The sequence below is a fragment of the Streptomyces sp. NPDC014733 genome (assembly GCF_043083385.1).
Lineage (GTDB): Bacteria > Actinomycetota > Actinomycetes > Streptomycetales > Streptomycetaceae > Streptomyces.
The window spans coordinates 115343-229251 of sequence record NZ_JBIBYO010000006.1; the positions used below are offsets into that span (position 1 = coordinate 115343).

A 113909-nucleotide genomic window follows, 5' to 3' on the forward strand; every position below is an offset into this window, starting at 1 on the left:
AGGAGCCGCACAGGTCGTCGACGGTCAGCCCGAAGTAGTCGGCCGTCGACGCCATGATCGCCGGCGCGGTGATCTCCGGCGCCGCGTCCTCGCCGCCGGGGATCAGGTCCTTCAGCACGATCTCGGTGAGCCCGAGGTCGACCGGCTGCCGGTTGAGCGACGCGAACGCCGTCACCCGGATCAGCGCGCCCTCCAGCTCACGGATGTTGCGCGAGATCCGGGACGCGATGAACTCCAGCACCTCGGGCGGCGCGTTCAGCTGCTCCTGCACCGCCTTCTTCCGCAGGATCGCGATCCGGGTCTCCAGCTCGGGCGGCTGGACGTCCGTGATCAGACCCCACTCGAAGCGGTTGCGCAGCCGGTCCTCCAGGGTGACCAGCTGCTTGGGCGGCCGGTCCGAGGAGAGCACGATCTGCTTGTTGGCGTTGTGCAGCGTGTTGAAGGTGTGGAAGAACTCCTCCTGCGTCGACTCCTTGCTCGCCAGGAACTGGATGTCGTCGACGAGCAGGATGTCCATGTCGCGGTAGCGCTTGCGGAACGCGTCCGCCTTGCCGTCGCGGATGGAGTTGATGAACTCGTTGGTGAACTCCTCCGAGCTCACGTACCGCACCCGGGTCCCCGGGTACAGGCTCCGCGCGTAGTGCCCGATCGCGTGCAGCAGATGCGTCTTGCCGAGCCCGGACTCGCCGTAGATGAACAGCGGGTTGTACGCCTTGGCCGGCGCCTCCGCGACGGCGACCGCCGCGGCGTGCGCGAAGCGGTTCGACGCCCCGATGACGAAGGTGTCGAAGAGGTACTTCGGGTTCAGCCGGGCGGTCGGCTCCCCGGGCCCCGTCGCGGGCGCCGGCTGCGCCGCGAGCGGACCGGGCGCACCACTGGGCGCGGGCAGCGACGAGCCGGGACCGGCGTGGCGCCCGGACTGGTGCTCGGCGGCATCCCGCCGCTGCGCCTGCGGGTCATAGGGGTCACGCCCCTCGGAGCGCTGCGCCCGGGGGTGCTCGGGCGCCTGCCCGCGGTAGTCGCCCTGCTGCTGGATGTGGGCGGGCGGCGGTGTGCCGTACGGATCACGCTCGGGGAAGCCGAGACGCTGCTGCTGCCAGCCGTAGTCCTCGCGCGGACCGGGCGCGGGCGGCAGGGCGGACGAGTGCTGCGGCCAGGCGCCGGGCTCGTGCCGGGGCTGCTGGTGCTGCGGGTAGTCGGGGTAGGCGGGCCGGACGTGCAGTTCGTCGCCCTGACGCGCGTAGCTCTGCCGTCCGTCGTACCCCTCGTACGTCTCGTGCGGCTGCTGGTGCTGCGGGTGCTGGCCCTGCTGCGGATGCTGAGGGGCCTGCGGCTGCGGGGCGGGCGCGGGCGCCGCGGGCTCCTCGGAGGAGTCGTCGACGGTGATCGCGATCCGGATCGGGCGGCCGCACTCATGGCTGAGGGCCTCGCCGATCAGCGGCGCCAGCCGGCCTTCGAGCACGCCCTTGGCGAATTCGTTGGGGACGGCGAGCAGCGCGGTGTCGGCGACCAGCGCCAGCGGCTGCGTGCGCTTGAGCCAGTCCTGGTCCTTGGGCTTGAGGCCGTCGGCGTCCGCCCGTAGGAGGTGGTCGAGTACACGCGGCCACACTGCGGCAAGATCGGCAGGTACATCAGCCACGGAACACGCTCTCTCAGCAGTCCCACGAATGTGTGATTCTCAGGACGGGCGGGAAGTAATCGGAGTTCAGCCACGGTAGTCAGGCCGGGCCTGGGGATTCAAGTTGTTGTCCACAGGCTGTGCATAGTGTGTCCCGGTCGGCCCTGGTCCGGGGGGATCGACTGGTGGTTTGACCGGATGGCGTAGTCGCGCGTACCGTGACCAGGTCGAGTTGTCGATGGCTGCTGCCGCCTGCCTCCGATGGGCAAAGATCGCATCTAGCGGTCAAGAAGCGGTGCACTTGGGCGTTGCGAGCTACTCGTGGGCGCACGGTGACAGCCAGTCGACGCCCCACATCTGTCTCGCATGAGGCAACAAGCATTCCTGGAGCCCCCGAGTGAGCAAGCGCACCTTCCAGCCGAACAACCGCCGTCGCGCGAAGACCCACGGCTTCCGTCTGCGCATGCGGACCCGCGCCGGTCGCGCCATCCTGGCCTCCCGCCGTGGCAAGGGTCGCGCCCGCCTGTCGGCCTGAGCAGCCAGACCCTAGGTCCATGACGTGCTGCCTACCGAACATCGGCTGAGGCGGCGCGAGGACTTCGCGACCGCGGTACGCCGGGGACGCAGGGCCGGGCGCCCGCTCCTTGTCGTTCATCTACGTAGCGGTGCAACGGACCCGCACGCAGCGGGGGAACACGCTTCCCCCGCGCGTGCGGGTTTCGTCGTCAGCAAGGCCGTTGGGGGCGCAACCGTCCGCAACAAGGTCAAGCGCCGGCTCCGTCATCTCCTGCGTGATCGGCTGTCCGCGCTGCCCGCCGGTAGCCTGGTTGTCGTACGGGCACTGCCCGGTGCGGGTGAGTCGGACCACGAACAGCTGGCCCGTGACCTGGACGCCGCCCTGAAGCGGTTGCTGGGTGAGGCGCCGCGCGGCTGCCATCCCAAGGGGGGCGACCCTCGGATCCCCGACAGGGGACCGGGAGGGAGCGCACAGTGAAGTACCCGCTGCTGCTGTTGATCAAGCTGTATCAGTGGACCATCAGCCCCTTGCTGGGCCCGGTCTGCAAGTACTACCCGTCGTGTTCGCACTATGGCTACACCGCCATCGATCGGCATGGCGCGGTGAAAGGGACTGCGCTGACCGCCTGGCGCATTCTGCGTTGCAACCCGTGGTCGCTCGGTGGCGTCGACCACGTCCCTCCCCGGAAGCGTCCGGTGTGGCATCAGCGGCTGAGGAGCCGCCTGGGCGGGTCCACCGCCTCTGAGCCCGTCGTCGCCCAGCCCGAGACTCAGCCCAATGCCCAAGGAGCCTGATTCGTGGACACGATCCTGAATCCCCTCTATTACGCCGTTTCCTGGATCATCGTCCAGTTCCACTCGTTCTACAGCCTGATCTTCGACAAGAACAGTGGCGCGGCGTGGGGTCTGTCCATCGTCTCGCTGGTGGTACTGATCCGTATCTGCCTGATCCCGCTCTTCGTGAAGCAGATCAAGGCGACGCGGAACATGCAGGCGCTCCAGCCGAAGATGAAGGCGATCCAGGAGCGTTACAAGAGCGACAAGCAGCGCCAGTCCGAAGAGATGATGAAGCTCTACAAGGAGTCGGGCACCAACCCGCTCTCGAGCTGTCTCCCGATCCTGGCCCAGTCGCCGTTCTTCATCTCGCTGTACCAGGTTCTGAACCACATCGCGCAGAACAAGGTCGTCGGCGTCATCGACCAGCCGCTGCTGGAGAGCGCCCAGCAGGCGCACATCTTCGGTGCCCCGCTGTCCGTGAAGTTCATGGACTCCGCGCAGAAGGTCGAGGCGCTCGGCGCCTCCCTGACGGACGTCCGCGTCGTCACCGTCATCATGATCGTCCTGATGTCGGCGTCGCAGTTCTACACGCAGCGCCAGCTGATGACGAAGAACGTCGACCTCACGGTGAAGACGCCGTTCATGCAGCAGCAGAAGATGCTGATGTACGTCTTCCCGATCATGTTCGCCGTCTTCGGTATCAACTTCCCCGTCGGTGTCCTCGTCTACTGGCTGACCACCAACGTGTGGACCATGGGTCAGCAGATGTTCGTCATCCGCCGGAACCCCACCCCCGGCAGCAAGGCGTTCCAGGAGCGTCAGGAGCGGCTGCGGGCCAAGGGCAAGATCGTCGAGGACCCGGCCGAGGTCGAGGCGAAGAAGGCTGCCGAGGAAGCGCGGCAGAACCGCCAGCAGCCCAAGCGCCAGCCGAAGTCCAAGCGCCAGGCGCCCGCCGGTCCCGCCGCGGCGCGTCCCGCCGGCGCCCGGACCCGGGCCGGCTCGCAGCCCGCCGCGCAGAGCGACGCGGAGAAGCAGTCGCCGGAGAAGAAGTCCCCGCAGGGCAGCACGTCCACCGAGAGCGGCAAGGGGAAGGGTGGCGCCGCCGAGAAGGGCAGCTCCTCCGGGTCCCGTACCACCAAGTCCGGACAGCGCAAGGGCCAGCAGCGCCCCAAGCACCCGTCCAAGAAGTAAGAGGAGTCCTTTCGTGACGGACACGACCCCTGCCGCCAAGGGCGCCGACACCCTGACCCGTCTGGAGCAGGAAGGCGAGATCGCGGCCGACTACCTCGAGGGTCTGCTGGACATCGCCGACCTCGACGGCGACATCGACATGGACGTCGAGGCCGACCGCGCCGCCGTGTCGATCATCAGCGACTCGACCAGCCGCGATCTGCAGAAGCTGGTGGGCCGCGACGGAGAGGTGCTGGAGGCGCTCCAGGAGCTGACCCGCCTCGCCGTGCACCGGGAGACCGGTGACCGCAGCCGTCTGATGCTCGACATCGGTGGGTTCCGGGCGCGGAAGCGCGAGGAGCTGGCCGAGCTGGGCGCCAAGGCGGCGGAAGAGGCGAAGGAGACCGGCCGGCCCGTGAAGCTGGACCCGATGACGCCGTTCGAGCGCAAGGTCGTCCACGACGCCGTGGCCGCGGCGGGGCTGCGCAGCGAGTCCGAGGGCGAGGAGCCGCAGCGGCGCGTGGTCGTCCTTCCGGCCTGACCCTCCCCACCCCGTGTCGTTGGCCCCGTCTGCACGCCAGGCGGGGCCAAATCTTGTCAGCCTTCTGTGTTATCCCGGGGAAAATCCCGGTTCCGGCAGCACCAGCAGCAGTCCAGAGGAAGGGCGGTTCCCGTGACGGAGGCAGCAGCGGAGCTCCCTCCCGCGCCGAAAGAGGCGCGGGAGGTATTCGGTGAGCGCTTTGCGGAGGCCGTGCGGTACGGCGAACTGCTCGCCGACGCCGGTGTGACCCGGGGCCTGATCGGCCCCCGAGAGGTGCCGCGGCTTTGGGAGCGGCACCTCCTGAACTGCGCGGTGCTCTCCGAGGTCGTACCCGAGGGCGTGTCGGTCTGCGATGTCGGCTCGGGCGCGGGCCTGCCCGGCATCCCGCTGGCCCTGGTCCGGCCGGACCTCAAGATCACCCTGCTGGAGCCGCTGCTGCGGCGGACGAACTTCCTCCAGGAGGTCGTCGAGCTGCTGGGCCTGGACCATGTGACGGTCGTCCGCGGTCGGGCCGAGGAGGTCATGGGCAAGCTGCCGCAGGTGCATGTGGTGACCGCGCGTGCGGTGGCGCCGCTGGACCGGCTGGCGGGCTGGGGTGTGCCGCTGCTGCGTCCGTACGGTCAGATGCTGGCGCTCAAGGGGGACACCGCGGAGGAGGAGCTGAAGAGCGCCCGGGCGGCCCTGAGCAAGCTGGGCGTGGTGGAGACCTCGGTGGTGCATGTCGGCGAGGGCGTGGTGGATCCGCTGTCGACCGTGGTCCGGGTCGAGGTCGGGGAGAGCCCCGGTGGTGTGCGGTTCGCCGCGAAGCGTGCCAAGGCGGCCCGGCCCAGCCGTGCGTCGCGGGGGCGCCGCCGCTGATCCGACCGCGGCGGAGCCGTCAATGCACCGGTGGGCGCGTCCTCGATGGTTGAGGGGCGCCCACCGCGCGGTCCAGGCAAATGAGGCAAGGCGGAGTGTCGCGTCCTATTCGGGCGCGGCGCTGGCATCGTGTTTCACGTGAAACGTCGTTCTCTGCTGCAAGGGATCCTCGGGCGTGGCCAAGCCTCAGCCGAGCCGCGGGACCGAAAACCCACACGGGGCACCGAAGTATCCACAGACGTGGGTTCATCCACAGGAGAGCGGACCTCACTGGTTCGTGGTACCGAAAGCATGGCAGGCTCAGAGGACTGTGAGCCTGATGTCGAGGAGAGTGAATCCTTGCGGTCCGACGCCAATATCGCGGGACCGATGACCGATCCGGTCCCCGGTCCCCGCAGCGAGTCGCTCGGGGAGGACGTTTCACGTGAAACGCCGTCCCCGATGGACGACACCCCGATCGGTCGTGCAGCTCAGCTGGCGGTGCAGGCAGTCGGCCGCTCGGGCGAGGCACTGCCCCGCCCGGAGCAGACACGCGTCATGGTGGTCGCCAACCAGAAGGGCGGCGTGGGCAAGACCACCACGACCGTGAACCTGGCGGCGTCGCTGGCGCTGCACGGAGCGCGCGTCCTGGTCATCGACCTCGACCCGCAGGGCAACGCCTCCACCGCGCTCGGGATCGACCACCACGCCGAAGTGCCCTCCATCTACGACGTCCTGGTCGACAGCAAGCCGCTGTCGGACGTGGTGCAGCCGGTGCCCGATGTCGAGGGGCTGTTCTGTGCGCCGGCGACCATCGATCTGGCCGGTGCCGAGATCGAGCTGGTCTCTCTGGTGGCACGGGAGAGCCGGTTGCTCCGCGCGATCCAGGCGTACGAACAGCCGCTGGACTACGTCCTCATCGACTGTCCGCCCTCGCTCGGCCTGCTCACCGTGAACGCGCTGGTGGCCGGCGCCGAGGTACTGATCCCGATCCAGTGCGAGTACTACGCGCTGGAGGGCCTGGGACAGTTGCTGCGCAACGTCGAGCTGGTGCGGGGCCACCTCAACCCCAAGCTCCATGTCTCGACGATCCTGCTCACGATGTACGACGGCCGTACGCGGCTCGCCTCCCAGGTCGCCGAGGAGGTGCGCAGCCACTTCGGGAAAGAGGTGCTCCGCACGAGCATCCCGCGATCGGTGCGCATCTCCGAAGCGCCCAGCTACGGCCAGACGGTGCTCACCTACGCCCCGGGATCCAGCGGCTCGCTCTCCTATCTGGAGGCGGCCAGAGAGATTGCCCTGCGCGGCGCGGGTGGTACCGCGGCCCAGGAACTGAGTGTGAACTATGAACCGCAGCACGGTACGCCGGAGGGGACGCAGTGAGCGAACGACGTAGGGGACTGGGCCGCGGGCTCGGTGCACTGATTCCCGCGGCGCCGCAGAGCGCCGAGCAGGGTGGTCCGGCGGTGGGTCGCGGTGCGACCTCACCGTCGGCGGTTCCGGTGCTGGCGCCGGAACGGGGAGTGGCGGCGGCCAAGGTGGCCTCGTTGCCGGCGGCCGCTGTTTCACGTGAAACAGCCGAGCCTTCCGCGGCTGCTGCGGCAGCGGGCGCGGAGGTTGCGGGCGCGCACTTCGCCGAGCTGGAGCTGGACGCGATCACGCCGAACCCTCGCCAGCCGCGCGAGGTGTTCGACGAGGACGCGCTGGCGGAGCTGGTCACCTCCATCCGCGAGGTGGGGCTGCTGCAGCCGGTCGTGGTGCGGCAGGCAGCGCCCGGCCGGTACGAGCTCATCATGGGTGAGCGCCGGTGGCGGGCGTGCCGCGAGGCGGGGCTGGCGAAGATCCCGGCCATCGTCCGGGCCACGGACGATGAGAAGCTGCTGCTCGACGCACTTCTGGAGAATCTGCACCGGGCACAGCTCAACCCGCTGGAAGAGGCCGCGGCCTACGACCAGCTGCTGAAGGACTTCGCCTGTACGCATGACCAGTTGGCGGACCGGATCGGGCGCTCCCGCCCGCAGGTCACCAACACGCTGCGGCTCCTGAAGCTCTCCCCGTCCGTGCAGCGACGGGTCGCGGCGGGGGTGCTCTCCGCGGGGCATGCCCGTGCGCTGCTCTCGGTCGATGACGCCGAGGTGCAGGACGAACTCGCCCGCCGGATCGTCGCGGAGGGTCTGTCGGTCCGTGCGACCGAGGAGATCGTGGCGCTCCAGGGGTCGGAACCGGCTGCCAAGGTGAAGGCGAAGGGGCCCCGGGCCGGTGCCCGGGTCTCCCCCGCGCTCACCGGTCTTGCCTCCCGGCTGTCGGACCGCTTCGAGACCCGGGTGAAGGTCGACCTCGGCCAGAAGAAGGGGAAGATCGTCGTGGAGTTCGCCTCCATGGACGATCTGGAGCGCATCCTGGGAACCCTCGCGCCGGGCGAAGGTCCCGTGCTCGGTGCGTCCCAGGAGAACGACAACAAGAAGTGAGCTGACCGCCGGGGAAAGGGCGGGCCGTGTACCGGAGGGATGCCGGGACACGGCCCGCCCTTTGCGTTCTCGCGGTACTCCCGTCAGGGAAGGCTGGATACGATGCGAGCGGAGTGGCTCACACACCTTGTGCCCTCACATCGGTGAGCGGGCCATGCGATCGGTGAGCCGCACGGAACCGCCCGCCGTCAGGTCCGGCTCGGCTGCCGGGGAGGCACCGCGGTGCGCCCGGCGCCGACGGTGCGGAGGGCGGCCGCGTGCGGCGGGCGAGAGAAGTGAGGATCTGGCGCCATGGGCCGTCGGCTCGTACCGCTCACCCTGGACAACCTTGCGGACATCCCCAAGCCCTGCCGCTCCTGTGTGTTCTGGGAGCTGGACCCTGTCAGTGGGGACGCGGCGGTGGCGGCGGGCCGTGCCGGTCCGGAGAAGGAAGCCTGGCTCTCCGCCGTCCTGCTGGACTGGGGGTCCTGCGGGCGAGTGGTCTACGTGGACGACGTACCGGCCGGGTTCGTGCTCTATGCGCCGCCCGCGTACGTACCACGTGCGATGGCGTTCCCCACGAGCCCGGTGTCCGCTGATGCGGTGCAGCTGCTGACGGCCCGGTTGGTGCCTGGTTTTCAGCGGCAGGGGCTGGGGCGGGTGATGGTGCAGACCGTGGCGAAGGATCTGATCCGGCGGGGCTTCAAGGCCATCGAGGCTTTTGGCGACGCCCAGTGGTCCGAACCGGCGTGTGTGCTGCCCGCCGACCATCTCCTGGCCGTCGGCTTCAAGACCGTACGACCGCACTCCCGCTATCCGCGGCTGCGGCTGGAGCTGAGGTCGACGCTGTCGTGGAAGGAAGATGTGGAGCTGGCGCTCGACCGGCTGCTGGGGGCGGTGCAGAAGGAGCCCGCGCTACGGCCGTTGTGAGCACGGCGGCATGTGAAACGGGCCTGCCCTCTGGGGGGCAGGCCCGTTTCACGTGAAACATCGGGGCGTCTCGCTCAGGCGAGGAAGTCCGACAGCTCGCGCTCGATGCCGGCCTTGGGCTTGGCACCGACGATGGTCTTCACGACCTCGCCGTCCTTGTAGACGTTCATGGTCGGGATCGACATGACGCCGTACTTGGCGGTGGTGGCCGGGTTCTCGTCGGTGTTCAGCTTGGCGATGACGATCTCGTCGTGCTCGGCGGCGATGGCCTCCAGCGACGGGGCAACCTGACGGCACGGGCCACACCAGGTGGCCCAGAAGTCCACGAGAACGGGCTTGTCGCTCTTGAGGACGACCTCTTCGAAGTTGGCGTCCGTGACGGTAACCGTGGCGCCGGCCATGGCAGTCTCCTTTTGCTTCAGGGGTGGTGGAAAGTGGGGAACCGCGGGCTCAGACGACTGCGGTCTTCTCGGGCTCGGGGGTGGCGTCGCCGTCGGAGAGCGCCGCGAGGAAACGCTCGGCGTCGAGCGCGGCGGAGCAGCCGGTGCCGGCGGCGGTGATCGCCTGACGGTAGGTGTGGTCGACCACGTCACCGGCGGCGAAGACGCCCTGCAGGTTGGTGCGGGTGCTGGGGGCGTCGACCTTGAGGTAGCCCTCGTTGTCGAGCTTCAGCTGCTCCTTGAACAGCTCGGTGCGCGGGTCGTGGCCGATCGCGATGAACAGGCCGGTGACCGGAAGCTCGGAGGTCTCGCCGGTCCTGAGGTTGCGCAGCGTCAGGCCGGAGAGCTTGTTCTCGCCCTGGATCTCGGCGACCTCGCTGTCCCACACGAACTTGATCTTCGGGTCGGCGAAGGCGCGCTCCTGCATCGCCTTGCTCGCCCGCAGGGTGTCGCGGCGGTGCACGATCGTCACGGACTTGGCGAACCGGGAGAGGAAGGTGGCCTCCTCCATCGCGGTGTCACCGCCGCCGATGACGGCGATGTCCTGGTCCTTGAAGAAGAACCCGTCGCAGGTGGCGCACCACGAGACGCCGCGGCCGGAGAGCTCGTCCTCACGGGGCAGACCGAGCTTGCGGTGCTGCGAGCCGGTCGTGACGATGACGGCCTTCGCACGGTGTACGGTACCGGCGGTGTCGGTGACGGTCTTGATCTCCCCGGAGAGGTCGACGGCGACGATGTCGTCCGGCACCAGCTCGGCGCCGAAACGCTCGGCCTGGGCTCGCATGTTGTCCATGAGGTCGGGGCCCATGATGCCGTCCCGGAAACCGGGGAAGTTCTCCACGTCGGTGGTGTTCATCAGCGCACCGCCGGCGGTGACGGCACCTTCGAACACCAACGGCTTCAGGGAAGCACGGGCGGTGTAGAGCGCAGCGGTGTATCCCGCGGGCCCGGAGCCGATGATGATCACGTTGCGGACGTCGCTCACGGGTGTCTTCCTTGTCTCTGCCGACTGCTTGCTGGGGCTCTGGGAACTCTCACCCCACCCAACGGATCCTACGGGCCGAGCATTCCCGGCGTGCCGCAGCGCACAGTGGCCGCTCAGTCCCGGGGGTAGGAACGGCTCAGCAGAACGGAGCCGGGCGCCGGCGGCGTAGCGGAGATGCAGGAGGCGTCGACCACGTAGGCGGTAACACGCTTCGGATCGGCGGGCATCGAGAGCACGACGAGATAGACGCTCTTGCCCTGGTAGGTGTCCTGACGGGCCGCGAGCGGGGACTCGGAGCGGCCGATGCCCCTGCTGACGCAGGACGGCACGGTGGCGTCTCCGCCCCGCATCGGGGTTTCCGGTTCGCTGCGGGTACCGATCTCGGGGGCCTTCTGCGCGCCCTTGGCGGCGAGGAGCTTGTGGACCTGTGTGGCGAGCGTCGCGGAGGACAGTTCCCCGGGCGCGGCGGTGGTCTTTTTCGTCGCCGTGGGCTGCCGGCCCGGCCCGCCGTCGTCGCCGGTCTCGGTCGAGGAGTTCTGTACGACGATCCCGCCCACGCCGATCAGGGCGGCGGCCGCGGCCGTGCCCAACAGGACGCGGGGCCAGCGACGGGACCGGGGCGTCCGTCCGCCAGGGGCGCGCCGCCCGGGTCCGGTGGCGCCGCGGGGGCGTCCGGCGGGGCGATCGGTGCCCGGAGACGGGGGCGTGGCCTCGGTTTCACGTGAAACATCGGCGGTGTCCGCGGCTGTTTCACGTGAAACGGGGCCGGACGGATCAGGTGTTTCACGGGGCTCAGGAATGGATCCGGCAGCGGAATCCGTGGCCGGCTCGTCGGGCGTTTCACGTGAAACCGAGGGCTCCGGCGCGGCATTCAGCAGCGCCTCGGCAGCAAGCGCGGCGTCGATGCGTCCGGCGACCTCGGCGGGCATGGAGACCGGCCCGGGAAGCGTGCCGAGCAGGCCCCGGATCTCCTCCAGGGAGGCGAAGACGTCCTCGCAGAGTACGCACGACGCCAGGTGCGCGCGGACCTCGGCGGTACGGGCCGGGGAAAGCAGGCCCTCCGCCAGGTCGGAGATCTCCGAGACCTCCGGGTGCTCATCCGTGCCGGTTGTCGACGTCACGCTCGCCCACCTCCGTCCTTCACGGCACCTGTGTCGTTCGGTCCTGGTGTTGGTGGGACGGATCCCCCCGGCTCCTGGTTCCTTGCCGCTTCCGTCGTTCCGCTCCCGTTGTCCGCCCTGAGATGCCGGACCAGTGGCAGCAGTCGGGCACGACCGCGTGCACAGCGGCTCTTCACCGTGCCCGTGGGCACATCGAGGACAGCCGCCGCTTCCGCGACGGGGTAGCCCTGCATGTCGACGAGGACGAGCGCGGCGCGTTGCTCCTCCGGAAGGGTACGCAGCGCGCCCAGCAGCTCGCGGTGGAGATCCTGGCGCTCCGCCGGTACCGCGGCCGACTCCTGCGGCTCCAGGAGCTGGTCCAGCTGATCGGTCTCGGCGACGGGCGACGTCCGCCGGGAGGCCGCCTTGCGGGCCCGGTCCAGACAGGCGTTGACCGTGATGCGGTGCAGCCAGGTGGTGACAGCCGACTGGCCGCGGAAGGTGTGGGCGGCCCGATACGCGGAGACCAGTGCGTCCTGCACGGCATCGGCGGCCTCTTCGCGGTCGCCGAGGGTACGGATCGCGACGGCCCAGAGCCGGTCGCGGTGGCGTCGGACGATTTCCCCGAAGGCATCGGGATCACCTTTGACGTGCAGCGCAAGAAGCTCGGCGTCGCTCGACGTGGCTGCTTCGTCATCTTCGGCGCGCACGGCCCTCCCACAGGTGCTCTTTCCCCCGCCCCATTGAAGCCCGCCGCCTGGCGAAAGTAAATGAAACGGCGGGTGCACGGCCTCACAAGAAGGCCACTGACCAGCGCAAACGAGCCCTTGCCGCCGGGGCCTGCGGTAAAGGGGGAGAAATGCGGTGTTCGTGCCCGGGGGAAACCGGGCTTGTTCCGGAATGCGGGGGAAACCCGGCGGTACCGGTCGATCCGTCCAGGCGGAGGGCAACGTAGGGGCCCGGCCGACGGATCGACCGGGCCCCTGCGTTGCCTGCGGAATGTCCTGAGGACCTCAGCCGGTGGAGGACCTCAGCCGGTGAAGGAAATCTCCCGGATGGCCTGCTTGTAGCCCGCGCTGCTGTAGTCGTCGCCCGGCGCGTAGGGCATCGCCGTCATCCAGACCAGGACGTAGCGCGCCTTCGCCGGGGAGTCGAGGCTGACCTTCGCGACCGTCTCCGAGGTGTCCGCACCGCCGATGCGCTTCATGGAACCGAGCGGAGTGGAGGGCGACAGGGACGGCGCGGCGTAGAGCGTGACCTTGGTGTGCGGGCCCGCGTAGTGCAGATCTATCGACGCGCCGCCGATCCGCTGCTCCGCGCCGAGGTCGTAGACGATGCCGACACCCTGCTTGAAGTGCGGGTTCATGTCGGGACCGTCGCGGTAGCTCATGCTCCGCCAGTAGGTGCTGGAGTCCTTGTCGTAGGTGTAGCGCACCTGATCGGGATGTTGCGGGCGCCCGTCCGGGTAGTACTCGGCGGCGTCCTCGATCTTGAGCGGCTTGCCGTTCGGCTTGGTGTCGTGGTGCGCGTTGGCCTGCGGGGTGCCGCTGCCGGAGGTGTCGTTCTCCTGCTTGAGCAGGGTGTCCGCCAGCTGCCAGCTGCCCAGTCCCAGCGCGGCGATCAGCAGCGCGGAGACGCACCACTTCAGCGCCTTGCCGGTGCGGCTCTGCAGCGGGGGAGGCGGCGTGGGAACCGGCTGGGTGGCGCGGTTCATCGGGTTCCGCGCCGCCTGGCCGTAGCTGCCCTGCTGGTACTGGGTCCGCTGGTACGGCGGCGGGGTGGTGAACGCCGTCTCCGGGGGCCGGATGCGGGGCATCGCCGCCACCGCCTTGGCCAGCTCGTCCGGAGTGGTGCACGGCTGTTCCTGGCGGGAAGCGGTGGCACCGTCGTTGACCAGCGCGCGCATGGCCAGCTCGGACAGACCGCGGTGGACGCCGGCCCGCACCTGGTCGGGAGCGATCAGTCCGACGCCCTTGGGCAGACCGGACATGCCGTAGGCGTCGTTCTCGTACGGCCAGCGCTGGGTCAGCGCGGCGTAGAGCAGCGCACCGATCGCCTCCGTGTCCGAGCGTTGCGGTTCGTCGCAGGTGAGCCCCCGCAGCGCCGCCATGATCGCGAGGCCGCGGATGCGGTACTGCCCGGACTCCGTGCGGAGCACCGATCCGGGATTGATCCGCAGATGCGACAGGCCCTCGCGGTGGGCGGCGGCCATCGCCTGGGAGACCTGGCTGACGAGCTGGTAGGCGTCGTGCGGCTCCAGAGGGCCCGCGGCGAGCACGGTGGCCAGATCGGTGGCGTCGGGCAGCCACTCGTGGACGACGTAGACGAGGTCGTTCTCCTCGACGGCGTCGAGGATCTGCACGAAGCGCGGGTCGCCGAGGAGCGCCGCGGAACGGGCTGCCGACAGCACCGGGCGGGCCCGGGGGTGGTCGGCGGGCAGGATGTGCACCCCGACGGCGCGGCGCAGTTTCTCGTCGACCGCACGCCAGCTGCTGAACCCCTCCAGCCGGGTGACGCACTCCTCCAAGCGGTAGCGCTTGGCGAGCTTGTGGCCGCTGTGCAGCTCGGAGGGTTGCGCGTCGGCTGCGGCGGCCGCGTCATCGGTGCCGACGGCTTCCTTCTCCGCGCCGGACGCCTTGTCGGGCTTCGCACCGTCGTCCGTGGCCTTCTCCGCCTTGGCGGTCAGCGGTTGGTCACCGCTCGTGTCGGCCACGTCGACGGCAGCCGTGCTCCGTTCCGCCACCGTCGTTCCTGCCTCCCCATCCGTTGCAGGCTCAATGAGCCACGACAATTGTGCCCACAGTCCGCCACTATGCACGACACGCGGTGGCGGTCGATGGTTGTGCCTCAGCGCCCCAGCTTGGCCCGGACCATGCCGACCAGCGCCGTCATCTCCTCGATGCGCATCTTCCGCGCGGCCACGTAGAAGACGCCCAGAAGGGCGACCGCACCCACGATCAGCGCGGCCAGCGACCCGAGGAATCCGCTGCCCAGTCCCTGCATGATGCCGTACACGGCCGCACCGGCGATGACGGTTGCGGGAATGCTTGCGCCCGCCAGACGGGCGTACGTGCGCACGATACGGGCGCTGTCCAGGTCACCGTTCATCCGCCTGCTCAGCCGACGCCAGGCGACCACGACACCGATCATGTAGGCGATGCCGTACGCGGCCGCCATGCCGATCACCGCCCAGCGCGCGGGCAGGATCAGGAAGCAGGCGGCCGAGGCGGCGGCGTTGACCGCCGCGACGATCACGGTGTTGTAGAAGGGCGTCCGGGTGTCCTCGTAGGCGTAGAACGCCCGCAGGATCACGTACTGCACCGAGAACGGAATCAGGCCGATACCGAAGGCCATCAGCATGTAGCCCATCGGGATGCCCGCGCCGGAGGAGCCGTAGACCAGCGTGCACAGCGGGACGCCGAGCGCCAGGAAGCCGAACGAGATCGGGACGATGGCGACGGCCGAGGTCCGCAGGCCCTGGGACATGTCGTCCCGGACCGCGCCGGTGTCACCGTCGGCCGCCGACCGGGCCAGCCGCGGCAGCAGCGCCGCCATCACGGAGACCGTGATGATCGCCTGCGGCATGTTCCAGATCAGCTGGGCGCTGGCGTACGAGATGAAACCGGTGCCGGGGTGGCCCTGATGGTCCGCGGTGTTGCCGGCCCAGGTGGAGAGCTGGGTGACGACCAGGACGCCCGCCTGGTTGGCGAGGACGAACAGGACGGTCCACTTCGCGAGCTTGGCGGCCTTGCCGAGCCCGTGCCCGCGCCAGTCGAACCGCAGCCGGAACGTGAAGTCGGCGTCCCGCAGGTACGGGATCATCGCCAGCGACTGCACCACGAGACCGAGCAGGGTGCCGATGCCCAGCAGCCGGATGCCCTCGTCGGGGATGGTGGTGACGCCGATGCCGGAGGTCTTGGCGGTGCCGTACACCCAGATGAACAGCCCGAACGTGGCGATCATGACGATGTTGTTGAGGACCGGGGTCCACATCATCGCGCCGAAGCGGCCGCGCGCGTTGAGGATCTGCCCCATCACGACGTGCAGCCCCATGAAGAAGATCGTGGGCACGCAGTAGCGGGTGAACGCGACGGCGACCTCGTTGGCCGCCGGATCGCGTGAGATGTCGAACGAGACGAGTTTCACGAGCAACGGCGCCGCGACGACCGCCAGAACCGTCAGCACGCCCAGGATGACGACGACCAGCGTCAGCAGCCGGTTGGCATACGCCTCGCCGCCGTCGTCGTCCTCCTTCATCGCGCGCACCAGCTGCGGGACGAAGACGGAGTTCAGACCGCCGCCGATGGTCAGGATGAAGATCATCGTCGGCAGCTGGTACGCCACCTGCCAGGAGTCACCCAGCACCGCGCCGCCGAGTGCGGCGACGATCAGCGCGGAGCGGACGAAGCCGGTGAGGCGGGAGACCATCGTTCCGGCGGCCATCACGGCGCTGGACTTGAGCAGTCCGGAGGCGCGGCCCCCGGACGGCTTCCCGGCGGCCGCGACCGGCTCCGGCTCGGGCGACGGCGGCTCCGGAGCGGGCGCCGCCGCGGGCACGGCCGCCGCAGGTACGGGCTCCGCCGCCACCGGTCGGCGGGACTCGTACGGCTGCTGATCGCGGAAGAGATGCGCGAACGCATCGGACTCCGGCTGCTGGTCCGCCGCCTGCCCGAACGCGTCGCCCACCCCGGGGAACTGCACCGTCTCGGCCGCGTCGGCGTACGGCGCCGCGGCGGGCGGGCCCGCAACAGGACCGGACGGCGCGGGCGCGCCCCAGCCCTGCTGCTCTGGGGCGTAAGGGGCCGCGGGCTGCGGCGGGAACGGTTCGGCAGGCGCGCCCGGCGGCTGCACCGCGCCGCCCGGGTACCCGGGGGCGTGCCCCCGGTGCGCCTCGTGGCGGGGGCCGCCGTCCTGCGCGTAGGGGCTCCGGCCGTTCAGGCCGTACGGCTCCTGCGGGGCCGGTGGGACCGGCCCCGCAGGGTCGCCCTCGGCGTCCCGGCCGCGGTCACCGTCAAACGGCGCGTTCATCGCTGCCCCACCTCATCCGTCGCCGGCCCTGCGGCCCCGCCACATATCAACGGTCCACCTTCTCACCCGAGCCGGACGGACCCGAGTTTCCCGAACCGGTGTCCGGCGCGTCACTCGGCTGCCCGGCGTCCTCGACGCCCGCGTCGTCGGTCGCGTCTGTGCCGTCGCGGCCGTCGCGGCTGTCCGGATCGGACGGGCCCTCGGGCCCGTCGGTGGCGTCCGGACCTGCCTCGCCCTGCGGGCCCTCGCCCGTCTTCCGGGCGGCCGCCCGCTTGCGCTGGAGGTAGATCCGCACACCGGCCAGGACCAGCAGCAGGACACCGCCCGCGATGACGAGCATGACCGTTGCCGTGATCTCCGTGACGTTCACGACGAACGTCATCGGCTGACCGTACGGCTTTCCGTCCGCGGTGTAGAGCTGGGCGTTCACCCGGACCGGACCGTTGGCGTTCGCCGTGGTGTCGAACTTGAAGGACTGGCTGTGCCCGCCGTCCACCTTGATGCGCTGCGGTTCGCCCGCGCTCAGCCGGTTCGGCTGCGAGGACGTCAGCTTCAGCGTCATCCCCTCGACGCCTTGGAGAAGGTTGTTCTGCACCGTCACCGGGATCGTCGCGCTGCGCCCGGAGAGCGTGGCGTTCGACTTCTGGATCAGGTGGACCTTCCGCGTGAGCTCGGTGAGGTAGTCCCGCACCGAGCCGCGGAACGCGGCCGCTCCGGCGCGGTTGCCGCGCCACTGCGTCGACATCCCCCGCATGATCGCGTTCCCGAACGGCGTCACGACGCGCTCGGGGCGGTCCAGATTCACCCGGAACTCGTCCAGCGCCGTCTGGGTCTCCTGGATCTGGCGGAACGCCTCGGTCGGCATCTCCTGCCGGCGCAGCGACGACGGGTACGCGGCGCGGCTCGGTACGTGCCGGGCGGCCGCCTGGTCGGGCTCGGTGTTGGCGGCGTCGCTGAGATCCAGCGGCTGCGTCCAGTCGGTGGCGTCCAGTGTCCGCAGCGCCGCGGCCATGGCCTGCGCCTGGCTGGTGGACGGCATCCGCTGCGGCGCGACGACGATGCTGCGCTGCCGGCCGGGGTCCTGCAGGCCGATCAGCCGGGTCTGGGCGAGGAACGACTGGACGGCGCGGGTGGCCCGGCCGCTCTGCGTCAGGTCGCCCTCGAAGGCGGTGGACAGCCCCGCGTCCGCGACGACGGCGGTGTTGCCGCCGCCGATCGGCCGGGCCGCGGTCGGCGTGTAGGTCAGCTGGTCGGACTCGCGCAGGCTGTCGCTGCGGGTGATGACGTTGTGGGCTCCGGCCGAGGTGGCGACGTCCACGATCGAGGAGTCGATCGCGCCGTCGACGGGCCAGGCGAAGTCCGTGCGCGGCTTCACCCCCAAGGTCGTGTCGACGGTCGTGGACGCCAGTTCCGTGGCCGGGCCGAGGTGCCCGAGCGCGCTGGGCACGTTCTTGCCCTGATGGGCGAGGGAGGCGAGATCCGGGTCGGCGAACGGGAGCGCGACGACCTCGTGGGTCTTCACCGCCTCCATGAGGTCGTTCAGCCATTCTTTGGCGACGGCCTGGTTCTTGCCCGCGGGGCCGTCGGGACCGTGCACCCGGTACGGCTTGGTCATCGCCTCGACCGTCGCGAGGAGGTCCGGGTCGATGACGAACGTCACCGGCAGGTCCTTGCCGAGCGCGACCATCTGCTGCAGCCGGCCGCCGGGCTTGATCTCCGAGGCGAGGTCGTCGTCACGGAAGACCGGGGTCTGCTCCGCGTCGGCGTCGGTCTGGGCGGTGAGATGGGTGGAGGAGATCAGCGGCCACATGTAGGTGAGCTGCGTCTTCTTCCCCGCGTCACCTTCCTGCCAGGGAAGGAAGGTCCGCTCCATGCCGAGTACCTGCTCGTACTGGCCCTGCGAGCGGCCCGAGAGGGAGACACCGAGCTGGTACACGCCGCCGTCGCCGAGGTCGAGGTCCTTGACCGGGACGCGGAGCGAGAAGGAGCGGCTGATGCCGGGCCGGAGCGGATCGATGTCGGCGGTGTGCCCCTTGACCTCGGGGCCGTCCTCGGCCGGGGAGAACCCGGTGCGCCGGGCGGCGGCGTCGAGCGCGCTGCGCCCGTTGAGCGCCGGACCGCGCCGGACGGCGACATGGGCGTCGGTGACCGTGGCCCGGCTCTCGTTGGTCACGGTGCCGGAGACGGTGACGGTGTCGCCCTTGCCGGGTGCCTCCGGGGTCAGCGAGTCGATGCTGACGTCGACGGTGCGCGGCCCGGTGGCCGCGGCGTGGGCGGCCGGGGCCTGCGGGAGCTGCACCAGGCCCATGAGCAGGGGCACCCCGGTGAACAGCGCGGCGCCGCGTCGTAGCCAGCGCCCGCGCGGCCGTTCAGTCCACCGGAACCTTGCCGCATCGGCCACGCGCTCGCCCGTCCCTCGTCGTCGTCAGTGGTCGTTGGAATGTGCGTCCACGCATGGTAACGAGGTGCGCAGTGGCGTCGTACCATGGTGTGCGCCACAAGATCACGGGCCGGGCCGGTCACGCCGGCGCCCTCGACGGCGGGACGCCGGGCGTGGCACGGGCACGTACCCTTTTCAGTTGTGCCGAACGCCAACAATGACATCCCCGCCCCGCAGTCCGAGCGGTCTGCGCAGTCGACGAATGCGCTGAGCCAGGTGCAGCGCCGTGCCGTGAGCGAGCTGCTGCGGGTCTCCCCCGTGGCGGACGACCTGGCCCGCCGATTCCAGGAGGCCGGGTTCACGCTTGCCCTGGTCGGCGGTTCGGTGCGGGATGCGCTCCTGGGCCGGCTCGGCAACGACCTGGATTTCACCACGGACGCGCGCCCCGAGGACGTTCTGAAGATCGTCCGTCCATGGGCCGACGCGGTGTGGGAGGTCGGCATCGCGTTCGGCACCGTCGGCTGCAAGAAGAGCTCCTTCGACATCGAGGTCACGACGTACCGCTCGGAGGCGTACGACCGCACCTCGCGCAAGCCGGAGGTGTCCTACGGCGACTCCATCGAGGAAGACCTGGTCCGCCGTGACTTCACGGTGAACGCGATGGCCGTCTTCCTTCCGCAGAAGGAGTTCATCGACCCGCACGGCGGTCTGGAGGACCTGGCGGCCCGGGTGCTGCGGACGCCCGGCACCCCGCAGGACTCCTTCTCGGACGACCCGCTGCGGATGATGCGCGCGGCCCGGTTCGCCGCCCAGCTGGACTTCGAGGTCGACCCCGACGTCGTGGCGGCGATGAAGGCGATGGCGGGGCGGATCGAGATCGTGTCCGCGGAGCGCGTCCGGGACGAGCTGAACAAGCTGATTCTGGCGCCGCACCCGCGCAAGGGCCTCCGGCTGCTGGTCGACTCGGGGCTCGCCGAGCGGGTGCTGCCCGAACTGCCCGCGCTCCGGCTGGAGCGTGACGAGCATCACCGCCACAAGGACGTCTACGAGCACACGCTCACGGTCCTGGAGCAGGCGATCGATCTCGAAGAGGACGGGCCGGACCTGGTGCTGCGGCTGTCGGCGCTGCTGCACGACATCGGGAAGCCGAAGACCCGCCGCTTCGAGAAGGACGGCCGGGTCTCGTTCCACCACCACGAGGTGGTCGGGGCCAAGATGACCAAGAAGCGCATGATCGCGCTGAAGTACTCGAACGACCTGGTGAAGGACGTCTCGCGGCTGGTGGAGCTGCATCTGCGGTTCCACGGCTACGGGACCGGCGAGTGGACGGACTCCGCGGTCCGCCGCTATGTCCGCGACGCGGGCCCGCAGCTGACCCGGCTGCACAAGCTCACCCGCTCGGACTGCACGACGCGTAACAAGCGGAAGGCGAATGCCTTGTCGCGTGCGTACGACGGCCTGGAGGAGCGCATCGCACACCTCCAGGAGCAGGAGGAGCTGGAGGCGATCCGCCCCGACCTGGACGGCAACGAGATCATGCAGATCCTGGACATCGCGCCGGGCCCGGCCGTCGGCAAGGCGTACAAGCAGATGCTGGAGCTCCGGCTGGAGAACGGCCCGATGGAGCGCGAGGAAGCGATCGCCGCGCTCAAGGAGTGGTGGGCAGGCCAGCAGAGCTGAGGCCGTGTGTTTCACGTGAAACCGGGTGGGCGACCGCGGGGTTTCACGTGAAACCGGCTGCGGCAGGCGTGCTGTGTTTCACGTGAAACAGGCGCCGACGGACCGAGCGGTTGGTGGGCCGTCATGTTTCGCGTGAAACATGGTGGATGAGGTTCGGGGTGGTGTTTCACGTGAAACACCACCCCGTGGCTTCTCCGCCGTGCCGGGTTCGCTCTACTTCGCCGGGGTCAGACAGAGCACCATGTGGGTGTCGGCGCGCTTACGGCGCTGCACGGACTTGGAGTACGCCGACCCCCCCGCAGGGCAGACAGAGGGGTCAGAGGTGTCGTTGTGCACCGCGGTCACCTTGTACTGGGCCTCCGCGGTGCCGCAATCCACGACCTTGAGCCCGTCGTCGAGCGAGCTCTCGGACTTCTTGACACAGTCACCGACCTCGGCGCTGTCCGCGTCGTCCAGGCTGCTGATCCAGAAGAACGCGCCGGCGATCAGCATGATGACGACGCCGATGCCCTTCAGGATCGTCTTGGGGGACCTCTTCCTGGCGGGATGCGGCGGAGGTACGGGAGCACCGCCCTGCACATAAGGCTGCTGCGGCGGCGCGGGGTACCCCGGCTGCGGCTGCTGATAGCCGTACGGAGACGGTGGCTGCTGAGGGTAGGCGTACCCGGGCTGGGGCTGACCGTAGGGAGCCTGGGGCGGCTGCGGTGCCTGGGGATAGGGGCTCTGCCCGTACGGCGCCTGGCCGTAAGGGTTCGGGCCCTGAGGCGGCATGGTCATGGAACTCCCCCGAAGTCTGATGTGTACAGGTCGTGCTGGACGCCCGTAAGGTATCCGGTCCGCGTGCCCGGCCGCCTCACCCGGCTGCCACCGTGCGGGGACGCGGTGCCTACCCGTGCCGCCGGCGCACCACCGTCGCGGCGACGCATGCGTAGATCACGGTCACCATGAGCAGCAGAACGCCGGACCTGCCGTCCGGTGGCAGCACGAGGGCGGCGACCGCGGCGGCACCGACGAAGGCGATGTTGAACAGCACGTCGTAGATGGCGAAGATCCGGCCGCGGAACGCGTCGTCGACCGTGGACTGGACGACCGTGTCCGTGGAGATCTTGGTTCCTTGGGTGCCGAGACCGAGCACGAAGGCGGCGGCCAGCATCGGCCCCGGCGTGAAGAACAGGCCGAGCGCCGGCACCAGCACCGCGCCCATGGCGGCGCAGCAGGCGATCCAGCCGAACGTGCCGAAGCGCGCCACCGCCCACGGAGTGACGACGGCGGCCGTGAAGAAGCCCGCGCCCGACACCAGGACAGCGACCCCGAGCAGGGCCAGCCCCTCGGATTCGGTCGCCGCCCAGGCGTACCGGCACAGCATCAGCACCATGACCGTCAGCGCTCCGTAGCAGAAGCGGATGAGGGTCATCGCGGCCAGTGCACGGGCCGGGGTGCGCCGCTCGGCGAGGTGGCGTACCCCCGCCACGAGACCTCGTACGGTGCTCAGCAGGGCTTGTCGCAGATGCGGTGGGCGGGCGGTGAGATCGGGGCCGAGCAACTGTGGCGTCATACGCAGCGCGGTGAGCGCCGAGCAGAAGTAGAGGGTCGCGGCCAGCAGTATGACGAACGCGTCCACGTCCGGGCCGGCCAGCCGGACCGCGAAGGCGAGCCCGCCGCCCGCCGTCGCGGCGAGTGTACCGGCCGTGGGGGCAAGGGAGTTGGCCATGACCAGCTGTTGTCCGCCGTCGACCACCCGGGGCAGCGCCGCCGAGAGCCCGGCCAGGACGAACCGGTTCACTGCGGTCACCGAGAGGGCCGAAGCGTAGAAGAGCCAGGCGGGGACGTCCGATGTGATCAGCGCCGCCGTCACCATGGCCAGCAGCGTGCGCAGCAGATTGCCGTGGAGCAGGACCTGGCGGCGCCGCCAGCGGTCGAGCAGCACGCCGGTGAACGGACCGAGGAGCGAGTACGGCAGCAGCAGGATCGCCATGGCGGAGGCGATGGCCGCCGGTGAGGTCTGCTTCTCCGGCGAGAAGACGACGTAGGTGGCGAGCGCGACCTGGAACACCCCGTCGGCCGCCTGGGACAGCATCCGTGCGGCAAGAAGCGAACGGAAGTCACGTAGCCGGAGTAACACGCGCAGGTTGCGCACAGCATGCATGAGGCACAGCCTCACACAGCCCGCGGGCCCCCGGGAGAGATACCCGGAGGCCCGCGGAGCGTGGCGATGAGGGGAGCGTCAGCGCTCGACCTCGCCCTTGATGAACTTCTCGACGTTCTCGCGTGCCTCGTCGTCGAAGTACTGCACGGGCGGCGACTTCATGAAGTACGAGGAGGCGGAGAGGACCGGACCGCCGAGGCCGCGGTCCTTGGCGATCTTCGCGGCGCGCAGCGCGTCGATGATGACGCCCGCGGAGTTCGGGGAGTCCCAGACCTCGAGCTTGTACTCCAGGTTCAGCGGGACGTCGCCGAACGCACGGCCCTCGAGGCGGACGTACGCCCACTTGCGGTCGTCCAGCCAGGCCACGAAGTCCGAGGGGCCGATGTGGACGTTGTCCTCGCCCAGTTCACGGTCCCTGATCTGCGAGGTGACGGCCTGCGTCTTGGAGATCTTCTTGGACTCCAGCCGCTCCCGCTCCAGCATGTTCTTGAAGTCCATGTTGCCGCCGACGTTCAGCTGCATCGTGCGGTCCAGGATGACGCCCCGGTCCTCGAAGAGCTTGGCCATCACACGGTGCGTGATGGTGGCGCCGACCTGCGACTTGATGTCGTCACCGACGATCGGCACACCGGCCTCGGTGAACTTGTCCGCCCACTCCTTGGTGCCGGCGATGAAGACCGGGAGGGCGTTGACGAAGGCGACCTTGGCGTCGATGGCGCACTGCGCGTAGTACTTCGCCGCCTCCTCCGAACCGACAGGGAGGTAGCAGACGAGGACGTCGACCTGCTTGTCCTTCAGAACCTGGACGATGTCGACCGGAGCCTCCTCCGACTCCTCGATCGTCATGCGGTAGTACTTGCCCAGGCCATCGAGGGTGTGGCCGCGCTGGACCGTCACACCGGCGTGCGGCACGTCGCAGATCTTGATGGTGTTGTTCTCGCCGGCGTCGATGGCGTCCGCGAGATCCAGGCCGACCTTCTTGGCGTCGACGTCGAATGCGGCCACGAACTCGATGTCACGGACGTGGTAGTCGCCGAACTGCACATGCATGAGGCCGGGCACACGGCTCTCCGGATCGGCGTCCTTGTAGAACTCGACGCCCTGTACCAGCGAGGCGGCGCAGTTGCCCACGCCGACGATGGCTACGCGAACCGAACCCATTCCGGTTGCTCCCTGTGATCTCGCTGAGGTCCTGCCGGACAGGACCTCATGTGGTGGTGTCATCGGACGGATCCGGCCGGGAACCACCCCGGTGCCGGGGCAGGCCGTCCGTGTCTCCTGACTGATCCTGCTTGTCCCGCTCAGCGGTCCCGGGCGTATGCCGATCGTGCCCGGTGCGCTCGCTCTCGATGAGTCCGTTCAGCCAGCGGACCTCGCGCTCCACGGATTCCATGCCGTGGCGCTGGAGTTCGAGGGTGTAGTCGTCCAGCCGTTCACGGCTGCGGGCCAGGGAGGTACGCATCCTTTCGAGACGTTCCTCCAGCCGGCTGCGGCGTCCTTCCAGCACGCGCATGCGGACGTCCCGCGACGTCTGGCCGAAGAACGCGAAACGGACGCCGAAGTGCTCGTCCTCCCACGCGTCCGGGCCGGAGCGCGAGAGCAACTCCTCGAAGTGCTCCTTCCCCGCCGCGGTCAAGCGGTAGACGATCTTCGCCCGGCGTCCGGTCAGAGCCGTGGCGGGCGCGCCCTCGGGCGGACCGCCCGGCTCCTCCATGAGCCAGCCGTTCGCGACCAGCGCCTTGAGGCAGGGATAGAGGGTGCCGTAGCTGAACGCGCGGAAAACCCCGAGTGAAGTGTTGAGCCGCTTGCGCAACTCGTAGCCGTGCATCGGGGACTCGCGCAGCAGGCCCAGAATGGCGAACTCGAGGACGCCGGAGCGTCTGCTCATCCTCCGCCTCCTCGACCTCGCGCGCTCTTTATGCCGTGCTGATGTATCGACTCGATACATCCAGACGATAGAACGCCACGTGGGACGGGACAAGCAAGGGTGCGGTGAACGGCGTCACATCACCGATTCATAGGGTCCAACCTGCCTGATTTGGAGTGAATTTAGGCGGTGGGCAGGTTTTGGCCGTGCGTAGTCTGTGCGGCATGCAGACTGCCGGGAACCGTGGGCCGATAACTGGCGTCCCCGTGCTCGGTGTAGTGCGGCCCGCGCGTCAGGAACGGGCCGTGCATCGGGGGGACCTGAAGACAACCACCGCCTTCAGGCGACGAGATAGCGCGCCTGCCCGAGGAGTATTCGTTCCATGAGCGAGCACCGTCGCAAACCGCCACAGCCGCAAGGTGGCGGTCGCGCCGCGGCCCGACGTGCCGCGCAGCAATCAACGGGGCGTCGCGCGGCGCCCCGTGGCACTGCTTCCGGCTCCACGTCCCACTCTGCTGCGCACGGCCAGGAGCGGCCTCCAGGAGGCCGGGCGGAAGCGCGACGTGCAGCTCAGCGCGGCGGTCGCCGGCGGGCGGACGACGCGGCGGGGGCCGGCGGCGGACGAGGCGGTGGCAGGGGTCGTCGCGGTGGTGGTGCGGGCGGCGCGGGTGGTGCGGGCGGCGGCCGTGGCCGTGGTGGGGAAGGTCCTGCCAAGAAGCGCTTCATCGACTACCCGCGGGCCGGGCGCGACGGGTGGCGCCGTTTCGTGCCGTCCTGGAAGTTGGTCACGACGTTGTGCGTCGTCTTCCTGGGCGTCATAGTCGGGACCGCCGGTATCGCTCTGTGGCTGGTCGAGGTGCCCAAGGAGAGCATCGCGGCACGGCAGGAGAACAACATCTACTACTGGGCCAACGGCGACGTCATGGCCCGCGACGGCGAGACCAACCGGCAGATCGTCCAGATCAGCGACATCCCGATGTCGATGCAGAACGCGGCGATCGCCGCGGAGAACGCGTCGTTCCGGGATGATTCCGGCGTCGACCCCATGGGCATCGTCCGCGCCCTGGTCAAGATGGCCAAGGGCGAGGAGACCCAAAGCGGGTCGACGATCACTCAGCAGTACGTCAAGAACGCAATGCTGAGTCAGGATCAGACGCTGACCCGTAAGTTCAAAGAGCTGTTCATCTCCATCAAGGTCGGCGGGACGGTGCCGAAGCCCAAGATCCTCCAGGGCTACTTCAACACCAGCTACTTCGGGCGCGGCTCCTACGGCATCCAGGCGGCGGCCCAGGCGTACTACGGCAAGGACGCCCGGGAGCTGAAGCCGGACGAGGCCGCCCTGCTGGTGACAGTGCTCAAGGGGCCCGAGCTGTACGACCCCGCAGGCGGCTCGGTTCCGAACGCCAGCCCCCAGGAGAACGAGAAGCGGGCAAGGGGCCGCTGGTCGTGGGTGCTCGACCGCGAGGTCCAGGTGGGCCTGATGTCGAAGAGCGAGCGTGCCAAGTACACGAAGTTCCCCATGCCGAAGGAACTGAAGTCGTCGGCCAGCCAGAACGGCCAGATCGGCTATCTGATGGACACGGCCAAGAAGTACGTCCTCAAGAACACCCACCTCAGCCAGGCGGCGTTCGACAAGGGCGGCTACCAGATCTACACGACCTTCGACAAGAAGAAGGTCACCGCGCTGGCCAACTCGGTCAAGAAGGTCGACAAGCGCTTCATCGACCCGGAGAAGCGGGAGAAGGACAAGTACGTCCAGTTCGGTGGCGCCTCGGTGGAGCCCGGGACGGGCAAGATCGTCGCGATATACGGCGGTGAGGGCTACGACAAGGGCCACTTCAGCAACAACGCCGACACCTTCGGTGTGCCGGTCGGCTCGACCTGGAAGCCGTTCGTCCTCGCGGCGGCGATGAAGTACGGGACGCAGCACAGCAACGGCCAGCCGATCTCTCCGGAGAGCCGCTACAACGGCAACGACCACCTCAAGGTGAAGAACGCCGACGGCACGGACTATCTGTCGAAGGACAACTCGCCCTTCTACCAGAAGAACGAGAGCGAGCATCCCTGGGGCTACATCACCCTCAAGAAGGCGATGGAGCAGTCGGTCAACACCCCGTTCGTGCAGCTCGGCATGGACGTCGGGATGAGCAAGGTGCGGGACATGGCACGCGCCGCGGGCATCTCGGACGCGAGCTTCGACAAGTCCCTCAACCCCTCGTTCGCCCTCGGCACCTCGACGCCGAGCGCGATCCGCATGGCCAACGCCTACGCGACCTTCGCGAAGTCGGGCACCAAGGTGGAGCCGTACTCGGTCACCGAGGTGAAGCACCACGGCGAGGCGGTGGACGGCATCGAGACGCCCACGACGGAACCGGCGATCGACCCGGACATCGCCAACAACGTCACCAAGGTGCTGGAGAACGTCATCACGAACGGTACGGCCAAGGCGGAGGCGTCGAATCTGGGCCGTCCCGCGGCGGGCAAGACCGGTACCACCGACGAGAACAAGTCGGCATGGTTCGTGGGGTACACCCCGCAGCTGTCGACCGCGATCTCGATGTTCCGTGAGGACCCGAAGAACCCCCGCCAGCTCTCCATGAAGGGTGTCGGCGGCTTCGACTCGATCCACGGTGGTGCGCTGCCCACCCAGATCTGGACGCAGTACATGATCCAGGCGCTGGAGGGCACGCCGGTGGAGGACTTCCCGGCGGCGACGCCCATCGGACAGCGTTTCGACGAGGCGGGCATGCCGTCCCCGACGCCGACCATGAAGCCGTCGGAGACGCCGTCCCACACGCCCTCGGAGAAGCCTTCGCACTCCGAGACGCCGACCCACTCGCCGACGCCCACGGCCACGGAGACCTGCGCCGACTGGGACATCGGTTGCCAGAACAACGGCGGTACGGGCGGCGGCCCCGGCGGCGGTCCCGGTGGCGGTCCCGGCGGGGGGCCGGGCGGCGACACCGGTGGTGACACCCAGTCGCCGGATCCGACGAGCGGCGGCGGTCCCGGTGGCTGGATCGGTGGCCCCAGCGGGGGGAACCCCTGATCCACCTCCGTTTCACGTGAAACGGCCCGCCGCAGCGGCAGCCGAACCCACGGCCGTTTCACGTGAAACAGCGCATCGCGAAGCCCCCGACCCGGCTCGACCGGGCGGGGGCTTCGCCGCGTTCCGCACAGGGGCGTGCGGCAGGATGGGGCCATGACGAGCGTGCGCGGGGACGAGTCCGTACGGCCCACACAGCGGGACGAGGTCGCGGCAGCCGGCAGCGAGCTGCTCGGTGGCCCGTTCGGCCGCCGGGCGCTGCCCGGTACGAGCAGGCTCACCCCCGTCCGGGTGATCGTGCTCGTCGCCCTCGGCATGTTCGCCCTCGGGATGGTGCAGAAGCTCCCCTGCTACAACGGCGGCTGGTTCTTCGGCGCCACCACGCAGTACGTCCACGCCTGCTACTCCGACATCCCCCATCTCTTCTCGGGGCGCGGCTTCGCCGACGGGCTCATTCCCTACTTCGACCGGCTGCCCGGTGACATGGAGTATCTGGAGTACCCCGTCCTGACCGGGCTGTTCATGGAGGTCGCCTCCTGGCTGACCCCGAACGGCGGCGAGATCGTCCAGCGCGAGCAGATCTACTGGCTGGTCAACGCCGGGATGCTGATGGTCTGCGCCGCCGTCCTCGTCGTCTGCGTGGCCCGTACGCACCGTAACCGCCCCTGGGACGGGCTGCTCGTCGCGCTGGCACCCGCGCTGGCACTGACCGCCACGATCAACTGGGATCTGCTCGCCGTCGCGCTCACCGCCGCGGGCATGCTCCTGTGGTCCCGCAGCCAACCGCTCCGCGCCGGCGTGCTCATCGGGCTGGCGACCGCCGCCAAGCTCTATCCCGTCCTCCTCCTGGGCCCCCTGCTGGTGCTCTGCTGGCGGGCCGGCACCTGGCGTGCCTACGGAAGGTGTCTGACCGGCGCCGTGGCCTCCTGGCTCGTGGTGAACCTCCCGGTGATGTTCGCGCACGACGCGAGCGGCTTCCACGTCCGTGAGGGATGGGCGAAGTTCTACACCTTCAGCCAGGAACGGCCGATCGACTTCGGCTCCGTATGGCTGCTGATCTCCCAGCGCACCGGCAACCCACTGGAGAACGCCAACCTCTACGCCACGCTGCTGATGCTCCTCGGCTGCGGCGGCCTGGCCCTGCTCACCCTCTACGCACCGCGCCGTCCGCGCTTCGCGCAGCTCGCCTTCCTCGTCGTCGCGCTCTTCATCCTGACGAACAAGGTGTACTCCCCGCAGTACGTGCTGTGGCTGATCCCGCTGGCGGCGCTGGCCCGGCCGCGGTGGCGGGACTTCCTGATCTGGCAGGGGTGCGAGGTCCTGTACTACCTGGGGATCTGGATGTACCTCGCCTACACGGGCAGCGGTGACAAGCACCAGGGCCTGCCGCCGGAGGGCTACCAGCTGGCGATCCTGATGCATCTGCTGGGCACGCTCTACCTCTGCGCCGTCGTCGTCCGCGATGTGCTGCTGCCGGAGCGTGACGTGGTCCGCCAGGCCGGTGAGGACGACCCGTCCGGCGGTGTCCTCGACCGGGCACCCGACGTCTTCGTCCTGGGCCGCTCCCCGCACCCCCGCCCCGCCGTGCACTTCGAGGCCGCCCCGCGGGTGCGCTGGGGCACCGTACGGGAGTGACCGGGCTCCGGAACGGGCGAAGGCCCGGCACCGCGGGAACACCGCGGTGCCGGGCCTTCGCCGTACGGGCCGTGGGCCCCGGTCAGCGGTCGACGATCCGGTCGAACTGGGTCGTGGTGTGCCGCAGGTGCGCCACCAGCTCCTCGCCGACCTGCGGTGCGGGCGCATCGCTCGGGACGAAGAGGATCGACACCTGCATGTGCGGCGGCTCCGCGAACCAGCGCTGCTTGCCGGACCAGACGTACGGGGCGAGGTTGCGGTTGACCGTCGCGAGGCCGGCCCGCGCCACGCCCTTGGCCCGCGGCATCACGCCGTGCAGCGCCTTGGGCGACTCCAGGCCGACGCCGTGCGAGGTGCCACCGGCCACGACCACCAGATAGCCGTCGGATGCGGCCTTCTGCTGGCGGTAGCCGAAGCGCTCGCCCTTGGCGACCCGGGTGACGTCGAGGACCGAACCGCGGTACTCGGTGGCCTCGTGGTCGCCGAGCCAGAGCCGGGTGCCGATCCGCGCGCGGAAGCGGGTCTGCGGGAACTGCTGCTGGAGCCGGGCCAGCTCCTCGGCCTTGAGATGGCTGACGAACATGGTGTGCAGCGGAAGGCGGGCGGCCCGCAGCCGGTCCATCCAGCCGATGACCTCCTCGACGGCGTCGGAGCCGTCGGTGCGGTCCAGCGGCAGGTGGATGGCGAAGCCCTCCAGCCGGACGTCCTCGATCGCGGCGGCCAGCTTGGGCAGGTCCTCCGGCGTGACCCCGTGCCGCTTCATGCTGCTCATGACCTCGATGACGACGCGGGCGCCCACCAGGCCGCCCACCCCCTCGACCGAGGAGACCGAACGGATCGCGCGGTCGGGCAGCGGCACCGGCTCCTCACCGTGGCGGAACGGCGTCAGAACGAGGAGGTCACCACTGAAGAAGTCCTTGATCCGGGCCGCTTCGTAGGTCGTCCCGACGGCGAGGATGTCGGCCCCGAGACGGGCGGCCTCGTCGGCGAGGCGCTCGTGGCCGAAGCCGTAGCCGTTGCCCTTGCAGACCGGGACGAGCCCGGGGAACTGCTGGAGAACGCTCTGGTGATGCGCCCGCCAGCGTGCGGTGTCGACGTAGAGGGTGAGCGCCATGGCCGGGCCCGGGACCTTTCTCGTTGCTTGGTGTGACGGAAGGACGTGCGCAGGGGGTCAGCGGCGCGACATATACATGTCGAGCGCCTTGTGGAGCAGCTTGTTGAGCGGGAAGTCCCACTCGCCGAGGTACTCCGCCGCCTGACCGCCGGTGCCGACCTTGAACTGGATCAGACCGAAGAGGTGGTCGTTCTCGTCGAGCGAGTCGCTGATGCCGCGGAGGTCGTACACGGTCGCGCCGAGCGCGTAGGCGTCCCGCAGCATCCGCCACTGCATGGCGTTGGACGGGCGCACCTCGCGGCCGATGTTGTCGGAGGCGCCGTAGGAGTACCAGACGTGTCCGCCGACGACCAGCATCGTCGCGGCCGAGAGGTTCACGCCGTTGTGGCGGGCGAAGTAGAGCCGCATGCGGTTGGGGTCCTCGGAGTTGAGGGCCGTCCACATGCGCTGGAAGTAGCCGAGCGGGCGCGGGCGGAACTTGTCGCGCTCCGCGGTGATCTCGTAGAGCCGCTGCCACTCGGCCAGGTCCTCGTAGCCGCCCTGGACGACCTCGACACCGGCCTTCTCGGCCTTCTTGATGTTGCGGCGCCAGAGCTGGTTGAAGCCCTTGTGGACCTCTTCCAGCGAACGGTTGGCGAGCGGCACCTGGTAGACGTAGCGGGGCTGGACGTCACCGAAGCCGGCGCCGCCGTCCTCGCCCTGCTGCCAGCCCATCTTGCGCAGCCGGTCGGCGACCTCGAAGGCGCGCGGCTCGATGTGCGTCGCCTCCACGTCCCGCAGCCGCTTGACGTCCGGGTCCTGGATACCGGCCTTGATCGCGGGGGCGTCCCAGCGGCGGATGATCACCGGCGGGCCCATCTTCACGGTGAACGCGCCCTGCTGCTTGAGGTGCGCCAGCATGGGCTGGAGCCAGTCCTCCAGGTTCGGCGCGTACCAGTTGATGACCGGGCCCTCGGGCAGGTAGGCGAGGTACCGCTTGATCTTGGGGAGCTGGCGGTAGAGGACCAGACCCACGCCGACCAGCTCGCCGCTCTTGTCGAACCAGCCGAGGTTCTCCGAGCGCCACTCGGACTTGACGTCTGCCCAGGCCGGGACCTGCATGTGGCTCGCCGCGGGCAGATTCTGGATGTACGCCAGATGCTGCTCTCGGCTGATGGTCCTCAGGGTCAGGCTCATGCGGGGCGCTCCTCGGCAGGTGTGTCCCCAGGGTCGGGGCTCCGGCTCTCGCGCCGAAGCCTACTGGGGAGCGTCCCGTTCAGGCGTACGGGAGCCGCGTCCGCGCCCGCCCCGCCCGGCGCCGAGGGGGCCGCGGGCCACGGCGGAGGCGGCGCCCGCGATGGGCGCCGCCTCGGGTGCGGAGCGGACCGGCGGCGTCAGAAGAGGCCGCCGAAGGGGCCGCCGTGTGCGATGCCGATGTAGAGGCCGACGGCCGAGGCGCCGAGGCCGATGATCGTCATGAAGCGCTCACCGGTCGTGGACGAGACGAACTGGCTCCAGAGCCCCGTGGCGATGCCGACGATGCCGACCCAGGAGCTGACCAGGTGCAGGCCGGGCGCGAGGGTGGTGAAGACGGCGATGGCGCCGAGCACCAGGGTGACGGTGGCCAGCGTGTTCTCGACGGGATGTGACCTGCCGTCGCTGTTGAGGAACGCGAGCCGGTTGTGCTGGGTCCTTACTGCCTGTGCCATGCGGCACCTCCCATGAGAGGCGGCGCGGTGTCGCGCCGCTCACACCCGATGTGTTCCAGATTGCGGGGATTCGCGGTCGGATTTCAACCGGAAGCGTGGCAGCGGGTACGCTGTACGGTCTGCGCCCATCTCTGTCCGGATATCCCGGCAGGGCCGGCGCGGAACGCATAACGACCCTCCTGCCACGGAACGACCGTGGCCGCTGAGTCCAAAGGAGGTGGGTTCCACATGCGTCACTACGAGGTGATGGTCATCCTCGACCCCGATCTGGAGGAGCGCGCTGTCTCTCCCCTGATCGAGAACTTCCTTTCCGTCGTCCGTGAGGGCAACGGCAAGGTCGAGAAGGTCGACACCTGGGGCCGTCGTCGTCTCTCGTACGAGATCAACAAGAAGCCCGAGGGCATCTACTCGGTCATCGACCTGCAGGCCGAGCCTGCGGTCGTCAAGGAGCTCGACCGTCAGATGAACCTGAACGAGTCGGTCCTCCGGACCAAGGTCCTCCGTCCCGAGACCCACTGAACGCTTCGGCGTCAGCGGTAACCGGGTCCGAGTAGCAGCAACACCAGCAGCCAGCAGCACACCCGCCGAGAGGTTCCCCTAATGGCAGGCGAGACCGTCATCACGGTCGTCGGCAATCTTGTCGACGACCCCGAGCTGCGCTTCACCCCGTCCGGTGCGGCGGTCGCGAAGTTCCGCGTCGCGTCCACTCCCCGCACCTTCGACCGTCAGACCAATGAGTGGAAGGACGGCGAGAGCCTGTTCCTGACCTGCTCGGTGTGGCGTCAGGCGGCGGAGAACGTCGCCGAGTCCCTCACGCGGGGCACCCGCGTGATCGTGCAGGGCCGCCTCAAGCAGCGGTCGTACGAGGACCGCGAGGGCGTGAAGCGCACGGTCTACGAGCTCGATGTCGACGAGGTCGGCGCGAGCCTGCGCAACGCCACGGCCAAGGTCACCAAGACCAGCGGTCGTGGTGGCCAGGGCGGCGGCGGCTTCGGCGGCGGTCCGCAGAGCGGTGGCCAGGGTGGCGGCGGCTGGGGCGGCGGCCCCGGCGGCGGCCAGCAGCAGGGCGGCGGCGGTGCTCCCGCCGACGACCCGTGGGCGACCGGCGGCCCCTCCGGCGGCGGCCAGCAGCAGGGTGGCGGCGGCGGTGGCTGGGGCGGTGGCTCCGGCGGCGGCTACTCGGACGAGCCGCCCTTCTAGGTCCGTGCGGCCGTCCGCGACGTTTCACGTGAAACGTCGTGGGATTCCGGCCCGCGGCCTCAGGGCGTCAGCACAAACTTCTTGAACTCACTGGAGAGAGACAATGGCGAAGCCGCCTGCTCGCAAGCCTAAGAAGAAGGTTTGCGTGTTCTGCAAGGAGAAGATCTCCTACGTCGACTACAAGGACACGAACCTGCTGCGGAAGTTCATTTCCGACCGCGGCAAGATCCGTGCCCGCCGAGTCACCGGCAACTGCACCCAGCACCAGCGCGATGTCGCCACGGCAGTGAAGAACAGCCGTGAGATGGCGCTGCTGCCCTACACGTCCACCGCGCGATAAGGGAAGGGTGACCGAAACATGAAGATCATCCTCACCCACGAGGTCTCCGGCCTCGGCACCGCCGGCGACGTCGTTGACGTCAAGGACGGGTACGCCCGCAACTACCTGGTCCCGCGCGGTTTCGCGATCCGCTGGACCAAGGGCGGCGAGAAGGACGTCGAGCAGATCCGCCGCGGTCGCAAGATCCGCGAGATCGCCACGATCGAGCAGGCCAACGAGGTCAAGGGCCAGCTCGAGGGCGTCAAGGTGAAGCTCGCGGTCCGCGCCGGCGAGGCCGGCCGTCTGTTCGGCTCCGTCACCCCGGCCGACATCGCCTCGGCGGTCAAGGCTGCCGGTGGTCCGGACGTCGACAAGCGTCGCGTCGAGATCGGTTCGCCGATCAAGACCCTGGGCGCGCACCAGGTCTCCGTGCGTCTGCACGCCGAGGTCACCGCGAAGGTCGGCGTCGAGGTCGTCGCCGCCTGAGCTGGGCAGTAAACGCTGAAGGGCCGCATCCCGGGAACGGGGTGCGGCCCTTCGCCGTGTCCGGGGCGGCTCAGTCGCCGGCCTGGGCGCGCCGGTAGAGGGCAGCGATGTCGTCGTCGAAGTAGGCGGCGTACGAGACGTCGTCCTCGTCCCCGCCGCCGAGATGGCCGCCGAGGACGCCGATGACCGTGCCGGTCTGGCTCTTGGGGTCGTAGTCGGCGAGCCAGGGGCTGCCGCTGGTGCCGCCCGCGAAGTCGTCGCACTGGATGCGCATCTGCGTGCTGCTGTACTTCGTGGTGCGGTTCTGGCAGGAGATCGGGGTGTCCCGGCTGCTGGGGTAGCCGGTGATCTTGACCTCGTTGTCGAAGCCGCGGTCTATGCCGAGGGTGTTGCCGCCGAGGACGTCCTGGATCTGCTTGCCGCCCTTGGCGTCCAGGGTGAGGAAGGCGACGTCGAGGTCCTCGTCGTCGGAGGAGGCCCAGCGGTGGTCGACGAAGATCTTCCGGACCTTCCACAGGCCGGTGGGTTCGTCGCCGTCGCGGTAGTCCGGGGCGAAGACGAGATCGTCGACCGGCTTTCCGGTCTCCGGGTCGAAGGCGCAGTGCGCTGCGGTGACCAGCATGTTCCGCCCGGGGCTCTGCACCACGCTGGCGGTGCAGAAGTGGTTGCCGGTGTCGTCCTTCTCGAAGACCGCGCCGATCCGGGCGTTCTCCTCCGTACGGCGCGGGGTGTAGGCGCTGCCGTCCGACGCGGGGGCGGTCGCCGCGGGGTCCTGGTCCTGGGGCGGCTCGTCACCGGTGCCGGATTTTCCGAAGCCGTTCGGCGCGGCGAGGGGCGGTGGCGGCTCCTCGGTCGCATAACCCGTGAGGACGCCTGCCCCGATGACCACCAGCGTCAGGGGGAGCAGCGATTTCCAGGCAAGCGGGCGCACTCCGTCATTATCGGCAACGCTCCGAAGATCGGTAGTGGTTCAGCGGAAGGCGCCGGTCACAATCCACCGGCCGGAGCGTGCCCGGAGCCAGAGCGTGAGCATCCGGATGGCCATCATCAGGGCCATCGCCCACCACAGCGCCGCGAGCCCGCCGCCGAGCGCCGGGACGGCCAGCGCCACAGGGGTGAACAGCGCCAGCGTCACCAGCATCGCCCAGGCCAGATACGGCCCGTCCCCGGCGCCCATCAGCACGCCGTCGAGGATGAAGACGACGCCGGAGACGGGCTGGGTGAGGGCGACGACCAGAAGAGTGGTGAGCAGCAGTCCGCGCACCGCGGGGTCGCTGGTGAAGAGGGGGATGAACAGCGGCCGGGCGGCCGCGACGAGGAGGCCGAGGACGACGCCGGAGGCGATGCCCCACTGCACCATGCGGCGGCAGGCGGCCTTGGCGCCGTCCTCGTCGCCCGCGCCGAGGTGGCGGCCGATGATGGCCTGGCCGGCGATGGCGATGGCGTCCAGGGCGAAGGCCAGCAGCGACCAGAGGGTGTGGACGATCTGGTGGGCGGCGATCTCGGCGTCGCCGAGCCGGGCGGCGACCGCGGTGGCGATCATGAGGACGGCGCGGAGCGACAGGGTGCGGACGAGGAGGGGCACGCCCGCCTGGGCGCAGGCCCGGATCCCGGCGGCGTCGGGGCGCAGCGAGGCGCCGTGCCGGCGGGCGCCGCGGACCACCACGGTGAGGTAGACGGCGGCCATGGCGCACTGGGCGATGACGGTGCCCCAGGCGGAGCCGGCGATGCCGAGCCCGGCGCCGTAGACCAGGCCGATGTTGAGGGCGGCGTTGGCCGTGAAACCGCCGACGGCGACGTAGAGCGGGGTGCGGGTGTCCTGGAGGCCGCGGAGGACGCCGGTGGCGGCCAGCACGACGAGCATCGCGGGGATGCCGAGGGCGCTGATCCGCAGGTAGGTGGTGGCGTACGGGGCGGCGGTGCCGGAGGCGCCGAACAGTTCGACGAGCGCGGGGCCGGTCGGCAGGACGGCGGCGATGACGGCGGCGCCGAGGAGGAGGGCGAGCCAGATGCCGTCCATGCCCTGTCGTATGGCGGCGGGCAGGTCGCCGGCGCCGACCCGGCGGGCGACCGCGGCGGTGGTGGCGTAGGCGAGGAAGACGAAGACGGAGACGGCGGTGGTGAGCAGGGCGGCGGCGACGCCGAGCCCGGCGAGCTGCGGGGTGCCGAGGTGGCCGATGACGGCGCTGTCGACCATGACGAACAGGGGTTCCGCGACGAGGGAGCCGAAGGCAGGCAGGGCGAGTGCGATGATCTCGCGGTCGTGGCGGCGGGTGGAGCGCCGTGGCGTCGCGGGAGCCTGTGTCATGCGCACAATCTAATCTTCCACAGGTAATAGATGCAAGACGAGTGTGATCCTTACTTTTCGCTGGGCGGGGTGAGGGGGCACACGTCTGCGGCGTCGATCATGAACAGGTTGTCGAAGTTTTTCTCCCCCACAGGCTATGGATGGTGAATCCGCAGGTCACAGGGGTGCGATCGGGTTGATTGTGTGCTTGTCCACAGTGGTTTCCCCCAGGCCGTGCACAGGAACGGGGGAGTTCTCCACAGCTGAGGGCCAGTCATCCACACCGCCTGTGGATAACCAGATTGGCGGACGGTGCGTACGGGCCTACCGTTGACCGGCGCCCGCCACCTGTTTTCGGCCCGAGTGCCCAGTGAACTCGACGCGCCGTAACCGGAGTCGGGCGTCTCAATTGTCGGAGCCGTGCCGTAAGAAGGAAGAGGCACGGCGAGGTCCGCGCCGCGGACGGGAGGAGGTGCCGGGGTGAGCGTGGCAGAGCCCATGGACGACCCCTGGGCGGACTCCGGTCCGGGGGACCGGCTGCCGGCCGGCCGCTTCCGCCGGGGCGACGGCAAGGGCCGCGGCCGCGGTGACCGCTCCGAGCGCGACGAGGAGGGCGGCTCCTGGTCCGGTGGCTTCGAGCGCGTCCCGCCGCAGGATCTGGATGCCGAGCAGTCCGTCCTCGGCGGCATGCTGCTGTCCAAGGATGCCATCGCCGACGTCGTCGAGGTCCTCAAGGGCGAGGACTTCTACCGCCCCGCCCACGAGCTGGTCTACCAGGCCATCCTCGACCTCTACGCCAAGGGCGAACCGGCCGACCCGATCACCATCGCGGCGGAGCTGACCAAGCGCGGCGAGATCGCCCGGGTCGGCGGCGCCTCGTATCTGCACACCCTGGTGCAGTCCGTCCCGACGGCGGCCAACGCGGAGTACTACGCCGAGATCGTCCACGAGCGGGCGGTGCTGCGCCGCCTGGTCGAGGCCGGCACCCGGATCACGCAGATGGGATACGCGGCGGACGGCGACGTCGACGAGATCGTCAACAGCGCCCAGGCGGAGATCTACGCCGTCACCGAGCAGCGGACCAGCGAGGACTACCTGCCGCTCGGCGACATCATGGAGGGCGCGCTCGACGAGATCGAGGCGATCGGCTCCCGCCAGGGCCAGATGACCGGCGTCCCCACCGGCTTCACCGACCTCGATGCTCTGACCAACGGCCTGCACCCGGGCCAGATGATCGTCATCGCGGCGCGTCCCGCGATGGGTAAGTCGACCCTCGCGCTGGACTTCGCCCGTGCCTGCTCGATCAAGAGCAACCTGCCGAGCGTGATCTTCTCCCTGGAAATGGGGCGCAACGAGATCGCGATGCGTCTGCTCTCCGCCGAGGCGCGGGTGGCGCTGCACCACATGCGGTCCGGTTCCATGACCGACGAGGACTGGACGCGGCTGGCCCGCCGGATGCCGGACGTGTCCGCCGCGCCGCTCTACATCGACGATTCGCCGAACCTCTCCATGATGGAGATCCGCGCGAAGTGCCGCCGCCTCAAGCAGCGCAACGAACTGAAGCTGGTGGTCATCGACTACCTCCAGCTGATGCAGTCGGGCGGCTCCAAGCGCGCCGAGAGCCGCCAGCAGGAGGTCTCGGACATGTCCCGAAACCTGAAGCTGCTCGCCAAGGAGCTGGAGCTCCCGGTCATCGCCCTCTCACAGCTGAACCGTGGCCCCGAGCAGCGCACGGACAAGAAGCCGATGGTCTCCGACCTGCGTGAATCCGGCTCCATCGAGCAGGACGCGGACATGGTCATCCTGCTGCACCGCGAGGACGCCTACGAGAAGGAATCCCCCCGCGCCGGCGAGGCGGACCTGATCGTCGCCAAGCACCGTAACGGCCCGACGGCCACGATCACGGTGGCGTTCCAGGGCCACTACTCGCGGTTCGTGGACATGGCGCAGACGTAGCAGGCCGCTGTAGGTTCTCAAATCTCGTGTCATTTTCTCAGTCGCGATTCATCTGAGTGGCCGAGCTGACACGGGATGGAGAAGCGCTGCTCACCGCCATCAACCGCTTGGGTGCCCCTGTCTCAGGTCCGGCCTGCGAGCCTCCCGCGGATGCGAACGTGGCGCCCGTGAAGGGCACTGCCTGCGATCGGGGGTGACTTATGGCGGCAGGGCTGAGCTCGTGATCGCACCGTGAGCCTGCGGGCCCGATGGGCCACACCCACAACATGCCTCTTCGGCCCCGCGGTGGAGCAAGCCACAACGCTGCCCCCGAGCCCGCGACCACGCTCAGTCGCCTCCGCCGTCATGAGCAGGTGACGACACGGATGCGCTGTCGCTGCGTGAAGAAGGGCGGCTCCACAGGTCACCTTGCGCCGTGCCGTCGGACAGGCCGTGCCGTCGGACAGAAGGGAACGCCAGTACCACCGCGACCGCGGTCAACTGCCACAAGACACCGAGCCCGAGGAGCCGGTCTGCCCCCACGATGTTCGACACGGGCCCGGCCAGCGCCAGCCCGAGCGGCCCCAGGGCGAAGGCTCCCAGGCTGTCGAACGCACTGACACGTCCGCGGACCTCGGCGGGGATCTCGCGCTGGATGACGGTCGTCACGAGGGTGTTACACACCGCTGCACTCGCCCCTGCGAGGAGTGCGGCCGCGGCCACCCAGCCCAGCGGCAACCGCGCCGCCAACGCTGCTGCCGGGAGCGCCCAGCCCACGGATGCGGCCACGGACCAGACGAGTGCCCGGCTGGGGTTCCTGCCGAGCAGTGCCAGGCCGCTGCCGATTGAGCCGATGCCGTACAGGGCAAGCACCAGCCCCCAGGCACTGGCACCACCGAGCCGCTGCCGGGCAAGGGCCGGTCCCAGCACCAGGAACGGTGCCCAGAGGACGAAGTTGAAGAGGCTGATATGGAGGGTCGTGACCCATAGCCACGTGCGGGAAGTGAACTCCTTCCAGCCGCGTCCCAGGTCGGTGAACATCCCATGGCGGGGCGCGGCCAACTGTGACAGGGGCAGCCCGGCCAGGGCCAGGACGCTCACGCCGTAGCCGACCGCGTCGACAGCGACCACGATGCCCGCATCAGAAACAGCGATGAGCAGACCGGCCAGACCCGGACCTGCGACCGAGGCCACAGCCTGGGTGATCTGCAGCAGCGCGTTGGCGTCCGCGAGGTCATCTGCAGGAACCAGGCCGGGCACCAGAGCCGTCAGGCCCGGGCTGAACCCTCCCTCACCGATTCCGAGGACCACCGCCAGCACGATCACTTCCCAGACCCTCGCGCTATGAGTGAGCAGCAGTACGGCCAGCGCGCCCTGAGCGGTGAACCGGAGCAGATCCGCTGTCAGCATGACCGCACGGGCTCCGAGCCGATCGGTGAACACGCCGCCGAGCAGCAGTACGACCAGCACCGCGAGGATCCGCGCCGCCATCACCACGCCGACGGCGTCGACCCCGCCGCCAGGCATCTGCAGCACAGCGAAGGTCGTCCCGATCGTGTTCATCCCGGTGCCGAGTAACGACGTGCTCTGGCCGATGAGGAAGCGGCGGAACGGGGAGTACCGCAGCGTGCGCAGGCGGTGAGTGGCTGTCCGGGTCTTGGAGGCGGCGGGCGGGCGAGTGCGAAGCGTCATGGCTCTGCACTTTTCCTCCGCCAACCTATTCCCTGCAAGCGTTTACAGGAAAGAAATCTGATTCTTTCGCGGGTAATTTCTCTTCCGGGTAATTGGCGCAGTAAATGGCCCGTATTTACTGCAACATGCCTGGTGATAGGCTCAGGGGCACAAGGATTGGGCAGGCTCCACGGAGTTCATTTACTGCGGGTGGCCAGTATGAGTCAGCACCAAACCGACGGAGTGGGAACACCGCGCCTGGCGCCGGTGGAGTACAGCGCAGCCGTTGATCGCTATCTCGCCGCGGCCGACCTCGGCAGCGCCTCCCGCCGCGTCTACCGCATCTCGCTGGCCGGGTGGTCCTGGCCATTGGTCGACCGCCGGGCTCCGACCGGTCGCGAGCGCCGGGGAGCCCACCCGCCCGTCGTTCCTCTTGCCCTCCTCGACGACCCGAAGGCCCCGGAGCGGCTGCAACGGGCACTGGCCGACCGTGCCGCCGCTGCGGAGCCACGCACACTGGCCCGCGAACTGGCCTGCCTTCGAGCCGCTACGGCATGGTGGCTGGCAGAAGGCTGGATCACCGCAGACCCGGCCGCCGGACTGGCAGCGCCGGCGTTGTGTCCTGGACCGGCACCGAACCCTTCTGGTACGTCCGCGGCTACGAGGGCGACTGTCGCCGACCCGGGGCGGGCCCGCGCCGCCCTCGCATTGCGGGCTCCGCTCAGGGAGTTGACTCTGTGGCACCTCCTCCACGAGTCGAGAGCCCCCGTCGAACAGGTGCTCGCCCTCAACATCGACCACCTCGACCTTCCCGGCCGATGCACCAGGGCGCCCGCGGCAGCAGCCCTGAGCTGGGGATGGGGCACGGCACGCCTGCTGCCCATGCTGCTGGCCGGGCGCACCGCGGGGCCGGTGTTCGTCACCGACCGAAGGGCCCCCGTCTCCACATCGGCAGCTGACCGCTGCCCGGTGACCGGCCGAGGACGGCTTTCCTACCGCCGGGCCGCAGAGCTTTTCACCGCCGCGACCAGACCACTCGATCCAGCCGGCCGCGGCTGGACCCTGCTTGTCCTGCGCGACCGGGCACCCCGGAACAGGACGGTCCCCAGATGACGCGCCGGGGCAGGTCAGGTCTCCGTGCTCGTCGGCCGGGCCGTCTGACGGACCTACGCGGGCACCAGTAGGAAATGACGACACGGGCAAGGTGTCCCGGATCGGCCGCGTTGAGGGAGAGTGGGCGCGGCGGCGGGCCGGACCGGGTCCGCCGGTCGGCCGCTGTCGAGGAGGAGCATGTCCACCGTGCCGTCCGAAGGTTCGGGACCCGAGTCCGTCCGTGCGACGGGAGGCGAGGCCGCGTCGGTCCGCCCCGGGGACGAGGAGCGCGCCGAGCTGTTGCCGGAGACCCGGCGGGAGTTGGCGTACCGGCTCGCGGTCGGGCAGCGGGACGGGCGGGCCCCGTCCGTCGTCGGGGCGGTGGTGCGCGGCGGCCGCATGGTGTGGGCCGGGGTACGGGCGGCGGACCCGCCCGCGTCGCACGGCACCGTGCAGTACCGCATCGGCTCGCTGACGAAGACCTTCGTCGCGGTGCTGGTGCTGCGGCTGCGCGACGAGGGCGCGCTGCGCCTGGACGATCCGTTGGGGCGCCATCTCGACGGGACCGAGGCGCCCGACGCGACGATCGGGCAGCTGCTGGCGCACCGGTCCGGGCTCGCCGCCGAGCCGCGCGGGCCCTGGTGGGAGCGGACCGCGGGCACGCTGCGCCCGGAGCCCGCGGACCTCTTCGGCGACCGTCCGCAGCGGCTGCCGGCCGGTGTCCGCCACCACTACTCCAACCTCGGCTACGCGCTGCTGGGCGCGCTCGTCGAACGGTTCCGGGACGGCCGCTCCTGGGACGACGTACTCCGTGCGGAGGTGCTGGAACCGCTCGGCATGCAGGAGACGACGACGCGGCCCCGGGAGCCGTACGCGCGGGGCTGGGCGGTGCACCCGTGGGCCGATGCGCTGCTGCCGGAACCCGCGCATGACACCGGGCTGATGGGCCCGGCCGGTCAGCTGTGGTCCACGGTGGAGGATCTGTGCCGGTGGGCGGCGTTCCTGCTGCGCGGCGACGAGCGGGTGCTCTCCTCGGCGAGCCTCGCGGAGATGCGGGTGCCCGCGGCGCCGCCGGAGGGCGACGGCTGGGACGCGGGGTACGGCCTGGGCCTGCAACTGGCCCGGACGAGCCGCCGCACGGCGCCGGACGGGACGGTACGCGCGCCGGGCGGGCGGCTGCTGGTCGGACACAACGGGTCGATGCCCGGCTTCCTCGCCTCGCTGTGGTGCGATCCGGACCAGGACCTCGCCGCCGTCGCGCTGGCCAACTGCACGCATGGACCGTCCATCTCCGGCATCGCCACCGGCCTGCTGCAGGCCGTGGCCGACCGCGAACCGCGCATCCCGGAGCCGTGGCGGCCACTGGCCGGACCGCTGGACGAGGAACTGCTGGCGCTGACCGGGCCCTGGTACTGGGGCGCGAACCCGTTCGCGCTGCGGCTGCGTGAGGCCCGGTGGCTGGAGCTGTCGCCGCTCACCGGCACCGGCCGCGCCTCACGGTTTCACGTGGAACCGGACGGCACCTGGACCGGCCTCGACGGCTACTACGCGGGGGAGACGCTGCGCGTGGTGCGCGACGCCGACGGATCCGTCAGCCATCTCGACCTGGGAACCTTCGTCCTCACCCGGGGCCCGTACACACCGCAGGCACCGGTACCGGGCGGCGTGGACCCGGAGGGCTGGCGGGTCTGACCCCGTCGAGAGGCCCGCACGGGCCGGCGGTCGGGCCTCCACCCGGCGTCCCGGGCCCGTACCGCGGGGGCGGCGGGCCCGGACGTACAGTCGAGCGAGACGTCAGGAGCCGCACCACCGTGCGGCTCGCTACCGCTGGAAGGCCACTGTGACTGCCGTGACTGCCGTGACTGCGAATGCCGAAGCCCCGGTTCTGCTGGATCTGCCGCCGCTCGACGCGGCCCGCTTCGCGCGGATCGAGGACAAGGTCGCCGCGCTGATGCGGACCCGCTGCGATGTCGTGGCGACACAGGGCGAGGCGCTGCTGCCGCTGGAGGCCTGCATCCGGTCGGCGGTACGGCCCGGCAGCACGGCGCTCAACATCATCACCGGTCCGTACGGCGAGACCTTCGGTGGTTGGCTGCGGTCCTGCGGCGCCGAGGTGGTGACGGTGACCGCACCGTTCACCGGTGCGGTCACCCCGGAACAGGTCGCGGAGGCGCTGCGGGAACACCCGGAGATCACGTTCGTCAGCCTGGTGCACGCGGAGGCGGCGACCGGCAACACCAACCCGGTGGCGGAGATCGGCGCCGTGGTGCGGGAGCACGGTGCGCTGCTGATGCTGGACGCGGTGGCATCGGTGGGCGCCGAGCTGCTGCTCACCGACGAGTGGGGCGTGGACCTCTGCGTGATCGGCGGGCAGAAGGCGCTGGCAGGCCCGGCGGGCGTCTCCGCGGTATCGGTCAGCGCCCGCGCCTGGGAGCAGATCGAGGCCAACCCGCAGGCGCCCCGGCGCTCGTACCTCTCGCTGCTGGACTGGAAGCACCGCTGGATCGAGGGCGGCCGCACCGCACTCCCGCACGCCCCGGCCCAGCTGGAGATGCTCGCCCTGGAGCAGGCCGTCGACCGTGTCGACGCCGAGGCGCTGGACACGGTCATCGCCCGGCACCGCGCGGCGTCCGCCGCCACCCGGGCGGGCGTCCGGGCGCTGGGCGGGCTCACCCCGTACGTGACACGCGACGAGGACGCGGCCCCCGCGGCGACCACGCTGCGGACGCCGGACGGGCTGGACGCCCGCGAGGTCGTCGCGTCTGCGCTGGCGGCCGACGGCACGGTCCCGGTCCAGGCTGCGGCGGGGGCGCTCGCCACGGAGATGATCAGGGTGAACCACTACGGTCGGGCCGCGGACCTCTCCATGGTGCGGTCCTCGCTGGCGGCGCTGGCCGCCGGGCTGGAGGCCCACGGCGTGACGGCCGACGCCGCTGCGGCGACCGAGGCCGCCGAGTCCGCCTGGCGCGAGGTACTCGGCGGCTGACGCGGAGTGGCGGCGCCTCTCTGTCAGGCGCCGACCGATGGTGAACCCCGAGGGGTGGTGCCGTGTTTCACGTGAAACACGGCACCACCCCTTTGTGTTGGCGGGGAGTTGGTGGGGTGGCGGCTTCAACTTCCCTGTGACATGCGTGAGTTGGTACTACATGAGAAAGGGGTAGAGGGGAGGGGGCTTCTCTGGGGCCGCAGGGGGCCGGTGCGGCGGTCGGGGTGGGGCAGCGATGCGATGCGGTGCGGTGCGGGATACGCGGAATGCGAGGGGGCGCGCTGTGGGGATTTCCCGCTGCCGCTGCCGCTGCCGCTGCCGCTGCCGGGGCGTGGGCGTGTGGGTGCGTGGGCGCGTCGAGGTGCCTGAGCTTCCCTGCGGCCTTCCTCTCCCGTTTCTCCGCTCCGCTCCTCCTCTCTTCTCCTCTCTTCTCCTCCTTTCTGCCCGCCGGATTTCTCCGCTCCTCCGTTCTCCGTTCTCTGATCCTCCTCTTCTCGGATTCGTTCGCGTCCGTTCAGCGGTCGCGTTCTGCGTGGCCCTTTCGTCCCGGTGCCGGCTCTTCTCTTCCCGCTTCTCGTTTTCCGCTCCACGTTCGTCCGCCGCTCCGTCGTCGCCAGGTTTTGCGGCTGTCAATAAAACGGGCTCATCGACCCGTTTAAAATAGGGGCTGGATCCGCGGTGTGCGGGCTGTGGGCTGGAGGGATGCGGATGTCTGGCGGGGGCGTGGGAGCTGCGCGGTCGGATGCGCGGCGCAACCGCGCGCTGGTGCTTCAGGCGGCCCGATCCGCCTTTGCCGAGGGCGGGTTGGCGGTCACACTCGACGAGATCGCGCGGCGTGCGGGGGTGGGTGCCGGCACCGTCCACCGCCATTTCCCGTCGAAGGAGAAGCTGTTCGCGGCGGCGGTGACGGACCGTCTCCGGCTCTTCGCCGACACCGCGCGGGACCTGTCGGATGTCACGGAACCAGGCGCGGTGTTCTTCCGGTTCTTCGCCTCCGTGGTCCGGCTGGCCACGGAGAACCGGGCCCTGGGCGAGGCGCTGGAGGCGGCGGAGGCGGCCGGGCCCGGTGGGGCGACGGAGGCCCGGTTGGAGTTCGACGCGGCGTTCGACGTCCTGCTGCGACGGGCCCAGGAGACCGGTGCCGTACGGGCGGACGTGGTGATCGGCGACGTACGGACGCTGCTGTTGGGGTGCCTGGCGATGGAGCGGAGGCGGGCGGCGGAGGGCGACGCGGCCGGCGTCCCCGGGCGGATGACGGAACTGGCGTGCGAGGCCCTCAGGGCGCGTCGGACCGTAACGAAACTGCCGGTCGGTCCCAGGAGGCGTAACGCCACGGAGTGCGGTATCTGCGGCGGACCGGTGGCGGTGGCGCGTACGGGGCGCCCGGCGCGGTACTGCGGCGGGGCGTGCCGGCAGAAGGCACACCGTGCGCGGCGGGCACGGGAGCGGGCCGGCGACGGGGTGTCGACCCGGCCCCGGGGGTGAGCGGGGCGGCTCGCGCCGTCAGAGCTGACGCTTGAAGCCCAGGTGGGAGGCCTCGAAGCCGAGCCGTTCGTAGAAGCGGTGGGCGTCGACGCGGGTCGCGTCCGAGGTGAGCTGCACGAGGTGGCAGCCGAGGTCGCGGGAGCGGTCGACGGCCCACTCGATGAGCCGGGTGCCCAGGCCGCTGCTCCGCTCGTCGGCGTGGACGCGGACGCCCTCGATGATCGAACGGGTGGCGCCGCGCCGGGAGAGCCCGGGGACGACGGTGAGCTGGAGGGTGCCGACGGCGCGACCGCCGCGATCGGCGACGATCAGGTGCTGATGCGGATCCGAGGCGAGGATCCCGTACGCGGCGCGGTACGGGGCCAGGTCGTCCGGGGACTCGCGGGTGGCGCCCAGCGGGTCGTCCGCGAGCATCGCGACGATGTCCGGGAGATCGGCTTCGGAGGCGCGGCGGATCTCGATATCGCTCATGTGCGCGACCCTACGGGAGGCCGCGCGGTGGTGTGGCCGGGAGGGCGGAAGCGGTGGGCCCGGGGTGAGTTGTCCATTGCCGCGGTCCCTTTGGTCGTCCGGCCCGGCGGCTCGCGTGCGAGCGCCACCGGTCCGTACCGGCGGTTCGTCAGACCGTCGGGGCGAGCGTTTCGACGGCCCGTACCAAGGGGGCCAGCTCCGGGCGGAGTGCGGCCTCGGCGAGCGCCTCGCTCAGGGCGGTGTCGTGGGTGGGGCGGGCCTTCGCGAGGAGGGCGAGGCCGTCGGCGGTGACGTCGGTGTAGATGCCGCGGCGGTCGTCGGCGCACAGGTACCGGGAGAGCAGGCCACGCTCCTCCAGGCGGGTGACCAGCCGGGTCGTCGCGCTCTGGCTGAGCACGACCGCGTCCGCGACCTGATGCATCCGCAGGTGGCCGCCCGGTCCGTCGTGCTGCTCGCTCAGGACGGTGAGTACCGAGAACTCCCGGACGCTCAGGCGATGGACGGCCTGCAGCGCGCGTTCGACGTACGACTCGGTGCGGCCGTGCAACGCGGACAGCGCGCACCAGCCCCGGGCGAGGCCCCGGGGGGTGGGCGCCGGCCAGCCGGTGGCCGGCTCCGCCACGGGATCGGTCTGCGGCGTGCGGGGCGCCGGCTGCGTCATCGAAGACCTCCTCGGGGTGTGCGGAGCAGCGTAGGTCACACGGGAAGAGGAGCGCGGGGAAAGGAGGGGACGGGGAGCCGATGGTGTGGTTACCCCGGCCGGGCCGCGGAGCTGAGGGCCCGGAGCGGCTTACGGGGGCCGGTCCGGCGTGCGGGGTTCGGGGCTCGGTGCCGGGGCCAGGACTCAGCCGATCCCCGACCCGGTCCCTGACTCCGCCTCCGGGATCGTCCCGTCGGCACCCCGGAATTCCCCCGGAGATCGCCGCTCCGGAGCCCTCGGCCCTGAGGAGGCCCGGATGCGCGTACCGACGAGTAGGGGTCGGGATGGGGGAGAAGTAGGGGTGCGGGGGCCGTCGCGGGGCGGGGTGGAGCGCTTAGGCTCCGCGGCATGGGCAAGCTGCATCTGTTCGACATGGACGGGACGTTGCTCCACGGGTCGGCCGCAGCCGTGGAGATCTCACGGCTGCTCGGGCTCGACCGGGAGATCGCCGAGCTGGAGCGCGGCTTCGCGGCCGGGGAGCTGGTGCCGTCGGAGTTCGCCCAGCGGGCGTGCGATCTGTGGGCGGAGGGGCTGACGGAGCCGCTGGTGGCGGCCGCGTTCGAGGGCGCGCCGTGGCTGGCCGGTATCCGGGAGGTCTGGGCGGACATCCGGGCGCGCGGCGAGCGGTGCGCCGTGATCTCGCTCTCGCCGGGCTTCTTCGTGGAGCGGCTGCTGGAGTGGGGCGTCGACGTGGCGCGTGGCTCGCGCTGGCCCGCGGTGCCGATCCGGGAGCGGGTGGATCCGGCGGGCATCCTCACGACAGCCGCGAAGGTCGAGATAGCCGACGAGCTGTGCGCGCGGTACGGACTGACCCGGGCGGACTGCGTGGCGTACGGCGACTCGATGTCGGACAGCGCGCTGTTCGCGGCGGTACCGGCATCGGTCGCGGTCAATGCCGATCATCACGTCAGCGACCTCGCGACATGGGCGTACACCGGACGTGATCTTCGGGAGGCATATGAACTCGTCGCCACCTCTTGGTAATTCGGGATTTCCCGGCGGATTCGTCCGTTGCGCGGGATGAATTTTTCCCTCGGGCGGGAACCACGGATATCGGATGCGGCGTGTGGAGGGTGCGCGGGTGTGGTGCAGAGATCTGGTGCGGAAGGGGACTTGTGGTTTCAACTACTGCCGGTATGGTCGGGGCGGTTCGGCGGCGGAACGGCGCGAGCGCCTGTCCTGCGGGCGCTGAAGCGACGCGGTCCGGCGGTGTAGCGACCCGCGGTTTCCGGACTTCTGTGTATCCGTCCGTTCTGGCGGATGGGGAGAACGAGGCGCGTGGAGGGCGCCTGCTGGTGTTATAGCGGAGATGTGAATCTTGTCCGCCTTGGTGGACATTGCCGGAATGACGTGGGGCGTTGAAGAATTCCGGGGCAGGCTGGGGGAATTCAGGCACGTTCCGGTCGACGGAAAGTGCGACGACAAGCGAAAGACGTTCGAGGCGAGGCAAACCATGGACGCTCCGACCACCGCGACAGCCGATAGCGGCTCTTCCGGAGGCAGCAGTGGCGATTGGGGTTGGTTCACTCCGGCGAAACCGTCGCAGGAGTCCTCCGACGAACACCAGGAGCGACCGGACGGCGCGCACGACGCCCGGGAGGGCGACGGCATCGGCCCGGCGTACCCCGGCAGCGCCTCCGACGACGGCCCCCACGGCCACGACCGCGGACACGAGCCGGACCACGGTGGACACGCACCCGTTGCCGGGCACGGTCACACCGCCGCACCCGACTGGTTCGCCGAGCGCCACGACACCGCGTTCGACGGGCCGGGGCCGCGTGTGCCCGAGCAAACGCCCACGACCCGCCAGGAGCGCATACCCGAGCGCCGGCCGACCCCGGTCCGCCCGGTGGGCACCGCCGCCGCCCGCGGCGCCGCCCCCGCGCCCGAGGCGGCCACCGCACCGCCCGCACCCTTGCCGTTCTCCGCCTTCGGGAACCGCCCGGCCGCCCCCTCGGCCCCGGACACCTTCCCGGACCCGACGGCTCCGGCGAGCCCCGCCCCGGCCGCACCCCCGCCCGCCGCGACAAGACCGGCCCCGGCCCCGACGGCACCCGCCGCTCCGGCACCGGCCGACCGGGCGGCCGCGCCCACCCCGGTGGAGCCCGCGCCCGCGGCCGCCGCCGTGCCGCAGGGCTCTCCGGCCGCCCTGGAGTCCCTCGTCGCCGCTGCCTCCCCCGACGCGCCGGAGTCCGCCGACGCGGCGCTGATCCGGCGCACGCTGACCGAGATCGAACCGGTCTCCGACAAGGTGACGTCGTACTTCTACGCGATGCTCTTCGTCCAGCACCCCGATCTGCGGGCGCTGTTCCCCGCCGCGATGGACACCCAGCGCGACCGGCTCTTCAAGGCGCTGCTCACCGCCGCCCGGCACATCGACGACAGCGACCGGCTCACCGCGTACCTCTCGCACCTCGGCCGCGGGCACCGCAAGTACGGCACGCTGCCCGACCACTACCCGGCCGTCGGCGAGAGCCTGCTGGGCGCGCTGGCCCGGTACGCGACGCTGAGCTGGAGCCCGGAGGCCGAGGCCGCGTGGGTGCGCGCGTACACCGCGATCTCCCAGATCATGATCGACGCGGCGGCGGAGAACGAAGCGGTCGCGCCCGCCTGGTGGCAGGCCGAGGTGGTCTCCCACGAGCTGCGCACCCCCGACATCGCGGTGGTCACCGTCCGCCCCGACCAGCCGTACCCGTTCCGCGCCGGGCAGTACACCAGCCTGGAAACGCCCTGGTGGCCGCGGGTGTGGCGGCACTACTCCTTCGCCTCGGCGCCCCGTTCGGACGGCCTGCTGTCCTTCCACGTCAAGGCGGTTCCGGCCGGCTGGGTGTCCAACGCGCTGGTCCACCGCGCCCGCCCCGGCGACGTGCTGCGCCTCGGCGGACCCGTCGGCTCCATGACCGTCGACCACACCACCCGTAACGGCCTGCTGTGCGTGGGCGGCGGGACCGGCATCGCCCCCATCAAGGCGCTCATCGAGGACGTCGCCACCCACGGCGTCCGGCGCCGCGTCGAGGTCTTCTACGGCGCCCGCAGCGACCACGACCTCTACGACATGGAGACCATGCTGCGGCTGGAGTCCTCCTACCCGTGGCTCCAGGTGCGTCCGGTCGTCTCCGCCGGCCCGGCGGCCGGCCGCGCCAACGGCGTCACCGGTGAACTGCCGGACGCGGTACGGCAGTACGGACCGTGGCGGGAGTTCGACGCGTACCTGTCCGGCCCGCCCGGGTTGATCCGCAGCGGTGTGGCGGCGCTGATGGGGGCCGGGATCCCGACCGACCGCATCCGCCACGACTCCGTCGACGAGCTGGTTCCGGTGGGGGAGTGAGGTCTTGGCAGCACAGGGTGAACCCGGTGGTTCACGGGAGGGACACGGCATGCACGACGCGCGTCCGGGCAGCGACGGGGAGCACCTCGTCCAGCAGCGGCTGGGAACGACGGAGCGGGCCGACCGTTTCTACAGAGACCAGGTCCTCGACCACCTCAACGGCGCCATGCAGGAGTTCGTGGCCCGGCAGGAGATGTTCTTCCTGGCCACCGCGGACCGGCACGGCGAATGCGACTCGTCGTTCCGGGCCGGACCGCCCGGCTTCGTCCAGGTACTCGGCAACCGGCACCTCGCCTACCCCGAATACCGCGGCAACGGCGTCATGGCCTCGGTCGGCAACCTCTCGGAGAACCCCCGCCTGGGCCTGCTGATGGTCGACTTCCTCCGGGACCGGATCGGACTGCACATCAACGGCCGGGCCCGGGTGATCCTCGACGAGGAGATGCGGCAGCAGTACCCGTGGCTGCCCGCCGACCCCGTCCCCGGGCGGCGCGCCCAGCTGTGGGTGGCCGTCGAGGTCGAGGAGGCGTACATCCACTGCGCCAAGCACATACCCCACCTCCAGAAGGTGCCCCGGCAGGAGCGCGGCGCGCGCGCCTGGGGCACCGACGACCAGCGGCGCAAGGGCGGCGACTTCTTCGGCGCGGCGGCCGACGCACCCGTCCGCCCGCCGTTCCGCCGCCCCGGCCACGACCATGAGCATCTGCGCGGCGGCCGCCACGAGGACACCCCGGGGCCCCGGCTGCGCGGCGAGCCCGACGGCGTCGTCGAGGCGCTCAACCAGGGCTTCCAGGGCGAGGTCGAACGGGTCCTGGCCCGGGCCCGCCAGCGGCGCCCCGCCGAGGACCCGGAATTCCGCGGCTGGTTCGGCTGACCCCCGCACCCGGGAGCCCGAGGGGCGCGCGGAGCCGCCCGCACGCCCCTCGGGATTCGCCGTCCCGCCCGTACGCCTGAAGGCCGTACGCCTGAAGGCCCACGGCTCCGTCAGGGCTCCGATCACCCCAGGTCAGGGGCGTGCATCGCGCGTACGCCCTCGATGTTGCCGTCCAGATAGTGCCGCAGGGAGAGCGGGACGACCTCGACGGAGGCGATCCCCACCCGGGTGAACGGCACCCGCACGATCTCGTACTCCCCGCACGGCTCCTCGACCTCCGGGCCGTGCCGCCGGGAGAGATCCATGGTGTCCAGCCGGCAGACGAAGAAATGCTGCACCTTCACGCCGTCCACACCGCTGTCGCCGATGTGCTCGACGGTGTCCACGAACACCGGGACGACGTCCTTGACCTTCGCGCCCAACTCCTCGTCCAGCTCCCGGTGGAGCGCGTCGGTCACCGTGGCGTCCGTGGGCTCGACACCACCGCCGGGAGTGATCCAGTAAGGGGCGCGACCCGGCTTGGTGCGCTTGATCAGGATGAGGTCCGCGCCGTCGAGCAGAATCGCCCGGGCGGTCCGTTTGACGACTGGCCGTACGGTCATAGAGGACAGATGCCGCAGTCACCGGCCACCGAAACCCCACCGGAGCCGCCGGTTCCGCACCCCGTACGGGACGAGCCACCCGCCACCACCGGCCGCGGCCACCGCACGACGAAGGCCCCGCCCGCCCGGTGACGGCGGCACGGGGCCCCGGGCGTCAGGCGTCGCGCAGCGCCACATCCAGCGCCCGGTGGACGTCCGCGACCAGATCCTCCGGGTCCTCCACCCCCACCGAGAACCGCACGAAACCCTCCGGCACCGCGTCGCCGCCCCAGCGGGCCCGGCGCTCCGCGGCCGACCGCACGCTCCCGAAACTCGTCGCCTCGTCCACCAGCGTCAGCGCGCCGAGGAACCGCTCGGCGTGCGCCCGGTCCGGCAGCGTGAACGACACCACGGAACCGAACCGTCCCGGCCGCATCTGCGCCACGGCCAACGCGTGCGACGGATCGGACGGCAGACCGGGATGGCGCACCCCGGTGACCTCCGCCCGCCCGCCCAGCGACTCCGCGAGCGCCAGCGCCCCCGCCGACTGCTGCCGCACCCGGAGCGCGAGCGTCGCCAGCGAACGGTGCGCCAGCCAGCTCTCCATCGGCCCCGGAATCGCACCGACCGTCTTCCGCCACAGCCGCACCGCGTCCGCGAGCGCCGCCCGGCGGGTGGTCACATAGCCGAGCAGCACATCGCCGTGCCCGCTGAGCGCCTTGGTGCCGCTGGCCACCGAGAAATCCGCGCCCAGCTCCAGCGGACGCTGCCCCAGCGGGGTGGCGAGGGTGTTGTCGACGGCCACCAGGGCACCCCGCTCGTGCGCCGCCGCCACCAGCCGCCGGACGTCACACACCTCCAGCCCCGGATTGGACGGCGTCTCCAGCCACAGCAGCCGGGCACCCTCCAGAACGCCGAGCTGCGCATCGTGCGCCGTCGGCGCGGTACGGACCTCGATCCCGTAACTCTCCAGCCGGGACCGGACCGCGGGCAGCAGCTGATAGCCGTCCGACGGCAGCACCACCGCGTCCCCGGACCTCAGCTGCGAGAAGAGCACCGCACTGATCGCGGCCATCCCCGAGGCGAACGACACGGTCTGCGCGGGGGCGTGCGGTGACTCGAGTGCGCCGATGGCCTCCTCCAGCCGCGTCCACGTCGGATTGGAGTCCCGGCCGTAGGCGTACGGGCCGCCGACCTCACCGGGCAGATGGAAATGGGCCGCGAACACCGGCCCGGGCAGGGACGGTTCGTGGGCCACGGGCTCGGGGAGCCCGGCGCGTACGGCGCGGGTGCCGTCACCGGTCATGAGCGCTCCTGAGGAGGAGAAGGGGTGCCGTCCCCGGGGAGCGGCAGCGCCGGCGCTCCCCCGGTCAGGGCATCGGCGACCGCCGCCAGCAGACCCGCGCACGCCGCCTCGACCATCTCCAGGCACACCGCGAACTCCGCCGGGCCGCCGTAGTACGGATCGGGAACGTCGAGCTCCCCCGGGGCGGGCCCGGCGGGGTCGTAGGAACGCAGCAGACGGACCTTGGCGGCGTCGTCGGGGCCGGGCGCCATCCGGCGCAGCTCCCGCAGATGCCCGCCGTCCAGCGCGATCACCAGATCGCGGTCGGCGAACCACGAGGCGTCGAAACGGCGGGCGCGGTGATCCGCCGGGTAGCCGGCCACGGTCAGCACGGCGACGGTACGCGGATCGGCGCCCTCGCCCGCGTGCCAGCCGTCGACACCGGCGCTGTCCACCACGACACGGTCCCCGAGCCCGGCCGCGGCCACCTCGGCGCGGAACACGGACTCGGCCATCGGCGAACGGCAGATGTTCCCGGTGCAGACGAAGCAGACGCGGAACGGGCGGCGGGGCGTACGGGACACGGTGCCGGTCAGTCCTCGTCGGGCAGCATGACGTGCATGGCCCAGGAGACGATCGACACGATCACGCCGCCGAGCACCGCGGTCCAGAAACCGTCGACGTGGAACGCGAGGTCGACCGTCCCGGCGAGCCAGGACGTCAGCATCAGCATCAGCGCGTTGACGACCAGCGTGATCAGGCCGAGCGTCAGGATGAACAGCGGGAACGACAGCAGCTTCACGACCGGCTTGACGACGAAGTTCACCACTCCGAAGATCAGCGCGACCAGTATCAGGGTCAGCGCCTGATGGCCGGTGCTGTCGCCGGTCAGCGAGATGTCCGGCTTCAGCAGGAAGACGGCCACGGCAAGCGCCGCGGCGTTGGCGATCGTCTTGACCAAGAAGTTCTTCATGGTGAGATCGTCGCAGACGAGTCCTGGATGACTGAGGGGTAGGACGTGAAGGCTTTCCGACTGGACGAGCTGGAGGCGGAACGAGCCGCCCACAACGGTGCGTATCTGCAGTTCCTCAAGGAACGCAACATGTCCGTCGGGCTGTACGCGCTCGACGCCGGCGACAGCGACCCCCAGCAGCCGCACCACCAGGACGAGGTGTACCTCGTGGTCAGCGGCCGCGCCGCGATCACCGTCGGCACCGAGACCCAGTCCGTCGCCCGCGGCAGCGTGGTCTACGTCCCCGCCGGGGTCCCCCACAAGTTCCACCACATCAGCGAGGATCTGAGGGTCATGGTGGTGTTCTCTCCCCCGGAAAGCTGAGGGGCCTCCCCCGGAACCCGTAAGGGTCGGTTCAGGGATCCCCCAGGGATACGAACCCCCCACACCACCCCCCACCACCCCTAGCATCGTGAGTGAAGGGGGACGCAGAACCCGACCCCACACGGAGCGGCACCACGCACTCCGCACCCGGGCAAGGGCGAAGCGGACCATCTCCGGTCAACGGCAGTTCCGGATACGGCAGTAGCAGTACACACAGCAGCGGTTGACGACGGTAAGGGACCGGCGCGGTACACGGCAGGCCGCGCCGGGCCCGCCGCGGACACAGAAAGCAGGGCAGAGCAGTGGCAGGTAAGGGAATATTCGCGGGGCTTCCGTGGTGGGTGACCTGGGTCGTGGTGCCCGTGGTTCTGCTCGTCGTCTTCGGCGGGCTGATCGCCAGCGCGGTCGGATTCCTGATCGGCCTCCTGTTCAAGGTCCTCATCGCGGTGGCCCTCATCGCGGGCGTCATCTATCTGGTGCGCAGGTTCAGCGGTTCCTCCACGGGCTCGTCCAAGAGCGACTGGTAACCGCACCGCGGCGGCAACCGACACCGCCGTCCCCGCTCGCCACCGACGCCCCGCTCCGTCCCCCTGGAGCGGGGCGTCGGTGTGCCGGGGCGGGGCAGGGGGCTTGAGCTGAGGGGAGAGGGGTGGGGTGGGGAGGGGGGAGGGGGGAGGGGGAGGCCCCCCTCGGAGCGCGGCGGAACAAGACCTGACCCCTCTCCCCCCAGCTCAAGCCCCGCCCCTCCCCGAACACCAGCCCCCACCCCCGAACACCTGCCCCCGCTCACGCGCCCCCGAGCCCCGGCCCACGCCCCCCTCTCCGCTCTCACCCCCCTCACCCGCCCCCTCCCCATATGACAGATTCGGCCAGATCTGAGCGGCCTCTCCGCCGTGGTGGTGGGGGTACGAAATCCGCAGGTCAGGGCTGCACGAGCGACAAGATGAAAGCTCAAGCACCTTGTGGTCAGGGGCTGGTGTGTCTGCGCGGGTCCGTTGTCTGCGGGGCTCGGTGCCGGGTGACGGGCACCGTCAAGGCGTGCGCCAGGTGAGTTAACTCCCAGACCGTTCGGGTTACCACCTGGTTGCACCGCGTTAGAGTTCCGTCGCAGGCGTCTTCCGGATGATGACGTTCCGGAAAATAACGACCGAGGCGAGCACGCGGCCCGGACGTCCACAACGGGGCCCTGGGAGACGCGAGCGGAGCGGGAACGATCCCGCTGCCGGGGCTCCCGTGCCCCACGGGCGATCGGACTGGGGGTTGACGACGTTGACGGCCGAGAGTGGCGAATCCATTTCTCACCCCACACTGATCGGGTCCGTGCAGCGTGCCCTGCGGCTCCTCGAGGCGGTCGGTGCGCACCCGGAGGGCGCTCCGGCGAAGCAGCTCGCCCGGGAGGCCGGTTTACCGCTGCCGACCACGTACCACCTGCTGCGCACCTTGACGCATGAGGGCTATCTCCGCCGCTGCAACGGTGTCTTCGTCTTCGGGCCGGCGGCCGATTCCCTCGGCCGGGCCGGTGAGCAGCGGCACCGGCGGCAGGAGCTGTCCGATGCGCTGTCCCTGCTCGGCAAACGGTTGAATGCCGCGGTGTACTTCGCCGTCTACCGCGAGGGGGAGGTGGAGGTGGTCGCCGCCGGCGGTGCGCCGGAGCGGCCTCCGGTGGACGAGTGGGTCAACTTCCGCTCCACCGCGCACGCCCATGCGATCGGGCAGTGTCTTCTGGCGCAGCTCGATACGGCCTCCCGCAAGGAGCATCTGTCCCGCTATCCGGTGCAGTCCATAACCCCCTTTTCCGTGCGGTCCAAGGACGATCTGCTGCACCGTTTGGATACGGTGCGTCGCGGTCATGTGGCGTATGAGCAACAGGAATATGCCCTTGGCACAGTTTGCTCGGCGATTCCCGTGCAAGTCGGCTCCGTCGCCGCGACGCTGGCTGTTTCTCTCCCCGCCGAGGAACTGCACCGATTGCGCTCCGTCACGGTGCGGCTACGGAAAATGGCGGAGGCGACGCTAACGACACTCGCCTTCTCTATCAGTATCTGAAAACTCACTCCTTGTGATCTGCTGGCACGTGACAGACGATGGCGTCAATAGGGCCACGGGGGACGAATCCCGGCCATCCCGATCTAGTGCGGGGCGTTGATGACCGACACAGTTCAGGCAGAAGTGATCATGAGCTTCCTCGTTTCCGAGGAACTTGCCTTCCGGATTCCGGTGCAGCTCGACTTCGACAGCGCCGATCCGTACGCCGTCCGCCTCACTTTCGACCTACCCGGCGATACGCCGGTGACCTGGGCCTTCAGCCGTGAGCTGATGCTCGACGGGTTGAGCAGACCGTCCGGTGAGGGCGATGTGCGCATCGAACCTGCCGGAGGCGGACATCTCAGCGATGTCTTCATCAGCCTTCAAGTGGGCTCCGAACGCGCGCTCTTCCGCGTCAGCGCCCCACCACTGGTGGCGTTCCTCGACCGTACGGACCGGCTGGTGCCACTCGGTGCGGAAGAGGTGTGCGACACCCTGGAGGCGGCATTGGACCGCATCCTGTCCGAGGCGTCGAAGGCGGGTTGACCCCGCTGTCGCCGGCGGGCAGAGCCACCGCCCGCGCCCGGCCCGGACCGCTCGTCCCCCGCGGTCCGGGCCGAGTGCCGGTTCCGGCCCGGTCGGCGCGGCACCGCTCCCGCCGATGTCCGGTCCCGCCTCCGGTGGCCCTCAGACCTTGCGGCGCCGCCCGCGTCCGCCGCGGCGTGCCGCCGCCCGACCCCCGGCCGGTGGCGCACCGGCATCCCGGCCGGCGGCCCCGTTCACCTCTCCCGCGGGCCGTCCGCGGTCGGCCGAGACGACCAGCGCGGCCAGCAGCGTCGTCAGCGGCACCGAGGCGACCAGCCCGATGCTGCCGACCAGCGTCCGTACGATCTCTTCGGCCACCACCTCGCTCCCCGCGACCGCGCCCACTCCGCTCTGCGCGATCGAGAAGAGCAGCATGAGCGGGAGCGCCGCGCCGGCGTAGGCGAGGACGAGGGTGTTCACCACCGAGGCGATGTGGTCCCGGCCGATCCGCATCGCGGCGCGGTAGAGCGTGTGCCAGGACGCCGAGGGATCGGCCTCCTTCAGCTCCCACACGGCCGCGGTCTGGGTGACCGTCACATCGTCGAGCACGCCCAGCGAGCCGATGATGATGCCCGCCAGCAGCAGGCCCCGGATCTCGATGTGCGGGAAGAGGCCGTGCACCAGCCCGGTGAAGTCGTCGGTGTTGCCGGTCAGCAGCGCCCAGCCGATGAACACCGAACCGAGCAGCCCGATGAGCAGCAGCGAGGCGAGGGTGCCGAGGACGGCGACCGAGGTTCTGGCGGTCAGACCGTGGCACATGTAGAGCGCGATCAGCATGATGGCGCTGCCGCCGACCACGGCGACGACCAGCGGGTTCGAGCCCTGGAGGATTGCCGGGAGGATGAACAGCGTCAGCACCCCGAAGCTCGCCACCAGCGCGACCAGGGCCAGTACGCCACGCAGCCGCCCCACCACGACGACGGCGGCGGCGAAGAGCGCGGCCAGCACCCACATCGGGACCGTCCGGTCGACGTCGCTGATCGAGTACTGCAACTCCTTCGGCGCCTTGGGGGAGTACGCGACCTGGACCTCCTGGCCGGTGGAGTAGTGGCGCAGCGCGTCCGGGGTGACCACCGTGTCGAAGGTCCGTCCGGCGTTCTCACCGCTCGTCACCTTCACCGTCGCCACTTCGCAGGGGCCCTTGGCGGCAGCCGGGGGCCCGTTCGGCTGCTCTCCGGGGACGGGCTGCTCCTGGGCATGGACACTGGCGCAGTCGACCTCGGCGACCTTGGTCACGCGGGCCGACTCCTGGGGCTGGTCGAAGCCGACGCCGGACGGTTTGTGGCCGGGGGCGCCGCCCGGCCACAGCACCACCAGACCGACCGCGACGGCGACCGCGAACGGGATCAGCACCGCGGCGATGACCTTCCGCAGATGCCGGGAGACGGGCGCTGCCGGGCCGTGGCCGTGCGAGTGGCCGTGGCCGTGTCCGTGCCCGGGGGCAGGGGCGGCGGCGGAGGCGGGTGAGGACGTGTCGATGCCGGTCACCGCCCGATCATCGCAAGAAGTCCGGGCCCCCTGGCCACCTCGCCGTACCGGCCGCTACCGTGGTGGCACCTTTGCAATCGCGGGAGCTCGGAGCACCGGGCTGAGAGGGCGCTGACCTTCGTCCCGACGACGTTTCACGTGAAACGTCGTGGACGGAAGCCGCTGCGTCGACCGCCGAACCTGTTACCGGGTAATGCCGGCGTAGGGAGTTGGGTCTTCATGACTCTGCAGGATGCACGCACGCCCGAAAACGGCGAGTCCGGCGCGGACGGCTCCGTCAAGGAGTTCGGCTGGCACAAGGGCTACGTCACCGGATCACGCCCGGACCTGCGGGTGCCGGTCCGGCGAGTGCACCTCACCAACGGCAAGGACGTGACGCTGTACGACACGTCAGGTCCGTACACCGATCCCCAGATCGACACCGATGTCCGCCGTGGTCTGGCACCGCTGCGGGAGAACTGGATCATCGCGCGGGGCGACACGGAGGAGTATGCGGGCCGCCCGCCGCGCCCCGAGGACGACGGACTCAAGCACACATCACCCCGTGGTGGACTGCGCAATCTTGACGCGGTCTTCCCCGGACGTCCCCGCCAGCCCCGGCGCGGGCGGGGCGGCGCGGCGGTCAGCCAGCTCGCCTGTGCGCGGCGCGGCGAGATCACCGCGGAGATGGAGTACGTCGCGGTCCGCGAGGGCGTGACGCCGGAGTTCGTCCGCGACGAGATCGCGGCGGGCCGCGCGGTGCTGCCGGCGAACGTCAACCACCCGGAGATCGAGCCGATGATCATCGGCAAGAACTTCCTGGTGAAGGTGAACGCCAACATCGGCAATTCCGCGGTCACCTCGTCCATCGAGGAGGAGGTGGAGAAGATGACCTGGGCGACCCGCTGGGGTGCCGACACGGTCATGGACCTCTCCACCGGCCGCAACATCCACACCACCCGTGAGTGGGTGCTGCGCAACTCCCCGGTGCCGATCGGCACCGTCCCGCTCTACCAGGCGCTGGAGAAGGTCGACGGCAAGGCCGAGGAGCTGACCTGGGAGATCTACAAGGACACCGTCATCGAGCAGGCGGAACAGGGCGTCGACTACATGACGGTCCACGCCGGAGTCCTGCTGCGGTACGTGCCGTTGACCGCCCGCCGCAAGACCGGCATCGTCTCCCGCGGTGGTTCGATCATGGCCGCTTGGTGTCTGGCGCACCATCAGGAGTCGTTCCTGTACACGCACTTCGAGGAGTTGTGCGCCATCCTCGCGTCGTACGACGTGACGTTCTCGCTCGGTGACGGGCTGCGTCCCGGGTCGATCGCGGACGCCAACGACGAGGCGCAGTTCGCGGAGTTGCGGACGCTCGGCGAGCTGAACAAGGTCGCCAAGGCGCACGGTGTGCAGACGATGATCGAGGGCCCGGGCCATGTCCCGATGCACAAGATCAAGGAGAACGTCGACCTCCAGCAGGAGATCTGCGAGGAGGCGCCGTTCTACACGCTCGGCCCGCTGACCACGGACATCGCGCCCGCCTACGACCACATCACGTCGGGCATCGGCGCCGCGATGATCGCCTGGTGGGGCACGGCGATGCTCTGCTACGTCACGCCCAAGGAGCACCTGGGGCTGCCGGACCGCGACGATGTGAAGACCGGCGTCATCACGTACAAGATCGCGGCTCATGCGGCGGACCTGGCCAAGGGGCACCCCGGCGCCCAGGAGTGGGACGACGCCCTGTCGGACGCCCGCTTCGAGTTCCGCTGGGAGGACCAGTTCAACCTGGCCCTCGACCCCGACACCGCACGGGAGTTCCACGATGCGACGCTGCCCGCGGAGCCGGCGAAGACCGCGCACTTCTGCTCCATGTGCGGCCCGAAGTTCTGCTCGATGAAGATCAGCCGGAGCATCACCGAGCAGTTCGGCGGTGAGGACGGCGCCAGCCCCGAGGAGATCGAGGCGGGGATGCTGGAGAAGTCCAAGGAGTTCGCGGCCGCCGGCAACCGCGTCTATCTCCCGCTGGCCGACTGACGGTCCGCCCGCCGCACCGGGGCTCCCCTCGACGGGCGGCCCCGGTGCACCCCGCGTAACAGCCAACGCACCAGGTCAGCCGCGTACGACGGCACCTCGACCGGCCGGGCGCCGCAGCGGCGACGGGTTGAGCCGGGCGAACCCCTCCTGCCGTTCGTACGGGAAGTAGGGGTACGGGGCGGGCCGGGCGCTCGCGGCGTCGAGCCGGGCCGTCTGCTCGGGGGCGAGGCTCCAGCCGACCGCGCCGAGGTTCTGCCGCAGCTGTGCCTCGTCACGGGCCCCGATGATCACCGAGGAGACGGTGGGGCGTTGCAGCAGCCAGTTGAGGGCGATCTGCGGCACGCTCCTCCCGGTCTCCTCGGCGATCTCGTCGAGGACGTCGACCACCCGGTACAGGAGTTCCTCCGCCACGGGCGGGGCCTGGTCGGCCGTGCGGTGCAGGCGGCTGCCGTCCGGGAGCGGTGCGCCCCGGCGGATCCTGCCGGTCAGCCGTCCCCAGCCGAGGGGGCTCCAGACGAGGGCGCCGACGCCCTGGTCCTGGGCGAGGGGCAGCAGCTCCCACTCGTAGTCGCGGCCGATGAGCGAGTAGTAGACCTGGTGGGCGATGTGGCGCGGGTAGCCGTACCGGTCCGCGGTGGCGAGCGACTTCATCAGCTGCCAGCCGGAGAAGTTGGAGACGCCGGTGTAGCGGATCTTGCCGCTCCGTACGAGCGTGTCGAGGGCGGCGAGGACTTCCTCGACCGGTGTGGCGGCGTCGAAGCCGTGCAGTTGGAAGAGGTCGATGTGGTCGGTGCCCAGGCGGCGCAGCGCGTCGTCGACGGCGGTGAGCAGGCGGGAACGTGAGGTTCCCCAGTCGGCCGGGCCGTCGCCCAGGGGCAGACCGGCCTTGGTGGAGATCAGGACCTGGTCGCGGCGGCCCTTGACGGCGGCGCCGAGCACCTCCTCCGAGGCGCCGGCGGAGTAGACGTCGGCGGTGTCGAAGAGGGTGACGCCCGCGTCGAGGCAGATGTCCACCAGGCGGCGGGCCTCCGCCGCGTCGGTGGTGCCCCAGGCGCCGAAGAGTTCCCCGCGCCCGCCGAAGGTGCCCGCGCCGAAGCTCAGTTGCGGAACCCGCAGTCCCGACGCGCCCAGCTGCCGGTATTCCATGTCGCTTCCCCTCTCCGTGCCGCCCCGTCCGCGGGGACGGCCAGGGCGGGAGACGCGGGACGGCCCCACCGAGACCCCTAAGGGGATTTCCGTCCCGTTAATATGGTGCTCAACGTAGCAGAGTCCCTCCGGCTAATGGAACAGGAGTCCCGTTATGGCGACCGAGAGTACGGACCCCGGGAGCGTGCGTCCGGGCGGCCGCACCGCGCGCGTACGCGCCGCGGTCCTGCGGGCCGCCGGAGACGCCCTGGCGGAAGGCGGCCTCGCCGGGCTGGACCTGGCCGACGTGGCCCGCCGCGCGGAGGTGGGCAGGACGACGGTCTACCGCCGCTGGGGCTCGCCGGCACAGCTGGTCGCCGACCTGCTCGCGGACATGGCCGAGCAGTCCCTGCCGCGGACGGAGACGGGCACGCTCCTCGGCGACCTGCGCGCCAACGCCCAACTGGTGCGCCGCACGCTCGCCGACCCGCGCCAGGGCGCCCTCTTCAAAGCGGTCCTCGCCGCCGCCACCTGCGACGACCAGACCGCGGCCGCCCTCCACCGCTTCTACAGGATCCGCGTCGCCGAGTGGCAGCCGTGCGTCCAGCAGGCCGTCGAGCGGGGCGAACTCCCCGCGGACACCGACACCGGCGAGGTCGTCCGCGCCGTCTCCGCCCCGCTCTACCACCGCCTGCTGACCAGCGACGCACCGCTCGACGAAGCCGCCGCGGACCGCGCCGCGGAAGCCGCGGCCGCGGCCGCCCGGGCCGGCGTCTTCAGCAAAACGGCCGACGGACAACGCCGTTGACGACCACCGGCGTGTCGGCCACGCACCGGCTGGTGCCCGCCCCGTCGCCGGTCCGCTGCCCGCCGCCGGGAGTTGCTACGTTGGCCGTCCCGCTCCGCCGTTGACCAGGGGCGGGACGGCGGCGACACACAGGGGTGGGACATGAAGTGGGTGGGCGTGGTCTGGTTTCTCCGGCACACCGGGGATTTCGGATTCAGTCAGGGCGTGCTGCCCGGCACGATCGGCACGCTCGCCGTGCTGCTCATCGCCGTACTGGCCGGCTTCGGGCTCCACCGCGTCGAACGCATCCGCCGCATCCGCCACGCGCCGCTCTCCCTCGCCGCCACCCTCTTCTGCGCCGGGGTGGTCTGGCTCGCCGTCACCTGACACGCGCGGCAGGCACCGGGCGCCCGTACGGCGCCCGGCCGACTCCCCCGGCAGCGCGCCGGGCAGCAACGCTCAGGCGCGCAGCGGCAGTTGGGTGACCAGCAGCTTCCCGGCCATGGTGACGCCGCCGTCCATCGCGATGGCCAGCCCGTCGGCGTAGACGTGCGGGCCCTCGACCGCGACCTGCTCGCCGTCGCTGTCCTCCGTACCGACCTCGCCCAGCAGATACGGGATCGGGCTGTGGCCGTGCACGACGCGGGTGCCGCCGTAGGTGTCGAGGAGGCGGCGCGCGGCCTCGGCGCCGGAGTCGTCGCGGAACGCGAAGCGCTTGGTGAACTTCCGGAAGAGATCCCAGACTTCGTCGGCTTCGCTGCGGGTCAGAACGTCGTGGACGGTGTCGTTGACGGCCTCGATCGAATCGCCGTACTCCAGGTACGCGGTGGTGTCGGAGTGCACCAGCAGGTGCCCGTCCTCCTCCATCACGGCGTCCAGCCGGGCCATCCACTGGAGGTGGTGGTCCTCCAGGCGGTCCATGTCGGTCTTCTGCCCGCCGTTGAGCAGCCACGCGGCCTGGAACGACGCGGTACCCGCGCCCGACTGGACCGGGGTGTCGCCGAACCGCTTCGCGCCCAGCAGCAGCAGCTCGTGGTTGCCCATGAGCGCCTTGCAGTACCCGCCGGCCGCCGCCGCCTCGGCGGACAGCTGCATGACGAGGTCGATGACGCCGATGCCGTCCGGACCGCGGTCGGTGAAGTCGCCGAGGAACCACAGCCGGGCGTTGCCCGCGGCCCAGCTGCCCTCCGCGTCGATCAGGCCCTCGGCGGTCAGCGCCGCACGCAGCTCTTCGTAGTAGCCGTGCACATCGCCGACGACGTAGAGAGGGCCGGGACCGGCGGCCGCCTCCCCCTCGCTCTCCGGAGCGGGCAGGAGATGCGCGGCGGGCTGGTCGATCAGGGTGTCGGTGCGGCCGGCGCCGATGACCGGAAGATCACGGGCGGTTGGCGTGTACCCATCGGGCAGGTCGTCGGGCTGAGGCGGGGCGGCGGGCGCGGGCGGTGGTGCGGGCACGCTGTCCTGCGGCGGTCCCGGGGGCGCGCCGTCGAACGGTCCGGGCGGCGGTGAGGACGCCGGAGTGTGTGCCGCCATGGTCCACGCCATGGGTCCCTGACCGGCCCCCTGAGTCATTGACCCCTCCACCATCGCGCCGCCGTGTACCTCTCGGACCTTTGCCTGGTCGACGGCGGTCCGCGGTGTCGTTCGCCCATCATAGGAACGCTGCTCGCGGGTTGTGACGCACCAGGGGGTGGTCAATCCGCCGGAGCCCGGCGTTCCCGGATGTTTTCTCCCGAGATCAACCCGTTTTTTCCGGACACCGAACCCGGGCGCCCGTGTACCGCCGGGGCGTGCGCCCCGCCGATTCCGGGAGCGTACCCGCCGATCGGCCCGTGATCACGGCCCACGGCGCACAGGTGCGGCGCCGCCGCGCGCGGAGGGGCGCCGGCCGAGGACACCGTACGACGCCCCGTGGCCGGCGCGCCGCTCGCGTGCCGGGTCAGTCGCCGGCCGGGCCGCGCGGCGGACTGACGGTCGTGCGGGGCGAGCGCCGCTGGGACGACGTCCGCACGATCAGGTCGGTCGGTATGACCTGCTCGACGGGGCCCTCGGTGGCGAGCCCCTCGATGGCGTCGATGAGGATCTGGACGACGGCGGTGCCGATCCGGCGCGGCTTGAGGGAGAGCGTGGTGATCGGCGGCTCGGTGGTGGCGTAGACGGTGGACTCGCTGCAGCACACCAGCAGCAGATCGTCCGGCACGCGCAGGCCGTAGCGGCGCGCGGCGGCGAGCAGGTCGGTGCCGTTCGGGTCGAAGAGCCCGTAGACGGCGTCGGGGCGGTCCGGGCGGGCCAGCAGCCGGTCGGCGGCGACGGCGCCCGCGCAGGGGTCGTGCGCCGGGTAGGACTCGTAGACCGGGTCCTGGCCGACGCGTTCGCACCACTGCAGGTAGGCGGTGGTGGACAGACGGGTGTAGGTGTCGGTCGTGGTGCCGGTGAGCAGGCCGATGCGGCGGGCGCCGGCCGCGGCGAGATGGTCGAGGAGGCCGAGGACGGCGGCCTCGTGGTCGTTGTCGACCCACCCGGTCACCGGCAGCGAGCCGCCGGGACGGCCGTCGGAGACGACGGGGAGGCCGTGGCGGACGAGTTCGGTGACGACGGGGTCGCCGTCGGCCGGGTCGATGACGACGGTGCCGTCGAGGGCGACGTTGGACCACACGTCGTGGCGGGACGTCGCGGGGAGGATGACCAGCGCGTATCCGCGGGCCAGGGCGGCGGAGGTGGCGGCGCGCGCCATCTCGGCGAAGTAGGGGAATTCCGTGAAGGTGAAAGGTTCATCCCCGTACGTGGTCACGGTCAGGCCGATCAACCCTGACTTGCCGGTACGGAGCGTGCGGGCGGCGGCGGACGGGCGGTAGCCCAGCCGGTCGGCCACTTCGCGGACGTGGCTGCGGGTGGCGTCGGGGAGCCGGCCCTTGCCGTTGAGCGCGTCGGAGACGGTCGTGATCGATACACCGGCCGCGGCGGCCACATCCCGGATGCCTGCCCGCCCCAGCCGGCGACCGGTCGACCGGCTCACCTGGTGGTTCCCTGCTGCTGTCATGGCGAGCCGATAGTAGGGCTCGGAAAGCCCATTGGAGGGGATCGCCTGGCGCGCTGGCGAAGGAACATTTCTGCAAGGTGATGCACCGTCAATTTCCATGCAATGGAAGGTAGTTAAAGGGGCATTTGATGGTTCGCTGGGCTGATGGGGGTGTTCGCCTGGCGATGTTCTCAGGTCTCGAAGAGGTCTCAAGTCACCTTCACGGGGGACGCGCGCCAGGGAGCGAGCCACCGGCGCACGCTTTTTCGGAGTGCGCCCCCTGTGTGGCCGGGCGGTGTGCGCGGCAGGTGATCACCGGGCGGTGCCCGCCGGGGCTCCGTGGGGGCTGCCGCCGGGCGGGGGAATCCTCATAAGGTGTGCAGTATTCGTATCGAGCGGGACGGTCGAGGAGGACCTGCGGTGAGCGAGAAGACCCCGAAGCTGCGTGCGGCGCTGGACGGCATCCCCACCTACAAGCCCGGCCGGCCGGCGGCGTCGGACGGGCCGGTGGCGTACAAGCTGTCCTCCAACGAGAACCCCTACCCCCCGCTGCCCGGTGTCCTGGAGCGGGCCGTCGAGGCGGCGGGCGCCTTCAACCGCTACCCCGACATGGCCTGCACGGGGCTGATGGCGGAGCTGGCCGAGCGGTTCTCGGTGCCGGTGGAGCATCTGGCGACCGGCACCGGCTCGGTGGGCGTGGCGCAGCAGCTGGTGCAGGCCACGGCCGGGCCGGGCGACGAAGTGATCTACGCCTGGCGTTCGTTCGAGGCGTACCCGATCGTCACGCAGGTCTCCGGGGCCACCTCGGTGAAGGTGCCGCTGACCTCGGGTGAGGTGCACGATCTGGACGCCATGCTGGCGGCGATCACCGACCGCACCCGCCTGATTTTCGTCTGCAACCCCAACAACCCCACCGGCACCGTGGTGCGCCGGGCCGAGCTGGAGGCGTTCCTCGACCGGGTGCCGGACGGGATCCTCGTGGTGCTGGACGAGGCGTACCGCGAGTTCATCCGCGACCCCGAGGTGCCGGACGGCGTCGACCTCTACCGCGACCGCCCCAACGTCTGTGTGCTGCGGACCTTCTCCAAGGCGTACGGCCTGGCGGGGCTGCGGGTCGGCTTCGCGGTGGCGCACGAGCCGGTGGCGGCGGCGCTGCGGAAGACGGCGGTGCCGTTCGGCGTCAGTCAGCTGGCGCAGGAGGCGGCGGTGGCCTCGCTGCGCAGTGAGGCGGCGCTGCTGGAGCGGGTCGACGCGCTGGTCGCCGAGCGGGCCCGGGTGGCGGCGGCGCTCGCCGCGCAGGGCTGGGAGGTCCCGCCGTCCGAGGCCAATTTCGTCTGGCTGCGGCTGGGGGAGCGGACCACGGAGTTCGCCGGGGCGTGTGAGCGGGCGGGCGTCGTGGTGCGGCCGTTCGCGGGTGAGGGTGTGCGCGTGACGATCGGCGAGAGCGCGGCGATGGACGTGTTCCTGAGCGCAGCCGAGGAGTTCCGCAAGACCTTGTGACCTGTGACGGAACGTTTTTGGCCAGCGGCCGCGAGTCCCCGGGGCTCGCGGCCGTCGGCGTTTCCGGGGCGGTCCGGTGCAGGTGAGCGCGGTTTCGGGGCGGCCGCCGAGGGGGTGACCACGGTCACGTACCCCCCGTCGGAAGAGGCTGAAGTCATAGGAGATAATTGCTTGTGAATGTGAACGCGTTCACAAGCGCGCCGTTTATGTCCCGCTTCACTGCGTGCATAAAGGGCAAAAGCCGTAGCGAAACGGCGACGTAAGGAGAACGACGTGGAGCTGGCGTTGGCGCCAGAGACTTTGGCGCGATGGCAATTCGGCATCACCACCGTCTACCACTTCCTCTTCGTGCCCTTGACGATCTCCCTGGCGGCGCTGGTCGCCGGACTGGAGACGGCATGGGTGCGGACGGGCAAGGAGAAGTACCTCCGGGCCACCAAGTTCTGGGGCAAGCTTTTCCTGATCAATATCGCGATGGGCGTGGTCACCGGCATCGTCCAGGAGTTCCAGTTCGGGATGAACTGGTCCGACTACTCGCGCTTCGTCGGTGACATCTTCGGCGCCCCGCTCGCGTTCGAGGCGCTGCTGGCCTTCTTCTTCGAGTCCACCTTCATCGGACTGTGGATCTTCGGCTGGGACAAACTGCCGAAGAAGATCCACTGTTTCTGCATGTGGATGGTCTCCATCGGCACCATGCTGTCGGCCTACTTCATCCTCGCGGCCAACTCCTGGATGCAGCACCCGGTCGGCTACAAGTACAACCCCGCGAACGGCCGGGCCGAGCTGACCGACTTCTGGAAGGTGCTCACCCAGGACACCACGCTGGTCGTCGTCTTCCACACCCTCACCGCCGCCTTCCTCACCGGCGCCGCGTTCATGGTCGGTATCTCCGCGTACCACCTGATGCGCAAGAAGCACGTCGAGGTGATGCGGCCCTCGCTGCGGCTCGGGCTGGTCACGCTGGTGATCGCCGGGATGCTCACCGCGGTCAGCGGCGACACGCTCGGCAAGGTGATGTTCAAGCAGCAGCCGATGAAGATGGCCGCCGCCGAGGCGCTGTGGGACAAGGAGGAGCCCGCGCCGTTCTCCGTCTTCGCCTACGGCGACGTCGACAAGGGCCACAACAAGGTCGCCATCGAGGTCCCCGGCCTCCTCTCCTTCCTCGCCCACAACGACTTCTCCTCGCCGGTGCCCGGCATCAACGACGTCAACAAGGCCGAGCAGGAGCGGTTCGGGCCGGGCGACTACCGGCCCAACATCCCCGTCGCCTACTGGGGCTTCCGCTGGATGATCGGCTTCGGCATGACGTCCTTCGCCATCGGGCTGGCCGGGCTCTGGCTGACCCGGAAGAAGTTCTGGCTCGCGCCGGGACTGCGGACCGCCGACGACGAGCCACCCCGGCTCGCGCTCACGAAGAACACCGCGCTCGGCGCCCGTCTGACCAAGTGGTACTGGTCGCTGGCGTTCGTCACCCTCGGCTTCCCGCTGATCGCCAACTCCTGGGGCTGGATCTTCACCGAGATGGGCCGCCAGCCGTGGGTCGTCTACGGCGTGCTGCGCACCTCGGACGCGGTCTCGCCCGGCGTCTCCCAGGGCGAGGTGCTCACCTCGATGATCGTCTTCACCGCGCTCTACGCGATCCTCGCCGTCGTCGAGGTCCGGCTGCTGGTGAAGTACGTCAAGGCCGGACCGCCGGAACTGACCGACGACGACCTCAACCCGCCCACCAGGATCGGCGGCGACTCCGACGCCGACCGGCCGATGGCCTTCTCGTACTAAGGGGGCGACTGTGCAACTCCACGACGTCTGGTTCGTCCTCATCGCCGTGCTCTGGACGGGCTACTTCTTCCTGGAGGGCTTCGACTTCGGGGTCGGTGTCCTCACCAAACTGCTCGCCCGCGACCGCACCGAGCGGCGCGTCCTGATCAACACCATCGGCCCGGTCTGGGACGGCAACGAGGTGTGGCTGCTGACCGCGGGCGGCGCCACCTTCGCCGCCTTCCCGGAGTGGTACGCCACCCTCTTCTCCGGCTTCTACCTGCCGCTGCTGGTGATCCTCGTCTGCCTGATCGTGCGCGGTGTCGCCTTCGAGTACCGCGCCAAGCGCAGCGGGGAACGGTGGCAGCGCAACTGGGAACACGCGATCTTCTGGACCTCGCTGCTGCCCGCCTTCCTGTGGGGCGTGGCGTTCGGCAACATCGTGCACGGCGTGAAGATCGACGCGCACAAGGAGTACGTCGGCGGCGTCCTGGACCTGCTCAACCCGTACGCGCTGCTGGGCGGGCTGGTCACGCTGACGCTGTTCACCTTCCACGGCGCGGTCTTCACGGCGCTCAAGACGCTCGGTGACATAAGGGGCCGGGCCCGCCGGATGGCGACGGGCGTCGGTCTGGTCGCCGCGGTACTGGCGGCGGCATTCCTGCTCTGGACGCAGGTCCACCGGGGCAACGGCGCCAGCCTGACCGCGCTGGTCGTGGCGGTCGTCGCGCTGGTCGCGGCGCTCGGCGCCAACCAGATCGGCCGGGAGGGCTGGGCGTTCAGCTTCTCCGGTCTCACGATCGTCGCCGCGGTGGCGATGCTGTTCCTGACGCTCTTCCCGAACGTCATGCCGTCGACGCTGAACGACGCCTGGAGCCTCACCGTCACCAACGCCTCGTCCAGCCCGTACACCCTGAAGATCATGACCTGGTGCGCCGGGATCGCGACGCCGATCGTGATGCTCTACCAGGGATGGACGTACTGGGTGTTCCGCAAGCGCATCGGCACCCAGAACATCGCCGAAGCCCACTAGGTCTGCGGCGCCCTCCCACGGGGGAAGGCGCCGCGGGCACCCGCCGGGGCGGTGCCGGATCTCCTGCCGGGGACCGGCGCCCTCCCGGACCGCCAGCCCGAGCCCGCCGGGCGGTTCCGCTCCTCCGGGGCGGCGCCAACCGGCTTGCCAGGACGGATGTTTCACGTGAAACCCATCGACCCGCGCCTGCTCCGTCACGCCCGCGCCACCCGCGGATTCCTCGTCGCCGTGGTGCTCCTCGGGCTGGCCGGCGCGGGTCTCGTCATCGGCCAGGCCATGCTCGTCGCCGAGATCGTGGTCGGCGCCTTCCAGCACGGCCGCGACCTCGGTGGCCTGGCCGTTCCGGTCGCGTTGCTCGCCGCGGTCTCCGCCGGGCGCGGGCTGGTCTCCTGGCTGACCGAACGCGCCGCGCACCGCGCGAGCGCCGCGGTCAAGTCCGAGCTGCGGACCCGGCTGGTGGAACGGGCGGCGCTGCTCGGACCGGGCGCGTCCACGCGGCGTACCGGTGACGGCGCGGCGGCGGACGGCGCGAACGGCGGTGAGGCGCCCGGCGCGGACGGCGGTGAGCGGCGCACCGGCGAACTCGTCACCCTCGCCACCCGCGGCATCGACGCGCTGGACGGCTACTTCGCCCGCTATCTGCCGCAGCTCGGCCTCGCCGTCGTCGTCCCCGTCGCGGTGCTGGCGCGGATCGTCACCGGCGACTGGATCTCCGCGCTGACCATCGTCGTCACCCTGCCGCTGATCCCGCTCTTCATGGTCCTCATCGGATGGGCCACCCAGGCACGGATGGACCGGCAGTGGCGGCTGCTGTCGCGGCTCTCGGGCCACTTCCTCGACGTCGTCGAGGGCCTGCCGACCCTCAAGGTCTTCGGCCGGGCCAAGGCCCAGGCCACCGCCATCCGCACGCTGACCGGCTCCTACCGCCGCGCCACCCTGCGTACCCTGCGGGTCGCGTTCCTCTCCTCGTTCGCGCTGGAACTCCTCGCCACCCTCTCCGTCGCGCTGGTCGCCGTCGGCATCGGGATGCGGCTGGTCCACGGCGAACTCGATCTGACCACCGGGCTGATGGTGCTGATCCTGGCGCCCGAGGCGTATCTGCCGCTGCGGCAGGTGGGCGCGGAGTACCACGCGGCGGCGGAGGGCCTGGCGGCCGCCGAGGAGATCTTCGCCGTCCTGGAGACGCCGCTGCCGCCCGCCGGGACGGCGCCGGCGCCCGCCGGTACCGCGCTGACCGTCGACGGCCTCGCCGTCCGCCACCCGGGCCGCCGGACCCCGTCGCTCCCGGCGACGTCGTTCGAGGTCCGGGAGGGCGAGACGGTCGCGCTGACCGGCCCGTCAGGCGCCGGGAAGTCCACCCTGCTCAGCGCCGTCCTCGGCTTCGCGGCGCCGGCCGAGGGCCGGGTCCTCGTCGACGGCACCGACCTCGCCACGCTCGACCCCGAGGAGTGGCGCGCCCGGATCGCCTGGGTGCCGCAGCAGCCGCACCTCTTCGCCGGGACGCTCGCCGAGAACGTCCGGCTGGCGCGCCCGGACGCGGACGACGCGGCGGTGCGCCGGGCGCTGCGGGACGCGGGCGCCCTCGACTTCACCGACGCCCTGCCGGACGGTGCCGACACCCGTATCGGCGAGTCAGGCGCGGGCCTCTCCGCAGGACAGCGGCAGCGAATCGGGCTGGCCCGGGCGTTCCTCGCCGACCGGCCGCTCCTGCTCCTGGACGAGCCGACCGCCAACCTGGACGGGGCGACGGAGGCGGGCATCGTCGACGCGGTCCGCCGGCTGGCCGCCGGGCGGACGGTGCTGCTCGTCGTCCACCGGCCGGCGCTGCTGGCGGTGGCCGACCGAGTGGTACGGCTGCCCGACCCGGCGGTCGACGCGGCAGCCGACGCGGCGGAGACGGCCGGGGCGGAGCGCGCCGCGGCGGTCCGGGCGGCGGCCCCCGCGGCCGCTCCCGGGGAGACGGCCGGGCCCGCCGGGGCGCCGGCCGGAGCGGAGCCGCAGCCCGCCGGTGGCTCCGCGCTCGCCCGGCTGCGGCGCATGGCGCGGGCGCGCCGGGGGCGGTTCGCGCTGGCGCTGCTGCTCGGCAGCCTCGCGCTGGGCAGCGCGATCGGGCTGATGGCGACGTCCGGCTGGTTGATCTCCCGGGCCTCGGAGCAGCCTCCGGTGCTCTATCTGATGGTGGCGGTCACCGCGACCCGCGCGTTCGGCATCGGCCGCGCCGTGTTCCGGTACGCGGAGCGGCTGGTGGCGCACGACGCGGTGTTCCGGATGCTCGCCGACGTACGGGTGGCGGTCTACCGGCGGCTGGAGCGGCTGGCGCCCGCCGGGTTGCGGGAGCGGCGCCGCGGCGATCTGCTCTCCCGGCTGGTAGCCGACGTCGACGCCGTGCAGGACCACTTCCTGCGCTGGCTGCTGCCGGTCGGGGCGGCCGTGGTGGTCGGCGTCGGCACGGTCGGCTTCACCGCCTGGCTGCTGCCGGAGGCGGGCGCGGTGCTCGCCGCCGGGCTGCTGCTCGCCGGGGCCGGGGTGCCGCTGCTGTCGGCCACGCTGTCCCGGCGCGCCGAACGCCGTCTGGCCCCGGCCCGCGGCGCCCTCGCCACCCGCGTCGTCGACCTGCTCACCGGCACCGCCGAGCTGACCGTCGCGGGCGCGCTCGCCTCCCGTACCGCGGCGGTCGGGGACGCGGACGGGGAGCTGACCCGGATCGCGGCCCGCTCCGCGCGGGCGGCGGGTGTCGGCGCCGGACTGTCGGCGCTGCTGAGCGGGTTGACCGTCACCGTCTCCGCGGCGCTGGGCGTACAGGCGGTGCACGACGGGCGGCTGGACGGCGTCCTCCTCGCCGTCGTGGTGCTGACGCCGCTGGCGGCCTTCGAGGCGGTGGCCGGGCTGCCGCTCGCCGCGCAGTACCGGCTGCGGACCCGGCGCGCCGCCGAGCGGGTCTTCGAGGTGCTGGACGCACCCGCCCCGGTCCGCGAACCGGAGACGCCGAAGCCCGCACCGAACACGCCGTTCCCGCTGGTCGTACGGGGTCTGACGGCGCGCCACCCGGGGCAGGCGGCCGCCGCCCTGGACGGGGTCGGTTTCACGTTGGACGCGGGGCGGCGGCTCGCGGTCGTCGGGCCGTCCGGTTCCGGCAAGACCACGCTGGCGCAGGTGCTGCTGCGGTTCCTGGACCGTGAGGCGGGTGCGTACACGCTGGCCGGGACGGACGCCGCGGAGCTGGACGGCGACGCGGTGCGGCGGCTGGTGGGGCTCTGCGCGCAGGACGCGCACGTCTTCGACAGCTCGCTGCGGGAGAACCTCCGGCTCGCCGCACCGGAGGTGACCGGCGACGACGACCTGTGGGAGGCGCTGGAGCGGGCCCGGCTCGCCGGGTGGGTGCGGTCGTTGCCGGACGGGCTCGGCACCATGGTCGGCGAGCACGGCGCGCGCCTCTCGGGCGGTCAGCACCGCCGCCTGGCGCTGGCCCGCGCGCTGCTGGCCGACTTCCCCGTCCTCGTCCTGGACGAGCCCGCCGAACATCTGGATCTGGCCACCGCCGACGCGCTCACCGCCGATCTGCTGGCCGCGACGGAGGGCCGCACCACGGTTCTGATCACCCACCGGCTCACCGGTCTCGACGCGGTCGACGAGATCCTGGTGCTGGACGGCGGCCGCCCCGTCCAGCGCGGTGGCTACGCCGAGCTGGCCGCGGCCGACGGCCCGTTCCGCCGGATGCTGGAGCGCGAGCGCGAGGTGGACGCGGTGTACGGCGCCGGGGCGACGGCGGGGCGCGAGGCCGTGGCGGGGGCGGCGCGCGGGTGACGGGACGCGCCCCTGCCCGCCCGTCGCGTACGCACCGGCTCGGGCGCGATCCGGACCGCCACCGACGCCGCAAACACCAACAAACCAGCCCGTATTAGGCTCAGGGTATGGCAGCCACCGAAGGGTCTTCCGTTCCGCAGGACCCCGGGCACCCCGGGGCGGACACCGACGCGCTGCAGGCCGCCACGGAGGCGACCCGCAGCCTCCAGGGGCTCTCCGCGGAGCTGACCGCGCGGGTGCCGCGGCTGATGGAGGCGATGCGCACCGTCGGTGCCGGACTCGACCTGCACGTGACCCTGGACCGCATCGTGCAGACCGCCGCCGAACTCGCCGACGCCCGGTACGCCGCCATCGGCATCATCGACGAGGCACGCGAGGGCCTGTCGGACTTCGTGACGTACGGCGTGACCGCGGAGGACCGGCGGCGCATCGGCGCGCTGCCCGACGGCCACAGAGGGCTGCTCGGCGCGCTCATCCACGACCCGCAGGCGGTGCGGCTGGCCGACCTCACCCAGGACTCCCGCTCGTGCGGCTTCCCTCCGGGGCATCCGCCGATGCGGACGTTCCTGGGGGTGCCGATCCGTGTCCAGCAGGAGATCTTCGGCAACCTCTATCTGACGGAGAAGCACGGCGGCGGCGAGTTCAGCGAGGAGGATCTGCACATGGTGCGGGTCCTCGCCACCGAGGCGGGCATCGCCATCGGCAACGCCCGCCTCTACGCCGCGACCCGGCAGCGTGAGCACTGGATCGACGGGTCCGTCGCCGTCACCACCGAACTGCTCAAGGGCAGCGACGTCGACGACGCGCTCGCCGTCGTCGCCGAACAGGCCCGCCGGCTCGCGGATTCGGCGGCCGGCATCGTGCTGCTGCCGGACGAGGAGGGCGGTCTGGAGATCGTCGCGGTGTCGGCGGACGACCCGGCCGGCATCATGGGGACGCAGATCCCGCCGGACAGCCCGGTTGCGGAGCAACTGCTGGCCGGGGAGCCGCTGTTCCTCGACGACTCGGCCACCGACCCGAGGATGGTCACCGCGCTGGCGCCGCGGTTCGGGCCGAGCATGATGCTGCCCCTCAGGAGCGGCGGCCGGGTCCTGGGCACCCTCGCCGTCCCCAGGGCGCGCGGCGCCCGCCCCTTCACCGCGGCCGAGCGCACTCTGGCCACGCAGTTCGCCGCGCAGGCGGCGCTGGCGCTGGTCCTCGCCGACGCGCAGCGCGACCGCGCCCGGCTCGCCGTCTACGAGGACCGCGACCGTATCGCCCGTGACCTCCACGACCTGGTCATCCAGCGGCTGTTCGCCACCGGGATGCTGCTGGAGAGCGCCCAGCGGCGGGCCGTGGTGCCGGAGGTGAAGGAGAACATGGCCAAGGCCGTCGACGAACTGGACGTGACGATCCAGGAGATCCGGACGGCGATCTTCGCGCTCCAGCAGGAGCCCGCCGAGGCGCCGTCCGGGCTGCGCACCCGGGTGCTGCGGGAGGTCGGCACCGCCGCCGTCCCGCTGGGCTTCCGCCCCTCGGCGTCGTTCGTCGGACCGGTGGACGCCCGGGTCGGCGAGCTGACCGGCAAGAACCTCATCGCGGCGGTCCGTGAGGCGCTGTCGAACGCGTTCCGGCACGCCCGGGCGGCGCGGATCGAGGTCGTCGTCGACGCGACGGTGACGCTGCCCGACGGCACCGACGGCGTCCGCCTGACCGTCGCCGACGACGGCATCGGCATCCCCGCGGACGGCCGCCGCAGCGGCCTGCGCAACCTCGCCAAACGCGCCGAGGCACTGGGCGGGTCGAGCACCCACGGCCCCGGGATCGGGCCGGACGGCGGCGGCACGACGGTGGTGTGGGAGGCGCCGCTGTGAGGAGGCGCGCGGCGCCGCGGGACGCGCGGGGGAGCATCGGGCACCGGCGGGCGTACGGGACCCCGGCGCACGCCGGGCCGGGACCGGGTGCGGCGGGGCGCGCGAGACACCGACGCGCGCCGGACCGCGGCGGTACGGGACAGGGGCGCGCGGCCGACCGGTGCGCGCCGTCCCGGCCCGGTGACGCCTAGAGGCCCAGGAGCCGTTCGATGACGGCCGCGACGCCGTCCTCGTTGTTGGAGGCGGTGCGTCCGGTGGTGACCGCGAGGACGTCGGGGTGGGCGTTGGCCATCGCGTACGAGGCGCCCGCCCAGGCCAGCATCTCCATGTCGTTGGGCATGTCCCCGAAGGCGGTGACCTGCTCCGGGGCGATGCCGCGCGCCGCGCAACACCGGGCCAGCGTCCGGGCCTTGCTCACCCCGGGGCCGCTGATCTCCAGCAGCGCGGTGGGGCTGGACCGGGTGATCGACGCCAGCGACCCGGCCGCCTCCCGCGCCAGCGCGAGGAACACGTCCGGCTCCCACGCGTCGTGGTGTGCCAGCAGCTTGAGCACGGGCTGCCCCGGCCCGGCCGTGGGGATCTCCCCGGCGACGGCCCCGGGGGCCGGGGCCTGCGCGGTGATGCCGGCCGTACGGGGCGGACCGGTGTCCGGTGCCCCCACCGGGGCGGCGCCCTGCGCACCTACGGGGACGGCGTCCGGCGCTCCCACGGGTGCGGCGATCACCTCGTCGCCCGCGCCGAGGGCGGTGGGCGCGGGCCCAGGCGGCGGGTCGAAGTCGTCGGCGAGCAGCTTCTCGACCGGGGCGGTGACGGCCGCCGGATCGCGGTGGAACGGCGGGTAGTGCGGCTCGTAGTGGATACCGCCGGTCCGCTCGACCGCGAACGACGTACCGGGCGCGGCGGCCCGCAGCGCCTCCACGACCTCCCGGGCGGCCCCCAGCGGCAACGGGCTGACTTCGACGAACCGGCGGCCCCGGTGCAGATCGACGACGGCCGCACCGTTGGCGCAGATCGCCAGCCCGTGGCCGTGCACATGGTCGCTGACCACGTCCATCCACCGGGCCGGCCGCCCGGTGACGAAGAAGACGTCGACTCCGGCCCGCTCGGCGGCGGCGAGCGCGGCGACGGTCCGCTCCGAGACCGTCTTGTCGTCGTGCAGCAACGTTCCGTCGAGGTCGGTCGCGATCAGCCGGGGCGAAACGCCCTGACCGGGGACGGGGGCTCGGGGAGGCGTCGGAGAGGTCACGGGGCCAATCTTCACGTACGGGGCGACGGGGGGAAGCCCTGGGGCGGGACGGGGTTCCTGGGGCCGGGGACAGGCACCGGCCCCAGGGTCAGCCGAGCTGCCCGAGTGCCTCCGTGGCGATCGCCTCGAACACCGCGTGGTCCGCCGCGAAGTCCGTCCCCGGGATCGGCCAGTGCACGACGATCTCGGTGAAGCCCAGCTCCCGGTGGCGGCCCGCGAAGTCGACGAAGGCGGCGACGGACTCCAGAGGGCGGGCGCGGTCCGGGGTGAAGCCGGTGAGGAGGATCTTGTCGAGCTCCGCCGCGTCGCGTCCGGCGTCGGCGCAGGCCTTGCCGAGCTTGTCCAGCTGGGCCCGCAGCGCCGTGACGGACTGCTCGGGCGTGCCCGTCGCGTACAGCTTCGGGTCGCCGGTGGTCACCCACGCCTGCCCGTGGCGGGCGGCGAGCTTGAGGCCGCGCGGGCCGGTCGCGGCGACGGCGAAGGGCAGGCGGGGGCGCTGCACGCAGCCGGGGATGTTCTGCGCGCCGCCCGCGGCGTAGAAGGTGCCGTCGTAGGTGACGGTGTCCTCGGTGAGCAGCCGGTCGAGGAGCGGCACGAACTCGGCGAACCGGTCGGCCCGCTCGCGCGGCGTCCACGGCTCCTGGCCGCCGGCGGCGAGGGCGTGGGCGTCGAATCCGGTGCCGCCCGCGCCGATGCCGAGGGTGATCCGGCCGCCGGAGACGTCGTCGAGCGAGATCAGGTCCTTGGCGAGGGTGACGGGGTGGCGGAAGTTCGGCGAGGTGACGAGCGTCCCCAGCCGCATCCGCTCGGTGACCCCCGCGGCGGCGGTCAGCGTCGGCACGGCGCCGAACCACGGGCCGTCGCGGAACGGTACGCGCCAGGACAGGTGGTCGTAGGTGTACGCCGTGTGGAAGCCCAGCTCCTCCGCCCGCTGCCAGGCGGCGCGGCCTCCCTCGTGCCACCGGCGGTACGGGAGGATCACGGTGCTCAGACGCAGACTCATGCGGTCCAGCGTACGGGGGCGCCGACCGGGCGGGCCGGGACGCCGGACGGGCCGTATACGGGTGCGCGGGGCCTGCCGCCCCAAGGGGCGAGGGCCCGCCGGACCGCGGACCCCGCCCGGGCAGGCGCTCCTCGCCGCTGCGCCGCCCCCACTGACCTGGACTTATTCCGCACATCGCCAGGAAGAGGGAGAATCGGTAGCGAGCGGCGCAGTGAGCAGGGCCCGGCGCGCGGGAAGGGGTGCACGCCTGGGTCGGCCGGTGCGCGAAGGCGCGGCGCATGGAGGAAGCCATGGCACAGACCCGATTCGCCCCCGATCGCGGGCTCACCTCGCGGATGGTCACCACGATGTTCTTCATCGGGCTGCTGTACGTGGTGGTCGTCGGCGCGCTGGTGGTGCTGCTCAAGGGCGCCTGGGTGATCGTGCTGCTCCTGGCGGGCGGGATGTTCGTCGCACAGTTCTGGTTCAGCGACCGGATCGCCGCGTTCAGCATGGGCGCGCGGGAGGTCACCCCGGAGCAGGCGCCCGAGTTGCACGGCGTCGTCGACCGGGTGTGCGCGCTGGCGGACATGCCGAAGCCGCGGGTCGCCATCGCCGAGACGGACGTCCCGAACGCCTTCGCCACCGGACGCAACCAGAAGAACTCCATGGTGTGCGCCACCACGGGCCTGCTGCGGCGGCTGGAGCCGGAGGAACTGGAGGGCGTGCTCGCCCATGAGCTGTCGCATGTCGCGCACCGCGATGTCGCGGTGATGACCATCGCGTCGTTCCTGGGGGTGCTGGCCGGGATCATCACCCGCGCCGCCCTGTGGAGCGGCGTCGGCCGCAGCAACCGCGATCAGAACGCCGCGATCGCCGTCCTCGTCGTCACGCTGGTCAGCGCGGTCGTCTATGCGATCAGCTTCCTGCTGACCCGGCTGCTGTCCCGGTACCGCGAGCTGTCCGCCGACCGGTCCGCGGCGATCCTCACCGGCCGGCCGTCGGCGCTGGCCTCCGCGCTGACGAAGGTCACCGGGCAGATCGCCCGCATCCCCACCGACGACCTGCGCAAGTCGCAGCCGTTCAACGCCTTCTTCTTCGCTCCCGCGTTCAACAAGGAGACCTTCAACCAGCTGTTCTCCTCGCATCCGACACTGGAGCAGCGGCTGGACCAACTCGGCCGGATCTCCGCGCAGCTGGGGCGCCCGTGACGGCGCGTGCGCCCCGGGGCGCACGCGGCCACGGAGTTCTGGTGGGCGCGTCGGTCACCGGTTCCGGTGGGCGCGCCCCCGGCGGCGCGCGGGACGAGCGGGGAGAATGACGCCATGGGATTTCTGGACGCCCTTCTCGGCCGTAGCAAGCCGGTCCGCCCCGACCTCGATCAGCTCTTCGCGCTGCCGTCCGCGGCGGTGACGCTGGAAGCGGCGGCGGACTTCCGGCCGACCGGCCGCGGCTCGGTCTGTTTCGCCAGCGTCGAGGGCGGGGAGTTCGCCCGCATCCAGGCGGAGGTCCGGGCCCTCCTGGGAGCGCCGGTCGACTTCAGCCAGGACGCCTACGGGTACACCTGGATGCAGGCGCGGCACGACCCGCAGGACGTGGCGGGCCTGGTCAACGACCTGCACGCGGTGAACTCCGCCCTGGAGGACGCCGGTTTCGGACCGCAGCTGCTCTGCTCGCTGCTGGGGTTCGAGGACGGGCAGGGGCGGCGGCTGGCGCTCGTCTACCTCTACAAGCGCGGCACGTTCTACCCCTTCGCACCCGCGGCGGACGGCGCCGAGAAGCGCGACAACCCGCTGGAACTGCAGGTCAAGGCGATGCTCGGCGACGATCTGCGGATCGAGGGCGATCTCGCCCGGTGGTTCCCGGTGTGGGGAGCGCCCGGGCTCTGAGGCGCGTGGCGGGCGAGCCGCCCTCGGGGACGTCCCGTGGGCGCCCTATCCCTTGGGCGCGGGGCCGTCGCCGGGTTCGCCGTCGTTCGTGGTGGTGACGGTCCGGTGACGGCCGCGGACCCGGTCGCTCGCCTCACGGGCCTTGACGGAGTCGATCTCCTTCGCGGCCCAGCGCGCCCACTCCTCCTGCGCGGCCGTCATGCGCAGGCCGTACTCCAGCGCGAGCCGCCCGTACACGGAGAGCATCTCGTCGTCCCACTCCGTCTCCTCGTCGACCCGGCGGAGTTCGGCGTGGAGCCGGGCGGTCTCCTGTGCCCGTCCGAGGAGGAACGTGCGGGCCTCCAGCGGGGTGAGGACGCCGAGGAAGAAGACCCGCAGCAGGCTGTCGTCGCGGTGCGGACCGGCGGGCGGGACCTCCGCGAGCCAGTGCCGCAGCTCGGCCAGGCCCTCGTCGGTGATCGCGTACTCCTTCCGGCCGCGCGGACCGTGGGCGGCGACCTCGGCCAGGCCGGCGGAGGTCAGCTTGCCCAGCTCGCCGTAGACCTGGCTCTGCGTGGCCGGCCAGACGTTGGCCAGCGAGGCGTTGAACAGCTTCATCAGGTCGTAGCCGCTGGCCGGGGACTCCGACAGCAGGCCCAGCACGGCATGTTTCAGGCTCATACCCGCACACTAACTCCCACATTCCACTCTTGACACGTCGGGATCTCACCTTCTACTTTCGACATGTCGAAACAGAAATGTGTGCGGGTGTGGCCCGCCGACGGGGGGAGAAGTCATGCAGTACCTACGGGGATTCCTTCCCTGGCTGGCCTTCGGATGCGTCTCGGCAGCCGGGTGGCAGTGGGGCGCGGCGGCCGGGCTGGTGCTCGCGGCGGTGCTCCTGCTCACCGACCGCACCGCGGGCTGGGCACCCGCCGAGCGCCTGCTCGACTACGGCACCGTCCTCTTCTTCGCGGCCCTCACCGCCTTCGCCTTCCTCCGGCCGGACAGCGGCCTCAAGGTCTACGCCGGGGCCCTCTCCATGGGCTGGCTGGCGCTCGTCGCCTGGGGCTCGATCGCCGCCCGGTCCCCGTTCACCCTCGCCATAGCCCGCCGCCGGGTGACGCCCGAGATCGCCGCGAGCCCGCTCTTCCGGCAGATCAACACCGTCCTCACCGCCGCCTGGGCGCTCTCCTTCACCCTCACCGCCCTCGCCCAGGCAGCCCTGTCCTTCCACGGCGGGCTCCCCGGACTCTCGCTCGCCGTGCAGATCGCCGGGTTCGTCCTCCCGGCCCGCTTCACCGCCGCCTATCCGGACCGGGCCCGCGCCCGGTACCTCCGCGACGCCGCCCCGCAGCACCCGGCACGCATCCAAGGAGCCTGACGCCATGACCACCGCACCCGCACCGCACCTGGCAGGCAACTTCGCCCCGGTGTCCGACGAACTCACCGCCCACGACCTGCCGGTCACCGGCACCGTCCCGCCCGAGCTGACCGGCTGGTATCTGCGCAACGGCCCCAACCCGCACGCCGCCGCCTCGGCTCACTGGTTCCTCGGCGACGGCATGGTCCACGGTGTGCGCCTGGCGGGCGGCCGCGCCACCGCCTACCGCAACCGCTGGGTGCGCACCTCGACCTTCACCGACGGCGCCCCGCTCTTCGACGGCAAAGGAGGGTTCGACCGCACCGCCGGCCTCGCCAACACCCACGTCGTGCGCCACGCCGGGCGCACCCTGGCGCTGGTCGAATCGTCCTTCCCCTACGTACTGGACCACCGGCCGGGCCATGAGCTGGAGACGCTCGGCCCGTACGACTTCGGCGGACGCCTCACCACGGCGATGACCGCCCACCCGAAGACCTGCCCCACCACCGGTGAGCTGCACTTCTTCGGCTACGGCGGGCTGCGGCCCCCGTATCTCACCTACCACCGCGCGGATGCCGCCGGGGAGTTGGTGCTCAGCCGCCCGATCGACGTGCCGGGCCACACGATGATGCACGACTTCCATCTCACCGACGCCCACGTCGTCTTCATGGACCTCCCCGTCGTCTTCGACCACACCACCCCCGGCCTGCCCTACCGCTGGGACCCGGAGTACGGCGCCCGTCTCTGCGTCCTGCGCCGCGACGACCCGTTCGGCCCGGTCCGCCGGCTGCCCATCGACCCCTGCTACGTCTTCCACGCCCTCAACGCCCACGACGACGGCGACGACCGCATCGTCCTGTACGTCTCCCGGTACGCCTCCTACGGCGGCCCGGCCCCGGCGCACCTGTGGCGGTGGACCCTCGACCTGGCCACCGGCACCGTCCACGAGGAGCAACTCGACGACCGGGAATGCGAGTTCCCCCGGATCGACGACCGCCTCGCCGGCCGCCCCGCCCGCTTCGGGCACGCCACCGCCGCCGAGGGCCCCGGCTCCGGACCGGTACCCGGCGCGCTGCTCCGGTACGACCTGCGGACCGGGACGTCCGAGCGGTACGACTTCGGCCCCGGCCGCACCCCCGGCGAGGCGGCCTTCGCTCCCGCCGACTCCACCCCCGGCGGCCCCGGCTGGCTGATCACCTACGTCCATGACGCGGCGAAGGACACCAGCGATCTCGTGATCCTCGACGCGGAGGAGATATCCGCCGGCCCCGTCGCCACCGTCCACCTCCCCCGGCGCGTCCCCTACGGATTCCACGGCAACTGGCTCCCGGACCCGGCAGCTTGACCACACGGGCGCCACGGCGCTTCCGGCCCGCACGTTGACAACAGCACAGAGTGGTGCGCGCGAGGCCCCGGGCCCGGCCCGCGGTGTCAGCCGCCGGTGGTGCCGCGGGCCTCGCCGGAGCCGCCGGTCCCGCCCGGCCCGGGCGCGGGTGCCGCCCCGCCCGGGCCCGCGTCACGGGGGCGCGGCGGGACCAGGGCGTCCAGGGTGCGGGCCTGCACCTCCCGCCGCGCGGCCGCCGCGATGAACGCGGCGGTGTTCTCCGGGCCCACCAGCTCCCGCACGGCCGCCACCGCGTCGGCGGGCAGCAGGACCGAGGCCCGGCCCGCCCCGGCACGGGGGTCCGGGGCGGGCGCGGTCCCGGCAAGCGGAGCTCCGCTCCCCTCGCGCACAGGCCGGGGCAGACCACCGCACCGTCCCGGCTCGGCGGCGAAGGGGCCGAGGGCATCCGCCCCTCCGCCGGGCACCCGCCCCTCGGACGCATCGGCCCCGCGCGTACCGGGGGCGTCGTCCGGCGGGAGCGCCCCGGCGAGGTGTTGGCGCAGATGGCGGGTGGCGAGTGTGCGCATCGCGCGGGCGAGTTCGGCGTCTATGGTCTGCCGGGCCAGCGGCCGCAGCCGCCGGACCAACTCCGCCGCCTCGGCTGCCGCGGCTTCCGTCGGCGGGCGGTCGAGGAACGGCTGGAAGACATGCTCGGTGGTGAAGTCCAGGAAGCGGGAGGCGATGTGCTCGACCTGTGCGCGCACCTCCCGCAGATGTGTGGCGACGGCGGTGAGCGGGACGCCCGCGGAGTGCAGTTCGGCGGCGACGGCCAGCTCCTGCGGGCTGGGCACCGCGTACACATCGGCCCGGTCCGGTACGGGCTCCAGGATGCCCAGTTCGACCGCCTCGGCGAGCGCCGCGTCGTCGAGCCCCGAGCCGCCCGCCGCACCGCCGAACGCGTCGTGCAGCTGCTCGGCGGTGACGTGGGACGACTGCTCCTCGCTCCACGGCCCGTCGACCTCGGCGGCCAGCCCGAGGACCCCGCCGAGGTCCCGCCCGGCGTCCCAGGCCGCCAGGAGCTCCTTGATGCTGGCGAGGGTGTAGCCGCGTTCCAGCAGGTCGGTGATCTGCCGCAGCCGCGTGAGATGGGCGTCGCCGTAGACGTTGGCGCGGCCCCGGCGCTCCGGACGGGGCAGCAGACCACGGTCCTGGTAGGCGCGGATGGTGCGGACGGTGGCGCCGCTGAGGCGGGCCAGGTCCTCGATGCGGTACTCCGGCTGTGGCTGCGGCTGGTCGGTCAAGGCGGTGCTCCTCACAGGTCGGCCGCGCCGCCCACCGCACCCGCCGCGGCGCGTACGACCGGGGAGGCGCCGGCGGGGCGACGGCCGTGCAACGCCCCGTCCTGCGAGGGATGGTACGGGCGCCTCAGCTGCCCCCGCACCGCCCCGCCGCCCGGACCGGGCCCGGGTGCCCGGTCCTCACCCCGGGCGGACCCGGCACGGTGGTGGCAGGCACCGACCGGGCACACGCCGGGGGCCGTCCGTACCCGGGCCGCGGCGGGACAGACCGGCGCCCGACGGGCCACCGCCGGCCGTGTCACCGCCCGGCCCGGGCCGAGCCGCGCCCCGTCCGGGCCCTGCCCGGAACGGGCCCCGGCCGGGTACAGGCCAGGACGCCTCCCGGCCCGGCACGCCCCGGAACATCCCCAGGAACACCTCTCCCCCCGTCTCACAGCGGAGGCTCGATGCGGGCGACGGCCCGCAGCGCTCGCGGCGCCACCCGGGAGAGGAACCGCGCGCCGCGCGCCTCGGGGGTGACGGGGACCACCGCCTGATTGCGGACCACGGCGCGCAGGACGGCGTCCGCGACCTTCTCCGGCGGATAGTTACGCAGCCCGTAGACCCGGGTGGCCTTGGTCTGGCGCGCCTTCTCCTCGTCGGCCGACACCCCGGTGAACCGCGAGGTGGCGGTGATGTTGGTGTTGACCAGCCCCGGGCAGATCGCCGAGACCCCGATGCCCTGTCCCGCCAGCTCGGCACGGAGGCACTCGCTGAGCATCAGCACCGCGGCCTTGGACGTGCTGTACGCGGGCAGGGCCCGGGACGGCTGGAACGCCGCGGCGGAGGCGGTGTTGACGATGTGCCCGCCCTGGCCGCGTTCCGCCATCCGCTTCCCGAACGTCCGGCAGCCGTGGATGACGCCCCAGAGATTGACGTCCAGGACCTTCTGCCAGTCCTCCACCGACGTCTCCATGAAGGAACCCGACAGCCCGATCCCCGCGTTGTTGACCAGCACGTCGACCGTGCCGTAGGCGGCGTCGACACGGTCCGCGAGCTTCTCCATCGCCGCGGCGTCCGCGACGTCGACCACCTCGCTGTACGCCTGCGGGGCGCCGATCAGCCGGGCCATGTCCGCGGTCCGTGCGGCGCCCTCCGCGTCCCGGTCCACCGCGACGATCCGCGCCCCGGCCTCCGCGAACGCGAATGCCGTCGCCCGGCCGATGCCGCTCGCCGCACCGGTCACCAGCACCAGCTGCCCGCCGAACCGGTCCGCGTAGGCCCCGGACGCCGCGACCGCCTTCGCCGGGTCGCCCTCCTCCTGGGTGGTGATGAACTCCGTGATCCACGCGGCCAGTTGGTCGGGCCGGGTGCGCGGCACCCAGTGCTTGGCCGGGAGGGTGCGGCGGGTGAGCCGGGGCGCCCACCGGTCGAGGTCGTCGTAGAGCCGCTCCGACAGGAACGCATCGCCGGTCGGGGTGATGAGCTGCACGGGGCAGTGGGCGAACGCGTCGTCGCGGGGGTGGCTGAGCCGGGAGCGGATGTTGTCGCGGTACAGCCAGGCGCCGTGGGCCGCGTCGCGGGGCAGGGACGACGTCGGGTAGTCGCCGCCCGGCACCTTCTCGAACCGTTCCATGAGCGCCGGCCACCGCTTGCCGAGCGGGCCCTTCCAGGCCATCTCCGGCAGCGCCGGGGTGTGCAGCACGTAGACGTACCAGGACTTCAGGGACTGGGACAGGAGCTGTGTGGCGCGGCGGGGGGTGGGCCGCTTGAGGCGTCCCTTGATCCAGTGGCCGAAGTGGTCGAGGGACGGGCCCGACATCGAGGTGAACGACGCGATCCGGCCCTCGGTCCGCCGGACCGTCGCGAACTCCCAGGACTGCACCGAGCCCCAGTCGTGCCCCACCAGATGCACCGGCCGGTCCGGGCTGACGGCGTCCACGACGGCGAGGAAGTCATCGGTCAGCTTCTCCAGCGTGAACCCGCCGCGCAGCGGCTGCGGCGCGGTCGAGCGCCCGCAGCCCCGCACGTCGTACAGCACCACGTGGAAGCGGCCGGCGAGCCGCTGCGCGACCTCGGACCAGACCTCCTTGCTGTCCGGGTAGCCGTGCACCAGCAGCACCGTGGGCCGCTCCGGATCACCCAGTTCGGCGACGCACAGCTCGATACCGCCGGTGCGCACCCACCGCTCCCGGGCCCCCGGGAGGCCGGCCCCGGCAGCCGTGCCACCGCTCCCGGAGCCCGCCGCGCCGGCAGAGCCCGCCGCACCGCGCCCTTCCACCGCGTCCGCCATGTCCTTCTCCTCGCCCTCTTCCTCGACTTCGTTCCCGACCGGATCCGGAAGCTGCCTCACGCGGCCTTCTCCTCCTGCCACCGCCGCACATGCGGCAGATCGTCGTCCAGCCAGAACGCGCTCTCCCGCGGGTCTTTGGAGTCCGTCACGACGAGGAGCTCCTCGAACTTCGCCCCCGTGCCGCGGAATCCGAGATGCGGTTCGACGGCCCACAGGCCCGGCTGCGGCGGATGGTCGGAGAAGGAGTACGGGCTCCACAGCGGCGACCAGCCCTCCCGGTGCCCGTGCAGCGCGTCCGACGCCAGCCCCTTCAGGGACTGTGTCCCGAAGCCGAACACGGTGGGCGCCCACCGCCGCTCCCGGACCTGGTCGACCTTGTGGGCGATGACCCCGAACGGGTAGGCGCGGTGCCGGTTCGTGTGCCCCTGGCGCACCATCAGGCGCTCGACGTCCTCGTAGATCTCCCGCAGCGGACGGCGCTCGCGCACCTCGCGGAGGATCAGTTCGCGGTGTGCTTCCAGGTCGGCCGTCAGCCGGTCGTGGACGGGGTTGAGGCCCAGGCAGCCGGAGTAGCCGATGTCGGCGGTGAAGCCGCGGTACACCGGAGCCATGTCGAGGATGAACGGCATCCCCGGCTCCAGCCGCCGCCCGGTCGGGAAGAACTGCAGCGGTACGCGGAACCCGGCGAAAGCCGTCCGGTCGCCGAACCACGCGAACGGCAGATGGAACCAGTCCCGCACCCCGCGCTCGCGCAGCCACACCCGCTGCATCCGCGCCGCCTCACGCTCGGTGACGCCCGGCTTGAGCTGCGCGGCGACGGCCTCGGCGCACTCGTAGGCGAGGCGCTGGACCTCCCGGAAGCCGCGTAGCCGCGCGCCGAGGGCCCCGGCCGCCGCCGGATTCTGTGAGGTCACTACAGGCATCGTCCACCGTCCGTCCGTCAGCAGGGCATCGTCGCGGTACGTGTACGTAACTTGACACTGATGAATGTGACAATCGCTGACGTTCACGTCAAGAGGCGTGCGGTGAACCCGCACGGAACCTGCCACGGACCCACCGCCCGCCCCTCCGAACCGCCCCCTCCGAACCGGCCGTCCGCACCGGCCCCGCAGCTGGACCCGCACCAGCCCCGCAGTCCCACCCGTCCCGAGGCCCGCCCCCCGCCCGACCGCTGAGCCCGTACCGGACGGACACCCGTACCCGCTCCACCCTCTGGAGGACCCGCCCCGACACCTCCGCCATGCCCCACGAGGAGGGCATCCCCTAAGGGGCGTCGTCCCCGAGAGGTAGGACCGGACCGTCGTCCGGGGTGACGATCCGTGTGGCGGGCGCCACTACCGTCGAGGTGTGACCGTCATCCTGACCGAAAGCCTCAGCAAGCGGTTCCCGCGGGTGACCGCCCTGGACCGGCTGACCGTGGACATCGCGCCCGGTGTGACCGGCCTGGTGGGCGCCAACGGGGCCGGAAAATCGACCCTGATCAAGATCCTCCTCGGCCTCGCCCCGGCCACCGAGGGCACCGCACACGTCCTCGGCATGGACGTCACCACCCACGGCGCCGCCATCCGCGAACGCGTCGGCTACATGCCCGAACACGACTGCCTGCCCCCGGACGTCTCCGCCACCGAATTCGTCGTCCACATGGCCCGGATGTCCGGCCTGCCCCCCACAGCGGCCCGCGAACGCACCGCGGACACCCTCCGCCACGTCGGCCTCTACGAAGAGCGCTACCGCCCCATCGGCGGCTACTCCACCGGCATGAAACAGCGCGTCAAACTCGCCCAGGCCCTCGTCCACGACCCGGAGCTGGTCTTCCTCGACGAGCCGACCAACGGCCTCGACCCCGTCGGCCGGGACGACATGCTCGGCCTGATCCGCCGCGTCCACACCGACTTCGGCATCTCCGTCCTGGTCACCTCCCACCTCCTCGGCGAACTGGAACGCACCTGCGACCACGTCGTCGTCATCGACGGCGGCACGCTGCTGCGCTCCTCAGCCACCGGCGAGTTCACCCGGGCGACCACCTCCCTGGTCGTCGAGGTCACCGACACCGACGAGCACCCCGACGGCACCGCCGCCCTCCACTCGGCCCTCGCCGCCGCCGGAGCCACCGTCACCCGCGACGCACCCGGCGCCGCCCCGGCCACCACCGCCGGCCACCTCCTCCACATCGAAGCCGGCACGTCCGGCGGCGCGGACCCCCACGACCTCGTCCGCGACACGGTCGCCGCCCTCGGCCTCGGCCTCGTCCGCATGGAACCCCGCCGACACCACCTCGCCGAGGTCTTCCGCACCCCGGCGACCGCCACTACCGGAGCCGAGGCCCCGCCCGGCACCGGCCCCGCAGCCGAACCCGCCATCCCGGCCCCCGCCCCGCACCCCGCCCCGAAGGGAGGCGCCACCGATGCCCGCTGACCCCACCTCACCGGCCCCCGCCACCACACCGGGCGCCCACCGCCCCGCCCCCTACGGGCAGCACACCCCCGACACCGCCCCCACCACCGGCCACCCCCGGCCCCGACCCACGGAGGCCGCGGCATGACCGAGCCGCAGAACACCGCGACGGCCCCGCAGCCACCGACTGGGGCATCCCTCCACAACATCGGCTACCGCCACTACGACGGCCCCCGCCTAGGCCGCGCCTACGCCCGCCGCTCCCTCTTCGTCCAGAGCCTGCGCGGCGCCTACGGACTCGGACGCTCCGCCAAGTCCAAGGTCCTGCCGATGCTCCTCCTCGGCGTCATGTGCCTGCCCGCCGGCATCATGGTCGCGGTCACCGTCGTCACCAAGGCCCACAGCCTCCCCCTCGACTACAGCCGCTACGCGATCTACCTCCAGGCCGTCATCGGCCTCTACCTCGCAGCCCAGGCCCCCCAGTCCGTCTCCCGCGACCTGCGCTTCCGCTCCGTACCGCTCTACTTCTCCCGCCCCATCGAGCGCATCGACTACGTCACCGCGAAATTCGCCGCCCTCGCCGCCGCCCTCTTCCTCCTCACCGCCACCCCGCTGGTGATCCTCTACGCCGGTGCCCTCCTCGCGAAGCTCGACTTCGCCGACCAGAGCGAGGGATTCGCCCAAGGACTGCTCACCGTCGCCCTCCTCTCCCTCCTCTTCGCCGGCATCGGGCTGGTCATCGCCGCCGCCACCCCCCGCCGCGGCTTCGGCGTCGCCGCCGTCATCGCCACCCTCACCCTCCCCTACGGGGCCGTCAGCGCCCTCCAGGGCATCGCCTACGTCCAGGGCCACGAATCCGCCGTCGGCTGGCTCGGCCTCTTCTCCCCGATCACCCTGATCGACGGCGTCCAGGCCACCTTCCTCGGCGGCACCACCTCCTTCCCCCAATCCCTGGCCCCCACCACCGCCGCGGGCGCCCTCTACCTCCTCGTCGCGCTGGCCACCGTCGCCGCCTCCTTCGCGCTGCTCCTGCGCCGCTACCGCAAGGCCGGCCTGTGACCCACCCCGTCCGCCACACCCACACCGCCACCCGCACCGACGAGGAGCCGCGCCCATGAGCACCCTCCGCATCGACCACGTCTCCCGCTGGTTCGGCAACGTCGTCGCCGTCAACGACATCACCATGACCATCGGCCCCGGAGTCACCGGCCTCCTCGGCCCCAACGGCGCCGGAAAATCCACCCTCATCAACATGATGGGCGGCTTCCTCGCCCCCTCCCACGGCACCGTCACCCTCGACGGCGACCCCGTCTGGCGCAACGCCCGCAGCTACCGCCACCTCGGCATCGTCCCCGAACGCGAAGCCATGTACGACGTCCTCACCGGCCGCGAATTCGTCCTCGCCAACGCCGAACTCCACGGCCTCGGCCGCACCGAGGCCGCCGCCGCCCTCGCCACCGTCGACATGACGTACGCCCAGGACCGCAAGATCGCCACCTACAGCAAAGGCATGCGCCAGCGCGTCAAAATGGCCTCCGCGCTCGTCCACGACCCCTCGGTCCTGCTCCTCGACGAACCGTTCAACGGCATGGACCCCCGCCAGCGCATGCACCTCATGGAACTCCTGCGCGACATGGGCGACGAGGGCCGCACCGTCCTCTTCTCCTCCCACATCCTCGAAGAGGTCGAACAACTCGCCACCCACATCGAGGTCGTCGTCGCCGGACGCCACGCCGCCTCCGGCGACTTCCGCAAGATCCGCCGCCTGATGACGGACCGCCCGCACCGCTACCTCGTCCGCTCCGACAACGACCGCGCCCTCGCCGCCGCCCTCATCGCCGACCCCTCCACCGCAGGCATCCAGGTCGACCACACCGAAGGCGCCCTCCACATCCAGGCCGTCGACTTCACCCGCTTCACCACCCTCCTGCCCCGCGTCGCCCACGACCAGGGCATCCGCCTCCTCACCGTCACCCCCTCCGACGAATCCCTGGAATCCGTCTTCTCCTACCTCGTCACGGCCTGACCAGCGCCGACGCCGACCGCACCCGCCCCGGCCCCCAACGCCCCGCCCGCCCCGGAAGGAACCCGCACATGTCCACCACCAGCCCACCCACCCCCGCCGCACCCCTGCCCCCCGCCTTCTTCCACCCCACCGTCGCCCGCCTCACCTACCGCACCCTCCTCGGCAGCCGACGCGCCCTGATCCTCTTCGCCCTCCCCGCCCTCCTCCTCGTCATCGCCGTCGCCGTCCGCACCCTCACCGGCGCCGACGACACCACCGCCAAGGAGATCCTCGGCGGATTCGCCCTCGCCACCCTCGTCCCCCTCATCGGCGTCATCGCCGGAACCGGCGCCATCGGCCCGGAGATCGACGACGGCTCCGTCGTCTACCTCCTCGCCAAACCCGTACGCCGCAGCACCATCGTCCTCACCAAACTCACCGTCGCCACCGGCACCGCCCTCCTCTTCTCCGCCGTCCCCGTCCTCGTCGCCGGCTACGTCCTCAACGGCAACAGCCAGCAGATCGCCGTCGCCTACGCCACCGCCGCAGCCGTCGCCTCGATCGCCTACGCCGCCGTCTTCCTGCTCCTCGGCACGATCACCCGCCACGCCGTCGTCATCGGCCTGGTCTACGCCCTCGTCTGGGAATCCCTCTTCGGCAGCCTCGTCCCCGGCGCCCGCACCCTCAGCATCCAGCAGTGGGCCCTCGCCCTCGGCGGCCGCCTCGCCCCCGACTCCACCGTCACCTCCGCCGTCACCCTCCCCACCGCCGCGATCCTCCTCATCGCCGCCACCACCGCCGCCACCTGGTACGCCACCCGCCGCCTCCGCGCCCTCACCCTCGCCGGGGAGGAGTGACCGCCGCCGGATCCGCAGCACAAAGCGCGGCAGGGGAGAGCACCACCAGGCAGGCGCCCACCCCTACGGGCCCTCCGTAAGGTGACCGCGTGACGCCCCCGACGCCCTCCCCGACCCCATCCGCACCCACCACGGCACCGGCCACCACCCCGCTGATCACCACCGAGACGCTGCACCACCCCGGCGCCCCGGGCACGCCCGCCACCCTCCCGGCGCTCCTCTGGCGGGCCGGACCGGGCTGGCGGATGATCTCCAGCGCCGTCCTCGGCGGCGGCATCGGCGAACGCCACTGGGTCCTCAACGCCCAGGTACCCCACGGCTACACCCGCCGCGACCCACAACGCCACCTCGCCGAGATAGCCGCCCCGGCCCTCACCACGCCGCCCGCGTCCCCCTCGGCCCCGCTCCCGCCCGGCGTCGGACTGATGACCGCCGCCGACATCCTCGCCACCGCCGCCCACTCCACCGAGGACGGCGCGGAAGCCCTGGTCACCGCCGGTGTCGGCGTCTCCGGCTGGGCCGCCGTCCCGGCCTCGCACGCCGTGCCCCACCCCGGCCCCGGCACGATCAACATCCTCGTCGCACTCCCGGTGCCCCTCACCGACGCGGCCCTCGTCAACGCCGTCGCCACCGCCACCGAAGCCAAGGTCCAGGCACTCCACGACAACGGCTACGACGCCTCCGGCACCCCGACCGACGCCGTCTGCATCGCCGCCCGCACCCCGCGAAACACCACCCCCGCCGAACACTTCGCCGGCCCCCGCTCCCCCTGGGGCGCCCGCCTCGCCCGCGCCGTCCACCGCGCCACCCACGAAGCCGTCGCCCACGACGCCCGCCTCCGCACGACGCCCTCGGACCCGGGCCCCTGACAGCGGACCCGGCCGAACGCATACCTCCGCCCCGCACGGAGTGAGCGTTCCACCCGTACGGGCCCAGCCCGTCCCACCCGTACGGGATCAGCCCGTCCCACCCGTACGGGAGCCGCCTCCGCGGCCCGCCCCACGGGAGACAAACCACCGCCCCGCCGCAAGACCCACAGCAGGCGCACCCCACCGAGGCCCCCAAACAGGCGCACCGCAGAGGCCCCCACCGCGTACGGGTCGCCCCGTCCCACCCGTGCGGGCGAGCGCATCCCACCCTTACGGGTACAACACGTTCCACCCGTAAGGGAATTGCCTCCGCACCCCTCCGTACGGGACGAGGCCCAGCACCCCACGCACCCCGAACACCGAGCGGGGCGGCGCCTCCCGGCCACCGCCCCGCTTCCTCCGTGCCCCCCGATGCCGGTTACACCGCCGGGGCCCCGATCCGCCGGTCCCGGCCCGCGCCCATGCCCAGCAGCGCCAGCCCCGCACACACCACCAGCATCAACACCAGCGGCACACTCCACCCACCGGTCACCTGATGCACCGCACCCAGCGCCAACGGGCCGACCGCCGCCAGCAGATACCCACCGGTCTGCGCCATCCCCGACACCCGGGCCGCCGTATGCGCGTCCCCCGACCGCAGCACCATCATCGTCAGCGCCAGCCCCAACGCACCGCCCTGACCGAGGCCCAGCAGCACCGCCCACAGCCACGCCCCCGCGATCGGCGCCACCATCAGCCCCACGACACCGCACGCCATCAGCGCCGACACCATCACACCCAGCAGCCGCTGCCGCCGCATCCGTCCCGCCAGCATCGGCACCACGAACGAACCCGCCATCTGCACCAACGTGCTGAACGCGAAGATCAGCCCGGCCTTGCCCTTCCCCATGCCGTGATCCGTGAAGATCGTCGGCATCCAGGCGATCATCACGTACGCGATCAGCGACTGCGATCCCATGAACAGCGTCACCTGCCACGCCAGCGCCGACCGGCTCAGCCGCGGCCCCTCCTCGACGCCGTGCGCCGGACGCGCCGCCGCCTCACCGTGGCGCGTACCCCTACGGGACATCACCGCCTGCGGCACCCAGACCAGCGCCGCCGCCCCCGCCAGCAACGCCCACGAGACCAACGCCCCCTGCCAACTGCCGAGCGCCTCCTCCAACGGCACCGCGGTCGCCGCCGACACCGTCGCGCCCAACACCATCGCCGTCGTGTAGAGCCCCGTCATACCGGCGGCCTTCTCCGGGAAGTCCCGCTTGATCAGCCCCGGCATCAACACGTTGAGCAGGGCTATCGCGGTCCCCACCACCGCACACCCGGCGAACAACGCCACGACCGGCGGCGCGACCCGCAGCACGACGCCGCCGCACAGCAGCACCAACGCCCCGCACAGCACCGTCTCCGTACCCCACCGACGCGCCAGCCTCGGCGCAACGATCGACCCCAGCCCCATGAACACCAGCGGAATCGCCGTCACCAGACTGGTCGCCGTCGCCGCCAGCCCGAAGTGGCGACCGATCTCGGCGAGCAGCGGTGACACCCCCGCCAGCGCCGCCCGCATGTTCAACGACGCCAGCACGATCCCGGCCAGCAACAGCGCCGGATGCGCCCGCAGCTCCCGCCGCGCCACGACGACCTGCGGCGCCGCCGCCAGATCCTCCTCCGCATCGATCAAAGGAGCCTCGGACAACGGGACCTCGGACAACGGGACCTCGGACAACGGGACCTCGGACAGCGGGGCCTCGGATCTGCTACCGGACATGCGTACACACCTCACCAATCGAAACTCGAAGAAATGGGGGACGGAGAAAGGAAGTTGAGCCCCCCAAGGGACACGCACGGCAAGCCCCGACGAACGGAGGACGACAACGCCGCTCCCCAGACCCCTGACAAAGCCCGCCACCAGCGACTACGCCGACATCTGCCGCTACGCCGACACCCGCGGCGGCGCAACGAAACCCCGGGCGAACGCGCCCCCGACGAAGCCCGCCACGGCACCGACGAACGGTCCCTCACGGTGCCGACAAACGGGCCGTCACGGAACTGACGGACACACCGTCACGGGACCGACGACCGGCCGATCCGCCACACACGCCATACCAACGACCCGTCACAAGCAGCACCACGAAGGGCCTCACTAGCGAGACCACGAGCGACACGAAGCGCAGCACGACGCACGGCACCACGAGGACACCGACCGAGCAGCCCGCCGCCCATCACCGCCCGGACACCCCCGCCGACCCCTCACCAGGGAGCCCTGCCCCGAACCGACGGCCCCTTGCCGCCCGCTGCCGCCCGCTGCCGCTGACTGTCACCGCGTCACCGTCCGTCGAGCAGCGTCTCCACGGCACGCCTCGGCTTGTCCAACAGCGCCCGGGTCGCCCGCTCCGCCGCCTCCGGATCCCCGGACGCGATGGCCGTCATGACCGCATGGTGATCACCGTGCACGATCTTCGGAATCGCATGGTCGTCCAACGCCGTGACCAGCGCCTCCCGCACCGAGCTGCTGAACCAGCCGTACGTGGCCGTCAGCGCGGTGTTGTGCGCCGCCTCCACCACGGCCCGGTGGAACGCGACGTCATGATCCGCATGCAGCTCCAGATTGCCGTCCGCGGGCTGCCCGTCCTCGCCCTCCAGCTGCGCCTGGGCATCGAGCGCCGCCTGCATCCGCTCCAGGTCGGCGGGCTCATGGCGGACCGCCGCCAGCCGCGCGGCCTCCGCCTCCAGCGCGATCCGGACCTCCAGCACGTCCCGGATCCCGGCCCGCTGCACCCCGCGCATGATCGCGCCCGGGTCGGCGGCGGACACCACGAACGTCCCCTCACCCTGCCGGGACCGCAGCATCCCGGCATGCACCAGGACCCGCACCGCCTCCCGCACGGTGTTACGCCCGACCTCCAACTGCTCGGCAAGCGCATGCTCGGTGGGAATCCGCTCCCCGACCTTCCACTCCCCGGCGACGAGCTGCGCCCGCAACGCCTCGACGACCGTGTCCACCAAAGACCGCCGCCCCGCCGCCTGCAGCACCATCCGCCTCACACGCCCTTCCTGCCCGGTTGCCCAGTCATCCTACAACTCATGCATTCACGGTACACGGACCACCGGCGCGACGGCTCCCGCGGCCCGCGACCTCCAGGGCCTCGCCGCCCGGGATGCGGGCCGGGCGCGACGGAACCGACCGGCTCGCCCCGTAGAGGGCGAAGGGTGTCGCCCCGCAGGAGATGAAGGGAGAGGCGAGAGTAGGAGGTGAAGGGAGAGGCGAGAGTAGGAAATGAAGGAAGAGGCGAGAGCGCGGAGGACGGGCCCGGCCTACGCCGCCCCGGCAGCCCGAAGGGCGACGGCCACTCGGGAGGCGCCCGAACGAGGGGCGACAGAGGGCCACGGAAAGCAATCGCAGCGGCCAGCCTTACCGGCCACCAGGCCACCAGCCCACCGTCCTTGCCTCGGGTCCGGCAGCGCCTCCCCCGGTGCCCCGCTAACCCCATGTGGGCCCACCCCACTCCGGGGCACCCCCTGGACACCCCGCATCACTCTCCGTAATAATTACTCTCAGCAATTGGAACGATGCGCCCCGCGCATTCGTTCACGGAGAGTAATCGAAGCCGCGACGGTCCACCCACCCCAGGCCAGACAGACGCCGGAGGGCTGTGGCTGCCCCGCAACGCGGTGCCCGCCCTCCACACCGACGACGGGCACCGCCCCGCAACAGAAGAGTCTGTGGCCGCACCGACGACCGCACGGCCCCCCACCGAAGAAGCCGCCACCCACCGGCGACAGCGCCCTCCTACAGCTCCCCGTACAACCGCTCCAGCACGACCGCGATGCCGTCGTCCTCATTCGACGCGGTGATCTCGTTGGCCACCGCCTTGAGTTCGGGGTGGGCGTTGGCCATCGCGACGCCGTGGGCTGCCCAGGCGAACATGGTGAGGTCGTTGGGCATGTCGCCGAAGGCGATGGTGGAGTCGGGCTTGGCGCCGAGGCGGCGGGCCGCCAGGGAGAGGCCGGTGACCTTGGTCAGGCCGAGGGGGAGCAGTTCGACGATGCCGGGTCCGGAGACCGTCACGCCGACGAGGTCGCCGGCGGTAGCGCGGGCGACCTCCGCCAGCGCGTCGTCGTCCAGCGTGGGGTGCTGGATGTAGACCTTGTTGACCGCGGCGGTCCACAGCTCGGCGTGGTCGTCGACGGGGAGGGCTGGGAGCGGGCCCTCCTTGTGGCGGTAGCCGGGGCCGACCAGTACTTCGCCCTCGATGCCGTCGCGGCTGACGGCCAGCCGGAGCGGGCCGGTCTCCGTCTCGATCTTGGCGAGGGCGAGAGCGGCGAGCCGGCGGTCGAGGGTGACGGAGGTCAGCAGGCGCTGTTCGCCCGCGTGGTAGACCTGCGAGCCCTGCCCGCAGACCGCGATGCCCCGGTAGTCGAGGGCTTCCAGTATGTGGCGGGTCCAGGGCACCGCGCGGCCGGTCACCACGATGTGGGCGGCGCCGGCCGCGGTGGCCGTGGCGAGGGCCGCGCGGGTGCGGGCGGAGATCGTTCCGTCTTCCCGCAGCAGCGTCCCGTCGAGGTCCGTCGCGATGAGTTGGTAGGGCAGGGCAGGCGTGGAGGCCGGTCCGGAGGGGGTCACTTGGCGGCGGGCTCCAGGATCTCGCGGCCGCCGAGGTACGGGCGGAGCATGGCCGGGACGCGCACGGAGCCGTCGGCCTGCTGGTGGTTCTCGAAGATCGCGACGATGGTGCGGGGGACGGCGCAGAGCGTGCCGTTGAGGGTCGCGAGCGGCTGGACCTTCGGCTTGCCGTCGACGGTCTCCCGCATCCGGACGGAGAGCCGGCGGGCCTGGAATTCGTTGCAGTTCGAGGCGGAGGTCAGCTCGCGGTACTTGCCCTGGGTGGGGATCCACGCCTCGCAGTCGAACTTGCGCGAGGCGGAGGCGCCGAGGTCACCGGTGGCGACGTCGATGACCTGGAACGGCAGTTCCAGGCCGGTCAGCCACTGCTTCTCCCAGTCGAGGAGGCGGCGGTGTTCGTTCTCGGCGTCGTCGGGCGTGACGTACGAGAACATCTCGACCTTGTCGAACTGGTGGACGCGGAAGATGCCCCGGGTGTCCTTGCCGTAGGTGCCGGCCTCGCGGCGGAAGCAGGGCGAGAACCCGGCGTAGCGCAGCGGCAGCTGGTTCGCCTCGATGATCTCGTCCATGTGGTACGCGGCGAGGGGGACCTCGGAGGTGCCGACGAGGTAGTAGTCGTCCTTTTCCAGGTGGTAGACGTTCTCGGCGGCCTGGCCGAGGAAGCCGGTGCCCTCCATGGCGCGGGGGCGGACCAGCGCGGGGGTGAGCATCGGGGTGAAGCCGGCGGCGGTGGCCTGGGCGATGGCGGCGTTGACCAGGGCCAGTTCCAGCAGGGCGCCGATGCCGGTGAGGTAGTAGAAGCGCGAGCCGGAGACCTTGGCGCCGCGTTCGACGTCGATGGCGCCGAGGAGTTCGCCGATCTCCAGGTGGTCCTTGGGCGTGAAGCCCTCGGTGGCGAAGTCGCGGATGGTGCCGTGGGTCTCCAGGACGGTGAAGTCTTCCTCGCCGCCGACGGGGACGTCGGGGTGGACGAGGTTGCCGAGCTTCTGGAGGAGGGCGTGGGCCTCTTCCTTGGCTTCGTCCTGGGCGGCGTCGGCGGCCTTGACGGCGGCGGAGAGTTCGCCGGCCTTCTTCAGCAGCACGGCCTTCTCGTCGCCGGTGGCCTTGGGGATCAGCTTGCCGAGCGCCTTCTGTTCGGCGCGCAGTTCATCGAAGCGGACGCTGGACGACCTGCGCCGCTCGTCGGCGGAGAGGAGTGCGTCGACGAGTGCGACGTCCTCTCCACGGGCGCGCTGGGAGGCGCGCACACGGTCGGGGTCCTCACGGAGCAGGCGAAGGTCAATCACCCTCCCAGGCTACCGGGGCGGACGGCGGGGCTCGACGCGATATTCCCGCGCATGTCGCAATGCCCGTTTTGGGTTGTTTATTCCGTGGGTAGGAGTGGTCCCGTGAAGTCTCCTGCGAAGTCTCCTGGCGTGGCGCCGGTACGGGAATGACGGAGGGAATTCGGTGGCATTCCGACCGGGGTGGGCGGGGTGTCGTTCGTGTCGTCGCGTGGCGGTTTTCCGCTGGTGGTCCGGCAGGTGCCGGGAGGGTGTCCGCGGGGCGGGATGTGTGGCGTGAGGTGGGGGATTCCGAGGGGTGAGCTGTGGAGAAAAGCTGAGTTGTCCACAGGTGTGGGGGGTGTGGGCATTCTTATCCACAGGCTGTGTGTGAGATCTGTGGAACTCGGAAGTTCGCCTTCCGGGCGGCGAATCATCTGCGGTGGATGGAGTGTCCAAACCCTCTTCATGCACTCTTTCGGGTGGCGTTACCTAGCCCTAAAGGGCTGATCACGGAAAAAGGGGTGACGCGGCGCGGCGTGTGACGGTGTGGGACGGCGTGGCGGGATCTGGGATCGGTAGAGTGATTTGTCGATTCTGTCCGGATCTCGCGAATGTTTACCCACAGGCACCGGGGCGGCCCTGTGGATAACTCTGTGGATAGTCCACAGCGGGGTGGAACACCCGTGGTGAGGACGTCGGGACGGGGACCGTATGGTCCCCCGGCGGTGGCCGGAATCGCCGGTTCGGTGGTCTCTCCCCGTCAGGAAACCGCCCCTCTCAGAGCCGGCCGTCCTGGCAGCGGTTGAGCCAGTCGGCGGCATCGGTGAAGGCGGCGTCGGTCATGTCGGGACGGACGGTGGCCGCGACCTGGTCGGCGCGGGGGTACGAGCCGAGGAAGCGGACGCCGCGGCAGACCCGCTTGAGGCCCATCAGGACCTCGCCGACCCGCCGGTCGGTGATGTGGCCCTCGCAGTCGACGGAGAAGCAGTACCGGCCGATGCCCTCGCCCGTCGGCCGGGATTCGATGCGCATCATGTTCACGCCGCGGACCGTGTACTCCTGGAGGAGTTCGAGGAGCGCACCGGGGTGGTCGGCGCGCAGCCACAGGACGAGCGAGGTCTTGTCGGCGCCGGTCGGCGCGGCGGGGCGGGCCGGGCGGCCGACGAGGACGAAGCGGGTGGCGGCGTTCTGGGCGTCGTGGATGTCGGTGACCAGCGGCTCCAGGCCGTAGGTGGTGGCGGCGAACTCGCCGGCGAACGCGCCGTCGTAGCGGCCCTCCTGGACGAGGCGGGCGCCGTCGGCGTTGGAGGCGGCCGACTCCCAGGCGGCGTCGGGGAGATGGGCGGCGAGCCACTTGCGGACCTGCGGCTGGGCGACGGGGTGGCCGGTGACGGTCTTGACGTCGGCGAGGGTGGTGCCGGGGCGGACCAGCAGGGCGAAGGCGATCGGCAGCAGCACCTCGCGGTAGATCATCAGGGGTTCGCCGGCGGCGAGTTCGTCGAGGGTGGTGGTGACGCCGCCCTCGACGGAGTTCTCGATGGGGACGAGGGCGGCGGCCGCCTCGCCGCTGCGGACGGCGTCGAGGGCGGCGGGGACGGAGACCATCGGCTCCAGCTCGCGGGTGGCCGCCTCCGGGAGCGTGCGCAGCGCTGCTTCGGTGAAGGTGCCCGCCGGGCCGAGATAGGTGTAGCGACTGGCCGACATACGGGTGTCTCCCTCGCGTTCTTGCGGGGAATGTCCCGCCGAGCTTGCGGGGGACACCCCGCCGATCTCCCTGTGCCGTCACGATACCGAGCCCGTGGCGTGGGCCGGTCCGGTGTCCACAGGGCGGCCGCCCCCGGACGCCACCCTGTGGACACCGGGGCCCGGGTCAGCCCTCCAGCAGCGGCTGGGCCACGTAGCCGCCGGACTCCGGGGCGGGCGGGACGGCGTACAGGCCGCTGGCCTCGTGGCGGAGGAAGGGGGAGAGGGCGTCGCCGCGGTCGAGTTTGCGCTGGATCTGGGTGAAGGCGCGCAGCGGGTCGGCCTGCCAGCAGATGAAGAGGAGACCGGCGTCGGGGGCGCCGTCGTCGCGGAATCCGTCGTGGTACGAGAACGGGCGGCGGAGCAGCGCGGCGCCCTGGTTGGTCTCGGGGGCGGCGATGCGGGCGTGGGCGTTGGCGGGGATGACGGGGAGGCCGTCGGGGCGGTTGGCGTCGAGGCGCATGGGGGTGGTCTCGTCGCCGCCGGTCAGGGGCGCGCCGGTGTCCTTGCGCCGCCCGATGATCTTCTCCTGGTCGGCGCGGGAGCGCTGTTCCCAGTCGTCGAGGAGCATCCGGATGCGGCGGACGACGGCGTACGAGCCGCCGCGCATCCAGGTGGCGTCGGCGTCGCGGTCGACGAAGATGCGGGTGTCGAAGTCGGGGTCGGACGGTTTCGGGTTGTTGGTGCCGTCGATCTGTCCCATGAGGTTGCGGGTGGTCATGGGGCGGGCGGTGGCGCCGGGGGTGCGGTTGAAGCCGTTCATCTGCCAGCGCAGCCGGGCGGTGGGGGCGGCTTCCTTCTGGAGGGTGCGCAGGGCGTGGAAGGCGACGAGGGCGTCGTCGGCGCCTATCTGCACCCAGAGGTCGCCGTTGCTGCGCTCGGGGTCGAGGGCGTCGGCGGAGAAGTCGGGCAGCGGGTCGAGCTGGACGGGGCGCTGCTTCGTCAGGCCGGTGCGGTCGAAGAAGGAGTGGCCGAGGCCGAAGGTGACGGTGAGGGAGGAGGGGCCGGCGTCGGTGGCGACGTCGGTGTCCTGGGCGGGGGCGCGCCCCGCCATGAGGTCCTGGGCGGTGCGGGTCCAGCGGCGCAGCAGGGCGGCGGCGGCCTTGCGGTCGGCGTCGGGGGCGAGGTCGAAGGCGACGAGGTGGCCGCTGGCCTGGAGCGGGGTGGTGATGCCCGCCTGGTGGGCGGCGCGGTCGGCGCGGAAGGGGACGCGGGTGGTGCCGATGGTGGTGAGCGGGGCGGGGGCGTCGCCGTGGGCGGCGGTCGCGCCGATGACGCCGCCGGCGCCGCCGACGACGAGTCCGGCCGCGCCGGCGGCGCCGACGGTGCCGAGCAGGCGGCGGCGGGACAGCTCCACGGTGGGCGCGGCACCGGCGGGGGGCGTGCCCGGGGCGGCCGGTGCGGACGGGGCGGTTCCGGGGCGCGGGGTCTGCGGGGGGACGGGTGTGGCGTCCGGGGTCGCTTCGCGGTTGCCGTGCGGCTTCTTCGTGCTCATCAGTCGATCTTCACGTTCCTGGTTTCGGTCACCTGGTCGATGTCGGAGGTACGGACGAGGAGGGAGAGCTGCCACCGGCCGGCGACGGGCAGCTGGACGTCGTCGGCGCGCCAGTGTCCCTTGCCGGTGTGGGTGGCGGTCACCGGGAGCGGCCCGAGGTGCTGGGCGCTCAGGGTGAAGGACACCTTCATCTCGGGGACGTCCATGGTGGCCCCGGAGGGGTCGGAGAGCCGTACCCGGAGCTGGTTGCCGCCGCCCGCGCGCCCGGGGTCGAGGTCGATGCGGGCGGTGCCCTTGCCGTGTGCGCCGCCGGTGTCGAACGGGATGGTCAGCACCTGCGGCTGGTTGGCGTCGGGGGAGCGTTCGGCGCCCGCGGCCTGGAGGGCGGCCTCGGTGCGGGCCGGTTCGGTGCCGGTCAGCACGGTGGTGACGGCGAGCACGAGAACGGCGACGCCGGCCTCGGCCAGTACCGAACGCCGCAGCCCGAGCCGCTGCGGGTCGGCGTCGCGCAGCCGCTTGACGCGGGCGGTGCTCAACGCTGCCCGCTGCCGGGCGAGTTGCGCGGCCCGTACGGGGTCGGGGGTGCCGGTCTCGGGTGTCGAGGGGGTGGGGGCCGTTGTCCGTACGGGGTCGGGGTCCGGGTTCCCGGGGCCGGTGTCGGGGGCGTCCCGGAGCGCGGGCGCGGGGAGCGCGTCGGCTGCCGCGCGCTCCGGTGCTGCCGCGCGCTCCGGTGCCGGTGCCTGACCGGGAACCGGAACCGTACCGGCCGCCTCCGCGGGACCGGCCTCCGCGGGACCGGCCTCGTCCCCCGTCCCCGTCCCCGCCCGGTCCGTCAGGCGTGCCGTCCACCGGCGGGAGATCCAGGCGAGGCCGACCAGCAGGAGTACCAGGCCCGCCTTGAGCATCAGCAGCTGCCCGTAGGCGGTGCCGGTCAGGGCGGGGACGGTGCCGACCTGGCGCCAGGACTGGTAGAGGCCGGTGGCCACCAGGGTGAGGACGGAGGCGAAGGCGAGGCGGGAGAAGCGGCGGACGGCGGCGCGTTCCACCGGCGGTCCCCAGTAGAGGGAGACGACGAGGGCGGCGAGGCCGCCGAGCCAGGTGGCGACGGCGAGCAGGTGCAGCAGATCGACGGGGACGGCGAGGCCCGGCTGCAGCCCGGTGGAGGCGTGTTCGGCGAACGACCAGGTCGCGGCGGTCCCGAGGGCCAGCAGTGTGCCGCCCGCGGTGAGCCCGGCGGTGAGCCGCCGCAGCCGGGCCCGGGCCGCGTCGCCCTGGGGGCCGCGGTCCGCCGCATCACCCGGGGCTGCCCCGTCGCCGTCCGCCGCGGCCGCCCGCCGCGTCCGCTCGTACGCCCCGAAGAGCAGGGTGACGAAGAGGGCCGCGCCGGCGAGGAGGAGCAGGCGGGCGGTGAGGGCGATGCCGGTCTTCGTCGGGAGGACGGCGCGGAGGGCGTCGAGTTCGGTGAGGTCGGCGAGGTCGCCGGAGCCGGTGTAGGGGCCGCGGAGCAGGAGGAGGGCGAGGGTGGCGGCGGTGAGGAGGACCCAGCCGCCGTGGACGGTCAGCCGCTGCACGGAGCGGACACCGGCGGCCGCGGGGCGGCACGCCAGGACGAACGCGGCGCCGCCGAAGAGCAGCACGAAACCGGCGTAGGCGAGGTAGCGGGCGACACCGTAGAGCGCGCCGACCGGCCCGCCGCCCGCCTCCTGCTGCGGCAGCGGTGCCTTGGTGGCGGACGGTGCGCCGATGGAGAAGGTGAAGGCGCCGGAGACCGGGTGGCTGTCGGCGGAGACCGCCTGCCAGGCGACGGTGTAGGTGCCGTCGGGAAGGCCGGGCGGCAGGCCGGTGCCGTATTTGACGGTCTCGCCGCTGCACAGGTCGCGGAGTTTGCCGCGGTCGACGCGGGTGCCGTGCGGGTCGAGGACGCGTACGGAGTCGTCGCCCATCGCGACGCCCTCGGAGAAGCTGAGGGTGACCTGCTCGGGGGCGTGCGCGACGACCGTGCCCTGGGCCGGGTTGCTGCCGGTCAGCACCGCGTGGGCCTGGGCCGGTGCGGCGGTGGCGAGCAGCAGACCGCAGAGGGCGACGGCGACGGCCAGCAGGCGCGCGGCGACCGGCCGCCGGGGCCTGGCGGCACCGGCGCGGGGACGGGCGGGCGCGGTGCCGGTGGGCGGCGTCATGGGTGCTCCCCTTCGTGTGCGTCGAGTGCGTGGGCGCGGGGCCCGGGTACGGAGCGGTCGTACCCGGGCCCCGCGGGCGGTGGGCCGCGGCGGGGCCCTGGGGTGCGCGCGGTGGGTGGCGCTCCCCGGGGCGGCTGCCGGGCCGGCGCGCCCGAAGGCGGCGGCCGGCAGCGTGCCCCCGGGGCGGCCTACTTGCGGGCGTGCCCGGAGTGATCCATGTGGTCCATGTCCCCGGAGCCCGCGCCGTGTCCGCCGCCGGTGGCGGGCCGGTACGTCGCGGACTTCACCGGCACCTGGACGGTGATCGCGTCGGCCTTGGCGAAGTGCAGCTCAAGGGTGACCTTCTGGCCCTCGGCAGGCTTGTGCTTGAGGCCCATGAACATGATGTGGTCGCCGCCGCTGGCCAGCTTCAGCGCACCGTCCGCCGGAACGGGCAGCGAGCTGACGTGTTCCATGGCGTTGCCCTTGGTGGTGTGCAGGGAGACGTCGTCGGAGAGATCGCTGGTGACGGAGGTGAGCTTGTCGGCGCCACCGGTGTTCTCGACGGTGAGGAAAGCCCCGGCCATCTTGTCGGTGACCGGCTGCGGCATGTACGCCCCGGAGACCTTCAGCTGCGGGGCTCTCGTCGTGGCGGCGGGCTTGTCGGACTTCGCCGACGTACCGGAGCCGCCGCATCCGGCGAGGCCGAGGGCGCAGACGGCGGCGAGGGCGGTGGCGGTGAGGGTGCGGCGGTTCACGGGTTCTGCCCCTTGATGAGCTTCGGGAGTGCGGAGGTGTAGTTGTCGGCGGTGGCTTCCTGCATGCCCATCCAGTGGATGCGGTCGTCCTTGGGGGAGGCCATCAGGACCTGCGCGCCGTGGGTGGAGACGACGTCGCCGTTCTTCTTCACCACGGGCTTGTCGATGCCGATGTTGACGTCGCGGGCGCCGCGCTGGATGTCGGCGAACTTCCCGGTGAGGCCGGTGAAGTCCTTGTTGATGCCGCCGAGCCACTTCTTGAGGGCCTGGGGGGTGTCGCGCTCCGGGTCGGAGGTGATGAACAGCACGCGGAGGTCGTCCTGTTCGGCCTTGGGCAGCTGCTTCACCGCGACGGCGATGTTGGCCATCGTCAGCGGGCAGACGTCCGGGCAGTTGGTGTAGCCGAAGTAGATGAGGGTCGGGTGGCCCTTGGTCTTCGCCAGCAGGTCGTACGGCTTGCCGTCGGAGTCGGTGAGGGTGAGGTCCGGCTTCTCGATCGGGTTGTCGAGCGTGACGATCGGCTTGGCGGTGGCGCCGGAGACCGACGCGGCGGGCTTGTCGCCGCCGTCGTCGTCGGGCCCGCAGGCGGTCAGGGTGAGGGCGGCGGCGGCCGTGAGGACGGCCGCGATCAGGGTCTTTCCACGCATGGCGATATGTCCGGGGGTCGGTGAACGGGGGACCGGGCCGGCGTCGCGGGGACGCCCGCCCGGAGGCGGTCAGGCGGTGCGGCGGCGTCCGGCGAACACGCCGAAGCCGACTCCGATGATGCCGACGACGATGCCGACGACGCCGAGCACCCGTGCCGTGCTGTCGCTGCCGGAGGCGTCCGCGGCGGCGGTGGTGGTGGCCGCGGGCTTGGCGTCACCCGCGCCGTCGGCGCCGCCCGCGGGCGGGGTGAGGGCGAGGACCGGCGCCGGGTTCTCCGGCTCCGGCGCGCCCTTCTTCGCCGGTTCGATCCAGCGCACGACCTCCTTGTTGTCGTACGTCTGGAGCGCCTTGAAGACGATCTGGTCGGCGTGGTCGGGCAGCTGGCCGACGGAGAGCGGGAACTGCTGGAACTGGCCGGGGGCGATGCCCTTGCCGTCCGCCGTCCACGTGATCTTCGACGGCGCCTTGTCGATCTTCTCGCCGTGCGTCTCCAGCGGCTTGTCCAGCTTCGCCTCGGTGACCTCGACCTTCCAGCCCGGCACCGGCTGCGGCATGACGGACGCCAGCGGGTGGTCGGTCGGCAGGTTCACCTCGACCTTGACCGTCGAGGCGTGGTCGCGCTCGTTGGGGACCTTGATGTTCACGGTGGCGTAGCTGCCCTGCTCGGCGGTGCCGGGCACCACGCTGACGTGTGCGAAGGCGGGTCCGGCCAGCACCAGCACACCCGCCGCCGCGACTCCGCCGATCACCGGCAGGCGCCGTGCGATCCGGCGCCCGCGGTGCGGCGCGTCAGGGGTGGTGTCCGGGGTCGTCGTCCCAGGGGTCATCTCAGAAGCCATGGCGAAATGTCTCCACATCGGCGTCACGGGCGTCGGCGAACGGTGCCGACGCCGCAAGTGGCAGAAGCGTCAAAGGGGAAGATGTGGCGCAGGCGGTGACGGCGCGGGAGTCCGGCCCGGTCGGGCGGGTGCTGCGCGCGCGTCAGGCCGCGAGGGCGAGTCCGGCGGTGCGGACGTGCCCCGGGGCCACGGCGGGCGGGCCCCGCCGGACGACGCTGTGCAGCAGTGCGGGATCCTCCGGCCCGGACGGGCCCGCCGCGTGGGCGAGCGGTGCCGCGGGTCCGGTGCGGTGGCCGGGCAGCCCGGCGAGGAGGGCGCGGACCAGCGCCAGCGCCGAGCGCAGCGCCCCGGCCAGCGCCTGCGCCGCGGCCTCGTGCGCCACCGGCGCGGACAGCCGGATCAGCCGCCACAGCGCCGCCTCGCCGCGGCGCAGCAGCCAACCGGCGGCCAGCGCGGCGAGGAGGTGACCGAGCAGCATCGGCAGCGACGGCAGCACGGAGTGCGCCATCGGCGCGCCCGCGAAGTGCCCCATCCCGGCCATACCGTCCGCGCCGCCGGTGCCGAGAACCTCGGCGGTGTGCGGGTCGGACGGGTCGAAACCGTTCTGCGCGACGATGCGGTGCGCCGCGTCGCCACCGAGCCGTACGCCGTCGAGACCGCAGGTCAGACGGCGGGCGAGGGCGATCACGGTGGCGTCGTCGAGCCGCCCGCCGGCCGTCGTCACCGGCGCCGCGCAGAGCTGGCCGGCGGAGAACAGCGCGTGGAGTGCGAGCTGTCCGACGGTGAGTGCCGCGGCGATTCCGGGTAGAGATCGTTCCCGTCCGGCCAACGGTGCGGCGACGACGAGGACGACGCCGCAGCCGGCGGCCAGCGTCCACAGCGGAACGGAGGCGAGGGATCCGGCCATGTGCCCGGTCGCGGCCAGCACGACGCAGACCGCGGTGAACACCGCGGCCCTCAGCAGCCGCAGATCGGCGGCGGCGCGCGCGTGGCGGGCGGGGGCAGTCATGGCGGCGCCATCATCCCACCCGCCTCGCCGGCCGCCTACGGCAGGTCGACGCGCAGGGGCGCCCGAGGGGGCCCACCGGGGGACGCCGGGGCGCGCGGGGGCGCACACCCCGGAGCGCACTTACACGGCGCGCTCGGTACTCCGCATCCGCCGAACGAGCGGTGTGCCGCCCCGCGCATGCTTACGTCGCTCCTACGGCGGCAATACGTAACGGTATGTCGAGCCGCGGCCAGGAGGCTGGAGCGATGAGCATGTGGTGGTCACTCCATCTGCGCCGGGAACCGGCCAGTGTGCCGCTTGCCCGGCGCCTGCTTCTGGGGGCGATGGAGACCGCCGGGGTCGATCCGGACATCTGCTATGACCTGTCGGTCGCGCTCTCCGAGGCGTGCGCGAACGCCGTCGAACACGGCGGTGGCGAGGACGGCTCGGACTACCGCGTCACCGCCTACATCGACGGCGACACCTGCCACATCGAGGTCAGCGACTCCGGCCCCGGCTTCGTCCGCGCTCCCCGCTCCACCGACCCCACCCTGCTCACCCCGCCCCCCGCCCCCGCCGACGCCGAGGACGGCCGTGGCCTCTTCCTCATCGAGGCCCTCACCGACCACGTCCGCTACGCCACCGGCACCGGCCGAAGAGGCGCCGTGGTGAGCTTCGACAAGATCCTCAAATGGCGCGAGGGAGCGGCGCTGCCGATGGCGTCGTGAGCGGAGGCTCCGGCACACACCGCGGGCTTCGGGGCGAATACATCTGAAGGGGGCACAGGGCTATGGGCGGAACTTTTCCACCCAGCCTGGTATCCGCCGGGGCAGCCCTGGACCCCTGCGCTGATCCATCCGGAGCAGGCCGCCCGGGCGCGTAGACAACTCCTGGCCTCCGCATGTGGCTTGTTGGGGGCGTCAGTCCTCGTCTCCCGGTCCGCAGGGTGTGCGCGGCCCCGGTTGCTCCGGAGAGTGGCAGGTCGGTGGCAGGTCAGCGGGTCGCCGGCGGGATGACGGGGAGGTCGGCGGGGGTTGCGGGGTGGCCTGCCTGGACGGTCCAGATGCGGCCGGTGCCCGGGTCGGCGAGGACGGTCTCGACGGCGGCGGCGACCTCGTCCGGTGTGGCGAGCAGCAGCCCGCGCGCGAGCAGCGCGGCGCGGAACGGGGCGACGGCCGGGGTGTCCACCAGCCCCGGGCAGACGGCGTCGAGCCGGATCCGGTCCGCGGTCAGCAGCGGAGCGGCGGAGCGGACCAACCCGACGAGGGCATGTTTGGCGGTGGCGTAGAAGACATCGGGGGAGCCGGTCAGCCCCGCCAGGCTGCCGAGGACGACGACGCCGCCGCCCCGGCGCCGCAGCGGCGGCAGCGCGGCGTGCAGCCCGTAGACGACACCGTCCAGATCGGTGCGGAGGGTGTCCCGGTAGGCCCGCGGGGTGAAGTCCTCCAGGGCGCAGCGGCCCGGGACGGCGGCGCCGAGGACGACCGCGTCGAGCCGCCCGAACTCCTCGACAGCACGGGCCACCGCCCGCGCGTTCTCCTCGGGCACCCCCACATCGGCGGCGACGCCGAGCCCGCCGCACTCCCCGGCGACGGCCACCGCGCCCGCGCCGTCCCGGTCGACGACCGTCACCCGCCACCCGCCCCGCGCCAGCCGCCGCGCGGTCGCCGCACCGATACCGGACGCGCCGCCGGTGACCAGGACGGCGCGGGCCGAGGCGGCTGCCGGTCCGCCCGTGCCGTCCGCCGCGGGCGTCACCCGGTCCGCCCCGGTGCGGCGAGCGGCAGGACCGCCACCCCGTCCCGGCGCAGCCCGTGGCGACGCAGGTAGGCGCGGCCGACGAGCCGCTGGACGGCGAAGAGCGTCACCAGCGTGACGGCCAGCAGCACATCGTCGAGGGCCGGCACCGCATCGAGCGGCAGCGTCATCGCCAACGCGACACGCACCGCGCTGTCGACCAGACAGGCGACGCCCCAGAGGGCGCTGCACAGCCACAGCATCCGGCGGAACGCGGGATACCGCTCCCAGCTCTCCGCCAGCGTCCGCTGCCGTTCCCCGTCCACGACGAGCCGCAGCGCCTCGTACAGGAACGGCCGGCGGAACAGCAGCGTGGCCAGCATCCACCCGCCGAGCGCGGCCATCCCCCAGCCGTTGCGGATCAGCAGCAGCCGGGGCGAGCCGGTCACGGACGACATCGCGACGGTCAGCCCCATCGTGCCGAGCAGGAAGAGTTGCAGCCCCCCGATCCGGCGCTCGGCGACGACCCCGCGCACCGCCCCCGCCAGCGGAATCACGGCCCCGGCCAGCAGCGCGGCGAACGGGCTCGCCCCCATCCACCGCAGCCCGTAGAAGAGGGCCAGCGGCAGCCCGGCGTGGACGAGGAGGGTGCGGCTGAGCGCGCTGCCGGTGCGGGGCGTGGCGGTGCCGGACGCGCCGGCGGAGCTGGGCGTGCCGGACGTGCCGTCGGAGCTGGGCGTGCCGTACGTGCCGTCGGTGTCGTGCGCGCCGCCGGTCACCGTTCCGCCTCCGTCGCGCGGGCGAAGGCGGTGACCAGTTCCCGGCCGTACGTGTCGATGTCGAGGGCCGGTTCGCCGCGCAGGCGTACCGCGGCGGCGTCCACGGCGCCGCGGATCATCACCGCCATCGACGCGACATCGAACTCACGGAACTCGCCGCTGTGTTGACCTGCGGCAAGCAACTCCTCCAGCCCCCGCAGACTCGGCTCCTGCGCGCTGCGCGAGGTGTACGCGGCGCCGCCCGCGTCCCGGGCGTGCGGGCCGATCTCGGTGAGCGCCAGCATCTCCCGCGGATGGTCCCGCAGAAACTGCAGATTGGCCTCCAGATAGGCGCGCAACCTGCCCGCCACCGTCTTCTCGGCGGCCATCCGCCTTCCGATGAACTCCGCCCCCGCGGTGAAGACCTCCCGCACGATCTGGTGCATCAGATCGTCCTTGTCGGCGAAGTGGTACGAGATCATCCGGGGGCTGCTCAGCCCGGCCCGCCGGGTGATCCGCGCGAACGACGCCTTGGCGTAACCGAGTTCGGCGATGGTGTCGATCGCCGCCGCGACGATCTGGGCCCGCCGGGCGGCGTTGGTGAACGTCCGCGGGGACGCCCCGGCAGCCGCCTCCGGCTCCACCCCTGGGGCCGCCCCCGGCTCGGGCCCGGCCCTGCCGACACGTTCGCTCCGCCCCGCCTGTCCTGCCAGTACCGCCTGTCCTGCCTGTTCACTCCGCCCGGCTCGCGCCATGGGTCCCCCAGGGTTCAGATCCGTCGTCCACGCCCACGCACCCACCGGACGAACGGCGGTGCCGGCGAGGGTGGTTGTCCCGCCACGTATTTATTCAACCAGATAAACACTGCCCTGGCTGAATCAATTCGGTCGCGTGGTGCCGCACCGATTCCGCCGTCGAAGCCACCGATTCCGCGGTCGAAGCCACCGAAGCCACCGAAGCCACCGAAGTCCCCGAAGTCCCCGAAGCCACCGCGCCACCGCGGCCCCGCCATCTGAGTACCGCGACTCATGTGGCCTCGACCGCACCGCAGTTGGATGCCCGTATGACCGCTCTTCCGTCCGCCGGCCCCGCGCGCACGCCTCCGCGGCCCCGCCCCGTGCTGCTCCCGCCCGGCTTCGTACAGGAAGGCGCGGCGAGTGCGGAGGGCCGGGCGGAGCGGGCGCGGCCGGACGCCGGGCCGACCGGTACGGCGCCCGGCGCCGGTCCGCCCGCGGACGACGGGACCGGGTCGCTCGCCGCGTTGCCGAGCCGGCTGCCGGAGCCGCGCGACCCCTGGGCCGTCCTCTGGACGGCGGTGGGGAGCATCGTCACCACGTCGATGGTGTGGCTCGGCGTGGTCTTCGCCTTCCTCTCGCCGATGTGGTGCGACTCCTGCGACAAGGCCCAACTCCACCGCTTCGCCCTCTACTTCTGGGGCTACTGCGGCGCGTTGCTCCTCCCGGTCGTCCTGGTGATCGCCGGCGCGTCACTGCCCCCGTACAAGCGGTACGCGACGGCCCGCATCGTCTTCCTGACCGCTGCCACGACCTTCTCGGTCCTGCTCCCGGTGCTGTACTACGCGTTGCTCGGCACCGTCCACTAGGAGCGTCGCCCCGGTGGTGGCGGTGGCGGTGCCCCGCCGCGTACGCACCGGTGCCCGCCACGAAGCGCGTGGCGGGCACCGTACGAACCCCCCATCCTCGGGGGACCGGAGGCTCTGCCTCAGAGCGTCGGATGCTGCGGGCGGTGGGCGCAGAGGGCCCAGATGACCCAGGCGGCGAGGGCGATGGAGATGATGGCCCAGAGGGGCTGGTAGGGGAGCCACATGAAGTTGGCGATGAGGCTGAGCGACGCCATCATCACGCCCAGGATCCGCGCCCACATCGCGTCCGTCAGCAGGCCGAGCCCGGTGATCACCGCGACGATGCCGAGCGCCACCAGCACCCAGCCCCAGGCCGTGAGGTCGAACCGGTACACGTACTGGTTGACGGCCGTGTAGATGGCGTCGGAGGAGAGCGCGGTGATGCCCTTGAGGATGTCCAGGACACCGCCGACGATCAGGACGATCCCCGCGAACACCGTGCCGCCGACCGCCCATGCGCGGGTGGAGGAAGCCGGTTCGTCGCCGTGCTGCGGGTGCTTGTGCGGAGTCGCCGTATGTGCCATGACCGCTCCTCTGGTCGGATACGCCCACCGTCCGGGGTACGGCATCCGGCCACCACCCGGGTGCCGCCATTCGGGGGAACCTGCCCGATCCGGGTTTCGGCGCCCGGGACGTGCGTACGGCGGTGACCTCCCCGTACGGCCCTGACCGCACCGTACGGGGAGGGACGGGCGTCAGCCGAGCGCGTCCTCCTGGTCCGCCTGCCAGGCGGTGACCCGGGAGGCGTCGTTGACGGTCAGGCCCTCGCCGGGCGCCTTCAGGGCGGCGGTGCCGTCGAGCGGGTCGCCGTCCTTGTCGCGCAGGCCGAGGGTGAACGAGGTCGTGGTGTCCGGATGTGCGCCCTTCTCGGGGAGGAGCAGGGCGGCGTACGCGGTCTCGCCCGGGTCCAGGGCGACCGTGGCGTGGGCGTCGGTGCCCGGGGCGGTGGTGACGGGCGTCCTGGCGGCCGGGTGACCGATGACCGGCAGGCCGTAGGCGGTGCAGGCGGTGTCGGAGATGTTGGTGGCCTTGATGAGGACGGCCGGGTGGGTGCCTCCGGCGTCCGCGAACTCCACCTGCACCTTGTCGGTGGTGCAGGCGTCGCCCACCTCCTTGCCGGACTCGCCGCCCTGCCCCGCGCCGGACGACGCCGGCGCCTGACCGCCGTCGGACGGGGACGGCGTCCCGGCGGCGGCCGAATCGGCAGGTGATCCGGCGACACTGCGCACCGCGGCGGTGTCGGGGGCGTCCCCGTCGGCGTCGCAGGCGGTGGTGGCGCACACGGTCGCACCGACGACGGCGGCCAGGACGAAGGAGCGGCGGAGGCGGAAGGGCATACGTGGTCCTCGTGGGGCTCGGCAGAGGAACGGCGGGGGAGCGCCGTTCGGCGTCGAGCCTGTCATGTCCCCGGTATACGTACTGGTGAAAGGTACCGCGGAGGTGCGAGGCGTCACCCGGACCTACCAGGGCGCGACGCCCTTTCCGCCGCATACCGGCGCCGGATCGGCAGCGGTGCGGCGGGCGCTGACGCCCCGGCAGCAAGCCGTGGCGCCAACGGGCGACGGGCCGCGGGCCGGTGCCGGACCTGCGGAACTACCGCAACTCCCTCATTGCGCGGCCGCCTTGAGGAGGGCGGCGGTCAGGGCCTCGGCGGTGGCGAGGTTGCAGTTGCCGAGGGCGATCAGTGGCTGGGCGTAGCGCGCGGCGAAGTTCGGGAGGTCGAGGCCGAGCGACGGGAGGGTGATGGCGTTGGCCCGCAAGGCGTCACGGAGCAGGGTGAGTTGCTCCTCGGCGTCGCGCGGCGTGTCGTCCGGGGGCGTGTCGAGGGGGAAATGATCGGTCATGGTCCACCCTTCCGGTGCGTTCTGCGAGGTCCCTCACAGGGTGACGCGGTCGGCCGCGGCGTGGAAGTGGTGCAGGCGGTCGAAGGCCAGTCCGGGGAACCGGCCGCATGTGGTGGCGCGTTGAACGGGCCACCTCCCTCGGGGGGAGGCACCTCCCCTCGCGGACGAGCCCGCCGGCCGTGCGAGCCGCGCGGGGCATGTCGCGCTCGCCGTGCGCGGCCACGGCCGGAGGCGGGACACTCACGGTCTGAGCGGCAGCCGGCCGGAGACACGGAAGAGGGCCGGGCCCGGGGGAGTTCCCCGGGCCCGGCCCTTCGTACGCAAGGCGTCAGCCGTTCTGGGCGGCGGCCTCCGCGCTCGTACCGGACTTCGGCTCCGTACCGGCGTCGGCCGCATCGGTACCGGCACCGGGCGCATCCGCACCGTCGCCCGTCACCGTGGGCTCGTCCGACGTCTGCCGCGGGATCGGCGGGAGCGTGTCCACCGGGGACAGCGCCGCCGCGAAGCGGGGCCAGAAGATCAGGACGACCGGGTAGATCGCGTAGCCGAGGCGGGTCGCGGGGGAGAGGACGATCGCCAGGAGAAGGCCGATGGCGAGGCGGTCGGCGGCGGCGATGACCGTGCGCGGCGGGCGGACCAGCAGCGAGACGGCGACGCCGACCGCGCTGACGCCGATCAGGGCGACCGTCACCGTCTTACCGATCTCCGGCAGCAGCAGGACGATCAGATGGCCGAGGAGCGGGCTCTGCGCGGACGAGTTCGCCTCGCCCATGCCGAGCGGGTAGAGGATCGCGTTCTGGAGGAAGGCGTCGGAGTCGATCAGCGCGGCGGGGAGCGCGGCCAGCGCCGCGAGGCCGACCGAACCGGCCGCGCACCTGGCGGCGGCGCCCTTCCCCTTCGTGACCCAGAGCAGGGCGAGCGCCACCGGGATCGCCGGCCACGCCGTCCACTTGAGGGCGGAGGCGACGCCGAGCGCGAGGCCCGCGGCGCCCGGCCGGTCGCGCTGGAGGAAGGCGAGGGCGAGCACGATCACGCCGATGACCGGCGGATCCACGCCGCCGATGGTCAGCGGCAGGATGAGGACGGGGCAGGCGATGAGCCACAGGGCGCCGGTGCTCGGGGTGACGCCGCCGGGCGTGGCGAGCGGGGCCGGGCCGCGGTCCTTCGTCAGGACGCGGACCGCCCACAGGACGACCGCCAGGAAAGCGAGGAGGGACCAGAGGCGCGCGCTGGTCAGCGGATTGTCGCCGAACAGCGCGTCGGGTATGCCGAACAGCGACATACCGGGCAGGTACGGGTTGAACTGCGGGACGGTGTGCGGATCCGCGTTGTACGGCGTGCCGGACTTCAGCAGCAGCGCGGCGCCGCGCTGGATGACGCCGACCTCCATCTGCTCCTTGTCGATCACCGTCAGATAGATCAGCGGCACCAGACCGGCGCCGACGACGGAGATGATCGCGGGCAGTCGCCCCCAGCGGCGGACCGAGCAGGCGGCGAGGATCGCGGCGACGGCGTAGCCGACGGCGCTGCACAGGCCCCATGCCTGCTGCGAGGTGTTCGGCGGGGAGGCGAGTCCGACGCTGAGGCCCGCGATGGCGCAGCCCGCGAGGACCGGCCAGTCCCAGCGCCGGCCCCCGCGGCGGGTGGGGGCGGCCGCGGCGTCGGGGTGCGTGGTGTCCGTGGCCATCAGCGGCCTGCCTCTCGGCGGGCCCGGTTACCGGGGGAGAACAGGGCGGGCCGGGCAGCTCGGCGGACAGAGGTCATGCCCATGCCGAGTGGGGGGAGAGGGAGGGTCATACCGCAACTATAAACGTCATGTATACGCAAGAGGTATACGCACGGTGTGCAGGTATGAACCGGACAAAGTGCTGAAGTTTCCAGCCCTGTGCCGCAGTCGCCCGCCCGATTGCATCATGCGGCGGCGGCCGGACGCCATGTGAGAGTCGTCATGCCGTGACGCGTGTCCGGA

The 113909-nt window shown here is 71.7% G+C and carries 98 protein-coding genes, 1 pseudogene and 1 riboswitch (1 of these 100 cut by a window edge); of the genes and pseudogenes, 47 read left to right on the forward strand and 52 right to left on the reverse strand.

Translation table 11 applies throughout. The features are described 5' to 3' along the window. Window positions 1-1639, reverse strand: partial view of a chromosomal replication initiator protein DnaA gene (gene dnaA / locus ACF1BH_RS16470; RefSeq protein ID WP_391643171.1) — the 5' portion only. 215 nt of this gene lie to the left of the window's left edge; only the first 1639 of its 1854 coding nucleotides appear in the window; it begins with the start codon at window positions 1637-1639; the stop codon falls past the left edge of the window. 376 nt (window positions 1640-2015) lie between these two features. On the opposite strand from dnaA, the gene rpmH reads away from it, so the two are divergent. The 9 genes and pseudogenes from rpmH to ACF1BH_RS16515 all read left to right on the forward strand — a co-directional run bounded on the left by rpmH (window position 2016) and on the right by ACF1BH_RS16515 (window position 8836). Continuing rightward, entirely contained in the window at window positions 2016-2153 is a 138-nt protein-coding gene (gene rpmH / locus ACF1BH_RS16475; RefSeq protein WP_003949374.1) for a 50S ribosomal protein L34, read from the forward strand. A gap of 24 nt (window positions 2154-2177) precedes the next feature. Next, window positions 2178-2546, forward strand: a pseudogene (gene rnpA, locus ACF1BH_RS16480) (ribonuclease P protein component); the annotation flags it as partial. 62 nt (window positions 2547-2608) lie between these two features. Then, on the forward strand, window positions 2609-2929 hold the full coding sequence (gene yidD / locus ACF1BH_RS16485; RefSeq protein ID WP_391643172.1) for a membrane protein insertion efficiency factor YidD: 321 nt from the start codon (window positions 2609-2611) through the stop codon (window positions 2927-2929). A 3-nt stretch (window positions 2930-2932) separates the two neighbouring features. Further along, the gene (gene yidC, locus ACF1BH_RS16490; RefSeq protein ID WP_391643173.1) at window positions 2933-4102 is read left to right on the forward strand and encodes a membrane protein insertase YidC; all 1170 of its coding nucleotides are present in this window, start codon (window positions 2933-2935) and stop codon (window positions 4100-4102) included. Window positions 4103-4115: 13 nt separating this feature from the next. Then, the gene (locus tag ACF1BH_RS16495; RefSeq protein ID WP_391643174.1) at window positions 4116-4622 is read left to right on the forward strand and encodes a protein jag; all 507 of its coding nucleotides are present in this window, start codon (window positions 4116-4118) and stop codon (window positions 4620-4622) included. A 132-nt stretch (window positions 4623-4754) separates the two neighbouring features. Next, window positions 4755-5480: a 16S rRNA (guanine(527)-N(7))-methyltransferase RsmG gene (rsmG, locus tag ACF1BH_RS16500; RefSeq protein ID WP_030285667.1), complete on the forward strand. Its 726-nt coding sequence runs from the start codon at window positions 4755-4757 to the stop codon at window positions 5478-5480. A 291-nt stretch (window positions 5481-5771) separates the two neighbouring features. After that, window positions 5772-6842 (forward strand): AAA family ATPase, encoded by a 1071-nt coding sequence (locus ACF1BH_RS16505; RefSeq protein WP_078654116.1) that lies wholly within the window; start codon window positions 5772-5774, stop codon window positions 6840-6842. After that, entirely contained in the window at window positions 6839-7927 is a 1089-nt protein-coding gene (locus tag ACF1BH_RS16510; RefSeq protein ID WP_391643175.1) for a ParB/RepB/Spo0J family partition protein, read from the forward strand. Before ACF1BH_RS16505 ends, ACF1BH_RS16510 begins: the two co-directional genes overlap by 4 nt. Window positions 7928-8218: 291 nt before the next feature. Then, window positions 8219-8836, forward strand: coding sequence for a GNAT family N-acetyltransferase (locus ACF1BH_RS16515; RefSeq protein ID WP_030285662.1), 618 nt, complete (start codon window positions 8219-8221; stop codon window positions 8834-8836). A 74-nt stretch (window positions 8837-8910) separates the two neighbouring features. Here ACF1BH_RS16515 and trxA read toward each other — a convergent pair whose 3' ends face one another. The 7 genes from trxA to ACF1BH_RS16550 form a co-directional block, all read right to left on the reverse strand. Further along, entirely contained in the window at window positions 8911-9237 is a 327-nt protein-coding gene (trxA, locus tag ACF1BH_RS16520; protein WP_391643176.1) for a thioredoxin, read from the reverse strand. A gap of 49 nt (window positions 9238-9286) precedes the next feature. Next, entirely contained in the window at window positions 9287-10261 is a 975-nt protein-coding gene (gene trxB, locus ACF1BH_RS16525; RefSeq protein ID WP_391643177.1) for a thioredoxin-disulfide reductase, read from the reverse strand. Window positions 10262-10374: 113 nt separating this feature from the next. Then, the gene (locus ACF1BH_RS16530) at window positions 10375-11382 is read right to left on the reverse strand and encodes a zf-HC2 domain-containing protein (protein ID WP_391643178.1); all 1008 of its coding nucleotides are present in this window, start codon (window positions 11380-11382) and stop codon (window positions 10375-10377) included. Beyond that, the gene (gene sigM, locus ACF1BH_RS16535) at window positions 11379-12071 is read right to left on the reverse strand and encodes an RNA polymerase sigma factor SigM (RefSeq protein WP_391643179.1); all 693 of its coding nucleotides are present in this window, start codon (window positions 12069-12071) and stop codon (window positions 11379-11381) included. Before sigM ends, ACF1BH_RS16530 begins: the two co-directional genes overlap by 4 nt. 320 nt (window positions 12072-12391) lie before the next feature. Next, on the reverse strand, window positions 12392-14104 hold the full coding sequence (locus tag ACF1BH_RS16540; protein ID WP_391643180.1) for a protein kinase family protein: 1713 nt from the start codon (window positions 14102-14104) through the stop codon (window positions 12392-12394). A 104-nt stretch (window positions 14105-14208) separates the two neighbouring features. Further along, window positions 14209-16389: a murein biosynthesis integral membrane protein MurJ gene (murJ, locus tag ACF1BH_RS16545; protein ID WP_391643181.1), complete on the reverse strand. Its 2181-nt coding sequence runs from the start codon at window positions 16387-16389 to the stop codon at window positions 14209-14211. Between the two features lie 46 nt (window positions 16390-16435). Beyond that, window positions 16436-18790: a DUF6049 family protein gene (locus tag ACF1BH_RS16550; protein WP_391643182.1), complete on the reverse strand. Its 2355-nt coding sequence runs from the start codon at window positions 18788-18790 to the stop codon at window positions 16436-16438. A 180-nt stretch (window positions 18791-18970) separates the two neighbouring features. Here ACF1BH_RS16550 and ACF1BH_RS16555 point away from each other — a divergent pair, with 180 nt between their 5' ends. After that, entirely contained in the window at window positions 18971-20449 is a 1479-nt protein-coding gene (locus tag ACF1BH_RS16555) for a CCA tRNA nucleotidyltransferase (RefSeq protein WP_391643183.1), read from the forward strand. A 213-nt stretch (window positions 20450-20662) separates the two neighbouring features. On the opposite strand, the gene ACF1BH_RS16560 is transcribed toward ACF1BH_RS16555, so the two are convergent. From ACF1BH_RS16560 to ACF1BH_RS16575, 4 genes are all read right to left on the reverse strand, one after another. Then, window positions 20663-21226 (reverse strand): hypothetical protein, encoded by a 564-nt coding sequence (locus ACF1BH_RS16560; RefSeq protein WP_391643184.1) that lies wholly within the window; start codon window positions 21224-21226, stop codon window positions 20663-20665. Between the two features lie 109 nt (window positions 21227-21335). Further along, window positions 21336-22595, reverse strand: coding sequence for an MFS transporter (locus ACF1BH_RS16565; protein WP_391643185.1), 1260 nt, complete (start codon window positions 22593-22595; stop codon window positions 21336-21338). Window positions 22596-22673: 78 nt separating this feature from the next. After that, window positions 22674-23756, reverse strand: coding sequence for an inositol-3-phosphate synthase (locus ACF1BH_RS16570; RefSeq protein WP_391643186.1), 1083 nt, complete (start codon window positions 23754-23756; stop codon window positions 22674-22676). Window positions 23757-23802: 46 nt separating this feature from the next. Beyond that, window positions 23803-24483 (reverse strand): helix-turn-helix transcriptional regulator, encoded by a 681-nt coding sequence (locus tag ACF1BH_RS16575; protein WP_391643187.1) that lies wholly within the window; start codon window positions 24481-24483, stop codon window positions 23803-23805. A 361-nt stretch (window positions 24484-24844) separates the two neighbouring features. Between ACF1BH_RS16575 and ACF1BH_RS16580 the strand changes: the two genes are divergently transcribed. Further along, window positions 24845-27511 (forward strand): transglycosylase domain-containing protein, encoded by a 2667-nt coding sequence (locus ACF1BH_RS16580; RefSeq protein WP_391643188.1) that lies wholly within the window; start codon window positions 24845-24847, stop codon window positions 27509-27511. A 153-nt stretch (window positions 27512-27664) separates the two neighbouring features. Further along, on the forward strand, window positions 27665-29143 hold the full coding sequence (locus tag ACF1BH_RS16585; RefSeq protein ID WP_391643189.1) for a glycosyltransferase family 87 protein: 1479 nt from the start codon (window positions 27665-27667) through the stop codon (window positions 29141-29143). Between the two features lie 82 nt (window positions 29144-29225). Here ACF1BH_RS16585 and ACF1BH_RS16590 read toward each other — a convergent pair whose 3' ends face one another. The 3 genes from ACF1BH_RS16590 to ACF1BH_RS16600 form a co-directional block, all read right to left on the reverse strand. Beyond that, window positions 29226-30257, reverse strand: coding sequence for an alanine racemase (locus tag ACF1BH_RS16590; protein ID WP_345089327.1), 1032 nt, complete (start codon window positions 30255-30257; stop codon window positions 29226-29228). Window positions 30258-30314: 57 nt separating this feature from the next. Continuing rightward, on the reverse strand, window positions 30315-31433 hold the full coding sequence (locus ACF1BH_RS16595; protein WP_391643190.1) for a lipid II:glycine glycyltransferase FemX: 1119 nt from the start codon (window positions 31431-31433) through the stop codon (window positions 30315-30317). 197 nt (window positions 31434-31630) lie between these two features. Next, complete coding sequence (locus ACF1BH_RS16600; RefSeq protein WP_391643191.1) at window positions 31631-31945, reverse strand: hypothetical protein; 315 nt, start codon at window positions 31943-31945, stop codon at window positions 31631-31633. Between the two features lie 228 nt (window positions 31946-32173). Between ACF1BH_RS16600 and rpsF the strand changes: the two genes are divergently transcribed. The 4 genes from rpsF to rplI all read left to right on the forward strand — a co-directional run bounded on the left by rpsF (window position 32174) and on the right by rplI (window position 33950). Next, window positions 32174-32464 carry a 30S ribosomal protein S6 gene (gene rpsF, locus ACF1BH_RS16605; protein WP_003978891.1) on the forward strand — a complete coding sequence of 97 codons (291 nt, stop codon included), beginning with the start codon at window positions 32174-32176 and terminating at the stop codon, window positions 32462-32464. Between the two features lie 81 nt (window positions 32465-32545). Beyond that, window positions 32546-33145 carry a single-stranded DNA-binding protein gene (locus ACF1BH_RS16610; RefSeq protein ID WP_391643192.1) on the forward strand — a complete coding sequence of 200 codons (600 nt, stop codon included), beginning with the start codon at window positions 32546-32548 and terminating at the stop codon, window positions 33143-33145. Between the two features lie 103 nt (window positions 33146-33248). Beyond that, window positions 33249-33485 (forward strand): 30S ribosomal protein S18, encoded by a 237-nt coding sequence (gene rpsR / locus ACF1BH_RS16615; RefSeq protein ID WP_003978893.1) that lies wholly within the window; start codon window positions 33249-33251, stop codon window positions 33483-33485. Between the two features lie 18 nt (window positions 33486-33503). Further along, the gene (gene rplI, locus ACF1BH_RS16620; RefSeq protein ID WP_345089343.1) at window positions 33504-33950 is read left to right on the forward strand and encodes a 50S ribosomal protein L9; all 447 of its coding nucleotides are present in this window, start codon (window positions 33504-33506) and stop codon (window positions 33948-33950) included. Between the two features lie 70 nt (window positions 33951-34020). Here the strand turns inward: rplI and ACF1BH_RS16625 are convergent, their stop codons facing one another. Both ACF1BH_RS16625 and ACF1BH_RS16630 read right to left on the reverse strand, forming a co-directional pair. Then, complete coding sequence (locus tag ACF1BH_RS16625; RefSeq protein ID WP_391643193.1) at window positions 34021-34881, reverse strand: trypsin-like serine peptidase; 861 nt, start codon at window positions 34879-34881, stop codon at window positions 34021-34023. A gap of 39 nt (window positions 34882-34920) precedes the next feature. Beyond that, window positions 34921-36258 carry an MATE family efflux transporter gene (locus tag ACF1BH_RS16630; RefSeq protein WP_391643194.1) on the reverse strand — a complete coding sequence of 446 codons (1338 nt, stop codon included), beginning with the start codon at window positions 36256-36258 and terminating at the stop codon, window positions 34921-34923. A 477-nt stretch (window positions 36259-36735) separates the two neighbouring features. On the opposite strand from ACF1BH_RS16630, the gene dnaB reads away from it, so the two are divergent. Further along, window positions 36736-38193 (forward strand): replicative DNA helicase, encoded by a 1458-nt coding sequence (dnaB, locus tag ACF1BH_RS16635; RefSeq protein WP_345089692.1) that lies wholly within the window; start codon window positions 36736-36738, stop codon window positions 38191-38193. A 327-nt stretch (window positions 38194-38520) separates the two neighbouring features. On the opposite strand, the gene ACF1BH_RS16640 is transcribed toward dnaB, so the two are convergent. Further along, on the reverse strand, window positions 38521-39864 hold the full coding sequence (locus tag ACF1BH_RS16640; RefSeq protein ID WP_391643195.1) for an MFS transporter: 1344 nt from the start codon (window positions 39862-39864) through the stop codon (window positions 38521-38523). A 1269-nt stretch (window positions 39865-41133) separates the two neighbouring features. Here ACF1BH_RS16640 and ACF1BH_RS16645 point away from each other — a divergent pair. The 3 genes from ACF1BH_RS16645 to ACF1BH_RS16655 all read left to right on the forward strand — a co-directional run bounded on the left by ACF1BH_RS16645 (window position 41134) and on the right by ACF1BH_RS16655 (window position 45406). Then, entirely contained in the window at window positions 41134-42627 is a 1494-nt protein-coding gene (locus ACF1BH_RS16645) for a serine hydrolase domain-containing protein (RefSeq protein WP_391643196.1), read from the forward strand. A 166-nt stretch (window positions 42628-42793) separates the two neighbouring features. Beyond that, window positions 42794-43921 (forward strand): pyridoxal-phosphate-dependent aminotransferase family protein, encoded by a 1128-nt coding sequence (locus tag ACF1BH_RS16650; protein ID WP_391643197.1) that lies wholly within the window; start codon window positions 42794-42796, stop codon window positions 43919-43921. Between the two features lie 708 nt (window positions 43922-44629). Then, window positions 44630-45406 carry a TetR/AcrR family transcriptional regulator gene (locus tag ACF1BH_RS16655; protein ID WP_391643198.1) on the forward strand — a complete coding sequence of 259 codons (777 nt, stop codon included), beginning with the start codon at window positions 44630-44632 and terminating at the stop codon, window positions 45404-45406. Between the two features lie 18 nt (window positions 45407-45424). Here the strand turns inward: ACF1BH_RS16655 and ACF1BH_RS16660 are convergent, their stop codons facing one another. Together ACF1BH_RS16660 and ACF1BH_RS16665 are read right to left on the reverse strand one after the other, a co-directional pair. Continuing rightward, entirely contained in the window at window positions 45425-45877 is a 453-nt protein-coding gene (locus tag ACF1BH_RS16660; protein ID WP_391643199.1) for a GNAT family N-acetyltransferase, read from the reverse strand. A gap of 148 nt (window positions 45878-46025) precedes the next feature. After that, the gene (locus ACF1BH_RS16665; RefSeq protein WP_391643200.1) at window positions 46026-46538 is read right to left on the reverse strand and encodes a MarR family winged helix-turn-helix transcriptional regulator; all 513 of its coding nucleotides are present in this window, start codon (window positions 46536-46538) and stop codon (window positions 46026-46028) included. A gap of 387 nt (window positions 46539-46925) precedes the next feature. Between ACF1BH_RS16665 and ACF1BH_RS16670 the strand changes: the two genes are divergently transcribed. The 3 genes from ACF1BH_RS16670 to ACF1BH_RS16680 all read left to right on the forward strand — a co-directional run bounded on the left by ACF1BH_RS16670 (window position 46926) and on the right by ACF1BH_RS16680 (window position 50779). Beyond that, window positions 46926-47561, forward strand: a complete 636-nt coding sequence (locus ACF1BH_RS16670) for an HAD family hydrolase (protein WP_391643201.1) — start codon at window positions 46926-46928, stop codon at window positions 47559-47561. A 469-nt stretch (window positions 47562-48030) separates the two neighbouring features. Beyond that, on the forward strand, window positions 48031-49905 hold the full coding sequence (locus ACF1BH_RS16675; protein WP_391643202.1) for a globin domain-containing protein: 1875 nt from the start codon (window positions 48031-48033) through the stop codon (window positions 49903-49905). 49 nt (window positions 49906-49954) lie between these two features. Further along, window positions 49955-50779 (forward strand): pyridoxamine 5'-phosphate oxidase family protein, encoded by an 825-nt coding sequence (locus tag ACF1BH_RS16680; protein ID WP_391643203.1) that lies wholly within the window; start codon window positions 49955-49957, stop codon window positions 50777-50779. Window positions 50780-50901: 122 nt separating this feature from the next. Here ACF1BH_RS16680 and ACF1BH_RS16685 read toward each other — a convergent pair whose 3' ends face one another. The 4 genes from ACF1BH_RS16685 to ACF1BH_RS16700 form a co-directional block, all read right to left on the reverse strand. Beyond that, window positions 50902-51381, reverse strand: coding sequence for an NUDIX domain-containing protein (locus ACF1BH_RS16685; RefSeq protein ID WP_030285604.1), 480 nt, complete (start codon window positions 51379-51381; stop codon window positions 50902-50904). Between the two features lie 154 nt (window positions 51382-51535). Beyond that, the gene (locus ACF1BH_RS16690) at window positions 51536-52666 is read right to left on the reverse strand and encodes a cystathionine gamma-lyase (RefSeq protein ID WP_391643204.1); all 1131 of its coding nucleotides are present in this window, start codon (window positions 52664-52666) and stop codon (window positions 51536-51538) included. Beyond that, the gene (locus tag ACF1BH_RS16695; RefSeq protein ID WP_391643362.1) at window positions 52663-53160 is read right to left on the reverse strand and encodes a low molecular weight protein-tyrosine-phosphatase; all 498 of its coding nucleotides are present in this window, start codon (window positions 53158-53160) and stop codon (window positions 52663-52665) included. The genes ACF1BH_RS16690 and ACF1BH_RS16695 overlap by 4 nt, the downstream gene beginning before the upstream one ends. 77 nt (window positions 53161-53237) lie before the next feature. Beyond that, window positions 53238-53618: a phage holin family protein gene (locus ACF1BH_RS16700; RefSeq protein ID WP_391643205.1), complete on the reverse strand. Its 381-nt coding sequence runs from the start codon at window positions 53616-53618 to the stop codon at window positions 53238-53240. Window positions 53619-53663: 45 nt separating this feature from the next. Between ACF1BH_RS16700 and ACF1BH_RS16705 the strand changes: the two genes are divergently transcribed. The 4 genes from ACF1BH_RS16705 (at window position 53664) to ACF1BH_RS16720 (ending at window position 56552) form a co-directional block, all read left to right on the forward strand. Further along, window positions 53664-53981, forward strand: coding sequence for a cupin domain-containing protein (locus tag ACF1BH_RS16705; protein WP_391643206.1), 318 nt, complete (start codon window positions 53664-53666; stop codon window positions 53979-53981). Between the two features lie 302 nt (window positions 53982-54283). After that, window positions 54284-54508 (forward strand): DUF5326 family protein, encoded by a 225-nt coding sequence (locus ACF1BH_RS16710; protein WP_391643207.1) that lies wholly within the window; start codon window positions 54284-54286, stop codon window positions 54506-54508. Window positions 54509-55301: 793 nt separating this feature from the next. Next, entirely contained in the window at window positions 55302-56027 is a 726-nt protein-coding gene (locus tag ACF1BH_RS16715) for an IclR family transcriptional regulator (protein WP_391643208.1), read from the forward strand. A gap of 99 nt (window positions 56028-56126) precedes the next feature. Further along, window positions 56127-56552: an SsgA family sporulation/cell division regulator gene (locus tag ACF1BH_RS16720; protein WP_391643209.1), complete on the forward strand. Its 426-nt coding sequence runs from the start codon at window positions 56127-56129 to the stop codon at window positions 56550-56552. A 141-nt stretch (window positions 56553-56693) separates the two neighbouring features. Here the strand turns inward: ACF1BH_RS16720 and ACF1BH_RS16725 are convergent, their stop codons facing one another. Next, window positions 56694-58070, reverse strand: coding sequence for a YibE/F family protein (locus ACF1BH_RS16725; RefSeq protein ID WP_391643363.1), 1377 nt, complete (start codon window positions 58068-58070; stop codon window positions 56694-56696). 78 nt (window positions 58071-58148) lie between these two features. Next, a riboswitch (TPP riboswitch) is annotated at window positions 58149-58304 on the forward strand. Between ACF1BH_RS16725 and thiC the strand changes: the two genes are divergently transcribed. Further along, window positions 58299-60092 (forward strand): phosphomethylpyrimidine synthase ThiC, encoded by a 1794-nt coding sequence (gene thiC, locus ACF1BH_RS16730; protein WP_391643210.1) that lies wholly within the window; start codon window positions 58299-58301, stop codon window positions 60090-60092. (Overlaps the previous riboswitch by 6 nt.) Window positions 60093-60167: 75 nt before the next feature. On the opposite strand, the gene ACF1BH_RS16735 is transcribed toward thiC, so the two are convergent. Then, window positions 60168-61238: an aldo/keto reductase gene (locus tag ACF1BH_RS16735; RefSeq protein WP_391643211.1), complete on the reverse strand. Its 1071-nt coding sequence runs from the start codon at window positions 61236-61238 to the stop codon at window positions 60168-60170. 154 nt (window positions 61239-61392) lie between these two features. Here ACF1BH_RS16735 and ACF1BH_RS16740 point away from each other — a divergent pair, with 154 nt between their 5' ends. Both ACF1BH_RS16740 and ACF1BH_RS16745 read left to right on the forward strand, forming a co-directional pair. Further along, window positions 61393-62025 carry a TetR/AcrR family transcriptional regulator gene (locus ACF1BH_RS16740; protein ID WP_391643212.1) on the forward strand — a complete coding sequence of 211 codons (633 nt, stop codon included), beginning with the start codon at window positions 61393-61395 and terminating at the stop codon, window positions 62023-62025. Between the two features lie 141 nt (window positions 62026-62166). After that, window positions 62167-62391, forward strand: coding sequence for a hypothetical protein (locus tag ACF1BH_RS16745; protein ID WP_391643213.1), 225 nt, complete (start codon window positions 62167-62169; stop codon window positions 62389-62391). Window positions 62392-62463: 72 nt separating this feature from the next. On the opposite strand, the gene ACF1BH_RS16750 is transcribed toward ACF1BH_RS16745, so the two are convergent. Together ACF1BH_RS16750 and ACF1BH_RS16755 are read right to left on the reverse strand one after the other, a co-directional pair. Next, window positions 62464-63537: a metallophosphoesterase gene (locus ACF1BH_RS16750; RefSeq protein ID WP_391643214.1), complete on the reverse strand. Its 1074-nt coding sequence runs from the start codon at window positions 63535-63537 to the stop codon at window positions 62464-62466. Window positions 63538-63943: 406 nt separating this feature from the next. Continuing rightward, a complete protein-coding gene (locus tag ACF1BH_RS16755) occupies window positions 63944-65044 on the reverse strand; it encodes a LacI family DNA-binding transcriptional regulator (RefSeq protein ID WP_037680208.1) in 1101 nt (366 codons plus the stop codon). A 399-nt stretch (window positions 65045-65443) separates the two neighbouring features. Here ACF1BH_RS16755 and hisC point away from each other — a divergent pair, with 399 nt between their 5' ends. The 5 genes from hisC to ACF1BH_RS16780 all read left to right on the forward strand — a co-directional run bounded on the left by hisC (window position 65444) and on the right by ACF1BH_RS16780 (window position 74971). Continuing rightward, window positions 65444-66523 (forward strand): histidinol-phosphate transaminase, encoded by a 1080-nt coding sequence (gene hisC, locus ACF1BH_RS16760; RefSeq protein ID WP_391643215.1) that lies wholly within the window; start codon window positions 65444-65446, stop codon window positions 66521-66523. 273 nt (window positions 66524-66796) lie between these two features. Beyond that, window positions 66797-68302, forward strand: a complete 1506-nt coding sequence (locus ACF1BH_RS16765; protein ID WP_391643216.1) for a cytochrome ubiquinol oxidase subunit I — start codon at window positions 66797-66799, stop codon at window positions 68300-68302. Between the two features lie 10 nt (window positions 68303-68312). After that, window positions 68313-69314: a cytochrome d ubiquinol oxidase subunit II gene (cydB, locus tag ACF1BH_RS16770; RefSeq protein ID WP_391643217.1), complete on the forward strand. Its 1002-nt coding sequence runs from the start codon at window positions 68313-68315 to the stop codon at window positions 69312-69314. 156 nt (window positions 69315-69470) lie between these two features. Then, complete coding sequence (gene cydD, locus ACF1BH_RS16775) at window positions 69471-73118, forward strand: thiol reductant ABC exporter subunit CydD (RefSeq protein ID WP_391643218.1); 3648 nt, start codon at window positions 69471-69473, stop codon at window positions 73116-73118. Between the two features lie 107 nt (window positions 73119-73225). Continuing rightward, window positions 73226-74971, forward strand: coding sequence for a GAF domain-containing sensor histidine kinase (locus tag ACF1BH_RS16780; protein WP_391643219.1), 1746 nt, complete (start codon window positions 73226-73228; stop codon window positions 74969-74971). Between the two features lie 187 nt (window positions 74972-75158). On the opposite strand, the gene ACF1BH_RS16785 is transcribed toward ACF1BH_RS16780, so the two are convergent. After that, window positions 75159-76217: an HAD hydrolase family protein gene (locus ACF1BH_RS16785; protein WP_391643220.1), complete on the reverse strand. Its 1059-nt coding sequence runs from the start codon at window positions 76215-76217 to the stop codon at window positions 75159-75161. A gap of 88 nt (window positions 76218-76305) precedes the next feature. Then, on the reverse strand, window positions 76306-77220 hold the full coding sequence (locus tag ACF1BH_RS16790) for an LLM class flavin-dependent oxidoreductase (protein WP_391643221.1): 915 nt from the start codon (window positions 77218-77220) through the stop codon (window positions 76306-76308). Between the two features lie 290 nt (window positions 77221-77510). Here ACF1BH_RS16790 and htpX point away from each other — a divergent pair, with 290 nt between their 5' ends. Then, on the forward strand, window positions 77511-78410 hold the full coding sequence (gene htpX, locus ACF1BH_RS16795) for a zinc metalloprotease HtpX (RefSeq protein WP_391643222.1): 900 nt from the start codon (window positions 77511-77513) through the stop codon (window positions 78408-78410). Window positions 78411-78524: 114 nt separating this feature from the next. Then, the gene (locus ACF1BH_RS16800; protein ID WP_391643223.1) at window positions 78525-79088 is read left to right on the forward strand and encodes a hypothetical protein; all 564 of its coding nucleotides are present in this window, start codon (window positions 78525-78527) and stop codon (window positions 79086-79088) included. A 45-nt stretch (window positions 79089-79133) separates the two neighbouring features. Here the strand turns inward: ACF1BH_RS16800 and ACF1BH_RS16805 are convergent, their stop codons facing one another. After that, window positions 79134-79748, reverse strand: a complete 615-nt coding sequence (locus ACF1BH_RS16805) for a PadR family transcriptional regulator (protein ID WP_391643224.1) — start codon at window positions 79746-79748, stop codon at window positions 79134-79136. A gap of 115 nt (window positions 79749-79863) precedes the next feature. Between ACF1BH_RS16805 and ACF1BH_RS16810 the strand changes: the two genes are divergently transcribed. Both ACF1BH_RS16810 and ACF1BH_RS16815 read left to right on the forward strand, forming a co-directional pair. Further along, window positions 79864-80451 (forward strand): hypothetical protein, encoded by a 588-nt coding sequence (locus ACF1BH_RS16810; RefSeq protein ID WP_391643225.1) that lies wholly within the window; start codon window positions 79864-79866, stop codon window positions 80449-80451. 4 nt (window positions 80452-80455) lie between these two features. Beyond that, the gene (locus tag ACF1BH_RS16815; protein ID WP_391643226.1) at window positions 80456-81775 is read left to right on the forward strand and encodes a carotenoid oxygenase family protein; all 1320 of its coding nucleotides are present in this window, start codon (window positions 80456-80458) and stop codon (window positions 81773-81775) included. Between the two features lie 86 nt (window positions 81776-81861). Here ACF1BH_RS16815 and ACF1BH_RS16820 read toward each other — a convergent pair whose 3' ends face one another. The 3 genes from ACF1BH_RS16820 to ACF1BH_RS16830 all read right to left on the reverse strand — a co-directional run bounded on the left by ACF1BH_RS16820 (window position 81862) and on the right by ACF1BH_RS16830 (window position 86247). Further along, a complete protein-coding gene (locus ACF1BH_RS16820; RefSeq protein WP_391643227.1) occupies window positions 81862-83055 on the reverse strand; it encodes a MerR family transcriptional regulator in 1194 nt (397 codons plus the stop codon). 427 nt (window positions 83056-83482) lie between these two features. Next, window positions 83483-85324, reverse strand: a complete 1842-nt coding sequence (locus ACF1BH_RS16825; RefSeq protein WP_391643364.1) for an SDR family oxidoreductase — start codon at window positions 85322-85324, stop codon at window positions 83483-83485. A 56-nt stretch (window positions 85325-85380) separates the two neighbouring features. Further along, on the reverse strand, window positions 85381-86247 hold the full coding sequence (locus tag ACF1BH_RS16830; RefSeq protein ID WP_391643228.1) for a M24 family metallopeptidase: 867 nt from the start codon (window positions 86245-86247) through the stop codon (window positions 85381-85383). Window positions 86248-86671: 424 nt separating this feature from the next. Between ACF1BH_RS16830 and ACF1BH_RS16835 the strand changes: the two genes are divergently transcribed. The 6 genes from ACF1BH_RS16835 (at window position 86672) to ACF1BH_RS16860 (ending at window position 91449) form a co-directional block, all read left to right on the forward strand. Beyond that, on the forward strand, window positions 86672-87739 hold the full coding sequence (locus ACF1BH_RS16835) for an ABC transporter ATP-binding protein (protein WP_391643229.1): 1068 nt from the start codon (window positions 86672-86674) through the stop codon (window positions 87737-87739). Beyond that, a complete protein-coding gene (locus ACF1BH_RS16840; RefSeq protein WP_391643230.1) occupies window positions 87729-87866 on the forward strand; it encodes a hypothetical protein in 138 nt (45 codons plus the stop codon). The genes ACF1BH_RS16835 and ACF1BH_RS16840 overlap by 11 nt, the downstream gene beginning before the upstream one ends. Then, window positions 87863-88777 (forward strand): ABC transporter permease subunit, encoded by a 915-nt coding sequence (locus ACF1BH_RS16845; protein ID WP_391643231.1) that lies wholly within the window; start codon window positions 87863-87865, stop codon window positions 88775-88777. Before ACF1BH_RS16840 ends, ACF1BH_RS16845 begins: the two co-directional genes overlap by 4 nt. A 55-nt stretch (window positions 88778-88832) precedes the next feature. Next, window positions 88833-89744: an ABC transporter ATP-binding protein gene (locus tag ACF1BH_RS16850; RefSeq protein WP_391643232.1), complete on the forward strand. Its 912-nt coding sequence runs from the start codon at window positions 88833-88835 to the stop codon at window positions 89742-89744. Window positions 89745-89812: 68 nt separating this feature from the next. Beyond that, the gene (locus tag ACF1BH_RS16855) at window positions 89813-90580 is read left to right on the forward strand and encodes an ABC transporter permease (RefSeq protein ID WP_391643233.1); all 768 of its coding nucleotides are present in this window, start codon (window positions 89813-89815) and stop codon (window positions 90578-90580) included. Window positions 90581-90732: 152 nt separating this feature from the next. Further along, window positions 90733-91449 carry an adenosylcobinamide amidohydrolase gene (locus ACF1BH_RS16860; RefSeq protein ID WP_391643365.1) on the forward strand — a complete coding sequence of 239 codons (717 nt, stop codon included), beginning with the start codon at window positions 90733-90735 and terminating at the stop codon, window positions 91447-91449. A 418-nt stretch (window positions 91450-91867) separates the two neighbouring features. On the opposite strand, the gene ACF1BH_RS16865 is transcribed toward ACF1BH_RS16860, so the two are convergent. The 11 genes from ACF1BH_RS16865 to ACF1BH_RS16915 all read right to left on the reverse strand — a co-directional run bounded on the left by ACF1BH_RS16865 (window position 91868) and on the right by ACF1BH_RS16915 (window position 105980). Further along, window positions 91868-93211 (reverse strand): CynX/NimT family MFS transporter, encoded by a 1344-nt coding sequence (locus tag ACF1BH_RS16865; protein ID WP_391643234.1) that lies wholly within the window; start codon window positions 93209-93211, stop codon window positions 91868-91870. A gap of 557 nt (window positions 93212-93768) precedes the next feature. After that, complete coding sequence (locus ACF1BH_RS16870; RefSeq protein ID WP_391643366.1) at window positions 93769-94479, reverse strand: FadR/GntR family transcriptional regulator; 711 nt, start codon at window positions 94477-94479, stop codon at window positions 93769-93771. Window positions 94480-95233: 754 nt separating this feature from the next. Further along, window positions 95234-96067: an HAD family hydrolase gene (locus tag ACF1BH_RS16875; RefSeq protein WP_391643235.1), complete on the reverse strand. Its 834-nt coding sequence runs from the start codon at window positions 96065-96067 to the stop codon at window positions 95234-95236. Further along, entirely contained in the window at window positions 96064-97353 is a 1290-nt protein-coding gene (gene serS / locus ACF1BH_RS16880) for a serine--tRNA ligase (protein WP_391643236.1), read from the reverse strand. Before serS ends, ACF1BH_RS16875 begins: the two co-directional genes overlap by 4 nt. 756 nt (window positions 97354-98109) lie before the next feature. Beyond that, the gene (gene pheA / locus ACF1BH_RS16885; RefSeq protein WP_391643237.1) at window positions 98110-99036 is read right to left on the reverse strand and encodes a prephenate dehydratase; all 927 of its coding nucleotides are present in this window, start codon (window positions 99034-99036) and stop codon (window positions 98110-98112) included. Window positions 99037-99202: 166 nt separating this feature from the next. Further along, window positions 99203-100570: an iron uptake transporter deferrochelatase/peroxidase subunit gene (gene efeB / locus ACF1BH_RS16890; RefSeq protein ID WP_391643238.1), complete on the reverse strand. Its 1368-nt coding sequence runs from the start codon at window positions 100568-100570 to the stop codon at window positions 99203-99205. Further along, entirely contained in the window at window positions 100570-102747 is a 2178-nt protein-coding gene (locus ACF1BH_RS16895; RefSeq protein ID WP_391643239.1) for a copper resistance protein CopC, read from the reverse strand. The genes efeB and ACF1BH_RS16895 overlap by 1 nt, the downstream gene beginning before the upstream one ends. A 188-nt stretch (window positions 102748-102935) precedes the next feature. Further along, on the reverse strand, window positions 102936-103484 hold the full coding sequence (locus ACF1BH_RS16900; RefSeq protein WP_391643240.1) for a copper chaperone PCu(A)C: 549 nt from the start codon (window positions 103482-103484) through the stop codon (window positions 102936-102938). Next, window positions 103481-104131, reverse strand: a complete 651-nt coding sequence (locus tag ACF1BH_RS16905) for an SCO family protein (RefSeq protein ID WP_391643241.1) — start codon at window positions 104129-104131, stop codon at window positions 103481-103483. The genes ACF1BH_RS16900 and ACF1BH_RS16905 overlap by 4 nt, the downstream gene beginning before the upstream one ends. Before the next feature lie 69 nt (window positions 104132-104200). Continuing rightward, the gene (locus ACF1BH_RS16910) at window positions 104201-104959 is read right to left on the reverse strand and encodes a YcnI family protein (protein WP_391643367.1); all 759 of its coding nucleotides are present in this window, start codon (window positions 104957-104959) and stop codon (window positions 104201-104203) included. Window positions 104960-105113: 154 nt separating this feature from the next. Further along, window positions 105114-105980: a hypothetical protein gene (locus ACF1BH_RS16915; protein WP_391643242.1), complete on the reverse strand. Its 867-nt coding sequence runs from the start codon at window positions 105978-105980 to the stop codon at window positions 105114-105116. 245 nt (window positions 105981-106225) lie between these two features. Between ACF1BH_RS16915 and ACF1BH_RS16920 the strand changes: the two genes are divergently transcribed. Next, entirely contained in the window at window positions 106226-106687 is a 462-nt protein-coding gene (locus ACF1BH_RS16920; protein WP_391643243.1) for an ATP-binding protein, read from the forward strand. A 265-nt stretch (window positions 106688-106952) separates the two neighbouring features. Here the strand turns inward: ACF1BH_RS16920 and ACF1BH_RS16925 are convergent, their stop codons facing one another. Genes ACF1BH_RS16925 through ACF1BH_RS16935 form a run of 3 tightly spaced genes read right to left on the reverse strand, consistent with a single transcriptional unit; the run spans window position 106953 to window position 109098 of the window. Next, window positions 106953-107717, reverse strand: a complete 765-nt coding sequence (locus tag ACF1BH_RS16925; RefSeq protein WP_391643244.1) for an SDR family NAD(P)-dependent oxidoreductase — start codon at window positions 107715-107717, stop codon at window positions 106953-106955. Then, window positions 107714-108475 (reverse strand): VC0807 family protein, encoded by a 762-nt coding sequence (locus tag ACF1BH_RS16930; RefSeq protein WP_391643245.1) that lies wholly within the window; start codon window positions 108473-108475, stop codon window positions 107714-107716. Before ACF1BH_RS16930 ends, ACF1BH_RS16925 begins: the two co-directional genes overlap by 4 nt. Then, on the reverse strand, window positions 108472-109098 hold the full coding sequence (locus tag ACF1BH_RS16935; RefSeq protein ID WP_391643246.1) for a TetR/AcrR family transcriptional regulator: 627 nt from the start codon (window positions 109096-109098) through the stop codon (window positions 108472-108474). Before ACF1BH_RS16935 ends, ACF1BH_RS16930 begins: the two co-directional genes overlap by 4 nt. 419 nt (window positions 109099-109517) lie before the next feature. Here ACF1BH_RS16935 and ACF1BH_RS16940 point away from each other — a divergent pair, with 419 nt between their 5' ends. Then, complete coding sequence (locus tag ACF1BH_RS16940) at window positions 109518-110057, forward strand: hypothetical protein (RefSeq protein WP_391643247.1); 540 nt, start codon at window positions 109518-109520, stop codon at window positions 110055-110057. A gap of 119 nt (window positions 110058-110176) precedes the next feature. Here the strand turns inward: ACF1BH_RS16940 and ACF1BH_RS16945 are convergent, their stop codons facing one another. The 4 genes from ACF1BH_RS16945 to ACF1BH_RS16960 all read right to left on the reverse strand — a co-directional run bounded on the left by ACF1BH_RS16945 (window position 110177) and on the right by ACF1BH_RS16960 (window position 113627). After that, complete coding sequence (locus ACF1BH_RS16945; RefSeq protein ID WP_391643248.1) at window positions 110177-110620, reverse strand: hypothetical protein; 444 nt, start codon at window positions 110618-110620, stop codon at window positions 110177-110179. Between the two features lie 171 nt (window positions 110621-110791). Continuing rightward, a complete protein-coding gene (locus ACF1BH_RS16950; protein ID WP_391643249.1) occupies window positions 110792-111433 on the reverse strand; it encodes a DUF4232 domain-containing protein in 642 nt (213 codons plus the stop codon). Between the two features lie 270 nt (window positions 111434-111703). Continuing rightward, window positions 111704-111940 carry a hypothetical protein gene (locus ACF1BH_RS16955; RefSeq protein ID WP_391643250.1) on the reverse strand — a complete coding sequence of 79 codons (237 nt, stop codon included), beginning with the start codon at window positions 111938-111940 and terminating at the stop codon, window positions 111704-111706. Window positions 111941-112268: 328 nt separating this feature from the next. Beyond that, the gene (locus ACF1BH_RS16960; protein WP_391643251.1) at window positions 112269-113627 is read right to left on the reverse strand and encodes a glycosyltransferase family 87 protein; all 1359 of its coding nucleotides are present in this window, start codon (window positions 113625-113627) and stop codon (window positions 112269-112271) included. Window positions 113628-113909 lie beyond the last annotated feature (282 nt).

Excerpts from the sequence above, each read along its gene's own strand:
- ACF1BH_RS16695 (WP_391643362.1), bottom strand. The coding sequence starts at position 53,160 with ATGGCCGAGTCCGTGTTCCGCGCCGAGGTGGCCGCGGCCGGGCTCGGG.
- ACF1BH_RS16855 (WP_391643233.1), top strand. The coding sequence starts at position 89,813 with ATGTCCACCACCAGCCCACCCACCCCCGCCGCACCCCTGCCCCCCGCC.
- rplI (WP_345089343.1), top strand. The coding sequence starts at position 33,504 with ATGAAGATCATCCTCACCCACGAGGTCTCCGGCCTCGGCACCGCCGGC.
- ACF1BH_RS16585 (WP_391643189.1), top strand. The coding sequence starts at position 27,665 with ATGACGAGCGTGCGCGGGGACGAGTCCGTACGGCCCACACAGCGGGAC.
- ACF1BH_RS16865 (WP_391643234.1), bottom strand. The coding sequence starts at position 93,211 with ATGTCCGGTAGCAGATCCGAGGCCCCGCTGTCCGAGGTCCCGTTGTCC.
- ACF1BH_RS16590 (WP_345089327.1), bottom strand. The coding sequence starts at position 30,257 with ATGGCGCTCACCCTCTACGTCGACACCGCACGCTGGCGGGCGCATCAC.
- rpsF (WP_003978891.1), top strand. The coding sequence starts at position 32,174 with ATGCGTCACTACGAGGTGATGGTCATCCTCGACCCCGATCTGGAGGAG.
- ACF1BH_RS16940 (WP_391643247.1), top strand. The coding sequence starts at position 109,518 with ATGACCGCTCTTCCGTCCGCCGGCCCCGCGCGCACGCCTCCGCGGCCC.
- ACF1BH_RS16685 (WP_030285604.1), bottom strand. The coding sequence starts at position 51,381 with ATGACCGTACGGCCAGTCGTCAAACGGACCGCCCGGGCGATTCTGCTC.
- ACF1BH_RS16755 (WP_037680208.1), bottom strand. The coding sequence starts at position 65,044 with ATGACAGCAGCAGGGAACCACCAGGTGAGCCGGTCGACCGGTCGCCGG.
- efeB (WP_391643238.1), bottom strand. The coding sequence starts at position 100,570 with ATGAGCACGAAGAAGCCGCACGGCAACCGCGAAGCGACCCCGGACGCC.
- ACF1BH_RS16575 (WP_391643187.1), bottom strand. The coding sequence starts at position 24,483 with ATGAGCAGACGCTCCGGCGTCCTCGAGTTCGCCATTCTGGGCCTGCTG.
- ACF1BH_RS16700 (WP_391643205.1), bottom strand. The coding sequence starts at position 53,618 with ATGAAGAACTTCTTGGTCAAGACGATCGCCAACGCCGCGGCGCTTGCC.
- ACF1BH_RS16870 (WP_391643366.1), bottom strand. The coding sequence starts at position 94,479 with ATGGTGCTGCAGGCGGCGGGGCGGCGGTCTTTGGTGGACACGGTCGTC.
- ACF1BH_RS16915 (WP_391643242.1), bottom strand. The coding sequence starts at position 105,980 with ATGACTGCCCCCGCCCGCCACGCGCGCGCCGCCGCCGATCTGCGGCTG.
- ACF1BH_RS16735 (WP_391643211.1), bottom strand. The coding sequence starts at position 61,238 with ATGGAATACCGGCAGCTGGGCGCGTCGGGACTGCGGGTTCCGCAACTG.
- ACF1BH_RS16630 (WP_391643194.1), bottom strand. The coding sequence starts at position 36,258 with ATGACACAGGCTCCCGCGACGCCACGGCGCTCCACCCGCCGCCACGAC.
- ACF1BH_RS16830 (WP_391643228.1), bottom strand. The coding sequence starts at position 86,247 with ATGCCTGTAGTGACCTCACAGAATCCGGCGGCGGCCGGGGCCCTCGGC.
- dnaB (WP_345089692.1), top strand. The coding sequence starts at position 36,736 with ATGGACGACCCCTGGGCGGACTCCGGTCCGGGGGACCGGCTGCCGGCC.
- ACF1BH_RS16945 (WP_391643248.1), bottom strand. The coding sequence starts at position 110,620 with ATGGCACATACGGCGACTCCGCACAAGCACCCGCAGCACGGCGACGAA.
- thiC (WP_391643210.1), top strand. The coding sequence starts at position 58,299 with ATGACTCTGCAGGATGCACGCACGCCCGAAAACGGCGAGTCCGGCGCG.
- ACF1BH_RS16745 (WP_391643213.1), top strand. The coding sequence starts at position 62,167 with ATGAAGTGGGTGGGCGTGGTCTGGTTTCTCCGGCACACCGGGGATTTC.
- ACF1BH_RS16655 (WP_391643198.1), top strand. The coding sequence starts at position 44,630 with ATGTCTGGCGGGGGCGTGGGAGCTGCGCGGTCGGATGCGCGGCGCAAC.
- ACF1BH_RS16580 (WP_391643188.1), top strand. The coding sequence starts at position 24,845 with ATGAGCGAGCACCGTCGCAAACCGCCACAGCCGCAAGGTGGCGGTCGC.
- ACF1BH_RS16610 (WP_391643192.1), top strand. The coding sequence starts at position 32,546 with ATGGCAGGCGAGACCGTCATCACGGTCGTCGGCAATCTTGTCGACGAC.
- ACF1BH_RS16850 (WP_391643232.1), top strand. The coding sequence starts at position 88,833 with ATGAGCACCCTCCGCATCGACCACGTCTCCCGCTGGTTCGGCAACGTC.
- ACF1BH_RS16645 (WP_391643196.1), top strand. The coding sequence starts at position 41,134 with ATGTCCACCGTGCCGTCCGAAGGTTCGGGACCCGAGTCCGTCCGTGCG.
- ACF1BH_RS16640 (WP_391643195.1), bottom strand. The coding sequence starts at position 39,864 with ATGACGCTTCGCACTCGCCCGCCCGCCGCCTCCAAGACCCGGACAGCC.
- ACF1BH_RS16675 (WP_391643202.1), top strand. The coding sequence starts at position 48,031 with ATGGACGCTCCGACCACCGCGACAGCCGATAGCGGCTCTTCCGGAGGC.
- ACF1BH_RS16740 (WP_391643212.1), top strand. The coding sequence starts at position 61,393 with ATGGCGACCGAGAGTACGGACCCCGGGAGCGTGCGTCCGGGCGGCCGC.
- ACF1BH_RS16810 (WP_391643225.1), top strand. The coding sequence starts at position 79,864 with ATGCAGTACCTACGGGGATTCCTTCCCTGGCTGGCCTTCGGATGCGTC.
- ACF1BH_RS16910 (WP_391643367.1), bottom strand. The coding sequence starts at position 104,959 with ATGACCCCTGGGACGACGACCCCGGACACCACCCCTGACGCGCCGCAC.
- pheA (WP_391643237.1), bottom strand. The coding sequence starts at position 99,036 with ATGTCGGCCAGTCGCTACACCTATCTCGGCCCGGCGGGCACCTTCACC.
- ACF1BH_RS16690 (WP_391643204.1), bottom strand. The coding sequence starts at position 52,666 with ATGACCGGTGACGGCACCCGCGCCGTACGCGCCGGGCTCCCCGAGCCC.
- ACF1BH_RS16565 (WP_391643185.1), bottom strand. The coding sequence starts at position 22,595 with ATGCATGCTGTGCGCAACCTGCGCGTGTTACTCCGGCTACGTGACTTC.
- ACF1BH_RS16845 (WP_391643231.1), top strand. The coding sequence starts at position 87,863 with ATGACCGAGCCGCAGAACACCGCGACGGCCCCGCAGCCACCGACTGGG.
- ACF1BH_RS16680 (WP_391643203.1), top strand. The coding sequence starts at position 49,955 with ATGCACGACGCGCGTCCGGGCAGCGACGGGGAGCACCTCGTCCAGCAG.
- ACF1BH_RS16780 (WP_391643219.1), top strand. The coding sequence starts at position 73,226 with ATGGCAGCCACCGAAGGGTCTTCCGTTCCGCAGGACCCCGGGCACCCC.
- ACF1BH_RS16920 (WP_391643243.1), top strand. The coding sequence starts at position 106,226 with ATGAGCATGTGGTGGTCACTCCATCTGCGCCGGGAACCGGCCAGTGTG.
- ACF1BH_RS16560 (WP_391643184.1), bottom strand. The coding sequence starts at position 21,226 with ATGACCATGCCGCCTCAGGGCCCGAACCCTTACGGCCAGGCGCCGTAC.
- ACF1BH_RS16895 (WP_391643239.1), bottom strand. The coding sequence starts at position 102,747 with ATGACGCCGCCCACCGGCACCGCGCCCGCCCGTCCCCGCGCCGGTGCC.
- ACF1BH_RS16750 (WP_391643214.1), bottom strand. The coding sequence starts at position 63,537 with ATGGCGGCACACACTCCGGCGTCCTCACCGCCGCCCGGACCGTTCGAC.
- ACF1BH_RS16600 (WP_391643191.1), bottom strand. The coding sequence starts at position 31,945 with ATGGCACAGGCAGTAAGGACCCAGCACAACCGGCTCGCGTTCCTCAAC.
- ACF1BH_RS16905 (WP_391643241.1), bottom strand. The coding sequence starts at position 104,131 with ATGCGTGGAAAGACCCTGATCGCGGCCGTCCTCACGGCCGCCGCCGCC.
- rpsR (WP_003978893.1), top strand. The coding sequence starts at position 33,249 with ATGGCGAAGCCGCCTGCTCGCAAGCCTAAGAAGAAGGTTTGCGTGTTC.
- ACF1BH_RS16790 (WP_391643221.1), bottom strand. The coding sequence starts at position 77,220 with ATGAGTCTGCGTCTGAGCACCGTGATCCTCCCGTACCGCCGGTGGCAC.
- ACF1BH_RS16505 (WP_078654116.1), top strand. The coding sequence starts at position 5,772 with ATGGCAGGCTCAGAGGACTGTGAGCCTGATGTCGAGGAGAGTGAATCC.
- ACF1BH_RS16960 (WP_391643251.1), bottom strand. The coding sequence starts at position 113,627 with ATGGCCACGGACACCACGCACCCCGACGCCGCGGCCGCCCCCACCCGC.
- htpX (WP_391643222.1), top strand. The coding sequence starts at position 77,511 with ATGGCACAGACCCGATTCGCCCCCGATCGCGGGCTCACCTCGCGGATG.
- ACF1BH_RS16840 (WP_391643230.1), top strand. The coding sequence starts at position 87,729 with ATGCCCGCTGACCCCACCTCACCGGCCCCCGCCACCACACCGGGCGCC.
- ACF1BH_RS16515 (WP_030285662.1), top strand. The coding sequence starts at position 8,219 with ATGGGCCGTCGGCTCGTACCGCTCACCCTGGACAACCTTGCGGACATC.
- ACF1BH_RS16660 (WP_391643199.1), bottom strand. The coding sequence starts at position 45,877 with ATGAGCGATATCGAGATCCGCCGCGCCTCCGAAGCCGATCTCCCGGAC.
- ACF1BH_RS16800 (WP_391643223.1), top strand. The coding sequence starts at position 78,525 with ATGGGATTTCTGGACGCCCTTCTCGGCCGTAGCAAGCCGGTCCGCCCC.
- ACF1BH_RS16825 (WP_391643364.1), bottom strand. The coding sequence starts at position 85,324 with ATGGCGGACGCGGTGGAAGGGCGCGGTGCGGCGGGCTCTGCCGGCGCG.
- ACF1BH_RS16815 (WP_391643226.1), top strand. The coding sequence starts at position 80,456 with ATGACCACCGCACCCGCACCGCACCTGGCAGGCAACTTCGCCCCGGTG.
- murJ (WP_391643181.1), bottom strand. The coding sequence starts at position 16,389 with ATGAACGCGCCGTTTGACGGTGACCGCGGCCGGGACGCCGAGGGCGAC.
- cydD (WP_391643218.1), top strand. The coding sequence starts at position 69,471 with ATGTTTCACGTGAAACCCATCGACCCGCGCCTGCTCCGTCACGCCCGC.
- ACF1BH_RS16570 (WP_391643186.1), bottom strand. The coding sequence starts at position 23,756 with ATGGGTTCGGTTCGCGTAGCCATCGTCGGCGTGGGCAACTGCGCCGCC.
- ACF1BH_RS16595 (WP_391643190.1), bottom strand. The coding sequence starts at position 31,433 with ATGAGCCTGACCCTGAGGACCATCAGCCGAGAGCAGCATCTGGCGTAC.
- ACF1BH_RS16720 (WP_391643209.1), top strand. The coding sequence starts at position 56,127 with ATGACCGACACAGTTCAGGCAGAAGTGATCATGAGCTTCCTCGTTTCC.
- ACF1BH_RS16665 (WP_391643200.1), bottom strand. The coding sequence starts at position 46,538 with ATGACGCAGCCGGCGCCCCGCACGCCGCAGACCGATCCCGTGGCGGAG.
- trxA (WP_391643176.1), bottom strand. The coding sequence starts at position 9,237 with ATGGCCGGCGCCACGGTTACCGTCACGGACGCCAACTTCGAAGAGGTC.
- ACF1BH_RS16950 (WP_391643249.1), bottom strand. The coding sequence starts at position 111,433 with ATGCCCTTCCGCCTCCGCCGCTCCTTCGTCCTGGCCGCCGTCGTCGGT.
- ACF1BH_RS16805 (WP_391643224.1), bottom strand. The coding sequence starts at position 79,748 with ATGAGCCTGAAACATGCCGTGCTGGGCCTGCTGTCGGAGTCCCCGGCC.
- ACF1BH_RS16670 (WP_391643201.1), top strand. The coding sequence starts at position 46,926 with ATGGGCAAGCTGCATCTGTTCGACATGGACGGGACGTTGCTCCACGGG.
- ACF1BH_RS16955 (WP_391643250.1), bottom strand. The coding sequence starts at position 111,940 with ATGACCGATCATTTCCCCCTCGACACGCCCCCGGACGACACGCCGCGC.